The following is a 115,343-nucleotide window of genomic DNA, read 5'->3' as shown; positions in this document are numbered from 1 at the left end:
TTCGAAGCTGTGTAACTGTGTCGGATGTTGCGGTGATTTCTTTGTGTAGGGTGCTTTGAGCTTCAGTTAGATCGTTGTGAATTGGTAAAAAGATGTCAGCAATATTTCCGTCCTGAAGTATGTACTTTGCTTTCAGGTCTTTGTATAAGTTGTATGTGTCATCGTTTTCGTTGGCCTCCAGTTTGGCCAGAATCTCAGCCCTGTTTGAAGCTATGTTACCGGTATTTTCAAAGGCTATTTTGTTTGAGGCGAGAACCTCTTCAAGGCTTTTGTCTATTTTAACGATAGACGCTCTAATACTGGATACAGCATTGTTTATATAAGTGATGTACTCCTCCTTGCTGAGATTTCGAGCGCCTGCTCTGAGTCTATGCAAGTTTTCGGATTTAACTGCCTGCTCATTCCTTATGTCTTCCAACCCATGATCTAGGCGGGCGACCTCAGCATCCGCATTTGATAGCCGCTCGCTGATATTTGCGACCGCATTTGATTTCAGAGAGGTTAGATAGTTGTGCCCGCGTTCAAGAAAATCGTCAATCTGAAAAAGTCTTTTCTCAAGGTCAGCTCTGCTTTTTAAGAGCGAGTGAAGCGCGGCTTCGATGCTTCCGTTCGATTGGATTTTTTCCAAAAGAGCTGTGTGTGATTCATATTGCGCGTTACAGACCGGGCATGCATCAGATAGAGTTTTTGATAAGAGGGTTTTGGCCATGCTCATTAGAGAAAAAAGATCAGCGGATTGCCCGCTCAAGTCTTTGGCGTTCGCGTCTAGTGTTCTGATTTGCTCCTGGACGTCGTCCTTCTGCTCTAAGTGCTGATGATAATTTATTAAAAAAGCGGGGTCTGGCTTAAGCAGGGCTTGAGCATCGTCGGAAATTACCGATTTTCCCACGGTGAGGCTTGAATACTTCGAGAGTTCTTCCTGTAGTGATTTTTTTAGAGCGTGCGCAGTGGTAGTTCGCCTCTCTGACTCGGTGATCTTAGAATTGAGAGCAAGGATGAATTTTTCTTGTAAATCAATTTCTGCGAACTGAACTTCGATTTTGGAAAATTCGTCAAATAAAGACGCCAGTTGTGTGTCATTATTGATTCGCTCACTGCGTAACGACTCCACTGCCTGGGTGCTCGTATTATTAGAAATATTTCTGTCGATGAGTTCTCTGTCTATTGTAGAAATCTTCTCTTTATAGTCGGCAATGTTTTCAATGATCTGGGTGAGTTGTTGCTGATTGGACAGGATAAGCGAAATTAGCTGAGTTTCATCAACAAGGCTTCGAAGCCGTTGTTCTAAATTACTTTTGGTATCTAGCGCTTTAGAGAGAGAGCTAATGTCATCTCGGTTTGCATGGATTTTTGTGAGGTCAGATTTGAGTTTGGTACGGTGATCACGATATTGTGTAAGTTGAGGCAGACTTCCCACGCAGTATTCAACCGCCTGACTCTGCTGAGCTACAGACGTTAACTCCGTATTTAATTCTATTACGCGTTTCGAGAACAGTGATAGTAATGTAGTTTGCTCCAGTTCTGAGAACGAACTTCCAATTTGAGGAAAGCTGCCGCCACCGAGGTTTATTTCGGCTATAGCCTTGTTGACTTCGTCGACGCTAAATTCCAAAGTCGGCTCGAGTAAATTTTCTTCAAGGGATGATATTGTATCGCTGAGCAGTCTTAGCTCTCGGCTACAGGACCTAATTGATGTAAATAGACTGTTGCGATACTTTTCGTCATTCCCTCCAAAGGCTCCCATGAAGCGATCATAACGTTGCTCCGGACGTTCTTCTTTTAAGAAGGCATCAATTGCATCTTGTGATAAGAAAATGTCTGCTAAATGTTTAGTCGTTTTGTCTGTTCGCGCTGGGTCATATGTGTAGTCGCGCTGTCCCACGGCAGGACGCCTGACCGTACGATCAAAGTCTTTGTTTCCAGTTGTGCGTACCTTTACGTACGATGGAGCTTTCTCATCAATATACCGATTTTTGAGTATTCTTTGGGATGACTCGCTCGTATTTAAGTAGAGTGATGCCGAATCATTACTTGTGCGCTGGCTATCTCGGATATAGCGACCGATATTATTAGTTATTGCCCATTCCATGGCGTCGTAAAAAGAGCTTTTCCCAAACCCGTTTGGAGCATATAGGGAAATAAAATTCGAGACTTTGCCATCTGCGTTCGTAAAGTCGAATGTCCCATCTCCTTCCTCAGCGTATGCACGAAAACCTACAATATCCACAGATTTAAATTTCATTGTCGGTAATCCACTTTGCCAAATAGAGAACGTTTTCCGAAGAAAGGGTTGGGTTTGACTTCTTATCTGATATCAGCTGATTTAAAATATTTTGTAACTGGGTTACTTCCGCTTCATCTATTCGAGGAGAATATGAGAATACGGGGCTGAGCTTTAAATCAGAACCTAAAATCTCATTATTTAAATGCGTTTCAGGGTCGAAAGTACTTTGGGCTTCTGAAACTACAAGCTTCCGCATAGAGAATTTGTCATTCTCAATCTCATATTTTGTAGTTTTAGCAATGCTGGATGGGGTTACAAATGCAAGGTATATATTCCATGCATCAAATTTACTCTCCAGTTCGCTCTGATATTCGTAAGCGATGACGCTGGCTACTTTTTTCCATAAGAACAGCAGGTCGGCTTCGTCTTTGATCCAACAAACAAAACAGCTAATGTAATTTTCTGGTTCTGACCTATACAAAGAAAAAGCGGCACGGGGGAACTGTGCTGATAAAAACTCGATGCTTTGCGCAGATTTAGATATATGCATTATAGAGTTCTTTGACTAAGGCCATTAATTCTACATTTCCGTATTGCTCGTTCCCGGCGTAGTACTCAGAGAATTGTTCGTCGTCATTCACTACGCAAAGTCTATGTAAGCCTGTTAAGTTATAAACTTTAAAGTCAATTGCTGGATTTGTGATTCCCGAGTCGACCATGATTTCACTCTTTTGTCTGCGTCCGATATCAACAACAACCCTTTCTAAAGACGACGGGCGAGCTTCATGCTTTGGGGCGCTATCCCCACTGCTGACTACAATTTTCCCGCCGCGTTTAAGTCCTCGAAAATCGGATCGGAAGATATCCATCAGCTTCCACACCCAGTTTTCTTGATCTGTCGAAAACAAAAATCTTCGTCGGGTGGAGTTCTCGTCAATGTACGAAAAATCGACAGAGTCAAACTCAATATCATCTATTAAGCAGCTGATTATTAAGAACTCAAAATATGCTATCCAAAGCTCCTCATTGTAAAGATTCTGCTCTGGGCAATCGTTGACTAATAGCTTCTTCTTGAACTTTTCATAAAGCGTAAAAGGGTTTATTCCATTCGCTGAACTGAGCAGGTATCCGCGCTCTTGAAGTTGACTTATGAGGAATATAAGGTTGTTCGGGTCTTCGGCTTGTGCGAAGCAACGGAATGTCTTGTCTACTAGCCCAATAAAACTAGTCATAGATGGAGGGTGTATCTTTTCGAGCCTTGCTTCCGAGATGATCTTTTCGACCATAGCTATGGGAGTACAGATCACCCTTCCATGAAACTCACGGTCGACAACGCCTTCGACTCGCGACTCAATTCCCTGGAGAAAAATATCCCCCCCAATCTCGACGAATACGCCCCCGCCAGAGGCTCCAGCTACTTCACCCCAAAGTGGCTCTCCGTCAAGTGCTAAAGAAAATCTGTCTCCTTCAACTTCAGTGATTTGCCCTGGGTACCCCCTTAATTTATCCCGAGGTTCTAGGGTCCGACGGGTAGCAGGATATCCGTAATAAAGGACTCTTTTGTTTCTCTCCGGTTTTGATACTGCAATTTGCAGGTTGGAGTCTAGCTTAGTACTTGTGACCAATATTGCAATGTCATTATCAGTGCTGAGTACACATTCTGCTAAATCAATTGTATCTCCGTTCATTCCTATTACGGTGATTTCACTGATGCCATGGTATTCTCCCGAGTTCTCATCAGTTTCCAGCACGTGTTTGGCAGTGAGTATGTAGCTGTGGTCGCCAAACGCTGGTTGGATTAGTACGCCGCTTCCGTCGTTAACCATCACAACATGCGAGCGTATTTTTTCAATTTGCTCAGGCAAAGCTCAGCTCTCCAGGTAGTGCCATGACATGACCTCTCAACTGAGTCAGTTCTTCATTCGTGTAAATGCTTGATATTACTGATTTATAATTGAAGAATATCACTGAGTTTGAATTTTTACTGTGAATTCGTGCAAAAGTTGTCTTGTTTGGTAAGCTGTGTCGACTTGCATCAGTGCTAACTATGTAGTTCAAGCAGTCTATTGCGTTCAGTAGTTCAAAGCTGGTGTTACCTTTGCTACCGTGATGCGAAAGTTTTACTATTTCCGCTTTGATAGGGGTTTTGGAGTCGTATCCCAGCGTTGCTAAACCTTGGATGATACTGGTCGGATGAGCATCACCTAAAAAAAGAAAATTTTGCTCGCCCACTTTTAGAATGAAAGAGATAGAGCTACCGTTTGTTGTTGAGTTATCCTCCTTGAATGTGTCTTGCTCAAGAAGCTCTTTGTAGCTCTTTTTCCAATCGGTGTTTGACGCAGAGGTGAAGGGGCTTGGTTGTTCTTTTTCCCATTTTGCAAGCAGTTTCTTTAGCTCCCCCTCGTTAGGTGTTAGAAATATTAACTCGCAGCTTTCAAGAGAGTTTGTATCACCTTGCTTTATTACGCTTTTATGCCATACCCCAAGGTTTTTTAGTAATCGCTCTAGTGTGTTCCCTTGAGTAATTGAGGTGTTTTTGGATTGGGTGAAATTTCCTGATATTTCTTTGCTAGGGTCTATCGGGACTTTGAAGTGTTCGTGGATAAGTCGCCCAGAATTAAAAATTACTTTGCGTGCAAGCTTGCTCAGACCGTCGTTGACCTCAAAAGCCTTTATCAAGCCACCTATATGGTCATCGTCAACATGAGTGAGTATGACAAGATCAATTTTTTTATCCTGAGCTTCTAGCTCATTAAGTAGGGCTCTGAGTTCTCCCTGTGGAGAGGCTCCGAAGGTAGTCTGTGGACCCCCATCGATCAAAATTCTCTCCGTGACTGTTCCTAACTCAACGGTTATAAATATGCAATCGCCGTGAAACGCTTTCAACACGCGAACGCTAACTGGCATAGTCTTCCCTTCCCTGAGCCCCTTGCTAGAGTAACGGCATGCACAGCAATGCGAGCTGAGAATGGTTATCCCTAACCTAGGCAACGTTAAGCGCAGAGCGCTGGCGGATTGCCTTTCTCTGTTAACTCATTTTTTCAAAATTGGCAATACATTCCGAATTTTGTCTAGGTTTAGACGTCTCGATTTTTGACTCAGCGCCCTGGTAACCAGTGGGTTTGAAGCTAGGCCTCTCATTGCCAATCTACGCGTACTTCTAGCGATGCGAAAACAAGCTTCGGGATACTAAATCACTGACTAAAGCCTAGTGCTGGGCGTGGGGAGGTGATTGGGCTCGATGATCTGGCGGCCGTCTGATGGAGCTAAAGGATGAAATCTGCAAAAGTTTCCGATTGTAGAACATGCGGGTGCCAGTGCATTTACGTCGCCATTTTCGTGGTCGGAGGAGGCGGCCCCGATGGTCGCAGATAGCCTACGAGTGATCCGCAGCAGTTAGTATGTCTTGACTGTATATCGAGAAAGCACTGCGAGATCTCGGATGTAGCCGAGACTGTGGCTGCCCATATTTTCATCGAAGCGCATGTCTGAGGGGCGTTTTCTTTGAAGGATAATTTGGGTCTTCACTCGCCATGGGGCTAAAGCGGCTATCTGCTTCCGGCTGTAATCGGCAGATAGCGACCTTGTCGTAATTTATCAATGGTTATCTTAGTCAAATCTTTTTTCGCTACTAATCTATTATTCGTAATTTAATTCACCGAATAGGCTGTACATTAAATCCCCTTTCAGAACTTCAAATGGAAGTTCGACGTAGTCATTCCGGTGACGCGGTAGAGCTTTACCGTCATGAGGTGCATTTTTGGTATGTCCCTGCACTCGCTCCCCGTTTTCTTTGATGTAAGGCAGCACAACGATTCGGCCATGGTTCTTGGATAGTATCGTACCTTCAAGCCACATCGCCTCTCCAGTCTCGGACTTACCCGAAGCACCTACTTGCTTCACTACCCACTGCGGAACAGTGCCATTTTCGTACCAGAACACGAAACTACCCACGATCAAAACCCGCTGCCCTCGACGCAACGCATCTGCGAGCAACAGTTTCACGCTGGCAAGGTGTAGCAACTTGTTTGCGCGCGGAAGAAGCGCATCGCGAATTGCAGCTTTGGTTTGCCCCCAGTGGTCAGTACCACTCATCCCAAACCCTCGCGCGATTTTCTCGCGGTAAGCGTAGATGCCTACCCTGTGACTATTAGCTCCAATGTTGCGCCAAGTGAAGTTACCTTCGCATTCAAGAAGTGAACCGTATCGCGCCAAAAAAACTAGCTGCACATAGGGGTATTGCAGTAGGCGTTTATGCAGCTCTGTTCGTAGAACGTCGCTACCATTCAAGACCGTCAGGTCTTCCAGTCTAGGCCTAGGGTCCGCCGCATGACGCTTGATAGCCTCCATCAACATGAGCCTTTCCTCGCTCATCAGCCGCTCTTCAGCCGTCAGCGCCTTCTGCACTTTCAAACGTATCGAAGCGGCTTGTTCAGAATTTAACGCAAGATCGTTTACAGTATATTTAAGCAGAAGATTTGTAGATTTGGCTTCGTTCACGGCCGCGTCGTAATTTTGATAGGTAATCGGGCCATAGCCGCCATGGGCAACATCATCCCGACGAAGATACCAATCAACATTTCCGTCCGGCTTCAGTTGTAACTCAAACATATGCCAGACGGTGTCATCTTTGACCCACTGCTGTGGCCAGCAACCCAAAATGGGTAGGCGGTCGCGGTGTCGCCTCAATGATTTCATTACAGATCTCCCTGTTTAGCTGGACGCTTGATCTTACGCAGAAGCGTAACTACCAAGCCATCAGTTCTGCTCGCTCTACCTGTAGCCAAGGTTGTACGCTACCTTCGTCTCGTTCAGAGTCAGGGCACCATTGTAGAGACGATTCCCGTTTCTGGCCGATACGAGCCATTGGGGGCTCAGTCTAAACACTAATGGCGCAATGCCGATCGGCTATGATGATTCCGCATCTGAGGATTGCACTGTGCGTGCGCGGCTGCTTCTCCTAGTGTACGTTTTCGACCCCCCAAGCTCCGGTATGCCTATGATCACCGAAATGTACGCTGATGACTTTCCTTTGATCTATGCCCGGCTGGTCACACGACTTCCAAAAAAACCTTGGCTCAAGCGTACACAGAGCTTGAAACACGAGATCAAAGCCAAGCCCATTTCGACCCAACTCCTGATCGCCGAAAATTATATCGCCTATGGCCTGACCTGGTTCGATGCTGGTGTTGGGGCAATGGAGATCGAGTCATGGGAAGCTGTGAAGGCCGCCATGGCATTTGCGATTCAGGTTAATTCCCTTTGTGATGCTGAGGCCCAGTCTGGTCGCAGCAGCCTCGCAGGTCGAGTTGCTGGTGCATTCAATAACCCGACCGATCTTCGGGCGATGGTCCTTGAACTGCATGTGGCGATCGGCCTCCACCGCAGAGGACTCACAGTAGAATGGCCTGAGGCGACTCCTAAGAGCGTTGACACCTTCGATATTCTTGCTAGTGGAGGGGGCCAGGATGCCTTTGAGGTCGAATGTAAGTCGTTCTCTTCTGACAAGGGTCTGAGAATTCCACAGAAAGAGGCCATGGGCTTCCTGGCAGAACTCCTGACATCGCTATCCCCTACACTTTCTCATGGCGCAATGGTTGGCGTCTCGATCACAGTGCCAAAGCGACTACCCACAGCAACTACCGAGTTGAAGGATTTGCGCAATAAAGTTTGCGCTGCCATCCACAATAATGCTGTTGGCGGCGATGGATTGTTTTCCTTGGAAAAGCTTTCGATTGAGCCATTCGCGCCGGGCGAAATCAAGGATCAAGCTCATCTCGCTGAACTGTTCAGCAATCACGTCCAGAACCATGCGGGGGTGATGGAGTCGATGAGACTTATCGCCACCACGCCGAAACTTGCTTGTGTTCTGCTGACAGTCGCGAGTGAGGAAGACCACCGCACTTTGAAAGCGTGGGAGGATTCTGCAAAACACGCCATTCGAAAACAGATGAGTGGGAAGCGACCTGGCTGTTTGGTCATACGTCTTGAAGGGATGGACAGCAATAGGATGATAGCGGTATGCAAGGTACAGCCAAACCTGCTCTCAGTGTTCTCCGAAGAGTTGATGACTAACGATCGTCATAAGCATCTGGCGTGCATTGCATTCATCAGTGATTCCGATTGGGTCGAAACAGACGAAGCTCCTCAAGTCGGCCAGAGCTGCACCTACGTTTTCAACAACCCGAGCGGGAGCTATCCAAATCTTGGGCTTGGATCATATTTCATGGAGTGACTGGTTCAGGCGAGGTCCAGGGTCATCCTCACGGCTACTCTGTATCGAACACATGACCATTTTATGTAAAGTAAAGGTCTGTATGTAGGTGATGTGATAAGTGGCCTGTACAGCGTTATCCACTGGTGCCGTTGCCGTTGCTGTCGTAGAGGTTGTTGCCACCGGTTCTGGTATCGCATACCTATTGTGGACACATCTGAGCGACTGCTTTTGGCCGGTTTTAGACCTTCCCGACAGGCGGAAATCGTCCCGTAACGGCCGTTCATAGGAGGTTGATGCAGGCCAGACAGTCTCCGACACGGCGTGTAAGTAAACGCTTGAGGCTGACCGGACTACTTAATTCTAGCAGTTTAATGATGGCCACTTGCCAGGCCGCCGCTAAGCTGCCAATCTAAGTCTACAACCGATCAAACATCCAGAATCCCAATTCAGGACGCTTTATGTAATTAATAGAGAAAAGTTAAATATGGCCATTACAAGGCACATAGGGGCAAATCACCTGATCCAGATTGAACTAAGACGTCTGAGACGTCATCTAGAGGCGATAATATCGTTGCATTGGGTGATCTACATGATCGGAAAGAATAAGGAATATTCTGGTGCTATATGAGAAGCGGTAAAAAAAGTGTACTGACACCGATAAGCCCAATTATAATAGCGGATCAGCGATCTTACTGGGCCACGCATTTCTACAGCATCTTAAAATGCATGGATAACCATAAAAACATGATGCATTCACCTAGAGGGTTTAAAGAGTACCCTTTCTGGTCTTTGAGTTTGATGAGAGGGAATCTGCCTCCGAACTTTTTTGATCAAGTCGAAAACTACATTCGCAATTGGGGTGTACAGTATTTTTTCGCTAGCTTATTTAATCAGAAAATTGGCGGTCATATTATTTCCGAACTCGTGGAGAGGCTGGAGGACTTATACGGAGTCTGCTTTAATAAAGATCTAGATCAGTTCTCCCTCTACGTTTCCGGAAATGACTCGCAGCTTAGCTATAAATTATCGAATCGCTTTACGGAAATTTTTCCTTTTAAAGAAATGAAAGGGGCTTTATCCAATCTAATTGGATATTCGGATCTTTGCTTGGTGCTAGACAATATTTTGAACGGAGGTTCTGTTGCAATTTTTGGTGAGGTTGAAGGAAATTATGGCAATAAGTTAAGAACGGAAACTTTTTGGGGTAAAAAACAAGAATTTTGCGTTTTTGGTATTGGTGTAGTCGAGGGGAATCAAAAACTCATATACTTCGAGGAGTCTAATCATAATGGCATTCCTAGAGTTCATCTTATGTTTGAAAAATCCCATTTCTTCATTAGTGACTTTCTGGAAACGCTGAACTGTCTGAAATTTTTATTTTTGTATGGTCCAGAAATGAAGTATAGATGCCCTGATGATGAATTTGCTTTCTTTGTTCAAGAATTAAAGAGAATGTGGTCCAGTCCTATCGATATAGTATTTGATTTTCTAGAGAAATTTATAGACGGCGGAGACTTGGTTGGGTTTAATGAAGGACCAATTTCAATAATTACAGACTTGCAGTCTTGAATATTTAAAAGTTTAATTCCTGTCCCATATTTGTAAGCTGACGAACAAGGATGCCGGTTGTGAATTATTTTTTTGACAAGGACGCCGATTTTAGGGTTATAGACTTTGAAGATGGTGAGGCTTATGGGAGAGTTGATGATATTGAACTTTTGAATGAGCAAGATGGGCGGTTAATTATTTCATATAATGCGATCTTAAAACAACATTTACATAGTTGTGGTATTCAGAGAAATCAGAACTATCGACTGATGGAACCGCTCAGCAGTTTCAAAAAAAACCCCTATGAAGATTCTGTCATCTTTAGAGTCGAAATTGAAACCACCGTTCAAAATGAAGGCTTCAATGATTTAGAGGCGCTTGAACTTTTTTACGAAAGCAATTGGTTTAACATCTATATACTTGATCAGGGAACTGGTACAGGAAATGCAAAGATTTATACAAGTCTATTTAAGTCGCCTATCGACGCAACGTTAGTCACCACAAAAATCAATCGTGCTCATCAAGATAAACTTAATAACGAGTTTTCATTAGCAACTTCTGACATGATTTCCCCATTGCAGCTTGAGCAAGAGCTAGCGCGCCGCGTCTATAGCGCTGACTAATTGGCGATTTACGATGTGGGACAAGGTAATGCTAATGCGTTAATTTCAAGTGTAAACGAAAAATGCCCAGCCGTATATTTCGATTTGGGGTGCGGGATAGGCGCTCATGTGTCAACCGCTCCGCCAGCTCTGGCATTTTGCACTTGCAACAATCCCTTAGTAATTTTATCTCACTGGGATCAGGATCATTGGGCTGGGGCATTGCGCATTAAACCCCTGGCTTTACCCTTAACTTGGGTAGTTCCACGACAACAGTTGGATGCGGTACATAAAAGCTTTGCTCATGAAATAATTTCTCATGGGGGAAGAATATTGGTCTTGGACATGCCCGAAAATACCGTAGGGTCGTCTATACTGCCTAGCGGACAACTGATGAAATTTGCACTCGGAATTGGCACTTCGCGAAACAACTCAGGCATAATTTTGGCAGTTGAGAATAACGACTCAAAGTTCTCTGCAAGCTGGCTCCTAACGGGCGACTGCGCTTATAGCCATTTTCCCAAGTCTTTCCAATATTTTCCGCCAGTCGCTGTAATTGCCCCCCACCATGGCGGAGTCACTAAGCTACATAACGTCGCACCTTCACCAGCCATACATAATGGCTACAATCGGCTTATCTATTCTTACGGGCCTGATAATAAATTCAGAACAACTCAGCATCCCACTCCCAGCTCGGTCTATGTACACGATCTTGCTGGATGGGATATGGGGAATTGGATTACCGCTCCAGGTAACTCTTCACAAACCGGTAACGTCCGTGCTACTTCAAAACATAGTCCACTGCCTTTTGAAAGGGGCGGGATTCTGGTCGGATGGGAATCGATACCCGTCCTACCTATGGTATGTAGTCTAGGTGCCCCTATATCCAAGCATTGACCAAGTATTACCTATACCGCAGAGCGAAAATGTCCACTTTTGGCGTACAGCACCCGGTCATGAAGCTGATCGAGAGATTCCGACTTCATTGCTAGTCGCATCTCATATCGGTCTGGGGTCATACAGAGCCTCTATGCGGAATATGCTCATTGGCTTGTTCCAGCCCACCGTGCTCCATCGGGACCCATCAGCGCGCCTTCCCGTCACTGCTTATACTGGCCTATCAAATGATCGCTTTTTGATCTAGGCTCCTGGCGAGCAATGAACGCAAAGTCAAGGAGGGAGCATGCCAAGGAAAACGCTGATTTTTGGGAACGGCCTGGGAATGGCATTGGACGCCCAGCACTTTTCGTTAAGTCGAGCGCTTGGCGATGTATGGGATCACCCTCACCATCTTCCAGCCCATCAAAAAGCACTGGTAGCTCGCTGTATCGGCGATGATCGCAATGCTCCTGAGGGGGAAGATCAGCTCGACACCCTTCATGTTGTTGTCGCGGCATGCAATATGCTCAATAAAACTGGTGACGACGAAGTTCACTGGCTTTCAGACGAAGGACAAGAATTTCCCGCTGCTGTAGCCAAATACATTCATAGGGTCGCGTCAGATCTACACATCTATGACGATCCTTTACCTAATGCTTTCTTGGATCCACTCTTTGATTTTGTTCGTGACACTAGGTCAAATATCGCCACATTGAATTATGATCGGCTGCTCTACGGTGCGCTTATTGATGCTGGCTTCATGAACGGCTATAGAGGCTGTCTAGTTGATGGTATGACTGATGGGGGATTTGGCACCGATACCCTCGTACGCCGTTATGGCAACAACTTCGGTTACTATTTGCATCTTCATGGCTCTCCACTTTTCTACGATGATCGATTGGGCGCAGCTCGTAAGATGACACGGGCTATGCTCACTATGAATTCAGCTGAAATTTCTAACCACATCGTCCTGACGCACGTGACTCACAAACGATCAGTTATTGACGCTTCTGATGTGCTTTCTACCTACTGGGAATATCTCCACGACTGCTGCCACGAAGTCGAGGAAATAATAGTGTTCGGATATTCAGGGGGAGATACCCACCTGAATGAGGTGCTGGCGGCATATGCCAGAACAGCTGCAATAAGGGTTGTTGAATGGGAAGGCGCTGGCAGCCAAGCGGCGCGCGAGCGCTTCTGGCAACAGATCCTGCGTACAGAGCATTTTGATCTCATAAGGCAGGCGAATATTCTTGATTTCACTGATTGGTAATGGAGCGTTTGCATAGCCCAGCACCGCTAGCTCGGTAGCGATTTAGGAGTGCATGTGTTGACCTGAAGGTCAGCCGCGCCAGTTGAAACGGTATTCTGGATGACTAATACACGCATGGACGATGACGAAGAAATCAGGAAGGAATTGCCAGTCGCTTTCGGTAACCCTACACCTTATCAGCCCATCCCAAGAAAATCGCTTGTCGAATTAGTTGCTCCTTTTCTTCACGCAACCATCGGACAGCTTTATTTGGGGCCATCAGGCATTTCGGAGGATGGCATACCTTGGATCGTGTTGGTCACACGTGACATCAAGCGTCCTACCCTTTATCGACAGGCTGGTAGAATCGGTCTGCTTGGCTGGAGATGGAACACATCTCCCTCATGCATTTTCAGTCTTACGGCTATGGGCTTGAAGGAGCCCACCCCTCATGTTCGCTGGATGGCTCCGTCCGAAGACGCTGTAGTGTGTGCCTTTCGAACGAGCGGGCGATTCAGAGTGTGCATGGCGCATCCAACCGGTACTTACAGCGGTTGGTTTGACGCAGTTTTCTCCGTGGGTGAGCCAAAAGGGCCTCGCGTTCCCTCTACTCGGGCACTACAGCGTCAATGGACGTTTCCTATTCCGGGAATACCCTATTCGAGACAGGGCGTCCGATTCGATGCTATGGAGAGGACAAATCGTGACTGGGACAATGAGGTTCCGTTATGGGCTGACACAGTTAGTGATGTGTGGGCGACGCTCCAAGGTAACGGCCCCTGGACCAGTGATCTAGAGGAAAGTGACAAGAAAACTGCTGATTGGGCAAAACACTTCCATCATAAACGTGCGCGTGCCGCAGGGTTTATTCTCGCCATCCGGCAGCGCACTGAGGCGGGCGAAGAGCACTGTATTTTTGATGCCCATGGCGAGTGGTGCTACGGCGGGATCATCGACGACGCCATAGGTGAACTCCTCCAGCAACACTTCACATTGAAGTGTTGGCTCGAAAGAGTTTTAGGCACTGACACCGATGCAAAACTGGCGCACGAGGCTGCTGTTTCCCTGCTCAATACCCCGGCTGATATTTTCGCGTTTTCAGCAAGCTTCATGAAGCGTCTGCGTGAAACTGGCGACTTTCTTATCGCAGGAGCGTTACAGCACAGCTTAGAAGCCGCGTTACTAGATCCTAGGATCACCGAATTAGGAGCAAAAAGACCGTGGCTAAAAAACCTCGGTAATTCTGAATTAGGTTTGCGGACCATCCCACTGGATACGTCATGTCCGAGAGAGGACCTAGACACTCTCTGGCAGAGTGGATTGGAGTTCGTAGATCTGTTGGATGCTGGAGAATGGTTTGGTCCTACAGATTTGCCCGCACCGTTGAGTATTGTCAACCAAGCGCTGGAGTCGGTTCGAGTTGAGGGATCTGTTGAGGAAGCCTACGAACGAGCACTACAGCTCCTTCATGAAGCTCAGGAGGCGCGCCAATGGTCGATTCCTTGGGGCGCTAGGGTTGAGATTCAATTCGGCCCCTTTGTTGCCCTAAGAGTTTTCGAACAAGAAGGTGAGTTCTCCTGCCACTTTCTCGACGGCAATGATCGTTATTTCCAGGTTGCGATTGGTTTGGGTAACGGCACCCCACGTATAAGCGGCTTACAACTGATACGTCATTCCGGTGATGAAACTGAGTGGAATGACGACGCAGAAGTCAGTTTGCAGCTCATTGCTGCGGCTATCGTTCGTGATTTCTTGGTGGTTGAGGACCGCGAAAGCGTATTTAGTGCCAAAGCACATCGCTCGCGCTCGCGTGGACAGCAGAGGAAGGCACATACCGTCATCTATCTCCCAAGAGTTCGATACGGCCATTTGAGAAATGACAGGCTCCCGGTTGACAGCATGGCGGTACAAGCTAGATCAAAGCATAAGGTCAGCTCTCACATCCGGCGTGCCGATAATGCTTCGGCGACGCAACGATTTTTAGCTCAGCGTTACGGCCTATCGCTACCTCAAGGATTCACATTTGTTCGGCCACATGAGCGTGGTATTGGTGGCCTGACCGAGCGGCTGAAAGTTTACAGAAGTCGATCTGCGTCGCGGATGATCTTCGAGGAGATGAGTACTACCCCGGTTGGAAGCAGACCGGCCTGGTTCGATTTTGAGAAGGCCTGTGCCAGGTATCTACAAGAGCAAGGAAAAACGGTCATTCACCAGTCCGCAAACCGCGATGGTGATGGAGGTGTCGACCTATTCGCAATGGATCAGGATGGCCAGTCCTGGGTGGTCCAGTGTAAATGTTGGTCTCTCCATCGTCCTGTTGGACCAGACGTGATTAGAGAGCTAGTAGGGGCAATTTGGAGGGCAGATCGTGATGGGACCAGCCTAAGCCGGGGAATGATCATGACCACTAGCAGATTGACCCCAGGCGCAGCCTTAGAAGCTGCTGCGGCTAATTTTTTAGTTGTTGAAGGTTTGGGGGGAGATCGGTCGTAAGCTTCAAGGGCGATGCCTGATATATGCGCCACGATGGAACCGCGATGTTTAGCAGGAATGCGCGCAGATCAAGCATCCACGAGACACCACTGGGCTGAGGCAAGCACATTGTCGGAATAAGCCCCATGCCACGCTTTCAACGCTTTCAGATTTGATTCGTAACGTTTTCAGAGTTGGCTCTGAACCGATCCAGAACAGATTTCGCGTGTCCGAAAGCGTCTGCGCTTTACGAATTTAAAAAAGAGGAATCACCATGGCAATCTTGGATTTTATGTTTAGCGTCAAGCTCTTCGAATTGACTTCATCTATTTCAATTATGACAATGCTTGCCGAACAGGCCGAAAAGAATGTGCAGCTTGCAGTTGATGCAGCAGATGAATCTGACGCGGTGAAAGAAGGCCACTTTGAAGAAGAAGCGTATGATGAGAATGGCGAAAGCTATTCACGAACTCGCACGTACTATTCTTGCGGGTCGTGTGTTGGTTATGACGATGACGAAGTCAAGCTCGAATACAAATCATTGATAGCTGACCTAACTCGCCGGTCGGCTTATCTCACGATGTTCGGTTTGTTTGAGCATCGCATAAGTGGCTGCCTTGATTTGATGATAGGGCTCGCTAATTTCAGCGGCGAGTTGAAATGCAAGGGTCCGATTGAAAAAGCTCACGCGATACTAAAGAAAGGATTTGATGCCAAGGACATAAATGATATTGATCATTTGACAATGATTAGAAATATTATGACTCACAATGATGGGATAGCCACTGATTATCATAAGATTTTCTGCAAAAAAGAGAAGAAGACCGAATTTGAGAAAAGGTTAGTCAAAGCAATTGGGAGAACTGAGGGAGTGGAGGTAAACCCTTTCAACAACATCATCGTCGATGAGCGATTTCTTAGATATGCGGTGGCTGAATTCAATCGTTACGCTACAGGTTTGGAGCAAACAATCCAAAGCCTCCATCGTCAAAGCCCATCCCATCAGCTTCCATCACTGTAATAGTCGTGTGAAGGAATGGTGACGATCTGACACTCGAACTCGCTGAAATGAGCGACGCCGTTTCAGCTGATACGGGTATATCGGCGCATCTGCTCACGCCAAGATAAAAGGCTGGTGGATACACCAAGTTGATTCACCAGGGTCCGGTTCTCGCAGAGCGGCTGATTTCGCGCGCCGAACAGGACAGCCGGCATTCAGACTCCGCTGGTTTGAGGCCTAATCCAGCTGGGTGGAAAAAGGTTCAAATGATCGAGCGATCTGGGCTTAGATACAGTCACGGAGGTATGCCTTCTAGGAATCTCTGCGGCAGGTGCTACTCAAGGTATGCCAATCTGGTCAATCCTGGTGTTTCCCGTGCTTTTCATGGCTGGTAGCAGTCCTGGGCATAATGAGATCTCGCATTGCGCTTAAGGCGAAATTATCGTGGACGTCCCATGTAGTATCGAAACAATGGCGTCTGCGAAGTTTTTGGAGAATGATGCTCTGCATCTCGGTTGAGCCTGCGCTGCTTCCAATAGTCAGCGCGTGCCAAGGAAGCAATCACAAGCAAGGAGGCTCAGATGTGGGCTGATGTCGATACGAACAAGGATTTTCTCAACTATTCGGAAGTCGCAGACCTCGTGGTCAATGTCATCCGTGACCCGTCAATGCGGCCAGTAACCGTAGGCGTTTTCGGGTCATGGGGAACCGGAAAATCTACGCTTTTAAACCTGATTGAGGGCGAGTTGAGTCCACCCGATAGCGGGTCGGATTTTATAGTGGTTCGCTTCGATGCTTGGCTTTATCAAGGGTTTGACGATTCCCGTGCAGCACTGATGGAAGTCATTGCTTCAACTTTGATCGAAGCAGCCCGAGATTCAGAAACCGTTCTTCCCAAAGCCCAAAAGCTTTTTTCACGTGTGAACAAAATACGTGCGTTGGGGCTTCTGGTTGAGGGCAGTGCTTTGGCGATGGGAATGCCTGCGTTTGGGTTGGGCGCCAAGGGGATGGAAGCACTGGGTAAGATTTTCTCTGGTGATTTTGATGGCGAGTCAATCGGTACTCTGAAGGATGAAGGCGCGAAAGCCAAAGACCATCTCAAGGGGTTGCTGGCTGATGAGAAGCAGCAGACTCCTCCTAAGCAAATTGCGGCTTTCCGCTCTGAATTCTCCGAAGTGTTGACTGGGCTGAATAAGACGCTGGTCGTCTTCGTTGACAACCTGGACCGTTGCCTACCTAAACAGACTATTCATACCCTAGAAGCTTTGCGACTTTTCCTGTTCATGAACCATACGGCATTCGTGGTCGCCGCTGACGAAGAGATGGTCCGGCATTCTGTAAGCGAGCATTTTAAAGATCCAGGTGATCGGCACATAACCGATTACCTTGACAAGCTCATTCAAGTACCTGTGCGTGTGCCAATGCTAGGTGTGCAGGAGGTTAGGGCCTACCTTTTCATGCTTTTCGCCTCTGCTGGCAACAAGGTGGCTGCCAAACATGTAGAAGCCCTTCGTGCTGGTCTTGAAGAAAATTTACGCAAGGCTTGGAAAGATGAGCCGTTAACTACAGAGAAAGCGCTTGGCCTGCTGGGCGCTGATGTACCGATTGAGGTCAAGGAAGCTTTTCCTATCGCCGACCGAATGGCACCCATGCTTGCCAACTCAGGATCGGTTCTTGGCAATCCCAGAATTGTGAAACGGATGCTGAACGTTGTGCGCATGAGGGTCCGTGTCGCGAAGCTCCGTGAAATGCCAGTGAACGAGGCACTCATCGCAAAGGTCGCGCTATTTGAACGCTGTATGGATGAGAAAGCCGTTGCTCATCTTTATTCAGTGATCAATAGGGCCGCTGGTGGGAAACCTGAAATTCTTGCCAATCTAGAAGGCCTTGTCGAAGATGCTGACGGATTCGAAACTGAGTGTCCTGACGTATGGAAAACAAAGGACAATCTGCTGAAAGACTGGGTTCGTCTTGAACCTTTGCTGTCGACCGAAGACTTGAGGCCCATTGTTTACCTGAGCCGAGAGACAACTCCTTTGAGGATTCTTCGTGCCGGTTTGTCGTCAGAGGCTGCGGAAGCTTTCGCAGTACTAAAGCGAATTACCAACACATCCTCTCCTTCGGCGAAGGCAGCCCTTCAAGCGATCCCTTCAAATGAACAGGTGGCAGTCATGGTCCAGCTGATTGAGTCAATGCGTGCCCATTCAGATTGGTCCAGTAAAGCCGCAGGCTTCGATGGCGCCCAGCTTCTTGCAGACAAGTCACAGGAGGCAGGTACGCTTTTGTCCGACTTCATCCACACGATCATGCCTGACAAGCTCAAGCCTTGGATGAGCGCAAGGGTCAAAGACAAGCGCTGGTTCAGGTCGCAGGAGCGGAAGTGATGGGAACCTCCACGTCGAGCAAAGGACCTGGTGGCAATTCCCCTTATGTCCCTGGTTGGGTCGATACTGACGGGCAACCACCAATACCGGAAGCGCCACCACAAAGGTTCAAAGATTTCCGAACCAACCTAGGCAGGTTCGTCTCCAGCGGAGACGGCTCGTATCTGCGCGCCGCCATAGGTAGCTATGCTGGAGGAGCAACCGGTGGTAGTGCCGCTGGATCTGCACGTTTCGGCTCAATGGCCGGAGCAGGTGGCGCGCTGTTCGGTGCAATGGCCGCACTCCGGGAAGGACAGTCCTCACTTGGGCTTGATTTAGCGCTGCTGAATGGTCAGGACACCGACATAGCGATTGATATGATCGTTGATGCGCTTACTCCTGACGATGGTGACTCGGACCGAGTTCGAGTAGCGATGAATGATGCATTAGCAGAATGCCTCGATGGCTATAACGAGTTCGATTTCGAGAGCATATCGGACGAAATGTTGGTTCAGATGATGGTGGTGTACGTGACTAAGTGCGTATTTGGCCAAGTGGTTTTGGATTCAAACGATGCGTTCGCAAAGGCAGATACGCCGGTCAAAGTGGAGCAAGCAGAAAAGGATCTTTACGCTCTCGTCGAGTCAGTTACGGACAAACATATGCGGCCTCTTCTATCGGGAAATCTAAAGTCATTTTCCAATTCGCAGGTTCAAAACATTCAGCTAGCCGCCATACGGGAAGTTTGGACCGAATGGGAGATGTACCAAGAATGACTGATTTAATTTTCAATCATGACGCAGATTTGCTTCCTGCGCCCTCCGATGGAATCATCCCGGTATTGATGTATGGAACTCGTCCCCCGGCACATGGTACTTGCTCTATTGGTGGCCCCGCACGCGCAGCAGTCCGACGTTTGGGAGCCCCAGTCCATCGAGCTGGTTTCGATTTGCTCACTATCGCGATGGCGGTCACCGCAGCTGATACCTTTGTCGACAAGGCCGCAGCTGACGATGGCTGGGCTCGTAACCTACGTTTGAAGATCCCAATTGCAGATCCGACTCTTTGGCAGCCTGCTGTGCCGTTGCTAGAAAAAGCCCTCCATTTCCTGAGCGGAGATATTTGGAGAGTTACGCTGCTGCCAGATGGGCCTAGACAGCTCAAACCGCAGAACCGTGGTCATATCACGGTCATGGCAGGCCATGACTGTGTGAGCCTTTTTTCGGGGGGGATGGACAGTGGGATAGGGGCTTTGGACTTGTTGGCCAGAGGCCGTCGGCCATTGTTGATCAGCCACGCTTACAGAGGGGATGCGGAAAAACAAATATTCGTACGTGACCACCTTCCGGTGAAGGTTTCCAGGTTCGCTCCAGTCGCACATCCATTGTCGCTTCTTGGCAAACCAACTGATGTGCAAATGCGGACCCGAAGTTTCAACTTTTTGGCCTATGGCGCGTTGGTTGGGTCAACACTCGCTCAATTGCGAGTGACAGGTAAACCAGTTGAGTTATTCGTCCCCGAAAATGGGCTTATTGCCCTAAACCCGCCAATGACGCCGCGACGGATAGGCGCACTGAGCACTCGAACGACTCACCCTCATTTTCTCGGACTGTTTCAGCAAATTCTCGATGTAGTAGGGCTGCCTGTACTGGTCAACAATCCTTACTCGTTGAAAACCAAGGGCGAGATGATGGTTGAGTGTCTGGATCAAGCAAGTCTGCGCTTTCTCGTATCGGAGACTGTGTCGTGCGGAAAGTGGAAGAGGTCTCATCAGCAATGTGGGAAATGTGTTCCTTGCATAATAAGGCGGTCGTCATTTCACGCTGCTGGTATCCCTGATCACACCGATTATCATGCCAAAGGCAAGGACCTCACGGCAGTCATTCGGGACGCCAATGCGAGGGATGATTTGATGGCGATGATTTTAGCTGCCCGTCGACTGCCTGTGGAAAACGTAGCGAAGTGGATATCAAAAGCCGGACCACTGCCTCTTCAGCGTATTGCAAGGGACCAGCTTTCCGGAGTGGCCAGCAGAGGAATGGAGGAAGTGAAAGCGTATTTGGAAAATCAGGGATTGGTGTAATTTCATACAGGTTTTTCTATTATAGGCTCATCAAGATCAATCACTTTTCTAACAGGATGAGCGGGCGAGCTACAGGCACTCACGCATAAGGTGATTTATGGTGCCGGGTTACAGCTTCACCGCCCTACGAGGCTGCGTGCATTTTCCTGAGCAAAGGTTTTAATCAGTAAACTGAAGCGCAGGCGGAATTCACCGCTTGCGACCAAAATCGAACGGGATGACATTGGCTCGGTTACCGAGTAATCGTTCCAATTCATCAATGTGCAGAAGCAACATTAACTCTCGTGCAAGTGCATGCTCATAAAGTTCCTTGTAGCCAACAGACTTGGCTTTGGCTGCACGAAGGCGCTGGTTAGCTTCAGATACTTTTCTCGCGCCTGGTGCCTGCTTCTCAGCTTGTTGTTTTGCTGCACTATCGATTGCGGCGTTCAGATTGTCGAATACCGCACGGTTTCGTTTGATTGCGCTTTCGCTTCTGCTTGCTTCAAGAGCAACTGTTTTACGCGATATACGAGTGCCTGGTTTAACAATGAGAGTCTCGCATTTTATCATGCGCTCTAAGGCAGCGTAGTAATCGCGCAACGTGGGCGTATCTTCGTAGTGATACATATCGATCGCTCTTTGTATGAATATGAAATTTGCAAGTGCGCACCAGTAAAAATTGACTTGAGGCAGTGGCTAAAGAACTACTGGCCTCCCCGTTGACCGCTAGCGCACTGCGATGAGCCGGTCACGCATCACCTCAAAGTCTTTAAGGTTTTGCTCTTCTGCCCTGTATTCAACGGTTCCGGGTTTCAACTGCTCCAGATCGTATTTCAGTTCACTAATCGTGGCATTTATCGTAGAAGGAATCACGATGCAGTATTCGCAGCCAGAGCATGAGGTGATGTCGGAATGCGCTCGTTTGTCGCACGGATGGGAGCAAGCACACCCGCCAAAACAATTGGGCTCAAATGACTGGAGCCCCTGTTTTACTCGACGATTAAACTGATCTTGCTTATGGATCCATACGGCCTCGACATTTTGCTGTTGGGCTTTCTTTCCGTGAAAACCACCGAGCACTTCCTTAGTAAGAAGAACGTTGCGGAGATAGAGTGCGTTGTCTGCTTCTGCTTTGGCTTCCATCATTTCCTTAGCCAATTTAGGAAGTTCGAACCCGATAATGTAGTTTTCCGCAGCACAGCCTTTTTGATAATGAACGGACATTGTTTCAGTGAGGTGCTGAAGAAGTCGCTTCAAAGATTGAATGGTGATCAACCCCGACTGCCCCGCGTATACTGCAATAGAACGACGGAATTGGTGCGAATTTATAATCCATGGCTCACCCACGCGAAATTTCTTATCAGCGCGCCAGTTTCGGGTGGAGTCGATGCTTTCTAACTCCATTATGTCTTGCTCAGTAATGTAGACGGGAAGCATTAGGTCCCTATCAAAGGATCGTTGAACGCGATCTTCAGATGGAGCAACCCCGCAACAGGGCAAGAATGTGGGCGACACCATGAGCCACTGTTGCATATCTTTGTTGCTAATATAAGGGCAGATGAAACTGCGAATGGATTCTAGTGCCTCAAATGGCTCTTTAATCGCGCTCACCGTTATCCATTTTAACCGTTCAGGTTCACCTGTTATCTTAGTTGTTACTGTTTTTACGTAAAGCGCATTACCGTTCCATCCTGGCACTTTTTCTATGGAGTCAGGTCTCAGGTTAAGAGCTTCATGGTCACGCATAAGCGTAAACAAATGAATAAGGTTTTTTGCACTACACTGCACTCTTCTGAGGTGTTTTGGCAAGCTACGAACATCACGCCATTTGTATTTTTTTGCCAGCTCGCTCAGCCCATGTTCTGCTACTGCTTGTTCGAAATCAGGATGGTGTGTTCGGCTTGGCCCATATTTAGGACCGGATCGACCATATTGCTTGTTGTTAGAGCAGGCTACGATTAGTTTGTGGAGTCTGAGCTTGTGGTGCTTGTATTCTTTCAGGCACGTTTTGTACTGTGTGTACTTCCTGGCTAATATGCGGCTCGGAATAACTGGCGTCTGATCGGATTCGTTTGAACTGCGATTTGTGCGTGCAATCTCAGTAAGTTGAGAAAGGACGTGAGAATGGATAGTGATACCGTGCATGGCCAAATTGTTATTAGAGATGGTCCGGGCGATGCTTTTTAGGTGTTTTATTTCGGAAGCGGTGCATTTGGAAATATACGACTTCATGAGATCTAATGAGTTGAATAAATCTGTGACAGGTATGTTGCACTGTTCGGCATGGCGCACAATGAGATTAAGTGAGTTGTGCGTGGCGTGCATGCCAGGAAGGCGCACGGGCGCCCCTGTCTTGGTGTGCGGTGAAAACATTTTCGTGACGAACACCGCTTTTACAAAAAAGTTATTCCGATCGGCATGAGGCTCTGAAAGAGATACGTCGAAGTAAAAGTCAGGATTATCAGTCGAAGAATATGCATGAGCCGGAAAACTCCATTTCTTTTGCACAAAATAGCTAGCTATATGCCCCTCTGAGTCGCGAGATACGACCAAATCCGGCCCTATCCGATCAAACGACATTCCTCGGTAGGCATCAGTGTTGTATTGGTGTTTCTGAACGCGATGCTGAGGCGCGGATTTTAATTGAAATAGTTTTTTAGGTGTTGTGGCTTTCATTAAGCTATCCCAAGATTAATCAAGCGCGAATATTGGCGTTCCCAATAATCAGTCAGCTCAAAATTTTCAGTGATATCGAATGACACTTTGGCGATTAACGCTGCGGAATCCGGGCGCGTTGACTTAAGAGTTTCCAATAACAAGTCAATGTGGTCGATTGCTGGTTGATGGATAGCCAAGAACTGCTCCACGTTCTTGCAGTTTTTAATTCGTTGCTTAATAACGAAGCGCATACTTAGTAGTTTTCTGATGTCTTCTTCATTCGAGTGCAACCTGAAATGCAAGCAATAAATGCAGCCTTCGAGTTTTTTACAATCTGGCTCATATCCTTGGGGTACTTTGATTTCTTCCTTGGGGTCGCCCGGTTTATCACATGCACCCGCAGGTATGTCTTCATCAGCGTAATCATCAAGTAGTTGCATCAGACGATTGAGCATCGCAGCTATTTCACTCACAGCCATTGATTCATCGGGAGTGGTATAGTACTTTCTTGTTGCGCCTGGAGTGTTGCTGATCGTTTGAGCGGTTTGCTCAGTCGACTTGCCGGTATTCTGCCAATAAGCCGCTTTGTAAGCTCTAAGTTCTTGTACGCCCAAGCCAGTAAAGTTTTTGTCGTAGTAATGCTTCAGCCGCTGATTAAAGTTAAAAAGTTCGTTTGCCCGAAGCTTAATGATTTCTTCAGGGTCGGAAACAGTCATCCCCAAAAATAAAAACCTTGATTCGCTGCTGCCGAGTATATACTCGCGCAGCTTGACAAACTTATGAAAGTCTTTTGCGAAGATGGATTCGATTTCCACCTCAACGACTCGATTGTCAGCACGAAATTTAATGGTTTTGAAGCCTGCTCTTTTGCTTGAGGTGATTTCGTATTTAGAATCCCAAGGGATATTTCTGACCGGAGCATCATTAAGTCCGGTGTTGGCAAAAAACAATCCAAGAAACGCATCATGACCGAGCTTGGCCAAGCGCATTCTTCTTGCATGCCGAGGGTCCTTATTCGCTGCCTGAAGCAACTCGGCCTGCACTTGATGACCATGCTTGACTCCACTTATAGCGTTAATTGAATAAGTGTAGGCTTCCTCAACAGGTCTCAACCTGCCCTTTTCATAATCCCAATAAAGGTAATCTTTCGGCTTCACCGATTCGGTCAATATAGATTTGGTAGCAAATGGTAGTTCCCCAAGCAATAGCCAAGGTCTGTCAATACCTAATTCTAGCCGAGCAGGGAAATTCTTGAAGCTAAGGAGAAAGTCGGTGATACCATTGAATAGGTAATCACAAACGCTGGTATAGGCCCCCACTGCCTCAGCTGATGGTGGTTGTGTCGGATTTCCTGTAGGTTTTGGGTTGGAAATTAAGGGGACGTCGCGGCGAAAGTCATAATTATCCTCTGAGAAGAACAGTGAGGCGGCGTCATAAGCTCCAGCCTGGTCTCTATTGGCCGTGTAATCAATGATCTGGCCTGCTGCAATTTTGTCCATCAAGATTGCTGTGTATTCGCCATAAGCTTCATGATAGTTTTCCGCTGTGGCGAGGAAGTGCTTGTGTCCATTCTGATCTGACCAATTCGCAAATTTCGCAAAATTCGCGGTATTTACGTAACATGACATTTCACTTAAATTCATGTAGCACTCAGAGGCAATAGCGATGATCCACTCTTGAATTTTAGGACGACGATAATCTACGATAGAACTCGCTTCTACCGGACGTGACTGTTTTCTGATGGCATAAAATCGCGCTGTGTAGCAAAGAGAGCCCACATCGTAGCGTCGCTCATCGGTGAATCGTATCGCTAGATCTTCAATAGGAATCGATCGTATCGCCTGAGCGATGGAGCTTAGGTCGTAATCACGTATGTCTATTTCACGTGTCGTGCGCTCTAGGAGTACCATGTCGTAGCCTTTCGATATCTATGGTTAACCTAATATGATCCTCATACTCCGACTGAGCTGCCGCCCGTTGTTCTTTTGTAGGCTTAAAGCTTGCGTACCGTTTGGTGGTTTCAACCGAAGCATGGTTAAGCCGGTTTCTGAGCGTGTCTAAGGCAGCAAGCTCGCTTACGCTATTCTTCTTCAATCCTTCTAATAGGTTCATGCCGAATGTCGCTCTGAGATCGTGAAATCGGTACTTAAAAAAATTACCAGATTTTTTTAGTATTTTTTCAAGCGTTTCCTTTTGGAATTTTCTAATGGCTGATCCAGATTCAGTGCTGCCGAAGATAGCTTGGTCTTTCTTTCCAACGTAATACGGCCTTCCTGTTTCAGTAAGGAAAATATACTGATCTTCGGTGGTGCCAATGATGGACTTAGCAGCTCGAATTTTATATCGATCTGATTCAAGGTAATCCGCAATCAAAAAATGTACCCATTCCGGAAGGTTTATCCTTTCCTTTTTGTTATGCTTGGTGTCGACCATCGTGTCACCACCTGCATCGAACCCCGCAAGGATCAATCGATCTTCAGCGTCTTTTTTAATGCAGCTATGCCTCATGGTAAAAATAGTCTGCATACGAGGCCCCCCTGTCAATGCGACGATATGTGCGAGCAGCATTTCTTGGTGACCAGACGACGCAAGCGCGTCTATCAGCGCTTCCTGATTTGCATTGCCAATTGGGTAAAGCTTCCCTCCATCCACGACGTACTTGCCACTTGGCAAGTTGTAGTTTTCTTTTACTGTCTTGAAAGTTAAATCCGTACTTTCCACTTCTTTCTGTTGCGAAAAACCATATTTGTCTTCAAATTTGATTCGTATTTTTCTCGTTTTCCACATCTCTTGCTCAGGCTTGAATCCTCGTTCCACATGATGCTTGTAAAAATCTACCATTCTATTTATTTTTCTATTCTCAGTACCCGTGCAATTAGGGTTTTCCATGATTCTTTTTTTAAATATGCTCTTAACGAAGTACGTCGGCCTAGTAGCTTTGGGTCCGCCGAAGTCCCACATGTTCTTGCCTGCATGTGACAGCGCATTCGCGAAGCTACATAAGTCGCCTGCTATCCCGGAGATTGTTGGATGCTGCGCACCATTAAGAGCGCATTCGAGTAAGTAGAGGCTTCCTTCTTTCCAGATGCTACCGTCTGGAGCAAGAATTAGGTGAAATCGAATCAGATCAGATTGAGCAGGAAGCGGCATTACAGGGTAAGGAATGCTGTAAGCGAACTGCGCCCCATAGTCGCTACTCCATTCAGTAGCATTTTCACTTTCCGCAGCCGTGCATTTGCGCCAGAGAACCAGGTTTTTGAGAAGTACTTTTCTGTAGTCGCCATTTGCTGGGGGTTCTATTGTGGAAGACATAACGCCTCGAAGATCGTTTGAATAAAAGAAGTTTGGTGTCTGCGGAATTTGATTTAACTCACTAGTAGGGCAATCCTATTCTCAGGAGTACGGAGTTGGCAAGGATTTTCTTAGTTTGATTTAGTTGTCAGCTTAGTTGACGTTATTTATGTTTTTATTAATTTATATATCGGCTATTTATGAGGCTAAAATACGTGGGGGAATTTTTGCCTCCGCTCCTAACTCTCTGATTTTTAAAACCGTTAAATGTGTTCGACCATGGCTCTTCCCCATAGCCTCTGACTGGCTTGATGGGAAGGGAAGGGAAGGGGGGCTATAAACGAGTGTGAGCTGATAGCCGACTGACCGTATGCTCGCATCAATGTCGCCCGACATGGCGTTGGTGCCCCGCACAAATCGTGCGTTTCATGATTATTTAAAGGCGGGGCGCCTGGCAATGACACGCTAGAACGACATTCCGGGACTCATAGAATTCCGACATGCACGACTCTCTACTTACTGGACCAGTTCATACTGGCTCCTACGTTGATCTGGATAGGTGCGGCGACTTATAGGCCGGTGTCTCGGGTTGTCCGGGCATGGTGAATTATCTCTTCCATAAGGATCATCCACAGCCGATGGTGTCGGATCTGATTCAGCTTGATCCGGTGCAGTGAGTGCCAAACTTAAAAAATGAGACCTCTTTCCCAACTCGAATTTGGCAAAGGTGAGGGCTGAAAGTGCTGGGACTTGGCCAGAGTTGCGGGCGCGTGGCGACTGGCTCGCAGGGAATCCCATCAAAAGACGGGAGCCGAACCAGGATAGGACTTATCCCCGCGTTAGACGACTCCCTGCGGGCTTAGGCAGCCACATTTGATTCCCGTCGTATCGGAAGCGGATGTCAGGGGAACGCAACGCTTCATTCCTCGTCTCCCTGCATCTGTATTCCGCGCAGGGGCGGAGCAATACGACATTCTGTGATCACTGGAGCTTCTTACCTGCTAGCTAGTGCATTTGTAAACGGGGGAGGGAGTGACACTCGGGGGTGTTTTGACTCGCAATTGTCTTTCCTGGCTAGGAATTCGCACACCCACGTACAGTCCTGTTTGCCGATACCAATCCACTCCCTTTCCACCTAGCTGCGATCAGGACTTGATTTGCGTTTACGAGGTCGGGCGCTGTGTGTGCAGGCGGGTGAGAGTCCTTGAGTCGCGTACTAGTATGCGTTTGTTCTGGTCTTTGTGGTGCTGGGGGAACGATGGGGCATGTCACGGCATTGGTTTTCTGGGAGTGTGCCTTGGATGTCTGTCTAGAAACGAGAACTCACAAATCGTTGATTTAGTCTTTCACTCACGAGTAGTTCTGCACCTTGACCGTGTGCAGGGTGATATCCACCACATCGCCGTCGGCGCCGACCTGGGGCATTTCGATCCAGTCACCGACCCGCAGCATGTCGTTGCTGGTCAGTTGCACGCTGGCGACGAACGACAGCAAGGTGTCCTTGTACACCAACAGAATCACCGCCGACATCGCGCCCAGGCCCGACAGCAGCAATAGCGGCGAACGATCGATCAGGGTGGCGACGATGATGATCGCGCCAAACACGAACAGCACCATCTTTGCCAATTGCACATAACCCTTGATCGAGCGGGTGCGCGCATGTTCGGTGCGCGCGTAGATATCCAGCAGCGCGTTGAGCAGGGCACTCATCGCCAGCACCATGAACAGGATGGTGATCGCCAGGGCCACGTTGCCGATGAACAGGAGGGCGGTCTTGCTCAGGTCCGGCACCAGGTACAGGCCGAACTGGATCACCAGGGACGGCGTCATCTGCGCCAGGCGATGGAAGACTTTGTTATGCCGCAGATCGTTAAGCCAATGCAGCGCCGGTTGCCGGCCGAGCAGCTTGACCGCGTGCAGGATGAGGTAACGCGCCACACGCCCCACCACCAAAGCCACCACCAGCAACACCAGCAAGCCGAGGCTGGAATGCAGGACCGGGTGTTCATCGAGGGCGCCCCAAAGGTCTTGGACGTTGAGCCAGAGCTGTTTGATATCCATGGGTTAACCGATTCTTCTGTAAGACGACACGGGCCCGATTAGAGCATTTAAGTGCAACAAAGTTGATGCCAGGGACAAAACCGCTGACAAAAAAGCAGCTGATTAGCACCGTTCGCGTAAAGAAACTCGGTTTGGACGCCCGAAACCGGTAACCTATGCAGCTGATATTTTGTATTTCTTCGAGGTAGCACCCGTGTTTTCCCAATTCGCCCTGCACGAACGCCTGCTCAAAGCCGTGGCCGAGCTTAAATTTGTCGAGCCTACGCCTGTGCAGGCAGCGGCCATTCCGCTCGCGCTCCAGGGGCGTGACCTGCGGGTGACGGCGCAAACCGGTAGCGGCAAAACCGCCGCTTTCGTCCTGCCGGTTCTCAACCGCCTGATTGGCCCGGCCAAGGTGCGCGTCAGCATCAAGACCCTGATCCTGCTGCCGACCCGCGAGCTGGCCCAGCAGACCCTGAAGGAAGTGGAGCGCTTCTCGCAGTTCACCTTCATCAAGTCCGGCATTATTACCGGCGGCGAAGACTTCAAGGTCCAGGCCGCCATGCTGCGCAAGGTTCCGGACATTCTGATCGGCACCCCGGGCCGCATGATCGAGCAACTCAACGCCGGCAACCTCGACCTCAAGGAAGTCGAAGTGCTGGTGCTGGACGAAGCCGACCGCATGCTCGACATGGGTTTTGCCGACGACGTGCAGCGCCTGGTCGCTGAATGCGTGAACCGCCAGCAGACCATGCTGTTCTCCGCCACCACCGGCGGCTCGACCCTGCGCGACATGGTCGCCAAAGTGCTGAACAACCCCGAGCACCTGCAGGTCAACAATGTCAGCGACCTGAACGCAACCACGCGGCAGCAGATCGTCACCGCTGACCACAACGTGCATAAAGAACAGATCCTCAATTGGTTGCTGGCCAACGAGACCTATCAGAAGGCGATCGTGTTCACCAACACCCGCGCCGCGGCCGACCGCATCTACGGCCGGTTGGTGGCGCAGGAATACAAGGCGTTCGTGCTGCACGGCGAAAAGGACCAGAAGGACCGCAAGCTGGCCATCGACCGCCTCAAGGCCGGCGGCGTGAAGATCCTGGTCGCCACCGACGTTGCCGCGCGCGGCCTCGACGTGGACGGCCTGGACATGGTGATCAACTTCGACATGCCGCGCAGTGGCGACGAATACGTGCACCGTATCGGCCGTACCGGGCGCGCCGGCAATGATGGCTTGGCCATCTCGCTGATCTGTCACGGTGACTGGAACCTGATGTCGAGCATCGAGCGCTATCTGAAGCAATCGTTCGAGCGCCGTACCATCAAGGAAGTCAAAGGCACCTACACCGGGCCGAAGAAGGTCAAGGCGTCGGGCAAGGCCGTTGGGGTGAAGAAGAAAAAAGTCGACGCCAAGGGCGACAAGAAGAAAGCCGGCGCCAAGTCGCCGACCAAACGCAAGATCGCCAACCGGCCGAAGACCGACAACCTGTCGCTCGTCAGCAAGGACGGCATGGCCCCGCTCAAGCGCCGCAAGCCGGAAGCGTCGGCTGCCGAGTAAGATGGCTTGATATGAAAAAACCGGACGATGTCCGGTTTTTTTATGGCTTTTAGTTTTTGGCTTTGTCGGCGGCTTCTTTCAATTCCTTGAGCCGGGCGTCGATCAACTGGCATTTATCGGGAAATTCCGCGCTTTCGGTGTCCAGGTCCATTTTCTGCAACTCGTCATTCATCTCTTTGGCTTTGGTCGGGTTCTGCTCAGTGAGTCGGGTCACTTCCCGCGCGAGTTGCTCGCGCTTGGCGGTGGCTTCGTCCGGCGTGCAGGCCCAGGCGGGCACGCTGCTCAGCAGCGTGGCGGCGATGGTCAGGTTGATCAGGGGTTTCATGGGGGACCTCCTTGGCGATTGTGTGCGGTTGAGGGCGCGAACGTCGGGAAAGTTCAGCGAAATGACGCCCGTCGATCAGGCTGAACGGCGGCTGACCCGGCGTGTCACACCTGCAGACGGGCCACTTTTTCGTGGGCCTGCAGGAGGAATCAGGATGACGACTTACAACTGGGATCTGATCGAGCGTCTGCTGCATGAAGTACAAAACGGCGACGGTAGCTTTGCCCCGCGCAAATATGCCGAGCAGGAAGCGGCCGAGAAGGCCACGGCAGGCGAGTCTGTCGGCAATCTGGATGCGCTGAAAAAGGAGGCTGCGGATTACGAAGCACTGCTACTCAAGCGTGGATTTATCGAATCGCGTCCGGAGGAAGAGCGCGGCAATGGCGAGAATTTCATTTTGACCCCGCGAGGTTCAAGCCTGCTTTCCCTGATCGACAGTTCCATTCCAGGTGAACACCATCCACGCCATGTCCTGGACCAACAGGAAGATGCGCTGGACGAAGCGACCTTCGATAGCGTGGCCTCCAAGGCCGCTATTGCCGGCGGCGCCATCTGAAGCCCCGCATAAGGCTGTGGGAAGTGTAGGAGCGAGCTTGCTCGCGAAAAACGTCAACGATAACGCGTGCTTTCTGAATGAACGCGGTGCCTGTGAATTTTTCGCGAGCAAGCTCGCTCCTACAAAAAGCCTTAACTGACTGGCATTTAAATCGAGGCAGCCTTGAGGCACTTGAGGGCCTTGAAGTCGTTACGTACGCCATCGATTTTCTGGGTCAGCTTCATGCGCTGTTGCGCGGTACTCTGCGCCATCAAATCCACAATCAGGCTACGCGCCGCCGCTTCGGTCTGTGCATAGGCAGCCCGGTACTCGGGCGTCCAAAGGCTTTCCCGGTCCACCAGTAACTGCTGCATTTTTTGCGCAAACCCTGGACTGTTGCGCTGCTGCACCGCTTCGCTGAATTGCGCCTGCCAATGGGCACGGTTGCCGATCCACGCGCTGTTCTGATCCCCTAAAGCGGCAGACCAGTCCATCACCCGTTGCTGCTGGCTGGCGCTGAGTGGGCCGATCCAGGCGTCCAGACGCTTGCTCATACGCTCGGCGCGCTCCTTGATCTGTTGGGCCAGCGGCGGCTTGAGGTATTCGTCCTGGCGCTTGCGCAGGTCCTTGGCCAGGGCGTCGTTCATCTCTCTAACCTGCTGATCATCCAGACCTTGCAGCAGTTGCACCGCAGACGGGGTGATTTCACGCGCGATCTCGGCGATTGCCTGTTTGGCTTCGACGGTGCGGGCCTGCAAGGCGGCGTCGGAGACCTGATTGCTGTCGACCATCTGTTGCAGGCGGTCCAGCCAGTCCAGGTAACCCGGCAATTGCGTGGTGCAGTGCCAGGCCAGGTGTTCCTTGAGTGTGTCGTTGAACCAGCTCTTCTGCCCGGCGTTCATGTCCAGGTAGTCGTTGAGGGTCCAGGGGATGATCACGTCAAGATTGCGGTAGGCCAGGCCCACGCGGTTGCAGCCGGCGAGCGCCAGGCTCAGGGTGAGCAATAACACCAGAAGTTTGAGCCGACGCAACATGGGCGGGTCCTTGCACGGATGGGGTTAATGCATGTGAACCTGCGCAGGGTGCGACAGTTCAGCCCATCAATAAAACGACCGGACAGCCTTCAGGGTCAACAGGCCGTCACATTGCGAATTGTGTCCGGAGTAGGCCGAGCAGTCACCGCCGCTGAGGCTGGAGTCGCTGTAGATCAGGTCCAGGTCGACCCCTTTCCAGGCCCGGGAAAGTTGCACCGACCAATCGCTGAAACTGCTGATGGCGCCGTTCTCCACTGAAACCGGTGTGCCCAGTTGATGGGTGGTGTACTTCATGCTGACGCCGATGCCGAAGGGCTGGGTGCCGCCGAGGTCGGCAAACAGCGTGCTGTCCTGGCGGTCCGGGTCGTTACTGAAGGACACGCCGAAACGGTTGCCCAGCAGATTCAGGCCACCATAGAACGCCTGGCTGTCGAGGGGGCTGACCTTGGGGTAGCTGTAGTGGATCAAGCCCACTTCGTAGCCCAGGGTCTGGTCGAAGGGGTGTTTGAAGCCCATGTAGGAATCGACTTCAAGGGTGCTGGGCGAGGACAGCCCCATGTTCGGTGAAAACTGGCCGAAATACAGGCCGCTGTCATGACTCAGGTCCAGCCCGCCATGGAACGCATCGCTGCCGGGGGAGGTTGGTTTGACCAGGCCCTGGGCCATGGTGCGGCTGGGGACGGTACCCAATTTCAGGTCGAAGTCGCCCAATTCGCGCTGGAAGATTTGCGCGTCGGCGAGAGGGCAAGCGGCAAGTGCGCTGACCAGGACAATGCAGGATTTGAGCATGCTTCACTCCATGAAAAGCGAGGAGCAGTGACGAAGGAAATTGGGCAGATGCCCGTGCTAGACGTGTGCAAGGATACCGGCGAATGCCCGGGGGCGAGGCCCGTTCGTCGATTGGTGCGAGAATCAAGGTGCTGCGGGATGTGTTTCGGGCTCTAGTCCTAGCGCCTTGAAGGCAAGACGCTTAGGGACCAGGTGCGTTGCGCAGGTATTACTTCTTGCCCAGGCTGATCTGCTTGGACGGGCCGAAAGTCTGGCCGCTCACGCCCTTGGCAATTTGCTGGATTTCGCCACCGGACTTGAGAAACGCAGCAATCTGGTTGTTGATCGATTCGCTGGTTTCAACGGCGGGAGCTGGCTTTGCTTTGCTGTTGGATGCTTTTACGCGCATGGCGGCCACTAACCTGTAGAAAATTAACTTGGCCAGGCATCGTACAGGAAACACTTGACAATTGCTTGGCAAATATCTCCGAGGAATTAAATGTTGCGTCTGCAAAAGACCGAACCTGATCAACGAATTAATCCGCTAACTGACTGTTTTAACTAAAAAGTCTGAGAAGAACAGGCGCGTGTCGTCGGCGAAATTCGCGGGATTGATCAGACGAGCGGGGCGGTGCCATTGGAGCGCCATGTGAGCCTGCGGATTTTTCAGGCGCGCGCGCGTGCCTCGCCTAACTCGGGTAGAATATCGCCCACGCAATGAGGGTATCTGGAAATGGCTTTAGTCGGGCGCTACAACAGCTTGCAAGTGGTTAAACACACTAACTTTGGTTTGTACCTGGACGGTGCGCAAGACGGTGAAATCCTCTTGCCTAATCGGTATATCCCCAAGGATATTCCCAGTGAAGATGAAGACTGGCTTAACGTTTTCATTTATCTGGACAGTGATGACAAACTTATCGCCACCACTGAAAAACCCAAGGTTCAAGTGGGCGAATTTGCCAGTTTGAAAGTGGTGGAAGTCAACAGTATCGGCGTATTCCTCGATTGGGGGCTGCCCAAGGACCTGTTGCTGCCCTATTCGGAAGAAAAACGTCAGTTGAGCGCCGGTGAATACTGCGTGGTGCATGTCTACCTCGACAAGCACACCAGACGTATCACCGCCACCGCGCGCCTTGATCGCTACCTGGACAAAACGCCGGCCAATTACCAGGTGGGGCAGGAAGTCGACCTGTTGGTGGCCGAAGCCACGGACATGGGTTTCAAGGCGATCATCAATAACAAGCACTGGGGCCTGATCCACAAGAACGAAGTGTTCAAATTCCTGCGCCCAGGCAAGGAAGAGAAAGGCTTTATCAAAGAGATTCGCGCCGATGGCAACATCAGCCTGAGCCTGCAGCCGGTCGGCCAGGAAGCGGCCTCCAGCCTCAACTCGAAAATCCTCGCTAAATTGCGTGACAACAACGGCACCTTGCCGGTCAGTGATAAAAGCGATCCGGCCGTCATCAGCAACTTGTTCGGCGTGAGCAAAGGCAACTTCAAAAAGGCCATTGGCGCGCTCTACAAGCAGGGTCAGATTGTGATTCATGCCGATCGCATTGAACTAAGCTGAGTGCGGCTGGCTCTGCTGTAGGAGCATGCTTGCTCCTACAGTGGATTGGTTATATGCCCAAGAAAACCTTGTTTGCCTATCTCGGCACCCTGCTTGCCTTTCTGGTGCTGGACGGCGTCTGGCTAGGCGTCCTCATGGGGCCCACTTATAAAAGCCTGCTCGGCTCGCTGATGCTCGATCAGCCCCGCCTGTTGCCCGCCGTTGTGTTTTATCTGCTTTACGTTCTCGGTTGCGTGATATTCGTTGTCTTGCCCAGCGCAAGCTGGCAACGCGCTGCGCGTTTGGGCGCCTTGCTTGGGTTGGTGGCGTACGGCACTTACGACCTGAGCAATTGGGCCACGCTGCAAGGGTGGTCTGCCAGTCTGGCGGTAATGGACATGGCGTGGGGCACCGTGCTGACAGCGATCTGTTGCACCGTCGGTTATCTGTGTGCACAACGGGTGCGCCTATGATTGTGTACAGGATTGTCGTGCACCTTTGCTGCGCGTAACGTTCCTTTCCATTCCTTAATAAGCCCTTTGGAGCACCCTTTTGTAGGGATTGTGTGCCGTTGGCACGCATTCTGCTGACTGTCTCGTATACAACCTGTGCCGCCCACCGTATGCATCCGCTACGGCAGCGCAGGTCGATATGTCGAGGAGCCCAGCGATGACAGAACAATTGCCCAAAGGCTACAGCTCGCGGCTGTATAACCATGACCTGGGCCCCCTGCCGCAAAAGTGGACCTGGTACAACATCTTCGCCTTCTGGATGAGCGACGTGCACAGCGTCGGCGGCTATGTGTTCGCCGCCAGCCTGTTCGCGCTGGGGTTGGCGAGTTGGCAGGTGTTGATCGCCTTGCTCGCAGGCATTTGCATTGTGCAACTGATCGCCAATCTGGTCGCCAGGCCGAGTCAGCAAGCGGCGGTACCTTATCCAGTGATCTGTCGGCTGGCGTTTGGCGTATTTGGCGCGAATATTCCTGCGGTGATCCGTGGCCTGATCGCGGTTGCCTGGTACGGGATTCAGACGTATCTGGCCTCAGGTGCCTTGATCATCGTGGTGCTGCGCTTTTTCCCGTCGATGGCTGTGTATGCCGAGCCGCATTTTGCCGGTTTGTCTTACCTGGGCTGGTTCGGTTTTCTCACCCTGTGGGTCTTGCAAGCCGCCGTATTCTGGGCCGGCATGGAGTCCATCCGCCGTTTTATCGACTGGGCCGGCCCGGTGGTGTACGCGGTGATGTTTGCCCTGGCCGGTTGGATTGTCTGGAAAGCGGGCTGGGCGAATGTCAGCTTTACCCTGGCGGAAAAATCGCTGTCCGGCTGGCAGGCGTTCGGCCAGGTGATCGTGGCCACGGCGCTGGTGGTGTCCTACTTCTCCGGACCTACGCTGAATTTTGGCGATTTCAGCCGTTATTGCCGCAGCATGCAGGACGTGCGCCGTGGCAACTTCTGGGGGCTGCCGGTGAACTTCCTGGCGTTTTCCCTGGTAACCGTGGTGATCGTCTCGGGCACCCTGCCGGTATTCGGCGAAATGCTGCATGACCCGATCGCCACCGTCTCGCGTATCGACAACAGCATGGCCGTGTTGCTGGGCGCCTTCGCTTTCGTGACCGCCACTATCGGCATCAATATCGTCGCCAACTTTGTCTCGCCGGCCTTCGACTTCGCCAACATCGCGCCGAGCAAAATCAGCTGGCGTGCGGGTGGAATGATCGCCGCCGTGGCGTCGATCTTCATCACGCCATGGAACCTGTTCAATAACCCGCTGATGATCCACTACACCCTGGATATCCTCGCCGCCTTTATCGGGCCGCTGTTCGGCATCCTGCTGGTGGATTTTTACCTCGTCAAAAAGCAGCAGATCGATGTGGACGCGCTGTTCGATGACAGCCCGAGCGGGCGCTATTACTTCGACGGCGGAGTGAACTGGACGGCGGTCAAGGCCCTGGTGCCGGCGACGCTGGCAGGCGTCGCGATCACCTTCACCCCGGCCTTGCAAGGCATGGCGAATTTCGCCTGGTTTACCGGCTGCTTCCTGGGAGGGCTGTTTTTCCTGGCATTGGCACGCCGCGAGCAGGTGCGTTTGCCGAGCCCTGTGGTCGCTGGCTGAGCAATACACCGCCCGCCGCCAGCAGGCCGCAACCGGCAATCACCAGCGCCGGTTGCAAGCCGCCGCTCAAGTGGCTGCTCACCGAGGCCAGCAGCGGCCCGCTCAATTGGCCGATGGCAAAGCTCGCGGTCAACAACCCGGTGCTGCGCTGGTAGCCATGGGGCGCTATTTCACGCAAGCGCGCCATGACCAATTGCATGCAAGCCAGAAACGGTGCACCGCACAGCAACACTCCCAGCGCCAGGCCCCAGCCATTGCCCAACAGGCAGGTGAATACACCGGCCGCTTGCAGCCACAGCGTGGTCATCAGCCAGCGCCGGGTGGTGTTCGGGTCCTTGCGCCGCAGGCTGGCAATCACCACGCCCATCGCTGCGGCCAGGCCAAAGCACGGCCAGAACAAGTCGGCCTGCCAGGCGCCCTTGAACTGCGCACTGGCCATCTGCGACAGGAACGTCGCGGGAATGATGTAGCCCAGACCGTACAGGAAGTAGATCCAGCCCAAGTGCGCGATGCTGCCGTTACTGCCAGCGCTGGAGGCGGGTGCAGCCAGCGTGGTCGGCTTCGGCAGGAAGGGCAGGATGGCCAGCAGCATCACCAGTGCCACTGCGCCATACACCAGCCACAGCGTCGCGGAGTTTTGTCCCAGCAGGTTGGAGCCCAGCGCCAGCAATCCGGTGAGCAAAATGCCCAGGCCAGGCCCTGCGAACACCAGCGCTCCCAGGCGTGGCCTGCCGGCGGCGATCGCCAACGGCTGGCTCAGGCTGGTAATCATCACCAGGGCCCAGGCGCTGGCGACACCGGTGCCGAAACGCAGCAGCAGGTGGGGCCAGAAACCTTGGGCCCAGAAGGACGCCAGGGTCAACAGCACGCAGAGCCACAGCCCGCCGTACAAGCGCCCCTTAATATGACGATGGCTACGGGCGAATATCGAGTCCACGGCGCCTGCGAAGTAACCCAGATAATTGGCGGCCGCGATCAGCCCGGCTCCGGTCAGGTCGATCTGGCCTTCGCTGAGCAAATGCGGCATTTGCGGGGTAAGGGCAAAGCGGCCAATGCCCATGGCCATCATCAGGGCGACAAAGCTGGCGGTTAAGCGGATCAGCGGTGACATGTTCAAGTGTCCTGCGAAGAAGCGAAGACCGTCAGGCTAAAGCGGATTGACTTTCTGTAAAAATGAATAATAGTGAGCAACTTGTTCAGTTTTGGAGAAAGGCATGGAGTTCAGTCAACTGCGCATCTTCCAGGCGGTGGCGGAGGAGGGCTCCATTACCCGCGCCGCCGAGCGCCTGCACCGTGTGCCATCCAACCTGTCGACCCGGCTCAAGCAAATGGAGGAACAGCTCGGCGTCGAACTGTTTGTGCGTGAGCGCCAACGCTTGCAGCTTTCTCCCGCGGGCAAGGTGCTGCTGGACTACAGCACACGCTTACTGGCGCTGCACGACGAAGCCCACGGCGCCGTGCAGGGCGGGCAGCCAGCCGGTGATTTTATCCTCGGCAGCATGTACAGCACGGCGGCGATTCACCTGCCGAAACTATTGGCGCGTTATCACAAGGCCTACCCCATGGTGAACCTGCAGGTGCAATCCGCGCCGAGCGGGGAACTGCTGGAAGGCTTGATCACCGGTCGGCTGGATGCGGCGCTGGTGGACGGTCCGTTGACAATTGCCACGCTCGATGGCGTGCCGCTGTGCGAAGAACGCCTGGTGATCATTTGCGAGGCGGACCACTCGCCGGTGCGCGGCCCTCAGGACGTGGCCGGTCGCTCGGTGTTCACCTTCCGCCGCAGTTGCGCTTATCGCACCCGCCTGGAGACCTGGTTTTCCCACGAGCGCGTGGCCATGGGCCGCGCCATCGAGATCGAGTCCTACCAAGGCATGCTCGCCTGTGTCATCGCTGGCTCGGGTGTGGCATTGATGTCCGAATCAATGCTCGACAGCCTCCCCGGCAAGGACAGTGTGTCCGTTCATCCGCTCACTGGGCCTTTTGCCACTGCCACCACCTGGTTGATGTGGCGAAAGGGTATGCTCGGCGCTAACCTCAATGCATGGATCGAGCTGCAGCAGGCGAGTCAGGAAGAGAGTGCGCAGGACAGGCGCGAGATTGCTTGAACGATCCGACAGGATTCAGATCCATTCAGTAATAGTTCGTTGTGGTTTTGCGCAAGCAATACGTAGGACTTAGGGCTACCATAAGTGTAGGAAAAGGCGGCAGAACTGACGCCTACTCGCATTACCCTCAAAGGGGGGCAAATCATGAAAGAGAAAATCCAAACCTGGCTCCATGACCTCGGCGTTGCGCTGGGCTTGATCGAGCCTCCGCTGCAGCCGGTACCGATTCGTACCGACGACGAACAGCGCCGCCCTCGTCGGCGTTGAACTCAAGCCAACCCGGTATTCGTGTGGGAGCGGGCTTGTTCGCGATGCGGTGAATCAGTCGATAAATAATTGACTGGTTTGGCGTATGTGCGAGCGAGCCCGCTCCCACATTTTTTTGTGTCAGGCAAGACGAGAGGGCAGGGCGCCTCACATCTATCGCATCCAAGTGTCGGAATTGGACTACTCGTTCGTCAGAATTGGCTGGCTTATTCAGTTTCAAAGATGAGCGTACGTTGAATTCCGTTACGGAATTTCATGAGTTGTTGCAATTCTTTATGGAACGATCATAAAGACCTCGGAATAGAGAACGGCTGCTTCCGTAACTCCAAACTTTATAAATCCTCTCCTTGAGGCATTACTAAGTCAGAGTTATTGGAGGCAAAGCCATGACGCGCTCTCCCGTTCCGCCAGTCGCCGCATCCTTGATCGCTACAATCGAAAGCATTTTACATATCGCGCCGGTCTCCGGGTGCTGGAAGGCTGACGCTCCCGACAACATCGTGTTTGTCTCACCGACAATAACCAAGCAGGCGTTGCTCACCCAGATCGGGCTTTTGCGTCCAGCAACAATCGTTGTCGGGGACCAGGCCATGGATGCAGACGTCATAGACATGTGGCGTTCAGCCCACCCCTTCGGAAACCTGCATCTGATTCGCAGGGGTACAAGCCTGGATAAGGTTCGACTGGACCTATGCGCATCCAGCGGGATTCAAGTTGCCAACACGCCCGGTGTGAACGCGCCGCATGTCGCCGCTTATATTGCGCGCTGGCTGACCCTGGCCGATGGCTCGATACCCCGTGACATCTGCGTGCTGGGATATGGCAATGTCGGTCAGGAACTTGTCACGTTACTCCTTGATCGAGACCCGGATGTTCGAATTAAGGTGTTAAGTCGCTACCCTTCGGCACCTGGCAGGAAAGTCTTCCAAAACAGCCGCGTGTCATTTGTAGTCGACTGGTTTGAGGCGATGAAGGGGAGCCGTGCAGTCGCTCTATGTTTATCTCTGACTAATGACTGCGCCCATCGCATTGACCGCGCCCTTATTCAAAGTCTGCACAAACAGGCCCGCGTGGTTTGCGTCGCCAAACCGGACGTCTTCAGCGATGACGCTTTGCGGACCTTGGCGCAAGCCGAAGGTATCCAGCTCGTATTGGACTATGGGCCCGCCACACTGGACGCGTTTCGAGTGCGTGCGCAAAAGCTCGGTTATAGTGTCTGCACGTGGCGCAAACCGGCGACGCTGACGGCGCAGGCGGCAACTACCGAAGACTGCCAATGCGATCTCGACTATGCCGTCGCAATCCAACTGAGCTTGACGGCTTTGCACGGCCTTGTGACGCGCAAACTTGCGCAGTCATTGACTATCCCCGCTCAGCAGATAGAGCCCGGTGCGCCACGCGTGTCGATCATCGGCAGAGGAATCAACGGCCTGCTTCAAGCCGTGATGTTTCGCCTGGCCAATTATCAAGTCGACGTATACGGCGGCAACCGGCAGAGCGATGGCGCCAGCCACAAGCAGGTGAACATGCGTCACCTGTCAGCGACGGAGACGACGGCAAAGCCGCTGCATAACCCGTACCTGCTGCCCGGAAACCAGCATTTGGCCGTTGAGTGCAACCGAGCAGGCATTGAGTTGTTTGAAAAACTTCTGGCCGATAACCCGTCGCTGGCACCCTTTGCGCGCACGGGGATTGTACGAGCCTACATGGGGTATGCCACTGACGTAGAGGACGCGATACGCGAGCAACGCGATATTGAAAGCCGGCCTTGGCCGAGCGGCAAGCCAGGAGATGAAGTTGCAGAGATCAGTCAAACGCAATTCCAGGCAAGTTATGGCGTTCAAGGCGTCTGTCGCGCTATAGAAGTATCCGGCTACGAGGTGGCATTCGACGATCTGATTCTGGAGTTGGAGAGGCTTTTGCAGCGTGCGGGGGTTCAGTTTCGGTCCAGGCTTTTGACGTCGGAACACATTAGTGAGCTGAGCAAAGATCACTTCGTTGTCACTGCCATGGGCGTAGAGGAGCCCAACGTAATCGCGATCATCGGCTGGTTTTTCAAACTGCCCGTGATCGGAAATGAAGGGGCCGAAATGTGCGGACTCAAGCTGCAGTACGATCTACCCGTTGGTGTCATGAACTGCCGCCTGGACGGGGATTGCATTCTTGTCTCCGGCGGGCAGGTTCCGCCTGGATCAACGCTTGAACAAAAGGAGCGAGTACTCGCGGCGTGCCTTGCTGCTATTTCTCGACATTTTCCACAGTCTTACCGCATAGCGGTCGAAAAGAGTGACCTGCAAATAATCGAATGTGCGAGGCCGGGCACTTCAGATGGGCTTTCGATCGTGTATTGGTCCGCCTACCATCAAATCGTGGCCGGAGGCACATATGCCGGCGGCACTACCCAAGGATTGGTGTGGGCGTCTCTGGTTCAGGAGATCATCCTGGCCAGAACGTCTGACCATTGAAGGGCAAAAAAACGGGTGCGACATTTGAAGTCGCACCCGCTGAAGAAACCGCTTTAAAGCCCGGACGGGATCAAGCCATCCCTGCCACCACCGCCCCCGGTTTTCGCGACACCACACTCACCAGCACAAAACTCACCAACGCCACCGCGAGGCTGTAATAGATCGGGGTGTTTGCATCCAGCCCATCCTTGAACATGCATACCAGAGCGGTCAGGGACCCCAGGGTCATGGACGTGATCGCTGCGGCGGTGGTCGCGCGTCTCCAGAAGATCGCTCCGATCAGCGGGATCAACATGCCGCCCACCAGCAGGTTGTAGGCCAGGGTCAGGGCGCTGATCACATCGTTCACCACCAGTGCGATGCCCAGCACGGCCATGCCGGTCAGCAGGGTGAACAAGCGGTTGACGCCCAGGCTCGACTGCTTGCCGCCGCGCAGACGTGGCAACAAGTCCTCGGTCAGCACAGTGGACGCGGCAAGCAAGGCGGCGCTGGCCGTGGACATCATCGCCGCCAGGGCGGCGGCAATTACCAGGCCCCGGATGCCGTCCGGCAGCGAGGCTTTGACGATGGCTGCGAACGCGTTGTTGACGTTATCCAGGTCCGGGATCAGCACATGCGCCGCCATACCGATCAAGGCGCATGCCAGGCCATAGACAATGCAATAAAACCCGGCGAAGGTGCCTGCGTACCGGGCAACTTTTTCGTCGCGGGCGGTGAACACGCGCTGCCAGATATCCTGGCCGATCAGGATGCCGAAAAAGTAGATCATGAAGTAGGTCAGGATCGTGTCCCAGCCGATCGCGGTAAAGCTGAAACTTGATGCCGGCAGCTTGGCCACCAGTTCATCCCAGCCGCCGACGCGGTACAGGCAGATCGGCAACAGGATGAACATCAGCCCCACTGTCTTGATCACGAACTGCACAATATCGGTCAGGGTCAGTGACCACATGCCGCCGATGGTCGAATACACCACCACCACACCACCGCCCAGCAGCACCGAGATCCAGAATGGCAGGCCGAACAGCACCTGCAGCACAGTGCCGATGGCCAGGATCGATGTCACCCCGATCATCAGCGCGTAGGCCAGCATAATCACTGCGCTGGCCTGGCGCGCCATGGGGTTGTAGCGTTTCTCCAGGACTTGGGTGACGGTGAAGATTTTCAGTTTCAACAGCGGCTTGGCCAGGAACAGGTTCAGCGCAATGATCCCCGCGCCCAGTGCGGCGCACAGCCAGAAACCGGAAATACCGTGCACATAACCCAGGCGCACGGTGCCGACGGTGGAAGCGCCGCCCAATACGGTGGCGGCCATGGTGCCCATATACAGTGATGGCCCCAGATTGCGCCCGGCCACCAGGTAGTCTTCATGGGTCTTGGCGCGGCGCATGCCGTAGTAGCCGAGCACGAGCATGCCGGCGGCGTAGATGAGTACGACGAATAGATCCAAAGCCATGACGGTGATTCTCCGATTATATTTTTTATGGACGATCAGGCGGCAGTCGGCTCGGCAAACACGCGAGCCAAGGTCAGGTACATCTTGATCGGGGATCTGCGATCCCCTTGTTGTCAGTGTTTTATTCTGTTCAAACCGATTTCTTGCTCATCAGCGATGCGCAACGCCGGGCAATACACAAAGCATTTCATACAGCAGGTTGGCACCCAGCAACGAGGTGTTGCCGGTGGTGTCATAGGGCGGTGACACTTCCACCAGGTCACAACCAATCAGGTCCAGGCCCTGGCAGCCACGAATGATTTCGATCGCCTGGATGGTGGTCAGCCCGCCGATTTCCGGCGTGCCGGTGCCCGGCGCCCAGGCCGGGTCGATGCCATCGATGTCGAAGCTCAGGTATACCGGGCCACCGCCGACTTTTTCGCGCACTTCGGCCATCAACGGCGCAAGAGAGTGATGCCAGCACTCTTCGGCCTGGACCACACGGAAGCCCTGCTTGCGGCTCCAGTTGAAGTCTTCGGCGGTGTAGCCCTGGGCGCGCAGGCCGATTTGCACCACGCGGTCGCAATCGAGCAAACCCTCTTCTACGGCGCGGCGGAAGGTAGTGCCGTGGGCGATTTTCTCGCCGAACATATGGTCGTTGACGTCAGCGTGGGCGTCGATGTGCACCAGCCCGACCTTGCCGTGTTTCTTGTGAATCGCCCGCAGGATCGGCAGGGTGATGGTGTGGTCGCCGCCCAGGGTCATGGGGACGACGTCGTGCTCGAGGATGTCATCGTAGGCTGCCTCGATGATGCGCACGGCGTCGAGGAGGTTGAAGGTATTGATCGGCACATCGCCGATATCCGCAACTGACAGCGAATCGAACGGCGCAGCGCCGGTGGCCATGTTGTACGGGCGGATCATCACTGATTCTGCGCGAATTTCCCGAGGCCCGAAGCGGGTGCCGGCGCGCAGTGAGGTGCCGATGTCCAGGGGCACGCCGATAAACGCCGCGTCCAGGCCCTTGGCCGTTTGCAGGTGGGGCAGGCGCATCATGGTGGCGATGCCGGCGAAGCGCGGCATTTCGTTGCCGCCCAGTGGTTGGTGGTAAATCTTGTCCACGGGATTGCCTCATCGTTGTTGTGTTTGTTGGCGGTCGATTCTGCGAAAAGCAAAGACGGGGAAGAATCGGCAGCTGCAAATACTTAGTTCAGATTTTTCTAAACTAATGCAGGCGGGTAGACTGCAGGCATTGCTATCCGGAACTCACCATGGTCAATGCCTTGCCCGACCTCAAACTCCTGCGCATCTTCGTCAGCGTCGTGCGCCACCAGGGGTTCGCCAATGCCCAGCACGCGCTCAACCTGTCGACGTCAGCCATCAGCACTTATATGAGCCAGCTGGAATCGGCGTTGGGCCTGGTGCTGTGCCACCGTGGGCGCGGCGGCTTCAGCCTGACCAGCAAGGGCGAGCTGTTTTATCAGGAAACCTTGCGTTTACTGGGCGAACTGGAAGGCTTCGAACAATATGCCGCCGCCTTGAAGGGCGAATTGCGCGGCACGCTCAAGCTCGGCGTGCTCGACTCCACCGTCAGCGACAAAGCGCTGCCGTTCGCCGAGGTAATCGGCGCCTACAGCCTCGAACACCCGGCGGTGCATTTGCATCTGTCGGTGATGAGCCCTTATGAACTGCAACTGGGGGTGCAGGACAATCGCCTGGACCTTGCCATCGGCGCGTTCTCAAACCGCATGAGCGGGCTGATCTATATGCCGCTGTACCGCGAGCAGCACTGGCTGTATTGCAGCACTCGACACCCGTTGTTCAACGAGCGGCGCATCCCCGAGCAGGTCATCACCCAGCAACGTATGGTGGGGCGTGGTTACTGGAGCCAGGCCGAACTGGCGCGCCACGGCTTCAAGCACAGCGCCGCTACTGTGGAAAGCATGGAGGCGCAGTTGATCCTGGTGCTGTCCGGCGCCTACGTCGGCTACTTGCCCGAACACTACGCCCAGGCCTGGGCCGACAAGGGCGACCTGCGCGTGCTGCTGCCGGCCACCTTTGGCTATCAGGCGCCGTTTTCGATGATCATGCGCCGGGGGCGAAGCCGCGAGCCGCTGATCCAGACCTTCCGCGATTTACTTAAAGCCCAGCTCAACCAGGCCTGAAAAACATGTCCAGACCCCAGTGTTCCCGTTGTCTCAGGCCCATCAGCCACTGCTTGTGCCCGCTGATTCCCCGTCTCGACAGTCGCACCCGCGTGTTGCTGCTGCAGCATCCGAGCGAGGTCAACCACGCGCTCAATACCGCGCGACTGGCGGCGTTGGGGCTCACCCATGCGCAACTGGTGGTGGGGGAAGTGTTCGATGATCTGGAGACGTTATTGAATCCGCCCGGTTATCAGGCGCGTCTGTTATTCCCGGCCGATGATGCGCACCCTTTGCAAGCCTATGAGCCTGGTGATCAGCCGCTACTGCTGGTGGTGCCCGACGGCACCTGGCGCAAGGCGCGCAAACTGCTGCACCTCAACCCTTTGCTGGCAGCCTTGCCCCGTGTGACGTTGCCCGCCGGCGGCGTTTCCCGGTATCGGCTGCGCAAGGCGCCCGGGCCTGGCGCTTTGTCGACGATAGAGGCGATTGTGCAGGCATTGCAGGTGTTGGAAGCACCGGTATCGTTTGAGCCGCTGCTAAAACCCTTCGAGGCGCTGATCGAAGGGCAGATCTCGGCGATGGGTGAAGCGGTGTTTCAGCGAAATCACGCGCAATAAGAAGCCTCATTCCGACACGAGTTTTGAGTAGGCAATCGGTTTTTTTGCCCCTGTTTTCAGGATCGAACTGTTGTCATGTTGATCATCAGGTCGATAGAAATAAAACGCGTCGCCACCCTCCGGCGTTTTTTTATACAGCATCTGAATACCTACACCGCCCAGCAAGATGCTGGATTCCAGCAAGACTTTCCGCGCGTCATCAACGTTGTCACATTTGAAAAACGTTTCGGCTTGCTTGCTCAGCTCGAGGAGTACGTGGGAGAAGTCGCGATTGTCGCCGTATTGCCTGAAGTCTGAAGTGGAGGCGTGGATGGCCTTCCTCCCTGATGCGGCAAGTTCGACGATCGGTGCGCGCAAATCCCACAGGATCCCGTCGTAGCCTTGAAACCCATTGCCCTCCACCAGACTGCGCAGATTGTTCGTGGCGTTGGTTTGATACTTCGCGTTGGGATCTTTGAGGGAGAAGTCCTCCTTCATGTTTTCTTTGCCGAACAAGTCCGCTGTTTTGATGCCGGGAGCGATGTTTATTCCGCTCAAGCCACGCTGCTCGGCCTCAGCTTTCAACTCCTTGAGCGCCTCGTGTTTGAACGAACAGAAAATGATGCTTTCCGGGGCAAGTTTCTGCATGTTCCGCCCACCCTGTTCCACGAGATCAAGCATGGAAGACACGGCGGTTTCATCTTTCAGTTCGATATTGAGAATGACCGGTTTTTTGCCGTAAGCAATGAGTGTCTGGTTCGCATCGTTGACCAGTTCGATAACTGACGACAGCGTAGGTGTGACTTCACCCTTGCGCCCAATAGGGATTTTTTGCAGTTCATCGGCTGTCTTTTGCCCAACCAGATAGGACGCCTTGGTTTCGCCATCGGGCAGTTTGGCGCCGCTGCGATCAGCGCCGAACGCGTTACGCCAGATCTCATCGTCATGGGTGACCATCACGGTGCCGTCTTTGGCTTTGAAAATATCGATTTCAACCGCATCGGCGCCTTGGACAATCGCAGCTTTGATTGCTTGGAGGCTGTTCTCAGGATGAAATGTCTGCGGAAATGTCGAGCCAAACACGCTTGTTGGGCCCGTTCCGCGATGGGCGGTCAGCATCAGGTTGTGGCCGGTGCGTTCTTTGAGAAGTTCGCTGTGGCCTCGAGATTGAAGCATTTGCTGTACGTCATCGGCACTCAGACGGGTCAGGGCGCCGCTATCAGCTGCAGAGCCTGGCGACGGTCGCAGGCTGACGACATCAGACGTTGCGGGCGGGAGTCGAGACGTTGCGAGGAGAGTCATGGTTTCGCCCTGTCTTTGGATAGTTCAAATCCCTGTCGGCGTGATCAACCTGGCTGCCCGTGATGGCCAGCGTCCTTGTTGCCTCGGATAAGTGGTTGGCCGGGGCGCTCAGTTCCTTGGCCCGATTCGGGTGAAACACAAAGCGTTATAGCTTTACCTTATAAGCACCACACTTTGCGTGATATGGCCTGCCAGTCTTTCCCGGTATGATGTCCGCCCCCGCAGTCTGGATTGCGAATACGCCATGACCTTGCAGTACCCCACAATCGCCGATTGCGTCGGCAACACGCCCCTGGTCCGCTTGCAACGCATGGCGGGTGAAACCAGCAATACCCTGTTGCTCAAGCTCGAAGGCAACAACCCCGCCGGTTCCGTCAAGGACCGTCCAGCGCTGTCAATGATTACCCGCGCCGAACTGCGCGGGCAGATCAAGCCGGGGGATACGCTGATCGAAGCCACCTCGGGCAATACCGGGATCGCCTTGGCCATGGCCGCCGCGATCAAGGGTTACAAGATGGTGCTGATCATGCCCGACAACGGCAGCGCCGAGCGCAAGGCCGCGATGACTGCGTATGGCGCGCAACTGATTCTGGTCACCCAGGAAGAAGGCATGGAAGGCGCCCGTGACCTCGCCGAACGCATGGCCGCCGAAGGTCGTGGCGTGGTGCTGGACCAGTTTGCCAACGGTGATAACCCCGAAGCGCACTACACCAGCACCGGCCCGGAAATCTGGCGCCAGACCCAGGGCACCATTACCCATTTCGTCAGCTCCATGGGCACCACCGGCACCATCATGGGCAATTCGCGCTACCTCAAGGAGCAGAACCCGGCGATTCAGATCGTCGGTCTGCAACCGATGGAAGGCGCGGCCATACCCGGTATCCGCCGCTGGCCCGAAGAGTATCTGCCGAAAATCTACAACGCCACGCGCGTGGACCGCATCATCGACATGGCCCAGCGCGAAGCCGAGGACACCACCCGGCGCCTGGCCCGTGAAGAGGGCATCTTCTGCGGCGTGTCCTCCGGTGGCGCCGTGGCCGGTATGTTGCGCTTGTCCCAAGAGGTGGAAAACGCGGTGATCGTCGCGATCATCTGTGACCGAGGCGACCGCTACCTGTCGACCGGCATTTTCGACGAACCCAACTGATGGCCAGGCACGAGAAAGGCCTGCGCTTCCAGCCGACCGGCGGTAGCCGGGCCCCGCAGATTCCGGTGGGCAAGAAGCAACGCTTGACCATCGAGCGCCTGGCCAACGACGGGCGCGGCATCGTGTTCTTCGAAGGCCGTACCTGGTTCGTCAACGGTGCGCTGGCCGGCGAAGAGGTGGAGGCGCGGGTACTCGGCACCCACGGCAAGGTGGTCGAGGCGCGCACCGAGCGGGTGTTCAAGGCCAGCGAATTGCGTCGCCCGGCGCCCTGTGCGCATTTTGGCCGCTGTGGCGGCTGCAGCGTGCAGCACCTGCCCCATGCCGAACAACTTGCGCTGAAACAGCGCATGCTCGCCGAGCAATTGTCCCGTGTGGCCGGCGTCGAACCGCAAGCGTGGGCGGCGCCGCTGAGCGGTCCGGAATTCGGCTACCGGCGCAGAGCTCGCGTGGCCGTGCGCTGGGACGCCAAGGCCAGACACCTAGAGGTCGGTTTTCGTGCCGTGGCCAGCCAGGACATCGTCGCCATCGATGAGTGCCCGGTGCTGGTACAGGCCTTGCAACCGATCATGCAGCGGCTGCCGACCATGCTGCGTCGCTTGAGCAAACCTCAGGCGTTGGGGCATGTGGAATTGTTCAGTGGTACGTCCATCGCCGTGTTGCTGCGGCATATGGCACCGTTGTCCGAGGCGGACATGCAGGTGCTGAAAGAATTTTGCAGCTTCCATGATGCCCGGTTGTGGCTGCAGGGCGAGGGCCCGCCGGAGCCGGTCGAGCCGGGTAACGCGCTCGGTTTCCGCCTGGAGGCATGGGGTCTGGAGCTGGCGTACCGGCCGGGTGATTTTGTGCAGGTCAACGCTGGGGTCAACGAGGCGATGGTCGCCCAGGCCCTGGACTGGTTGGCGCCGCAACCCGATGAACGGGTGCTGGACCTGTTCTGCGGGCTGGGCAATTTTGCCCTGCCACTGGCCAGGCAGGTACGCGAAGTGGTTGCCGTGGAAGGCGTGCAGACCATGGTGGAGCGCGCGGCACAGAATGCCGTGAGCAACGATTTGCATAATGCGCGTTTTTTTCAGGCCGATTTGTCCCAGCCCCTGACTGATGCGGAATGGGCCAAACAAGGCTTTTCTGCGGTACTCTTGGACCCACCGCGCGACGGTGCCCAGGAAGTTGTGCGCAGACTTGCCACCCTGGGGGTCAGGCGCCTGGTGTATGTGTCCTGCAATCCGGCGACGCTGGCGCGGGACACGGCTGAGTTGGTCAAGCAAGGCTACCGGCTAAAGCGTGCCGGGATCCTCGACATGTTTCCGCAGACCGCGCATGTCGAGGCCATGGCGTTATTTGAAGCGGGCTAGGATGCCCGTTTAATCCGACTGGCCTGCAGTCTCCAGGGCCGTGAACTGCCAGGGAATCTGCAGCAAGGTCGGCGATGATTTTTGGCGCATCCAAGGTGCGTCGTAGGGAAGGTAAGCAAGATGGTACAGGTGAGAGCACACCAGCCGATCAACACCGACGGCAGTATCAATCTCGAGGCATGGCTGGATCATGCCGTCAGTGTCGACCCGGCACTGGACCGTGAAGCCTTGAAAGCAGCCTGCGAGTTCGCGCGTGAGTCTGAACAGCAGGACAATGCGGCCAAGAACCTGTGGGCGGAGGGCACTTCAAGCTTTCGTACCGGGTTGGAAATCGCCGAGATCCTGGCCGATCTCAAGCTGGACCAGGATTCGCTGATCGCCGCCGTGCTCTATCGCGGCGTACGTGAAGGGCATATCCCGTTGCCGACCGTCAGCCAGCGTTTCGGCGCGGTGGTGGCCAAGCTGATCGACGGCGTGCTGCGCATGGCCGCCATCAGCGCCAGCCTCAGCCCGCGCCAGTCGATGGTGCTGGGGACCCAGGGCCAGGTGGAAAACCTGCGCAAGATGCTGGTGGCGATGGTGGACGACGTGCGCGTCGCGCTGATCAAGCTGGCCGAACGTACCTGCGCGATTCGTGCGGTAAAAACCGCCGACGACGAGAAGCGCAACCGCGTCGCCCGCGAAGTCTTCGACATCTACGCGCCGCTGGCGCACCGCCTGGGCATCGGTCATATCAAATGGGAGTTGGAGGACCTGTCCTTCCGCTACCTCGAACCCGATCAATACAAACAGATCGCCACGCTGCTGCATGAGCGGCGGCTCGATCGCGAGCGCTTTATCAGCGATGTGATGGGTCAGTTGCGCTCCGAGTTGCAGGCCACCGGCGTCGATGCCGACATCAGCGGTCGCGCCAAGCACATCTATTCGATCTGGCGCAAAATGCAGCGCAAGGGCCTGGCATTCAGCCAGATCTACGACGTGCGGGCCGTGCGTGTACTGGTGCCGGAAATGCGCGATTGCTACACCGCGCTGGGGATCGTCCATACCCTCTGGCGGCATATTCCCAAAGAATTCGACGACTACATCGCCAACCCTAAGGAAAACGGCTATCGCTCGCTGCACACGGCGGTGATCGGCCCCGAAGGCAAGGTGCTGGAGGTGCAGATCCGCACCCACGCCATGCATGAAGAGGCGGAGTTGGGCGTCTGCGCGCATTGGCGCTACAAGGGCACCGACGTGAAGGCCGGGTCCAACCAGTACGAAGAAAAGATCTCCTGGTTGCGCCAGGTGCTGGAATGGCACGAAGAACTCGGCGACATCGGCGGCCTGGCCGAGCAATTGCGCGTGGATATCGAGCCGGACCGGGTCTACATCTTCACCCCTGACGGCCATGCCATCGACTTGCCCAAGGGCGCCACGCCGCTGGACTTCGCTTACCGCGTGCACACCGAAATCGGCCACAACTGCCGGGGCGCCAAGATCAACGGGCGCATCGTGCCGCTCAACTACAGCCTGCAAACCGGTGAGCAGGTCGAGATCATCACCAGCAAGCACGGTACGCCGAGCCGCGACTGGCTGAACCCGAACCTGGGCTACATCACCACCTCGCGGGCGCGGGCGAAGATCGTCCACTGGTTCAAGCTGCAGGCCCGCGACCAGAACGTCGCGGCCGGCAAGACCCTGCTCGAACGCGAACTGGCGCGCCTGGGCCTGCCCCAGGTGGACTTCGACAAGCTGGCCGAAAAGGCCAACATGAAGATCGCCGAAGACATGTTCGCCGCCCTCGGTGCCGGTGACCTGCGCCTGGCGCAACTGGTCAACCTGGCCCAGCAACTGGTGGAGCCGGAGCGCGGCAACGAACAGCTGGAACTGATCCCGCGCAAGGCCACCGGCTACAAGCCCGGCAAGCGTGGCGATATCCAGATCCAAGGCGTAGGCAACTTGATGACGCAAATGGCCGGCTGCTGCCAGCCGCTGCCGGGCGACGCCATCGTCGGCTACATCACCCAGGGCCGCGGCGTGAGCATTCACCGCCAGGACTGCGCCTCGGTGCTGCAACTGGGCGGGCGCGAGCCGGAGCGAATCATCCAGGTCAGTTGGGGGCCGGTGCCGGTGCTCACCTATCCGGTGGACATCATCATCCGCGCCTACGACCGTTCCGGTTTGCTGCGTGACGTCTCGCAAGTGCTGCTCAATGAGCGGATCAACGTACTCGCGGTCAACACCCGTTCGAATAAAGAGGACAACACCGCGCTGATGTCCCTGACCATCGAGATTCCGGGGCTGGACGCGCTGGGACGGTTGCTGGGGCGGATTTCCCAGTTGCCGAACATCATTGAGACACGGCGTAATCGCACCCCTGGGTGAACGCAGTTGAATAATGTGGGAGGGGGCTTGCCCCCGATGAGGGAGGGTCAGTTGGCACTTATATTGACTGACCCACCGCTATCGGGGGCAAGCCCCCTCCCACACTGGATTTTCAGTGGAAAGAGATCGATGTATTCACTAGATGACCTGCTGCACTTGATGAACCGCCTGCGCGATCCGCAATACGGGTGCCCTTGGGACATCAAGCAAACCTACGCCAGTATCGTGCCGCATACCCTTGAAGAGGCCTACGAGGTGGCCGATGCCATCGAGCGCGGCGACTTCGATCATCTGCAAGGCGAGCTGGGCGACCTGCTGTTCCAGGTGGTGTATTACAGCCAACTGGCGCGCGAAGAAGGGCGCTTCGAGTTTGCCGCAGTGATCGACAGCATCACGCGCAAGCTGATCCGGCGTCATCCCCATGTGTTTCCTACCGGCGATCTTTATGCACCGCTGGATATCCCGCAATTGAGCGAAGAGCAGGTCAAGCAGCGCTGGGAGCAGATCAAGGCCGAGGAGCGTGCGGAGAAATCCGCCGCACCCGAGCAACTGTCCCTGCTCGATGATGTACCCACCGCGTTGCCGTCTTTGTCCCGTGCGGCCAAGTTGCAGAAGCGCGCCAGCCAGGTCGGTTTCGACTGGCCGTCCGCGTTGCCGGTGGTGGATAACGTACGCGAAGAGCTCGATGAAGTGCTCGAAGCCATGGCCGATAACGATCCGTCAGCGATTGCCGATGAGGTCGGCGATCTGTTGTTCGCGGCGGTCAATCTGGCCCGTCACCTCAAGGTCGACCCTGAAACTGCGCTGCGTGGCGCCAATGCCAAGTTCGAGCGACGTTTCCGATTTATCGAACAGGCATTGCGCGACACGCACCAACCCATAGAAGATTGCACCCTCGAAACGTTGGACGCCCTGTGGGGCGAAGCCAAACGCCAGGAAAAGAATGTATCCAGCTGCGGTTGAGCAGTTGCCCAAGTGAGTAAGCACCATGAGCCTTTCCCTTCGCGACCAGTTGCTCAAAGCAGGTCTGGTCAACCAAAAGCAGGCCAAACAGGTCGGCAAAGAGAAGCAGAAACAGCAGCGTCTGGTCCACAAGGGCCAGGCCGAAGTCGATGACACCCAGGCACGCCTGGCGGCCGAGGCGCACGCCGAAAAGGTCAAACGCGACCAGGAGCTGAACCGCCAGCAGCAGGAAAAAGCCGAGGCCAAGGCCCGTACGGCCCAGGTCAAGCAATTGATCGAAACCTCGCGCCTGCCGAAGTTGACCACCGAGGACTACTACAACTTCGTGGATGACAAGAAGGTCAAGCGCCTGTCGGTCAACACGCTGATGCGCAATAAACTGAGCAATGGCTCCCTGGCCATCGTGCACCACGGCGGTGGCTACGAAGTGATCCCGCGCGAAGCCGCGCTGAAGATCCAGGAGCGCGCGCCGGAACGTATCGTGCAGCTCAACCTCCTGACCGAAAGCCAGGTGCCGGATGAAGATGATCCGTACGCCGCCTACCAGATCCCGGATGATCTGATGTGGTAAGGCCGTAGAAACAACAAACCCCGCCAACAGGCGGGGTTTGTGTTTTTACCGTGCAGCGTCTGCCGGATTACCAATCCACCGCGTAGCTCAGGCTGAAGGTGCGACCTTCGGCATTCGGGTACGGTGCGCGGGCATTGGCCTGGGCGAACATGTTCTGGTAGTTGCGGTTGGTGAGGTTGTACACCGCCCCCTCGAGGCGACCGACCGGCAGCCTGACCGAGCCCAGCAGGTCAACCAGGGTGTAGCCCTGGATATCGCGACCATTGTTGTCCTTGAAGGCCGCGTCATAATTGGCCAGGCGCATGCCCTGCAGGCGCAGGCTGTAGTCGTCACGCTGATAGCCGACAAAGGCGGTGGTCTTGGCCGGGGAAATACGCGTGGCGGGCAGGTCGATCCATTTGCCGTTCTGCTGGGTTTCGCCTTTGGAATATGCGTAGGTGCCGCCTACCGACCACTCGTCGGTGACGTTGTACGTCAGGCTGGTTTCGATACCGCGCACGCGCTCTTTCTGATTGATCAGGCGCAGCACGCGGTCATTGGCATCATAGAACTGGGTGACATCCGAGGTGTTTTCATACGCCGTGACATTGGCCAGCCACTTGTCCCAGTTGCCACGCCAGCCCAGCTCATAGCTGTCGACTTTCAGCGCCTGGGCGTTGAGGTCCTGGATGTTGTAGGTGCTGTTGACGTCACGCAGGAAACGCTGGATATCCGGCAGGGAAAAACCCTGGCTGAAGTTGGCGAACACGTCCTGGTTTTCACTCAGGTGGTACACCGCGCCGAGGTTGTAGAGCGTGTCGTCATACTTGAGGGTGCCGCCCGGCAGCGTTGCGCGGTTGCCGGTCTGAACGATTTCGCCGTAGGCGATGCTGTCGTCGACTTCACTCTGGATCCATTCGCGGCGCACGCCACCGCGCAAGGTCCAGTCGCCGATATCATAGGACAGCTGGCCGAAGATGGCCTTGGTGGTGGTCTGGATGTCCGGGCCCAACTCGAAGGTGGTCCCGGTCTTGGTGTAGGTCAGGCCGTTGACCCGGTATTGGTCGCCGCGTTGACGCGAGGTTTCGTGATCGTAGTCGGCGCCCCACACCAGGTTGCCGGTCGCGGGGCCGATGTCCGGCATCTGTGTGTCGATGGCGGCGCGCAGGCCATATACGTCCTGCACGCTGTTGTTGTCCGAGACGCCGGCCCGGCCCCGGGACAGGTCCGGGAAGAACAGCGCATCGGCGCGGCGCCAGTAGCTTTCCACCTGCAGGCCCTGGCCGTAGAAGTCCTTGTCGGCATAATTGAGGTTGACCGCCTGGTTGTGAGTGGACGGCTGGTCGTCCAGATCCAGGCCCTTCACCGCGACGGCCTCGCTGGTGATGCGCGGGTTCTTGGTGTAGCGGGTGTCCTGTTCGTCTTTGTAGTCCTGCAGCGACAGGCTGATCTTCTTGTCGTCATCGAGCGTATAGCCGAAGCGGCCTTGCAGATCGTAGGTGTCGGTGTCCATGTTGCTGCCCTGGGACGTGTCCTGGGGAATGCGCTTGCCGTTGCCGTCGAACTGGTCGTTGCGTTGCACCGTGTTGCCCGACACATACCAGTCCAGCGGGCCCTCGCGGCCTGTTGCACTCTGGAAGGCCTGGTAGGAAAAGCCTTTGCGGCTGAGATTGTCACCGGCCGTCATGCCGATCTTGCTGCTGAAGGCCAGGTCTTCACCGGTGTTGCGCTTGGTGATGATGTTGATGATGCCGCCCGATGCGCCGGCGCCGTAGACACTGCTGGCGCCGGAAATCACTTCAATGCGCGCGATGCTCTCCGGGGCCACGCTGTTGAGCTGGCGGAAGTTGTCGCGCGTGGCGTTCTGGGACACCCCGTCGATCAGGATCAGCGTATTGCGCCCGCGCAGCGTCTGGCCGAAGTTGCTCATGCCGCCGCTGGAAGGGGCGATGCCAGGCACCAGTTGCCCGAGGATATCGGCAACCCGGCGTCCTGCCGACGTCTGCTGGCGGATCTGTTGCTCATCGATAACCTGCACCGAGCCCGGGATCGCCGCGATGCTGGTTTCACTGCGTGTGGCCGAAACCACCGTGGCCTGTAGTTGCAGACTGGTCGCCGCTGGCGTTTCTTCCGTTTGATCGGCCCAGGCGGGGGCACTGATCGACCCGAGCAGGGGCAGCAGAATCGCCCATTGTGTTGTATTCATGACCTTGCCTTTGAGTTATTAGAAGTATTGACAGAAAAATCGGACATTTCAGGTGTTCGGGTGAACGAACGAATTGCGCGGATGCCCAGTGCAGCCAGGGCATACGTCAGCGCCACCAGCCAGAAGCTGTGCGCCAGGCCCACCATTGCCATGCCGATGCCCCCCAGCAGCGCGCCGCACAACGCGCCGGCCTTGGCGGCGCTGTTGCCCATGCCCAAGGCAAATCCCTGCTGGCTGGGGGCAACGGTATTGGCGATCAAGGTGTAGGCGACCGGCAGCAACGCGCCCTGCCATACGCCCCACAGCAGGCGACTGGCAAGGAACCCCAGCCATTCGCCGGCCATCGCCGTGAAGGCCAGCGTCAGGGCGCAGAACCAGGTGACCCATTCGATGATGTGCAGCGTGCGCGCGGGTGAGTGGCGGTCGAACAAGCGGCCCCACAGCGGCGCGGACAGCGCCAGGGTCAGCGCGCTGGCGGCATAGCTGGCGCCGATCAGCCATGCGGGCGCATGCAGAATATCGGCAACATACAAAGCGTAGAACGGTTGCGGCATCATCTTGGCAGCCTGGATCAATACGATGATTCCCAGCATCGCGCCGAGCCAACCTTTGGGAAGTGCAGCGGGCTTGGACGTGAGCGCAGGTCTCGAGCGTGGTGAATCGCTGGGTAGAAACACGCTGATTATTGCGCACAACAGGCAGACAGCGGTGGCGCTGTAGCACAGCAAAGCGAAACCGGATATATCCATCAGCCAGCCACCCAGCACCGGCCCGGCCAGGGAGCCCACGGCAGTGGCTGATTGCAGCCGGGCCAGAATATGCCCGCGACCGCCGTCGCCGCAGCAGGCCAGTGCATAGGCCTGGGCTGCCGCGATAAAACCGGCCAACGCACCTTGCGCCACACGAATGAGTACGAGCAGCCAGGGGTCGTAGGTAATGCCGGCCAGCGCCTGGCATACCGCCAGCGCGAGCAGCGCCCGGATGATCATCGGCTTGTGGCCGGTGCGATCACCCAGTCTTCCCCACATGGGCGTGAGGATCATCGCTGCCATCATCGGCCCGGCGTACACCAGCGAAGAAAGCAGACCGGTGTAGTGAGCGTTCGCAGTGCCAAGCAGTTTCTGGATCTGCAACGGCCAGAAAGGCCCGCTCATTTCCATGGCGCCCATCGACACCAGCTGAATCACCACCAGCAAGCGCAGCGCAGTGCTGTTAGCCGACATTGGCGGCAGTGCTCAACGGGTTGGGCAGACGCCCGACGATATCGGCGTGGCTTTCCATCAGCCGCATGCGCATAAACGACTTGGCCGGCCAGTCCTGTTCCAGCAGCGCGGCCCGTTCGGTCAGCCAGCGTTGGGGGTCGACTTGGCTGCGCACGTCATCAAAGCACTGGCTGACCTGCGCTGACAGTTCGTCCCACAACAGCGCCTGGTCAATATCGAAGTGGCGCGCGCAGAGCAATACCAATTCGCCCAGATGGCACATGAACACCGTGTGCAGCAACTTGTCGCGCACGAAACCCGCATCGTCGTACAAGGTCATCTTCGGATCGTGCAATTCGATATCCAGGCCTTGGACGTGCAAGGTCTTGCGGTCGATGCGGATATCGCCGAAATCGCGCAACAGCAGGCGGCTGACGTGCCCGTCTGCGCCCATGACCATAAAGGAATTCTGTTGATGGGCCTCGAAGGCCACGCCATAGCGCAGGTACATGCCCAGCAGGGCGGGCACTGCGATGGATGCGTAGTCCTTGAAGAATGCGCGGATGGCCTGTGCGTCGTCGGTGCCTTTGCTCAGGCGGACCCACTGGCGGAGCAGCGGCTGCCCATGCTGGTCGGTGGCGAACAGACTGCCTACCGGGATGGCCATCTCGCCCGTTTCAAGCAGGCTTTGCGGGTTGTCGCGGTAGAGTACGGCCAGGTGGCGGGAGTGTTCGTCATTTACCGGTTGTGGCTTGAAATGCACGCCGAGCCGTTCGGGCACGATGCTGAGCAGGCGCTGGATGTCGGGCTCGCGCGCCAGAATGGTCTGCAGCAGATGGCTGATTCGCGGGCCCATGCGCGCCGAGCGGGGTGACACCGTGCGCTGCACGCTGGTCAGGCGCAGAGAAACCGGAAGCTTGACCATTGGCGCGTCGCTGCGGCCTTCAGGCAGGACGGTCCTGAACGACATGGTCGGGTGCGCCGTGAAGGCAACGATGTCGGTCAGCACCAGCAGCCGATCGGCGATTTCGTTGGCGAACAGGTGCGGCAGCTCCTGGCGAGCTTGCCAGGGGTGGGCAGGCAGCGGCAGATAATCGCCGGCCTCAAGGCCGAGGGCGGTCAGTTGTGCTGTCAATTGGCCGGCGGCGTGCGGGAACTGGTGTTGCCACCACTGCCAGTAATCCGCAGTCCCGGCCAGGCTTTCGACATGGGCGTACTGACGGTGCAGGGCGCACAGCAAGACCGGGAAACGCGCTTCGAACTCCGGCGAGAAATCGATTACTTGTTCAGTGCCCAGACCCAGCTTCGTCTTGTAGTTCGGGTGCCAGGGATGACCGAGCGTACCCCATTGTTCAAGCACTGACGTCGGGTTGCCAACGCCTGGGTCATTCTTCAGATAGCCGAGCAGGTTGCCCTGGTGCAGAGGGGCCATTGCGGCCTGCAACTGCAGCGTCCATTGCTCGTGAAACGCCAGGCACAGGGTATCGTTGATGAAGCTGTCGTCGATCTCTGTGTTGAGTCGGTCCAGCACCTCCGGGGCGGCGGGTGATGCGAGACGGGTGTTCAGCAAGCTCAGCAACTGCGACGGGAATTGGATCTTCTGCTCAGGCTGCCCAGCCTTCAGGACGCTGACCTTGCCGCGCAAATCCCAACTGGCCATGCGGCCGGGGCGCAGATGCTCGAAGCGCACGCGGGTCTGGTCCGGCAGCAGCAGCCAGCAGTGGCCGTGCTCGTCGTGGCTGAGGGTGTCTGGGTCAAGCAGACCTTCACGAAACAATGCCTGGATCAGACGCTGGAAACTGCGCTCGCAGGCGGGCGCCAGGGTTGCGACCAGCGTATCGAGCGTAATATGCCTGGCCTGGAATTGACGGGTGGCGAGTGCTTCACCCCAGCGACCAAGCAGGGATTGTTCCGGTGTGGTGACGTGTCCGTGCATCAAGTCAAACTCCGTTTCCGTGGGGTCGAGTAAAAGCGCAGCGATACTATCGAGAATCATTACCAAATGTCTATTTGTTGTTACGCTTTTTGCGGAAACGATTATTCAGCGGGCGAACGGCGTGTTTAAAAACGAAAACCCCGCTCAAAAGGCGGGGTTTTCGTTTGCAGGCGGCCTGGCTGCGTGGGCCGGGCGTCTACGCGATTTCGGAATTTCAGGAGCCTTGTGCCTGGCGTTTCATCTCAAGCGATTCAAGTTCATTTTTATAATTATGGGCATCGCTCTCGTTGTGGAACATGCCGACCAGCAAATCTTGTTGATGTACATCCCAGATGTGAATCCCGTGGCCCAGCGCTTCATGGGACATATGTTCATCGTCGCGTTCAGTTACTTTTACAGTCATCTGCTTGCTCCAATCTCTGGTTGATCTGCGGCAAGTCGTCGCAGGTCTTTGTTATATGAGTTGTTAGCTTGCTAAGTAAACTGGTTTTGCGTGCAACAATTCATTGCAGGAAACGCAACAGTGCTGGAGGCCTCGTAAACCGTGGCATTTGGTTGCAGGGAGGCGGTTTAGATGACAAAGGTTTCATGTTCTGGGGGTAGGCTGCTTACGCCATCGGGGGCAAGCCCCCTCCCACATTTGAAATGCATTCCAAGTGTGGGAGGGGGCTTGCCCCCGATGAGGCCAGAAGCTTCACAGCAAATATCCAGGCGAAAAAAAGCCCCGCATTCAGCGAGGCTCTTTTCAACTCATCAGGGCTATCAGCTACCCTTGACGGCCTTACCGTCAACAGTGCCATCCTGCAGCATGATGTTGTATTCCTTACCGTCCGTCTCAACCTGACGCAAGGCAACCAGAATGCCGCCCTGGTCCTTGGCAAACCACATCTGCGTGATGCGCTTGCTCTGGGAGGGGTCACGCACGCGCTCAACCTTGATCGCGTCAATGGCGCCCACCTTGGTCTGGACCTTTTCCGCGCCAATGACGCGGAAGTCATAGGTATCGACGTCAGTGCCTTCGGCCACGCGATAGCTCATGCTTTTCTTGCCGGCCGCCACATCTCGCTGAAGCGCGAGTTGATAGGTGGACTTATCGAGCATGCCGCTTTCGAGGGTGACGTTGACCGGGTCCTTGTTTTCAAAACCGGTGATTTTCTTGGTCGCCTGGTCGAAATCCAAGTTGATCTTCTTCGCTTTGCCCAAGCCGCCGCGCTCGAAGCTGTAGCTCTTGGGTTGCAGGGTGTCCTTGTCGAACAGGATCACGCTGGTTTCGGTCAGGCTGGCAATCATCATTGAGGCCTTGAAGTTCAAGGTCCAGGTGCCGTCGCCGTTTTTGGTCAGGCTGCGTTCAGCCGAACCGCTCATGGGCAGCTGCTTCCAGTCGGCGGTGTAGCTGACGGAGAAGGGGTGAAGGTCTGCCGCTTGCACGGCAGGCAGAGCGAACAGCGCAAAAGCGAAAAGCAGGGCGCGACGCATAAAATCTCCTAGGTTCGAATCAAGTGGCCGCTGGCCGCAAGTAACTGACCGTCCAATAATGCACCCTGTTCACCCAGAATCAACCGACCCTCGGCAAACCAGCGAACAGCCAGCGGGTAAATCCTGTGTTCCTGGGTATGAACCCGTTGCGCAAGCGTCTGCGCCGAGTCGCCTGACTCTACCGGAACCACTGCCTGTACGACCAGAGGCCCGCCATCGAGTTCCTCGGTGACAAAGTGCACGCTGCAGCCATGCTCGCTGTCACCGGCGTCGAGGGCGCGCTGATGGGTGTGCATGCCTTTATATTTGGGCAGCAGGGACGGGTGGATATTGAGCAGGCGGCCTGCGTAATGACGCACGAAATCCGCGCTGAGAATACGCATGAAGCCGGCCAGGACGACGAGCTTGGGGTCGAAGGCGTCGATCAGTTCGATCAAGGCCTGGTCGAAAGCCTCGCGACCTTCGAACGCCTTGTGATCCAGCGACCGGGTCTCGATGCCCGCGTCCCGGGCGCGTTGCAGGCCGTAGGCGTCGCTGCGGTTGGAAATCACCGCAGCGATGCGCACCGGGCTGTTGCCGGTACGCGTGCTATCGATCAGGGCCTGCAGGTTACTGCCGGTGCCGGAAAGCAGCACCACGACATCACAGGTTGCGGGCATCCGCTCGTGCATCAATGGGCCTTAAGGTTCTTCAGTTCAACCTGGGCTGCGCCTTCGGCAGCCGTGGCGATCTGGCCGATGACCCAAGGCTGCTCGCCGGCTTCGCGCAATACGTTCAGCGCGCTTTCAACGTGCTCCTGCGCCACGCAGATGACCATGCCCACGCCGCAGTTGAGCACGCGGTGCATCTCGGTTTCGTTGACGTTGCCTTTCTCCTGCAGCCAGTCGAAGACTGCAGGGCGCTGCCAGCTGGCCACATCGACAATCGCCTGGGCGCCTTTTGGCAGTACGCGCGGGATGTTGTCCAGCAGGCCGCCGCCGGTGATGTGGGCCATGGCTTTGACAGCGCCGGTATCCTTGATCAGCTTGAGCAGTGGCTTGACGTAAATGCGTGTCGGGGCCATCAGCAGGTCGGTCAGTGGCTTGCCGTCAAGCTGGATGTTTTCGATGTCGGCGCCGGACACTTCGATGATCTTGCGGATCAGCGAGTAGCCGTTGGAGTGCGGGCCGGAGGATGGCAGGGCGAGCAGCGCGTCGCCGGCAGCCACTTTGGAGCCGTCGATGATTTCGGATTTTTCCACCACGCCGACGCAGAAACCCGCCAGGTCGTAGTCTTCGCCTTCGTACATGCCTGGCATTTCAGCGGTTTCGCCGCCCACCAGTGAGCAACCCGACAGTTCGCAGCCGGCGCCGATGCCGGTGACCACCTGGGTCGCGGTCTCGACATTGAGCTTGCCGGTGGCGTAGTAGTCGAGGAAGAACAACGGCTCGGCGCCGCATACCACCAGGTCGTTGACGCACATGGCGACCAGGTCGATGCCGATGCTGTCGTGCTTGTTCAGGTTCAGGGCCAGGCGCAGCTTGGTCCCCACGCCGTCGGTGCCGGATACCAGGACAGGCTGCTTGTAGCCGGCCGGGATTTCGCAGAGGGCGCCGAAACCGCCCAGGCCACCCATGACTTCGGGGCGCGCAGTGCGCTTGGCGACGCTCTTGATGCGTTCGACCAATGCTTCACCGGCGTCGATGTCTACACCGGCGTCCTTGTAGCTCAGGGAGGGTTGCTTGCTCATGATCCAGGCCTTTAAGGGGGATTTCTGGGTAACGACCGGGCGGGCGGGCACTTTTGGCAAAGGCTCGGCCGTCGACGGTCTGCGAAGGCGCGCGATTTTATCAGGCTTGAGGGGCAGCGGCCATCCTCGGGCCGACGGGCAGGGCATATGAGCTTAAAAAAACCGGAATCGGCGCGGTAATGGAGCGTATTAAGGTATAGCCTTGATCCCGCTATCGTTATGACAGTATGAAAACTTGTCGAGACCCGTGAATGTTTTACCGGTCGCTGTGTCACAGCCTTGCCAAACCGAGATCACGCGGTCTGTTCCAGCCGCTAAATTTGTCGTTCGGGAATCTTCCATGCGTCTGTGTAAATTCTTTTTTGTAGGCTGCTTGTCATTGGTCAGCCTGGCGAGTCATGCCGAAACCCTCAATGGCCTCTATCAAGTCCTCGAACCGGTCAGCAGCCAGTCGCCCCAGGAGCGTGACCAGGCCACCCAGCGCGCCGTGCAGACCCTGGTCATCCGCTTGACCGGTGATGCCAAGGCCGCCGAGGGCCCAGGCCTGGCGGCAATCCGCAAGGACCCGCAGCAAATCATCAGCCAGTACGGCTACGACGCCGGCCCGCCGGAAAGCCTGCAAGTGGATTTCGACCCGGTCAGCACCGATCGTGCCCTGCGCGACGCCGGGTTGGCCATCTGGGGCAGCAATCGACCGTCGATCCTCGGCTGGTGGCTGAACGACTCCACCGATGGCAGCAGTCTGGTCGGCGACGGCCAGGCGGTGGCGCAGGCGCTGCGTCGGGCGGCCCAGCACCGCGGCTTGCCGCTGCGCCTGCCGCTGGGAGACCTGGACGAACAGGTCGTCGCCACCGCGCAGAATCTGGAAAGCCCAGACGCCACGCCGCTGCGCGCCGCCTCCGAGCGCTATGGCGCCGATGCGTTGCTGGCGGTGCATGCGCGCCAGGAAGGCAGCCAGTGGCAGGCCAAATGGCGCCTGTGGCTGGGCGACAAGACCGAGCAGGGCAGCGTGCAGGGGGCTGACACCGCCGCGGTTGCCGATGCGGTATTGCTCGCGGTCAGTCAGACGCTGGCACCGCGCTTTGCGGTCAAGCCGGGGGTCAGCTCCGAGCAACTGCTTGAGGTGCAGGGCATGAACCTGGAGCGCTACGCCGTCCTGGGTCGGTTGCTGGAGCCCTTTGGTGGCCAGCCGCAACGGGTGGATGGCGACCGAATTGTGTATCGCGTCAATGGCAGCGCCGAGCAGTTGCGCACCCAGTTGAGTCTGGCCAGGCTGCAGGAAGTGCCGGCCGGTGAAATCCCCGTCCAGCAACCGCCGGCCGATGGCGCACAGCCGGCCGCCGCGCCCGAGCCTCAGGCGCAGTTACGTTTTCACTGGTAAGTAGATAAGCGGTAAGTGGTCTTCCTTCTATAGAAGAGGGAAGCCAATAACAGAGGAAGTGGTTTATGGCGGATACGCGTCGTTGGGTGTGGCTTGGCGGGATTGTCCTGCTGTGCGTTTTTGTGTTCCTGCTGCATTCGATCCTGACGCCGTTTCTGGTGGCGTTGCTGCTCGCCTATCTGTTCGATCCCGTGGTGGATCGCCTGGAGAAAGCCGGCCTGTCGCGAACCTGGGGTGTGATCGCGGTTTTTGCCTTGTTCACCCTGATCATCACCGCCCTGGTGCTGGTGCTGGTGCCGATGCTGGCCAAGCAGCTGTATCGACTTTACGAACTGGCGCCGCAGATGCTCGACTGGTTGCAGCACACGGCGATGCCCTGGGCCCAGGCCAAGCTGGGGCTGTCGGACGGGTTCTGGAAGTTCGACAAGGTCAAGGCGGCAATCAGTGAGCATATGGACAAGACCACCGATATCGTCAGTATGGTGCTCAGCCAGGCAACCGCTTCCAGCCTTGCGCTGATCGGCTGGCTGACCAATCTGGTGCTGATTCCGGTGGTGGCGTTCTATCTGCTGCGGGACTGGGACATCATGATGGCCAAGATCCGCAGCCTGCTGCCGCGCGACCGCGAGGAGCGCATCGTGTCCCTGGCCGGCGAATGCCATGAAGTATTGGGCGCGTTCGTACGTGGGCAACTGCTGGTGATGTTGGCGCTGGGCATCATCTACGCCGCCGGCTTGATGGCGATCGGCCTTGAGCTGGGCCTGTTGATCGGCCTGATTGCCGGCCTTGCTGCGATCGTGCCTTATATGGGCTTTGTGATTGGTATCGGCGCGGCGCTGGTGGCGGGGCTGTTCCAGTTTGGTGGTGATCTGTACCCGATGTTGGGAATTGTCGCGGTATTCATGGTCGGTCAGGCACTGGAAGGCATGGTGCTGACGCCGCTGCTGGTGGGCGATCGGATTGGCTTGCATCCCGTGGCGGTGATCTTTGCGATCCTGGCGGGCGGTGAGCTGTTCGGCTTTACCGGCATCCTGCTGGCGCTGCCGGTGGCGGCGGTGATCATGGTGCTGGTGCGGCATGTTCACGATCTGTACAAGGATTCGGACGTGTACACGGGCGTTGAAGACCCCGATCTGTAATCGCAGCATCACAAACCCGGCTCATCACCGGGTTTGTTGTTATGGGGTGAGTGCGTCAAACAATTCGCGTAAAACCAGCAGGTTAACGCAAACCTTTGATTTTGCTTGTGGTCTGCTGCATTGTGCGCTCGGCGCCACACGTATAAACTTTGCAAACTTTACACAGAGGCCACTAACGGTTCGATGGGAGCCGTTCAGTCAGCATGAAACCGATTCAGCTGCCCTTAGGTGTGCGTCTGCGTGACGACGCTACCTTTATCAATTACTACCCAGGCGCCAATGCCGCTGCACTCGGCTATGTCGAGCGCCTCTGCGAAGCCGACGCCGGGTGGACTGAAAGCCTGATCTATCTGTGGGGCAAGCATGGCGTAGGGCGTACCCACTTGCTGCAAGCCGCGTGCCTGCGCTTCGAGCAAATGGGCGAGCCGGCGGTCTACCTGCCGTTGGCCGAGCTGATGGACCACGGGGTCGGGATTTTCGACAGCCTCGAACAATACGAACTGGTGTGTCTTGACGATTTGCAGGCCATCGCGGGCAAGGCGGATTGGGAAGAGGCGCTGTTCCACCTGTTCAACCGCCTGCGCGACAGCGGCCGGCGCCTGTTGATCGCCGCATCCACCTCGCCACGTGAACTGCCGGTGAAGCTGGCCGACCTCAAGTCGCGCCTGACGCTGGCGTTGATCTTCCAGATGCGCCCCCTGTCCGACGAGGACAAATTGCGCGCCCTGCAACTGCGCGCCTCGCGTCGCGGCCTGCACCTGACCGACGAGGTCGGGCATTTCATTCTCACCCGTGGCACGCGCAGCATGAGCGCCTTGTTCGATCTGCTTGAACAGCTCGACCAGGCCTCATTGCAGGCCCAGCGCAAGCTCACCATCCCATTCCTGAAGGAAACCCTCGGCTGGTAGCCAGCCCTTGCGTTTCCAGGCTTTCGGCAAATTCCAGGCGCCAGAAAATATGCGTTTGAGCCGGTTTGGCCACGCAAGAGGCAGGTATCAGGGATCAAGGGCTTAGATGGCATGGTCCAAACAAGAAGTCACAAAGAACTCGATTGAATTTGCAAATCGATGTGATAGCGGGCATAGTCTCGCCTTCTTTACACATCAGCCACGGTCGTGCCCATGCTAAATCGCTTCGCACCCCTCGTGCCTCTCGCACTCGTTACCCTGTTGTTTGGTTGCGCCTCCCACCCTCAGCAGGTGGCAGAACAGCAAAAACCCCAGGTTCAAAATCAGGCTAAATTCGTTGCTGCACAGTCTGCTTCTGTTTATGAAGAAGAGCTGGCAACCGAAAAAGAACTCGCCGATTTCTCCGGCAGCAAGCCTTACCAACTCCCCGTTCTGGCCGACAGCATTCTCGAGCGCGGCATGTCCCTGATCGGTACCCGCTACCGTTTCGGCGGCACTTCCGAAGCCGGTTTCGACTGCAGCGGTTTTATCGGCTATCTGTTTCGTGAAGAAGCCGGCATGAATCTGCCGCGCTCCACCCGCGAAATGATCAACGTGAAAGCACCGTTGGTCGCGCGCAACAACCTCAAGCCCGGTGATCTGCTTTTCTTCAGTACAGCCGGTCGCGGTCGGGTCAGCCACGCCGGTATCTACCTGGGCGATAACCAGTTTATCCACTCCAGCAGCCGCCGCAGCGGTGGGGTGCGGGTCGATAACCTGGGCGACAGCTACTGGAGCAAGACCTTCATCGAAGCCAAGCGCGCACTCGCCATGGCTCCCGCTACGGTTACCGCCAGTAAGTAAAGTTAAAGTGATACTTGAAGTTTGACGCGTAAGCGCTAGAATCCCTGGACATTGCTGTAATCCGTTCGCGCGAGCCCTGCTTGCGCGTTCTGGTTTTCAGCGTTCGGCAGCGAAAGCCGCATCCAGTCCAGGATTGTTCTGCACATGTCGACCTCGGCCCGCCTTATTCTGCTTGTTTGCGCCGCGCTCCTCAGCGCCTGCGCGAACCGTCCACCGCCGCCCGCTCCCGTAGCGGTCAAGCCCAAGCCGGTGTTCAACTATTCCACCCAGAACTTTTCGCCTGCCGCGGAAGACGTGCTCTTCCGCGCGCTGGGTCTGGTGGGTACGCCTTATCGTTGGGGCGGCAACACGCCGGACTCGGGGTTTGATTGCAGCGGGCTGATTGGCTTTGTCTACCGTGACGCGGCGGGTATTTCTTTGCCGCGTACTACTCGCGAGCTGATCGTGATGCGTGCTCAGGACGTCAGCGAGCAGAACCTGCAAACCGGTGACCTGTTGTTCTTTGCCACCGGTGGTGGTTCGCGGGTCAGTCACGCCGGGATCTATGTGGGCGAGGGCCGTTTTGTGCACGCACCGCAGACCGGCGGTACAGTGAAGCTGGATACGCTGTCCAAGGCGTATTGGCAGAATGCTTACCTGAGCGCCAAGCGCGTGCTGCCGGCCAACCTGGCACGCAATCCCTGAGTCAGACATAGATTCAAATGTAGGAGGGGGCTTGCCCCCGATAGCGGTGTGTCAGCCACTGGAGATAGTGACTGATACACCGCCATCGGGGGCAAGCCCCCTCCCACATTGTTTTGTGGTGTGCCTGAGAGGGTTTACTTGGCAGCGGAAACCCGCCACACCTTATTGCCCACATCATCCGCCACCAGCAAAGCGCCTTGCTGATCGATCACCACCCCCACTGGCCGACCCATGGCGTTCTCATCTTTATCAAGGAACCCGGTCAGCACATCCACCGGCTTGCCCTTAGGCTGCCCACCCTCGAACGGCACGAAGATCACCTTGTAGCCACTGTGCGGCTTGCGATTCCACGAGCCATGCTGGCCGATGAACGCACCGTTGCTGAACTGCGCCGGTAGTTTGCTGCCTTGCGCGAAAGTCAGCCCCAATGACGCGGTATGCGGGCCGACCGCATAGTCCGGCGCAATGGCTTTGGCCACCAGCTGCGGGTTCTGCGGCGTGACGCGCACGTCCACATGTTGCCCGTAATAGCTGAAAGGCCAGCCGTAGAACGCGCCATCCTTGACCGAGGTGATGTAGTCCGGCACCAGGTCACTGCCGATTTCATCGCGTTCGTTCACTGCCGTCCACAGCTTGCCGCTCTGGGGTTCCCAGGCCATGCCGTTGGGGTTACGCAGGCCGGAGGCGAAAATACGGTGCTGGCCCGTGGCGCGGTCCACTTCCCAGATCGCCGCCCGGCCTTCTTCGGCTTCCAGACCGTTCTCGCCGACGTTGCTGTTGGAGCCGACGCTGACATACAGCTTGCTGCCATCCTGGCTGGCCACCACGTTTTTGGTCCAGTGATGGTTGAGGCTGCCACCCGGTAAGTCGACAACCTTGGTGCCGGCCGCCTTGATCGCGGTTTCGCCAGGCTGGTAGGGGAAACGCAGCAACTTGTCCGAGTCCGCCACGTACAGGTCGTTACCGACCAGGGCCATGCCGAACGGCGAGTTGAGGTTTTCCAGGAACACCGTGCGCGTTTCGGCGACACCGTCGTGGTCGGCATCGCGCAGCAGGGTGATGCGGTTCGGGCTCGGCACACCCGCGCCGGCGCGGCCCATGACTTTTTCCATGACCCAGCCGCGAATGCCTTTGGTGTCATCCGGCTTGGGCGGTGCGTTGGTCTCGGCCACTAGTATGTCGCCATTGGGCAACACATAGAGCCAGCGCGGATGCTCCAGGCCCTCGGCAAATGCGGCCACCTGCGTGCCGGCTGCGGCAGTTGGCTTGGCACCTTCTGGCCAACCGACAGCCGGCGCGATGTTTACGGTGGGGATCAGCGTCTTGTTCGGTTCCGGCAACCGGGGCGAGGGTCCGGTGCCATCTGCCACCTGCAGAGTGGAGCTTTCTCCGCAGGCGGCGAGGGTGCCGGCGAACATGATCAGTAAGGCGAGTCTGGTTTTATGCATGGTGTTCTCCTGAATACCTGTAAGGGTAGAGAAGCACATCACCTTGATGGTTCAAGTACAGGGCCAGCTTTAATTGACGCTCCACCCCCAACCCACTAACCTTCGCGGCTTGTTCCAGGTGCTCTGTGGCGTTTGCGTCGACAGAGTGAAACAGGGAAGCCGGTGAGTGAGCGCACTTGTACACAGTGCTGCCGCAATTCCGGCGCTGCCCCCGCAACGGTAAATGAGTCAAGACGGCGCTGTTGGCCACTGTATCGCAGGCGATATGGGAAGGCGCGCCGTTGGCCGGCACTGTCTTTTACACAGGCAGAGCGCCACTCATGAGCCCGGAGACCGGCCTGAAACATTCAACAGCATCACGGTGGGCGATGCTTGGCTGTCTGTTTTATTTTTTCCTGCCCGCCGTTTTTGTCCAGCCCCAACGGAGAGCTGCCATGACCGATACCCCCGACCGCGAAGAACGCCACCTGGCGCGCATGCTGCGCAAAAAAGCCGTGATCGATGAACGCATCGCCAATTCGCCCAATGAGTGCGGTTTGCTGCTGGTGCTGACCGGCAACGGCAAGGGCAAGAGCAGTTCCGCCTTCGGCATGCTGGCCCGGGCCATGGGCCATGGCATGCAATGCGGCGTGGTGCAGTTCATCAAGGGGCGCCACAGTACCGGCGAAGAGCTGTTCTTCCGCCGTTTCCCCGAGCAAGTGCACTTCCATGTGATGGGCGAAGGCTTCACCTGGGAAACCCAGGATCGCCAGCGCGATATCGCGGCCGCCGAAGCGGCCTGGGCCGTCTCCCGGGCGATGCTCAATGACCCCTCCATCGGCCTGGTAGTGCTGGACGAATTGAACATTGCGCTCAAGCACGGCTACCTCGATCTGGACCAGGTGCTCAGCGACCTGCAAGCCCGTCCGCCGATGCAGCACGTGGTGGTCACCGGCCGTGGCGCCAAGCCTGAACTGATCGAAATGGGCGATACCGTCACCGAAATGGGCATGCTCAAGCACGCGTTCCAGGCCGGTATCAAGGCTCAGAAAGGCGTCGAACTTTGAATCAGCCCCGTCATTGCCCGGCCGTATTGATCGCCGCACCGGCGTCCGGTCAAGGCAAAACCACCGTCACCGCCGCGTTGGCGCGTTTGCACCGCAACCTGGGGCGCAAGGTCCGCGTATTCAAATGCGGGCCGGACTTTCTTGACCCGATGATTCACGAACGCGCCAGTGGCGCGCCGGTGTATCAATTGGACATGTGGATGGTCGGCGAGCAGGAAAGCCGTCGCCTGTTGTGGGAAGCGGCGGGGGAGGCCGACCTGATCCTGATCGAAGGCGTGATGGGCCTGTTCGACGGCACCCCGTCCAGCGCCGACCTGGCGCGGCATTTCGGTGTACCGGTGCTGGGCGTGATCGACGGCACGGCCATGGCGCAGACCTTTGGCGCGCTCGCGCTGGGCCTGGCGCGCTACCAGCCGGACCTGCCGTTCGCCGGGGTGCTCGCCAACCGCGTCGGCACGCTGCGCCATGCGCAGTTGCTGGAGGGCAGCCTGACCGAAGGGTTGCGCTGGTACGGCGCGCTGTCGCGCGAAACCGGTATTGAATTGCCCAGCCGACACCTGGGCCTGGTGCAAGCCAGCGAACTGAATGACCTTGACGCGCGTCTGGACGCCGCCGCCCAGGCGCTGGGCAGCAGTTGCGAAGTGGCCGTGCCGCCGCCGGTGACGTTTGCCGCGCCCGAAGTCATCGAGGCCGAGCCGCTGCTCGCCGGGGTACGCATTGCGGTAGCCCGTGACGAAGCCTTCGCCTTTACCTACGGCGCCAGCCTCGACCTGCTGCGGGCAATGGGGGCCGAGTTGAGCTTCTTTTCCCCGATCCATGACTGCGTATTACCTGCGGTCGACAGCCTCTATCTGCCAGGCGGCTACCCGGAGCTGCATCACCAGGCGCTGTCGGAAAACATCTCGATGCTTGAGGCGATCCGCGCCCATCATGCCGCCGGCAAGCCATTGCTCGCCGAGTGTGGCGGCATGCTGTATTTGCTCGACTCGCTGACCGATGTCGACGGCAATCGTGCCGAACTGCTCGGCCTGCTGCAGGGCGATGCCGTGATGCAAAAGAAATTGGCGGCCCTGGCGCTGCAAAGCGTGGAGCTGCCCGAGGGCACGTTGCGCGGGCATACCTATCACCACTCCTTGACCAGCACTGAGTGGGAACCGATCGCTCGCGGGCTGAGCCCCAATGGCGGGCGCGGGGCCGAGGCGGTGTATCGGCAGGGGCGGATGACGGCCTCTTATGTGCATTTTTACTTTCCGTCCAATCCGACCGCGGTGGCCGCGCTTTTTGCGCCAGCCCCTGACACCGCTATCGGGGGCAAGCCCCCTCCCACATTGGATGGGGTTTCAACTCGGTCAATTGTGGGAGGGGGCTTGCCCCCGATGAGGCCATGACTGACCACGCCTTCCCCGAGCCCGACCGCCAAGCCGTCTACCGCGCCATCGCCGAACGCCGCGACATGCGCCATTTCAGCGGCGGCACCGTCGCGCCTGAATTACTGCAGCGCCTGCTCCAGGCCGCCCACCAGGCACCGAGCGTCGGCTTGATGCAGCCGTGGCGCTTTATCCGCATCAGCGATCGTCAATTGCGGGGGCGGATTCAACACCTGGTGGAAGAGGAGCGCATCCGCACCGCCGAGGCCCTGGGCGAGCGTTCCGACGACTTCATGAAGCTCAAGGTCGAAGGCATCCACGACTGCGCCGAAGTACTGGTGGCGGCGCTGATGGAGGATCGCGAGCGGCACATCTTCGGCCGTCGCACCTTGCCGGAAATGGACATGGCGTCGTTGTCCTGCGCAATCCAGAACCTGTGGCTGGCCGCCCGCGTCGAGGGCCTGGGCATGGGCTGGGTCTCGTTGTTCGAGCCTCAGGCCCTGGCCGACCTGCTGGGTTTGCCGGCAGGCGCCAAACCCCTGGCGGTGCTGTGCCTGGGACCGGTCGCCGCGTTCTATCCGGCACCGATGTTGCAACTCGAAGGCTGGGCCGAGCCTCGGCCATTGAGTGACATGCTGTATGAAAACCTGTGGGGAGTGAGTCAATGAGTGTGGCCTTGCTGTGTGTCGCCGCGGTGGCGCTGGATGCGCTGCTGGGCGAGCCCAGGCGCTGGCATCCGCTGGTGGCGTTCGGCAATTTTGCCGGGCGTATCGAGCAGCGTTTCAACACGGGCGGGCGCGGCTGGCGCAGCCATGGCGTGACCGCGTGGTTCATCGCGGTGGTGCCGCTGACTCTGCTGGCCACCGCATTATCCTGGGCGCCTTATATCGGTTGGGTACTGGAAATCCTGGCGCTGTATTGTGCCCTGGGCATGCGCAGCCTGGGGGAGCATGTGATCCCGGTCGCCCAGGCCTTGCGCAGCGATGATCTGGAAGAAGCGCGCAAACGCGTGAGCTATCTGGTCAGCCGCCAGACCAGCGAGTTGGATCGCACCGAAGTGGCTCGCGCCGCCACCGAATCGGTGCTCGAAAACGGCAGCGACGCCGTGTTCGCCGCGCTGTTCTGGTTTGTGGTGGCCGGCGTGCCGGGCGTGGTGCTCTATCGCCTGAGCAACACCCTCGACGCCATGTGGGGCTATCGCAATGAACGCTTCGAACGCTTTGGCTGGGCGGCGGCGAAGATCGACGATGGGCTCAACTACATTCCTGCACGTCTGGTGGCATTAACCTACGCACTGCTGGGCAAGACGCGCCTGGCGCTTACATGCTGGCGCACCCAGGGTCCGACCTGGGACAGCCCCAACGCCGGCCCGGTGATGGCCGCTGGCGCCGGCGCGTTGGGCGTGGAACTGGGCGGCGCAGCGATCTATCACGGCGAGGTGCACCAGCGCCCGCCGTTGGGCGAAGGCCCGCCGGCCGACGCTGACGCCATCGACCGCGGCTGGCAACTGGTGCAGCGCGGCGTATGGTTGTGGCTGCTGATCCTGTGCGCGGGGGCGCAATTTTATGCTTGAACACGGTGGTCGGCTGCGTAAGGCCGCAATTGAATACGGGATCGCCGAAGCTGATTGGCTCGATTTGTCCAGTGGCCTGGCGCCCTGGCCATGGCCGATTCCCGAGATTCCTTTGCGCGCCTGGGCGCGTTTACCTGAAGTCGATGACGGCCTGGAGAAAGCGGCCAGCGACTACTACGGCGCCGCTCAGGTATTGCCGGTGCCGGGCTCCCAGGCCGCGATCCAGTTACTGCCGCGCCTGCGCCGTTCGGGCAAGGTCGGGGTGCTGTCGCCGTGCTATGCCGAGCACGCCGAGGCCTGGCGGCGTGCCGGTTATGTCGTACGCGAAGTGCAGGAGCAGGAAGTCGACTTCTTTCTCGACGGCCTGGACGTGCTGGTGGTGGTCAACCCCAACAATCCCACTGGCTTGAGCCTGTCCCCGGAGCGCTTGCTCGACTGGCATGCGCGGCTGGCCCAGCGTGGCGGCTGGCTCGTGGTGGACGAGGCCTTCATGGACGTTACCCCGCATTTGAGCCTGGCCAGTCACACCCATCAGGTCGGCTTGATCGTGATGCGCTCGTTCGGCAAGTTCTTCGGCCTGGCCGGCGTGCGCCTGGGCTTCGTGCTGGCCGAACGCAAGTTGCTCAGGTTGTTGGCCGAGCAGGTCGGGCCCTGGGCGGTCAGCGGGCCGACACGGGTGATTGGCCAGCACTGCCTGCGCGACAACGCCGGGCACACCCGCCAGCGCACACGCTGCATCGAGGCCGGCCAGCGTCTGTTCGACCTGCTGCAGCGCCGGGGCTTTGAACCCCACGGAGGCTGCGCCTTGTTCCAGTGGCTGATCACACCGCACGCCGAGCGCTTGCACGCATTCATGGCCCAGCGCGGCATCCTGCTGCGCCTGTTCGTGCACAACAGCAGCGTGCGTTTCGGCCTGCCCGACAGCGAGGCCGATTGGCAGCGTCTCGAGACGGCCCTGGCCGCCTACAAGGAAGCGACATGACCACGCTGATGGTGCAGGGCACCACCTCCGACGCCGGCAAAAGCACGCTGGTGACCGCGCTGTGTCGCTGGCTGGTGCGCCAGGGGGTCCCGGTAGCACCGTTCAAACCACAGAACATGGCGCTCAACAGCGCGGTGACTGCCGAAGGCGGCGAGATTGGTCGCGCCCAGGCGGTACAGGCGCAGGCCGCCAACCTGGCGCCCCACACCGATATGAACCCGGTGTTGCTCAAGCCCAACAGCGACACCGGTTCCCAAGTGATCATCCATGGCCGCGCCGTGACCAGCATGAACGCGGTCGCCTACCACGACTACAAGGCCATCGCGATGCAGGCGGTGCTGGCCTCCCACACACGGTTGAGCCAGGCCTATGCGGTGGTCATGGTCGAAGGCGCGGGCTCGCCGGCCGAAATCAACCTGCGCGCCAATGACATCGCCAATATGGGCTTCGCCGAGGCCGTGGACTGCCCGGTGCTGTTGATCGCCGACATCAATCGCGGCGGGGTGTTCGCCCATCTGGTCGGCACGCTGGAATTGTTGTCCCCCAGCGAACAGGCACGGGTCCGGGGTTTTATCATCAACCGTTTTCGCGGTGATATCGCGCTGTTGCAACCGGGACTCGATTGGCTGGAGGCGCGCACCGGCAAGCCCGTGGTGGGCGTGCTGCCCTATGTGATGGACCTGCACCTGGAGGCCGAAGACGGCATCGATCAGCGCCAGATCGACAAGGCCGCCCAGGTGCTCAAGGTGGTGGTGCCGGTGCTGCCGCGCATCAGCAACCACACGGATTTCGATCCGCTGCGCCTGCATCCTCAGGTGGATCTGCAATTTGTCGGGCCGGGCCAGCCGATCCCTGCCGCAGACTTGATTATCCTGCCGGGGTCGAAAAGCGTGCGCAGTGATCTGGCGTATTTGCGTGCCAGTGGTTGGGATACGGCCGTGGCGCGGCATTTGCGTTATGGCGGCAAGGTACTGGGGATTTGTGGCGGGTTGCAGATGCTCGGAGAGCAGGTGCATGACCCGCTTGGCCTGGAAGGAACCGCCGGCTCCAGTGACGGGTTGGGGTTGCTGGCGTTCAGTACCACGCTTGCCCAGGAGAAGCAGTTGCGCAATGTGCGCGGGCGGTTGTTGCTGGAGGACGCCGAGGTCAGCGGGTATGAGATTCATGCCGGCGTGACGAGCGGCGCGGCGCTGTCGAATGCCGCCGTGCGGCTCGATGATGGGCGCAGTGACGGTGCGCAGAGTGCCGATGGGCAGATTCTCGGGACGTACCTGCATGGGCTGTTCGAGACCCCGGCCGCGTGCAGTGCGTTGTTGCGCTGGGCGGGGTTGCAGGACGTGCAGGAGGTGGATTATCACGCGCTGCGTGAGCGGGATATCGAGCGGTTGGCGGATTTGGTGGAGAACCATTTGGATACCGGTTTGTTGCGCAGACTGTGTGGGCTTTGACGGTGTGTGTGCGGACAGAATGTGGGAGGGGGCTTGCCCCCGATGGCGGCCTCATGGCCGACTGGGATGTTGGATTGGACCGAGTACATATCCGTTTCTGCGGTCACGGCTGCTATGGGTTCCGCCCTTACGGCGGCTCACTTTTGAAAAGCGCAAAAGTAAGCAAAACGCTCTTGCCCCACCACTCGGCACCTCGCTTAGGCTCGGTGTGCCCGAACGCAGGCTTGAATCCGTGCGCCGCCGCAATGGGCCATCCATGGCCCAGTGCGGCTAACCCGGCGTCCTGCCGGGTTACCCACGGATTCAAGCCTGCGTTCGGCCAGCGTGGTTTAACGGGGCGCCCAAGATCAAAAGCGACTCGCTGCGCATCGTGGTTACGGGTGGGCGTTACAGCGTCGTCTAGACAGCCGCGGACAAAATGTGGGAGGGGGCTTGCCCCCGATAGCGGTGGGTCAGTTATCAATGTATTCACTGTTACTCCCTCATCGGGGGCAAGTCGAATCGTCGCACCGCCCCTCCCACATTGTTCGGTGGCGCGGGCCTTGGAAGGTATGTGTTCATGCATCAATTGATTCTTGGCGGCGCTCGCTCGGGTAAGAGTCGTCTGGCTGAAAAGCTCGCCGGCGACAGTGGTCTGTCCGTGATTTATATCGCCACCAGCCAGCCGCTGGACGGTGAGATGAACCAGCGCGTTGCCTTGCACCGTGAACGTCGTCCCGATCACTGGGGCTTGATTGAAGAACCCGTCGAACTGGCGCGGGTGTTGCGCGAAAGCGCTGCTGCCGAACGCTGCCTGCTGGTGGATTGCTTGACCTTGTGGCTGACCAATCTGCTGATGTTGGAAGACACCGAGCGCCTGGCACTCGAGCGCGATCAACTGTTGCAAACCCTGGTGTCGCTGCCGGGTGAAATCATTTTTGTCAGCAACGAGACCGGACTGGGTGTCGTGCCGCTGGGCGAATTGACTCGCCGTTATGTGGATGAAGCCGGTTGGCTGCATCAAGCCTTGGCTGAGCGGTGTCAGCGTGTGGTGCTGACGGTGGCCGGCCTGCCCCTGACTTTGAAAGGTACTGCGTTATGACCGATTCCTGGTGGCTCCACCCCTGCAAGGCCATCGACACCTCTGCGCAGGAACAGGCGCGGGTGCGCCAGCAGCAGTTGACCAAGCCCGCCGGTTCCCTCGGCCAGTTGGAAGCGCTGGCGGTGCAATTGGCCGGTTTGCAGGGTCGGGTCAAGCCGTCGGTGGATCAGCTGTGGATCGCGATTTTTGCCGGCGACCATGGCGTGGTCGCCGAAGGTGTGTCGGCGTTTCCCCAGGAAGTGACCGGGCAGATGCTGCACAACTTTGTCACTGGTGGCGCGGCCATCAGCGTCCTGGCCCGGCAACTGGGTGCACAGTTGGAAGTGGTCGACCTTGGCACGGTGACGCCCTCCCTGGCGTTGCCCGGGGTGCGTCACCTGAATATCGGCGCGGGCACGGCCAACTTCGTCAACGGCCCGGCAATGACCCCCGCTCAGGGATGCCAGGCCCTTCAAGCTGGACGAGACAGCGCACACCGCGCCCGGGCAGACGGCGTACAGCTGTTTATCGGGGGCGAGATGGGCATCGGCAATACCACCGCCGCAAGTGCGTTGGCCTGTGCGCTGCTCGATTGCGCAGTGATTGATCTGACCGGGCCGGGCACGGGTTTGAATGCCCAGGGTGTCAGTCACAAAGTGGCGGTCATCGAGCGCGGCCTGACACTGCACGCGGCCCAGCGCGACGACGCGCTGCAGACGCTGTTCAACCTGGGTGGCTTTGAAATCGCCGCGCTGGTCGGTGCTTACCTGGCCTGCGCCCAGGCAGGCATCGTGGTGCTGGTGGACGGGTTTATCTGCAGCGTCGCCGCGCTGGTCGCCACGCGCCTGAACCCGGCATGCCGTGACTGGCTGGTGTTCGGCCATCGGGGTGCCGAACCGGGCCATCGCCACGTGCTGCACAGCCTTGACGCGCAGCCTCTGCTCGACCTGGGCCTGCGCCTGGGCGAAGGCAGCGGTGCGGCGTTGGCGGTGCCGCTGCTGCGCCTGGCCTGTGCGTTGCACGGGCAGATGGCGACCTTCGCTGAAGCGGCCGTGGCGGATCGCCCCGCATGACCTTGCACCTGGATGTGCTGCGCCACGGTGAAACCGAGTTGGGCGGGGGCCTGCGCGGCAGCCTGGATGACGCCCTGACGGCCAAGGGTTGGGAACAGATGCGTGCCGCAGTCGTGGGGCAGGGGCCTTGGGACCGGCTGATCAGTTCGCCATTGCAGCGCTGCGCGCGCTTTGCCCAGGAACTGGGCGAGCATCTGAACCTTCCGGTCAGCCTGGAAAAAGATCTGCAGGAGCTGCACTTCGGCGCCTGGGAAGGGCAGAGCGCGGCGGCGTTGATGCAGACCGATGCCGAGGGCCTGGGCTTGTTCTGGACCGATCCCTACAGTTTTACGCCGCCGCAAGGTGAGCCTGTGAGCGCATTTTCCGAGCGGGTGCTGAGTGCTGTCTCACGTCTGCGCCAGGCCCATGCCGGTGAGCGCGTGCTGTTGATCAGTCACGGTGGGGTGATGCGGCTGCTGCTGGCGCGCGCGCGCGGCTTGCCCCGTGAACAATTGCTGAATGTCGAAGTCGGCCATGGCAGGCTGTTCGGCCTGCAGGTGGCTGTCGACGGCACGTTGAAGGAAAGAGGCTGAGCATGCTGCCATTCTGGATCGCCCTGCAGTTCCTGAGCAGCCTGCCGATTCGCCTGCCAGGCATGCCGCAGCCGCAGGAACTGGGGCGTTCGTTGCTGTTTTATCCGCTGGTGGGCGTGCTGTTCGGCCTGCTGCTGTGGGGCCTGAGCGCATTGTTGATGGGCGCGCCACTGTTACTGCACGCCGCGCTGCTATTGAGCGCCTGGGTGCTGCTCAGTGGCGGCCTGCACTTGGACGGCCTGGCGGACAGTGCCGACGCCTGGCTGGGTGGCTTCGGCGACCGAGAACGCACCCTCACCATCATGAAGGACCCACGCAGCGGGCCCATCGCCGTGGTCACCCTGGGCCTGGTGTTGCTGCTCAAGTTCACCGCGCTGGTGGCGCTGATCGAGCAGCACAATGGCGCTGCGCTGATTCTCGCGCCGTTGATTGGCCGGGCGTCGATGCTGGCGCTGTTTCTGACCACGCGTTATGTGCGCGCAGGTGGATTGGGTCAGGCGCTGTCTGATCATTTGCCCAGGGTTGTCGGCCAGCAGGTGCTGATTCTCAGTGGACTGGCCTGCATCCTGATCGGCGGGTTCAACGGTGGGCTGGCGGTGCTGCTCGCCGCAGTGTGTTTTATCGGCTTGCGCAAGGTGATGGTCAAGCGCCTCGGCGGTACCACCGGCGATACCGCCGGCGCCCTGTTGGAGCTGCTTGAAACGGCAGTGCTGATCGGGCTGGCGTTGTAACACTTCCTTGCATTTACTCAACTCCGGGTATATACACGCTCCATGCTTGCCTCCCAATGTTTATGCACCAACCTGCGACGCGCCGCCCGTGGCGTCAGCAGGCACTACGATGGCGCCCTCGACGGCTTCGGGATCAACGTTGCCCAGTATTCTTTGCTGTGCAATCTGCAACGTCTCGATCAGCCGAGTATTTCCAGCCTGGCGGACGCCATGGGGCTGGACCGCAGCACCCTGGGGCGCAATTTACGCGTGCTGGAAGGTGAGGGCCTGGTGCGGTTGGTCGAGGGCGATGACCTGCGCAACCGCCTGGTGGTGTTGACCGAGGCGGGCCAGCAGCGCCTGGCGGCGGCTCTGCCGGCATGGGAAGCGGCGCAACAGAAATTGATCGATCGGCTTGGCGCGCAAAAGCGCGAAACCCTGTTGGCCTTGCTGGATGAACTGGCCTGAACGGCGGTTTGTTCGACTATAAGCGGGTATATACCCGCGAGCGGAGAATAAGAAATGACCTCGATGTGGCGCACCAGCGGCTGGGTTCTTTTGGGGAGTGCGCTGATCCTGGCGTTGTCCCTGGGCGTGCGGCACGGCTTCGGCCTGTTCCTGGCGCCGATGAGCGGCGAATTCGGTTGGGGGCGTGAGACGTTCGCTTTTGCCATTGCCCTGCAGAACCTGATCTGGGGCTTGGCACAGCCGTTCACCGGGGCCTTGGCCGACCGCTTCGGCGCGGCCAAAGCGGTATTCATCGGCGGCGTGTTGTACGCCGTGGGCCTGGTGATGATGGGGATGGCGGACTCGGCATGGTCATTGTCCCTGAGCGCCGGATTGCTGATCGGCATCGGCCTGTCCGGCACTTCGTTCTCAGTGATTCTCGGCGTGGTCGGCCGCGCCGTCCCAGCGGAAAAACGCAGCATGGCCATGGGCATCGCCAGCGCCGCCGGCTCCTTTGGCCAGTTCGCCATGGTGCCCGGTACCCTCGGCCTGATTGGTTGGCTGGGCTGGTCGGCAGCGCTGCTGGCGCTGGGCCTGATGGTGGCCTTGATCCTGCCGTTGGTGTCCATGCTCAAGGATAAACCGTTGCCGGTGACGGTCGGCCAACAGACCCTGCGCGAAGCGTTGAAAGAGGCGTGCTCTCACTCCGGATTCTGGTTGCTGGCTTTCGGCTTTTTCGTCTGCGGATTCCAAGTGGTGTTTATCGGTGTGCACCTGCCGGCATACCTGGTGGACCAGCATCTGCCGGCCACGGTGGGCACCACGGTGCTGGCCTTGATCGGCCTGTTCAATGTGTTCGGCACCTACACCGCCGGCTGGCTGGGTGGGCGCATGTCCAAGCCGCGCTTGCTCACCGGCCTGTACCTGTTGCGTGCGGTGGTGATCGTGCTGTTCCTGTGGGCGCCGGTCACCGAGGTCACGGCTTACCTGTTCGGCATGGCGATGGGGTTCCTGTGGCTGTCCACCGTACCGCTGACCAACGGCACCGTCGCCACCTTGTTCGGTGTGCGAAACCTGTCGATGTTGGGCGGGATTGTGTTTTTGTTCCACCAACTCGGTTCGTTCCTCGGTGGCTGGTTGGGCGGCGTGGTCTATGATCGAACCGGTAGCTATGACTTGATCTGGCAGGTGGCAATTTTGCTCAGCCTGCTTGCAGCGGCCCTGAACTGGCCGGTGCGCGAACGGCCGGTGGCGCGTGTGCAGGCGCAAATGGAGGCGGCATGAGTGCAGCACTGCGGTGCTTGATCCTGGCGGCGACGCTGGTGTTGCTGCTGCTGGCCTGGTGGGGCTGGCAGCAAGGCGGCCTGGCGTTGATGCAGTTGGGCATGGCGATCTGTTAAGTTCTGTGACTGAACCGAATCAAGGAACTTTGATATGTTGATGCGCTGGCTCGCTCTACCCGTCCTGATGGCTGCTGGCAGTGTGGCCCTGGCCGCCGAATGCCCGCCGTTGCTGGAGGGCCAATTGCCCAAGCTGCGGGCCAAAGAATCCATTGATCTGTGCCAGCGTTTTGCAGGCAAGCCTCTGGTGATCGTCAATACAGCAAGCTTCTGCGGCTTCGCCCCGCAATTCAAGGGGCTCGAAGCCTTGTATCAGCGCTATAAGGGAGAGGGCCTGGAGGTGATTGGCGTGCCTTCGGACGACTTCAAGCAGGAGGCCAAGACCGGCGAGGAGACCGCCAAGGTCTGCTACGTCAATTACGGCGTGACCTTCACCATGACCGAACCGCAGAAGGTCAAGGGGCCGGACGCGGTGCACCTGTTCAAGAGCCTGGCGCAGCAGACCGACACGCCGCCGAAGTGGAATTTCTACAAGTACGTGGTGGATCGCCAGGGCAACGTGATTGCCCATTTTTCCAGCCTGACCAAGCCTGACAGTCCCGAGCTGATCAAGGCGGTGGAGGAGGCGATAGCTTCCAAGCCCTGATAGCAAGTCATGATCGTCCATTAAAAAGCCCCGCCTCCTTTGCAGGAGAGCGGGGCTTTTTTGGGCCGCGATGAATCAGAAGCGGTAGGTCATGCCCAGGCCGAAACCGTTGGCACTGTTTTCATACTTGGCGTTGTAGCTGGCCAGTTGGTTGGAGCGTGCAACCTTGACGTCCTCTTCCTTCAGGTAGGAGTAAGCCACGTCGATGGTCATGTTCGGCATGACCTCGTAGCCCAGGCCCAGACTGAAGATGGTGCGGTCGCCGGTAGGAATGCGCGGCGAGCGATCCGTGTTGTTGGTCGGCGACTGGTCGAACGTCAGGCCGGTACGCAATACCACCTGCTTGGTCAACTGATACGAAGTACCCACGGCGTAAGCCCAGGTGTCGTGCCAGTTCTGGTCTTCCTTGATGGTGCTGACCAGACCGGGGGCCAACGCGCCACCCGCTGCGGCCGTCACGCCTTCGTTCTTGACGGTGATGTCTTTCAGGCGGCTCCAGCGGGTCCAGGTTGCACCGGCGTAGAGTTTCCAGGCATCGGTCAGGTCCTGGGTCACCGACAGGTCGTAGGACTCAGGGGTATCGATCTTCAGCGAAGCGTCGTAGCGATTGCTGCGCAGGAACGGCGAGGTCGCAGTCGGCGCGGTGACTTCGGTGTGGCCGTCCAGCTTGTAGCTGACCTTGGAGTGATAGGTCAGGCCAACGCGGGTGGTATCGGTGGCTTGTACCAGTACGCCGATGTTGAAGCCCAGCGCGGTGTCGTCACCCTTGATCTTGATGTTGGTGTCCGGCGCGCGAGGATTCAGCGTCAGGTCCGATTCCAGGGTACCGGCAATGCGGTTGATGGTCGGGCCAAAACCCACGGAAACGCGATCGTTGAAGGCGTAGCTGACCGTCGGTTGCAAGGTCATGACTTTCACTTCGCTTTTGCTGCCGAAGCCACGGCCCTGGAAGCCGCTTTCGTAGTCAGTTATCAGGCCGAACGGCGCATAGACGCCGAAACCCACAGACCACTGATCGTTGAGTTTATTGGTGTAGAAACCGAAAGGGACGGCGGTGAACGGCACCATATCGCCTTTGTTGCTGCCGGCGGAGCGACCGCTGGTATCGCTCAGGTCGGTGGAGGCATCGATGGCTGCGACACCGCCGGTGATCTGCTGGCCGTTCAGGCGAGCCATACCGGCAGGGTTGCCATAGACCGTGCTTGCATCATCGGCAGAAGAAGAGCGACCCGCGAAACCGGTACCCATCCCGCTGACGCTCTGTTCGTTCAGGGCGAAGCCGCTGGCGAACAGTTGGGAGGATGCCATGGCAACGGCGAGGCTAAGTGTGGTCTTGAGCATTACTTTTTTCATTATTAGAACTCCGTGTGATCACCGCTGCGGAAAGTATCAATAAATTTCACATCGCGCTATAGGCTGTAACGCAGGAGATAGAGCGGTTTTGTAGGACAATCCGACCAGGTTTGTGCTTTTTTGACGAATCTTGCAAATTGCCCGGTCAGCAGGTCACGTGTTTCATGGGCGAGACGCAGGTTTGCCAGGCCTGAGAGAAATCTCGCCAGTGGCTTTGAGGGTGAAATATTTATAATGAATGACGGGCCCGAGAAGGCGGCTTGGCAGCGGTGGATCGGAACTCAGGCCCGTCGCAAGCGGATCATGCCGCTTGAGTTGAAGTGTAGTGTCATATTTATCCTGTAAAGGACTGTTTTTAAAACATCTTATTTACGCAGCTATAACGTTTATATCTATTCGTGATTAGAAAAAAGTAATTCGGGTAAATTCCAGGCAATAAAAAACCCTGTGTTTCAGACAGGGTTTTTTGTGTTTCAGCGACTCGGGTCGATCAGGCAGTCAGTGCCTGACGGGTACGCTCGATCACGGCCTGCAGCGGTTCTGCGCTGGAGTATTGATCGGGGTACAGGCGTTCGCTGTGACGAGCGATGCCGTGTTCGTTGACCAGGGTGAAGCTGAAGCAGCCTTTGCGAGCGGCCATGATCAGGCAGTTCATTGGGGCAAAAGCGTTGGTGAGGGTGCGGATGGCATCCTGAGTGTGGATTTGAGCGTTCATATTATGGGTGTTCCTACAAATGACACAGATAAGAACCGTGCCGTATTAAAACGTTCCAGTGACGTTGATCACCATTGATCAAACGAAGAACCCGACTGGAACAAAGCAGCCAGTTTGAAGCGCTATTGAATGAGGCGCGCTTGGGCTGGCAGGTAGGTACTTAGGAGGGCAGGCAACACAACAGGGGCAAAGGTTCTGGGCCCGGGGTGAAGATCCTGATCAATTTGCAGGTTGGTTCGGTCAGAGTATGGAGACTTCGCGACACCCTTTGCTTGTTCAAAGGCTGTGTCGTCGCAAGTGATACCTGGAAACCATCGAGGTGGTCGATCCCATGTGGTTCAAGGGATATGTTCGACCAGAATTGACTTTCAGCTTGGTACTAACGCCGCGGATAGTAACGGATCGAAACAAGGAAAGGAAGTGGGTCGGATAAAAAAACCGATCAGCTTCCCAGCAGTCCGCGATAGACCAGTACGGTAATCGACGCGGCCAAGGTACAACCAAGCCCGTAGGCGGCGAGGGTCAGCCTCAGGGACTTGCCGGTCTCGATGACCCGCATGACATCACGCATGTCATCGATCCCGCCTTCTCCGAGCTCGATGCACAGACTTACCGCAGTCAGGGCGGCGGATACCAGGATAGCGATGGCAAACAGCGCGCCGTCCGGGGACGGTAACAGTGCATTGATGCCCAGGGACGTCGCGCAAATGGCCAGCAGCAACGCGGCGAATAACAGAATTCCTTTCATCGTCCCTGCACGGTTGCGTTGTCGGTGGGGGAGTGTGGCGAGCCGCGAGCGCTTTGAAAAGTCCCCAGGCTTGCTGGGAGTAACATTTTCCGAGGGCGTCGGATCAAAAAAGCTGGCGATATAACCATTGACTGGGTAGTTGTGCACATTAGTCGCAGCGCGTGTAACTTCATTGGCAACTGCCCTGAAGCCTGCCCATTTGCCTGCAATCAAAATTTAAGTCAATGAAAAATCTCGCTTTTTTTTATTGGTGAAAAAAACGTCAGTTTGACTGCGGGCCCCGTTCCATGGGCCTTTGCGCGCGTTAAAGCCGGGTTGTCCACTGAGTTATCCACAGCTTCTGTGGATTGTCCCAAGCGCTTGCTCTAGAACGGGCGTGCAGGGATTTTTGAGCTTTACCTGTACGAAAAAAAGAGTAGAGTGGCGCGCCTTCCGTTCTGTCCCACAGTGCTTTATGAAGTTTCGCTCAGTATCACCTTCTGTTACCGACACTCCCCAAACTGTTACCGCGCCCAAGCGCTTCTCTTTGAAAGTCGCCTTATGGCTGCTCGACAGCCCGCGCCTGGGGCAGAGTACCAACATCAAGCACCTGGCCGGTCGTCTGCTCAAGCAGCCTGCCCGCGAAGGCGTGGTGGCCGCGCAGAGCCGCCTCGGCCAATTGATGTGCCGAGAATGCGAAAATGCCCGCGACCGGCGTATCGGCCAGGACTTGCTGCGTTCGGCGGCCCGTGCCGGCGACCGCCGCGCCCGGCGCGAATTGGGCCAGGTCGAAGACTGAGCTGTCCTCCCGTGCCTTGCTTGGTTAACCTTGCTGTTTTTGGGTGAAGGCAGAAATGACTATGGTGTTCGACTGGACCAGCGTCGCCCTTGGGTTTGCCGGCGCTGCGCTGCCTTTATTGGCGTGGTGCTGGCAGATCCAACGGCGGCTGACCGCGCGCACCACCGGCTGGGAGCTGCTGGAAGAGCGCCTGGCGATTGCGCAATTAGCCCAGGAAGGGCTCGCCGCCCAGTTGGATGCCAGCCGCGACGAGATCAGCGATCTGAGCCAGGCCAACGCCGCCAAGCAGGCCGACCTGGCAGCGGTACGCCGCGAAGTCGAGCTGTTGCAGATCGACCGCGATAACGCCCGCGACGCCGCCCACGCCTGGAATCTTGACCGCAGCGCCAAGGAAACCGAACTGCGTCGCCTTGACGCCCTGGCCGCAGCCCTGCGCGCCGAGCTGCGGGAACAGCAGGACAGCCATCAACAACGTCTTGCCGATCTGCAGGGTTCCCGGGATGAGCTGCGTGCGCAGTTCGCCGAACTCGCCGGGAAGATTTTCGACGAGCGCGAACAGCGCTTTGCCGAAACCAGCCAGGAGCGGCTTGGGCAGCTACTGGACCCGCTCAAGGAACGCATCCAGTCCTTCGAGAAGCGCGTTGAAGAAAGCTACCAGAACGAAGCCCGCGAGCGCTTTTCCCTGGCCAAGGAGCTTGAACGCCTGCAGCAATTGAACCTGCGCCTGTCGGACGAAGCCACCAACCTGACCCGCGCCCTCAAGGGCCAGAAAACCCAGGGTAACTGGGGCGAGCTGATTCTGGAGCGAGTGCTGGAACATGCGGGTCTGGAAAAAGGTCGCGAGTACCAGACCCAGGTCAGCCTCAAAGGCCCTGACGGCGAACGCTTCCAGCCGGACGTGCTGATCATGTTGCCGGGCGACAAGCAGGTGGTGGTGGACTCCAAGGTCAGCCTGACCGCGTACCAGCAGTACGTCGCGGCGGATGACGAGGTGATTGGCCAGGTGGCGTTGAAGCAGCATGTGCTGTCCTTGCGCAATCATGTCAAGGGCTTGGCCAGCAAGGATTACAAGCGTCTGGAAGGCTTGCACAGCCTGGATTTCGTGCTGTTGTTCGTGCCGATCGAAGCGGCATTTTCCGCCGCGCTGCAAGCCGAGCCGAACCTGTTCCAGGAAGCCTTTGATCGTCATATCGTGATTGTCAGCCCGACCACCTTGCTGGCCACCCTGCGGGTGATCGACAGCCTGTGGAAGCAGGAGCGCCAGAGCCAGAACGCGCGGGAAATCGCCGAGCGCGCCGGTTGGCTGTATGACAAGTTCGTGCTGTTTATCCAGGATCTGGACGAAGTGGGTAATCGCCTGCAACAGTTGGATAAGGCTTACAGCGCAGCGCGCAACAAACTGACGGACGGACGCGGGAATCTGGTCAGCCGTACCGAGCAACTGAGATTGCTCGGCGCCCGAGCGAGCAAGAGCCTGCCGGCGGATCTGCTCGAGCGCGCGATGACGGATGCTGACGGTGTAGCGCATCTTCCTGAGTAAAACACAGGCCAAATGTGGGAGGGGGCTTGCCCCCGATTGCGGAGTTTCAGTCGCCAGATCTATTGGCTGATGCACCGCCATCGGGGGCAAGCCCCCTCCCACATTTTGTGCAGAGTACACATGAATTAAAGGGGCAAATGCCGACTCAACAGCGCCCGCAATGCCGCCGGTTTCACAGGCTTGGCCAGGTAATCCAGCCCCGCCGCATGCACCTTGGCCACCATCTCCGCACGGCCATCGGCACTGATGACCACGCCGGGAATCGGCTCGGCCAATTGGGCGCGCAGCCAGCCCATCAATTCAGTACCGGTCTCGCCGTGGTCCAGGTGGTAATCCACCAACGCGAGTTGCGGGCGCATGCCCTCAGCCAACAGGGCCGCGCATTGCGCCTGGTCAGTGGCGGTCCACACCTCGCAACCCCAGCGTGTCAGCAAGCTGCGCATGCCGATCAGGATGCTTTCTTCGTTATCCACGCACAGTATGTGCGCGCCGCTGAGTGGCAGGCCATTTTCCTGCGCGGCCCTGACCGGTGCAGCGGTCTGGTTACGCGCCAGCGGTACACGCACACTGAACACGCTGCCCTTGCCCGGCCACGAGCGTACGCTCAGGCGATGGCCCAGCACGCGGCACAGGCCGTCGGCAATTGCCAGACCCAGGCCCAGGCCCTTTTCGGCGCGGGTCTGGTGACTGTCCAGGCGCTTGAATTCTTCGAAAATCACTTTCTGTTTGTCCAGCGGGATGCCGGGGCCGCGGTCCCAGACTTCCAGGCACAACTGGCCCTGGCGGCGACGTACGCCCAGCAGTACCGGCCCATCGGCATAGCGAAAGGCGTTGGTCAGGAAATTCTGCAGAATCCGCCGCAGTAACTTGATGTCGCTGTCCACCCGCAGGCGACTGCCGCGCAGACGAAAGCGCAAGCCTTGCTCCTGGGCCAGGGCCTTGAATTCGGCGCCCAGGGTGTCGAATAACTCGTTGAGGACAAACGGTTGACGTTGTGGATTGATCTTGCCGTTTTCCAGGCGCGAGATATCCAGCAAGTCGCTGATCAGATCCTCGGCCGAGCGCAGCGAACTGTCCAGGTGCTGCACCAGTTGCCGAGCCTCGCTGGAAAGGCCTTCGTGCTGGTGGGACAGGGCAGCCGAGAACAGGCGTGCGGCGTTCAGCGGTTGCATCAGGTCATGGCTGACGGCCGCCAGAAAGCGGGTCTTGGACTGGCTGGCGGATTCGGCCACGCCCTTGGCCTCGGTCAACGCGACGTTGAGCTGCGACAGTTCATGGGTACGCTCGGTCACCCGCTGTTCCAGGCCTTCGTTGGCCTCGGTCAGCGCCTGTTCGGCTTCGCGGAACGCAGTGATGTCGGTGAAACTCATGACAAAACCGCCGCCTGGCATCGGGTTGCCGATCAGCTCGATCACCCGCCCATTGGGAAACAGCCGCTCGGACGTGTGCGCACGGCCCTGGCGCATCCAGTGCAGGCGTCGCGCCACATGCACCTGCGCCTCACCGGGGCCGCACAGGCCGCGCTCGGCATTGTAGCGGATGATGTCGGCAATCGGCCGGCCGACACTGATCAGGCCGTCGGGATAATTGAACAGCTCCAGGTAGCGCCGGTTCCAGGCCACCAGCTTGAGCGACTGATCCACCACGCTGATGCCCTGGGTAATGTTTTCGATCGCACCCTGCAGCAGGGCGCGGTTGAATTGCAGCACCTCGGAGGCTTCGTCGGCGATCCTTACCACGTCCTCCAGTTGCATGTCCCGCCCTTCAATGGCGGCTTTGACCACGGCGCGTGTGGACGACGCACCGAGTACGCCCGCCAGCAAACGCTCGGTGTGGGCGATCCAGTCGTTGTCGGCATTCTGGTTGGGGTTGAAGCCTTTGCCCTGGCGATAGGCAAAACGGATAAAGCTCTGCTGAGCGCGTTCTTCACCGACAAAGCGCGCCGACAGGCTGAGCAGGTCGCTGATCTGTACCGACAGCATGGAACGGGCGCTGGCGCGCTGGCTGATTTCCTGACCGATAAAGCGGCCGGCCTGCCAATGCTCGGAGACCCGAGTGCGCGACAGCATCGATACCCACACAAACAGCGTGAAATTACCGGCCAGGGAGAACACGGTGCCCAAGGTCAGCGAGGTCACGGAAAGCCCGAACGGGTGCGAGTGCATCCAGGTCAGGCCGGGGAACAGGCTCAGCGACCAGCCCAGGCTTTTCGCGGTAACCGGCAGGACCAGGGTGTAGAACCACAAGAACGTACCCGCCGTCAAACCTGCAAACACCCCGCGCCGGTTGGCCTGTTTCCAGTACAGCGCACCAAGCATCGCCGGGGCCAGCTGGGTCACGGCGGCAAACGCGATCTGGCCGATGGTCGCCAGGCTCGCGGTGGAACCCAACAGTCGATAGCTCACATAGGCCAGCAGCAGGATGATCACGATGCTGACCCGGCGCACCGACAGCATCCAGTGGCGGAACACTTCGAAGGGCCGTTCGGCGCTGGAGCGGCGCAACAGCCAGGGCAGCAGCATGTCGTTGGAGACCATGGTCGACAAGGCAATGCTGGCGACGATCACCATGCCGGTGGCCGCCGAGGCGCCGCCGATAAAGGCCAGTACAGCGAGGGCCGGGTGGGCTTCGGCCATCGGCAGGCTGATCACGTAGGAATCGGGCAGCACGGAGCCGGGCAACAGCATCTTGCCGCCGAGGGCGATGGGGATCACGAACAGCGCGGCAAGGATCAGATAAGCCGGGAACACCCACTTGGCCAGGCGCAAGTCCTGCGGGTCGATATTCTCCACCACCGTCACGTGAAATTGCCGGGGCAGGCAGATGATTGCCATCATCGCAACGCCGGTCTGCACCACCATCGACGGCCAGTTGATGGTTTCCTTCCAGTATTCCTCCAGGCGCGGTGCAAGCATCGCCTGGCTGAACAGGTCGCCGAAACCGTCGTACAGCCCGTAGGTCACAAACGCGCCGACCGCCAGGAACGCGAACAGCTTGACCAGCGATTCAAAGGCAATCGCCAGCACCATGCCGCGGTGGTGTTCGGTGGCGTCGAGGTTGCGCGTACCGAACACGATGGTGAACAGCGCCAGCACCAGCGACACCACCAATGCGGTGTCCTGGGCCCGCGTGCCGGTGGTGTCGGGCCCGGCGCCGATCAACAGGTTCACGCCGAGCACGATGCCCTTGAGCTGCAGGGCGATATAAGGCAATACGCCGACCAGGCAGATCAACGCGACCACCACTGCCAGGGACTGGGATTTGCCGTAGCGTGCGGCGATAAAGTCGGCGATGGACGTGATGTTTTCCTGCTTGCTGATCAGAATCATCTTCTGCAGCACCCAGGGCGCCAGTACCAGCAACAGCACCGGCCCCAGGTAGATCGGCAAGAATGCCCACAGCTGTTCGGCCGCCTGGCCTACGGCGCCGAAGAAGGTCCAGCTGGTGCAATACACGGCCAGCGATAAGCTATACACCCACGCACGTACGCGCGGTGGCAGCGGCGCATGGCGGCGGTCACCGTAAAAGGCGATGGCAAACATAATGGCCATATAGGCCAGGGCAACGGCGGCGATCAGCCCGCTGGACAGCGTCATGGTAACTCCGAGCATAAGAACACCCGGGCAGTGCGGGCCCGGTCGGACAGTCTCGCATGATGCATGGGGTTAGTCAGTGTCGACCAAGGTCTGAGCGCGACCTGATGTCGCGGCTTATCGCGGGGGCAGGGTTTTCTGGCGCAGGATGTAAATCGTCACCAGCACCGCGCTGGTCAGCATGAACCCGCGTGCCCACGGCAACGGCACCAGGTAGCAGGACACGGCGATGCTCAGCCACATCAGCACGATGGCGTAGACCTTGCCCTTGAGCGGGATGCCGTTACCGTCCAGGTAATCACGAATCCACGGGCCCAGGCGCGGGTGTTCCACCAACCAGTGATAGAAACGCGGGGAGCTTCGAGCGAAGCAGGCGGCGGCCAGCAGGAGAAAGGGTGTGGTCGGCAGTACCGGCAGGAAGATGCCGATCACCCCCAGCGCTACGCTCAGCCAGCCGACGGCCAGCAGCGCGTAACGCAGGAGCGGCGAGCGCTTGCCCATGGGGTCCACGGGCAAATGACTCAGTGGTGACGTGGCTTGAGGATCGCCGGTTTTTCGTCAGGCGCGTTGCACAGCAGGTACAGCGCGGTGAGGGCTTCCGGGATCTGCACGATCATGTCGTCCATCAGGTTGGCGTCGGCGGCGATGTCGGAAAACTCGGCTTCTTCTTCAAAAAGCCCCGAACCGACCATGATCGGCAGCAGCATTTCGCTGACTTCTTCCTCGGCGGTTTCGAACCAGGCGGCTTCGCGCAGGAACACCCCTTCCATGAAACCGATGCACCAGCCGCGCAGGTCGGAGTCGTCCGGGTCGTCGCCCAGGTCCAGTTCGCAGGGCAGCTCGAACTCTTCATCGGAAGCCAGTTGGCGACTGATGTGGGCTTTGAGGGCCAGCAGGGTGGCTTCGATTTCTTGGCGCTGGGCGTCGTCGGCGTAATGAGGTTCTTCGGCGAACAGCGCGTCGATCCACTCACGGTCCGGCACGACTTCGGAGCAGATCGACAACGCGGTCAGGTAGCCGTGGGCGGCCACGTAGTCCAGCGCCTCGTCATGCAGCTCATCGGCGTCGAGGAAGGCTTGCAGGCGGGTTAGTTGCTCAGCGAAGGACATTGAAGAGTTACCTTGGGAATAAACGATGCTGAATTCTAGGCGTTCTTGCGCGCCCAAGCCAGTCGCCATGCAGATTTGCCGGGTTTTAGAGACGGGCTGCAATTCGTCAGTGGTGCCCTTTGGCGGATGACGCTCGGGTATACTGCCGCGTTTTGTGATGCCCGTGCAGGCCAGGCGCCAGTCCGCGAAAACTTCGCTTACGGATTATTTTCCTTGAAAGCGTATTTTTTCGGCCAGCCTGTACAGAGGGTTTCGGGACTATTTTTGGAGTTATACATGCTCGAGCAGGCTCAACGCGTCCTCAAGGACATCTTCGGCTACGACAGTTTTCGTGGCCGCCAGGGTGCGATCATTGAGCGCGTGGCCAGCGGCGGCGATGCCCTGGTGCTGATGCCTACCGGTGGCGGCAAGTCGTTGTGCTTCCAGGTGCCGGCGCTGTTGCGCAATGGCCTGGCCGTAGTCGTGTCGCCGCTCATCGCATTGATGGACGACCAGGTCGCCACCCTGGAAGAACTGGGTGTCGCCGCCGCTGCCTTGAACTCCACCCTCAGCGCCGAGCAGCAGCGCGACCTGGCGGCGCGGATCAAGCGCGGTGAAGTGAAGATGCTTTACCTGGCGCCGGAGCGGCTGGTGCAGCCGCGCATGCTGGCGTTCCTGCAAAACCTTGAAATCGCCCTGTTCGCCATCGACGAAGCCCACTGTGTGTCGCAGTGGGGCCACGATTTCCGCCGCGAATACCTGCAGCTCGGCCAACTGGCGGAGCTGTTCCCCGACGTGCCGCGCATCGCCCTGACCGCCACCGCCGACAAGCGTACCCGCGAAGAGATCGTCGAGCGCCTGCATCTGCAGAACGCCGAACGTTTCCTGTCGAGCTTCGACCGCCCGAATATTTTCTACCGCATCGTGCCCAAGGAGCAGCCGCGCAAGCAGTTGCTCGCGTTCCTCTCCGAGCGGCGCAGCGATGCGGGTATCGTTTATTGCCTGTCACGCAAGAAGGTCGATGAAGTTGCCGCGTTCCTCTGTGAACAGGGTTATCCGGCGCTGCCTTATCACGCCGGCTTGCCCAATGAAACACGCTCGGCGCACCAGAAGCGCTTCCTCAACGAGGAAGGCCTGATCATGGTGGCGACCATCGCCTTCGGCATGGGCATCGACAAATCCAACGTGCGTTTCGTGGCGCACATGGACCTGCCCAAATCCCTTGAGGCCTATTATCAGGAAACCGGCCGCGCCGGCCGTGACGGCCTGCCGGCGGATGCCTGGATGGTCTATGGCCTGCAGGATGTGGTGATGCTCAAGCAGATGCTGCAGAACTCCGAAGGCGACGAGCGCCACAAGCGTCTGGAGCAGCACAAACTCGACGCGATGCTCTCGCTGTGCGAAGAGACCCGCTGCCGCCGCCAGACGCTGCTGGCGTATTTCGATGAAGACATGCCGCAACCCTGCGGCCATTGCGATAACTGCATCGACGGCGTGCAGACCTGGGACGCCACTGAACCGGCGCGCCAGGCGTTGTCGACGATCTACCGCACCGGCCAGCGCTATGGCGTCGGTCACCTGGTGGACGTGTTGCTGGGCAAGGACAACGAAAAGATCCGCAGCTTCGGCCACGAGAAACTCTCGGTCTACGGCGTCGGCAAGGCCCGCGCCGAAGGCGAATGGCGCTCGCTGTTCCGACAGATGGTGGCGCGCGGTCTGGTGGACATCGATATCGAAGGCTACGGCGGCCTGCGCCTGAGCGACAGCTGCCGGCCCTTGCTCAAGGGCGAAGTCAGCCTGGAGTTGCGCCGCGACCTCAAGCCGCAGACCACCGCCAAGAGCAGCACCAGCCAGGCCAGCCAACTGGTGCGTGGCGAGGAGCGCGAACAGTGGGAGGCGTTGCGTACCCTGCGGCGCAAACTGGCGCAGGAACACAGCGTGCCGCCTTACGTCATCTTTCCCGACTCCACCTTGCTGGAAATGCTTCGCGAGCAGCCCACCAGCATGGCAGAGATGGCCAGGGTCAGCGGCGTGGGGGCGCGCAAGCTGGAGCGTTATGGTCAGGCCTTCCTTGAGGTGCTCGGCGGCCAGGCCGAAGCACCGAAGGAAATCACCGATATCCGCCACGAACTGATCAGCCTGGCCCGCGCTGGCATGACTCCGATCCAGATCGCGGGCCAGCTGCAATGTTCGGAAAAGAATGTCTATACGCTGCTGGCCGAAGCCATCGGCAAGCAGCAATTGTCTCTGGAACAGGCCCTTGATTTGCCTGAGGATTTGCTCGGCGAAATCCAGGATGCATTCCTCGACGGGGAGGGCGAATTGCCACCTGTTGCGGAGATCGCGCCGCTGTTTGCCGGGCGGGTTCCAGAGGGCGTTCTGTACTGCGTACGTGCCGCTTTGCAGTCGGAATTCGAAATTTAGTGTGGCAATTACGACAATGTAACGAATCAGTACATACCGGGCCTTGCCTCCTGGCATGGCTCATGCTTAGCTGACTAATAATTAGCCACACTTTATTTTCAGTCTAAACCATGAGTTTTTTATGCCGTTAACCGATCAACACCGTTTTGGCATGCAGTTGGCGCAAATGTCCCGAGGTTGGCGCGCCGAGCTGGACCGCCGTCTGGCGGGGCTGGGCTTGTCCCAGGCGCGGTGGCTTGTGCTGCTGCATCTGGCCCGCTTTGCCGAAGCACCCACTCAGCGTGAGCTGGCACAAAGTGTCGGCGTGGAAGGGCCGACCCTCGCGCGTCTGCTCGACAGCCTGGAAGGCCAGGGCCTGGTGCAACGCCAGGCCGTCGTGGAAGACCGTCGCGCCAAACGAATCCTGCTGTGTGATACCGCCCGCCCGCTGATCGACCAGATCGAGACCATCGCCACGCAATTGCGCCATGAACTCTTCGTCGGGGTGGACGAAGCGGATCTGCGCGTATGCATGCGCGTTCATGGGCACATCCTGGCGAATCTGGAAAAGTCCTGATTCCAGGTTCCAGGTTCAGTGAAGATCAAAAATGTGGGAGGGGGCTTGCCCCCGATGGCGGTGGTTCAGTTAGAGCATTTTTGATTGACCCACCGCCATCGGGGGCAAGCCCCCTCCCACATTTACTCTGCGCTGTGTCAGAAAGTCTGCCCGAGGTTCAGGTACACCGCCTTCTGGTTGTCATCATTGAACCCATAACTGAAGTTCAACGGCCCCAGCGGCGTATCAAAGCCGAGGAAGATGCTCGCCGCGTTGATATAGCCGCTGTCGAACTCATTGTCATTGTTCCATGCCCGGCCGCGTTCCACCGAGGCGCCGAGGTACAGCGGAAAATCCAGCGGCAGGTACGAGCGCGGCGTCAGGCGGCGGTAGTACACCGCGCGCATCAGGCTGATGTTCTGGGCCGAGATCGCATCCTGGCGAAAGCCTGACAGCTGTCGCGCGCCGCCCAGCAGGAAGCTGGACACCACCACATCCGAATCATCCAGGGTGCGTCCGTAGCGGCCACCGAGGATCAGGGTGTCGGGGCCGTGGCTCATGGCTTTGTCCAGCTTGAACTCCCATTGGCGGTAGCGCTGGTCCGAGCCCAGCCCGGGCGCGAACTCGCGGAAGGCCAGGCCGATGTCTTCGCCGGTGTGCGGGAAGTAGACGTTATCGAAAGAGTCGAACGAGTATTTCAACTCATAGAAACCCTCGCTGAAGCTCACGCTCGGCAGGTCGCGATCGCCAATGCGCACGTCCGCCTTGCCCCAGGCTTCCCCTACGCCGAAGCGGATCTCGCCGCTGTTGCCGATCTGCCGCCCCACGTTCAGGCCGAAACCGTAGCGCTCCAGCCGGTATTCAGAGATGGGGTCGTTGTCCAGGGTCAGCTCGACGTTCTGCGCCTGGGCCCTGATATAGGGCGCGATGAAGTAGCGCGAACCGGTGTCCATCGGTTGGTAGAACTCGCTGTACAGCTCCTGGCGGTCACCGATCTGCACCCGCGTCAGCCATTCGGCGCCGAGGCGGTTGATCCCGTTCACCCGGTAGCTGGCGCCGAGGTTGAAGGCGCTGTCGCCGCGCATGTCATCCGACAGGTTCAGCCCCAGACGCAGGTAGTCGGTGCCGCTGCGCTTGCCGCGCGCGCTGATGACCAGGGTATTGTCCTTGCCCTTTTTCACCACGCGGTATTGCACCTGCTCGAAGTAGTCCAGGCCGTACAGCGTGCCCATGTCCGATTGCAGGCGACCCAGGTTGAGCGGTTCGCCCAACGTCTGACGGATGTAGTAGCGGATCACGTCGTCGCTGACCTTGGAGTCGTTTTCCACGTTGATTGCGGTAATGATCGGGGTGCGTTCGCCCGGCGTGCGGGCGGCGGTCAGTTGCGGGTCGACCGGCTCGGCGGGACGCAGGTGTGCCAGGCGCAGGTCGAGGGCGCGGGTGGCGCGGTAGCCGGCGTCGATCATGTCTTTGGCGCGTCCGAAATCAGTCACGCCGTACGCTGCCAGGGGCGGTTGGATCAACACGTCCCTGGGGTGCAAGGCCTTGAGTTGTTCCTCGGAATTGCGCCGGGTCATCAGGGTGATCGACTGGTTGAGCACATCGACCACGGTCGCCAATTGCTTGCGTGAGCGCAGCGGCGTGCCGATGTCCACCACGATGGCGATGTCGACGCCCATTTCCCGCGCCACGTCCAGGGGGATGTTGTCGGTCATGCCACCGTCGACCAGCAGGCGCCCGTCCAGCTCCACCGGAGCGAACACCGCAGGGATCGACATGCTGGCGCGTATCACCTGGGGCAGGTGGCCCTTGCTGAACACGACTTTTTCGCCGGTGGTAATGTCGGTGGCCACGGCCCGGAACGGAATCGGCAGCTTGTCGAAGTTACGCGTGTTGCTGCTGTGGGCGAACATGCTTTCCAGCAGCAGCGCCAGGTTCTGGCCCTGGATCACCCCCAGCGGCAGGCCGAGGCTGCCGTCGTCGCGGAAGCTGAGTTTCTGCTTGACCAGGAAATCGCGGTCATCCTGCTTGCGCCTGAACGGCACGTCTTCCCGGGGCGGTGCGTCGGACAAGGCCTGTTGCCAGTCGATACCGAGGGCGAGCTTTTCCAGCTCGTCGATCTTGTAGCCCGAGGCGTACAGCCCGCCGATCACCGCGCCCATGCTGGTGCCGGCAATCGCGTCGACCTGGATGCCTTGTTCTTCCAGCGCCTTGAGCACGCCGATATGCGCCAGGCCACGGGCGGCGCCGCCGGACAGCACCAGGCCGATTTTCGGGCGTGGGCTTTCAATGGCGTCGGCGAGAAGGGGGAGCAGGCACAGGCACAGGCAGGACAACAGGCGGCGCATCATGAATCTCGAGGCTGGGCGATAAAGGCCGGTATTATAGCCACTCGATCCGCCCAAGCCGTCACCCAGGAGCCTTTCACGTTATGTCCGCCAGCAAACCCGAGATCGTGATCACCTATTGCACCCAGTGTCAGTGGCTGCTGCGTGCCGCGTGGCTGGCCCAGGAGTTGTTGAGCACATTTGCCGAGGATCTGGGCCGGGTGGCGCTGGAGCCGTCAACCGGCGGCGCGTTTCGCATCACCTGCGACGCTGTACAGATCTGGGAGCGCAAGGCCGATGGCGGTTTTCCCGAGGCCAAGGTGCTCAAGCAGCGCGTGCGCGATCAGATCGACCCGCAGCGCGATCTGGGGCATAACGACCGCCCGCAGTGAGGTCAGGTCGCCTGCGGCTGCCTGGCCTGGCTCGCGCTGCCCATCAGGCCGGACAGCACAATGGCGACGATGATCAACGCGCCGCCCAGCAGCATGCGCAGGGTGGGCGTTTCGGCAAACAGCAGCCAGGCCACCGTGATGCCATAGACCGGTTCCATGGCAAACACCACCGAGGCGGTGCGTGCCTTGATCACGGCCAGGCTGGCGACGAACAGGCTGTGAGCCAGGCCAGTACAGAACACGCCGAGCAGGCCGATCCACAGCCAGTCCAGAGCGCGCACATCCGCCAGCCCCGGCGCGGCCACGGGCAACAGGCAGACCGCAACTACCACGTTCTGGCACAGCGCGGCCTGTACCGCTGGAATGCGTCCGGAACTGGCGCGGTTATTCAGTGACAGCAAGGCGAACAGCAGCCCTGATGCGATGCCCCAGAGCAAGCCGCCCGTGGCTTCGCTGGCCAGGTTGAAGTCCGGCGTCACCAACACCAGGCCGATGCTGACCAGTGCTACCAGCACCATTTCATTGGCGCGAATCCGCTCGCGAAAGATCAGCCCTTCAAGCACCACCGTAAAGGCCGGGAAGGCGGCGAACCCCAGGGTTGCCACGGCCACCCCCGCGACCTTGACGGCGATGAAGAACGTCACCCAGTGCGCGGCCAGCAGCACGCCGCTGACCAGCAGGCGGTGCCAGTCGCGCCTCTGCAGTGTTTTCCACGGCGCATTGCTGGCAAAGCGCGCGAAGACCGCCAGGGCAAGTACCGCAAACGCGGCACGCCCGAATACGATGATGGCCGGCGAGGCGGCCGCCAGTTTGCCGAATACACCAGTGAGACCGAACATCAATGCGCCGATATGCAGGGCGCCGAGGGCTGAGCGGGGAGTCATTGCGATGCCTGCCAACGAAAGTGACCACCAGTCTAGAGGTTGGGTGAAAGGGATGTCTGTCGTGCAGCTCGCGATGTTTAGCGCGAAACTCTTCCTATGACGTTCGCCGCATTGTGCCCGGCGAGGCGCCAAACTCGCGCAACATGGCGGCAGCGAAGGCACTTTGTGAGCGGTAGCCGACGCGTGCGGCGATCTCACCCACGGGCAGCGGCGTCTCGCGCAGCATCGTCAATGCCATTTGCAGGCGCTGGTGGCGCACGTAATCCATGGGGGTCTGCCCGCATTCAAGCATGAAGCGCGCGTGCAAGCGCGCAACCGACAGGCAGGCAATCCGTGCCAGGTCCGCGACATGCAGCGGGTGAGCGGCGTGGCGTTCGATATGCGCGTTGAACGCGGCATAAGGCAGACGACGCCCCGGCGGTGGCATCGCCTGCGGATGATTGAGGCTGGCGAGCAGCAGCAGCGCGCCTTGGCGGGCGATCAATGGATCATGTATCGGGCTGCCGGCCAGCCACTGAACCAACTGGTGTTGGCGCGAATCCAGCGCCAGCCGGGCCGGCCGGTCGAGCAGGCGGCGACTGGCATCGGCGTGGTCACCCAATGTTTGCAGCAGCCAATGCTCGGTTGGCACATCCAGCACCAGGCAGCGGCTACCGTCGCGGCTGCCGCAGGCGTGGTGAGCGGCAAAGGGCAGGATCATCACGCTGCTTTCCTGCACCTGATTAGCGCAGCCATCCACTTCGAAATCCAGGTGCCCGGACAGGCCAAACACTAATTGTGCGTGGTCATGGCTGTGGGCGATGGGGGCATCGGTGTACTGGCGAAGTGTAAGACTGAGGCTCATTGCGCTCTCCTGGGCGGCAAGCCCCCAGTCTACATCGCTTAGGGACGGCCAAGCGCTGTCATCAGACTGACGCGCCGCTGTCATGGACTATTAACCGCCAGGGCGCAAGCTCGCGAAAACAGCGTCGAGGGACCCCCATGACCCGTGCCGAATTCGCCAAGCCCAGCCCCAAGCAACGGGTGCGAACCCTGTGGATTTCCGACGTGCACCTGGGCACCCGGGATTGCCAGGCCGAGCATCTATCGCAGTTTCTCAAGGGCTACCACGCCGACAAGGTGTACCTGGTCGGCGACATTATCGATGGCTGGAAAATGCGCGGCGGCATGTATTGGCCCCAGGCCCACACCAACGTGATCCGTCGCCTGCTGACCATGGCCAAGCGTGGCACCGAGGTGATCTATGTCACCGGTAACCATGACGAATTTCTAAGGCGCTATTCCAAGCTGATCCTGGGCAATATCCAGTTGGTTGACGAGGCGGTGCACGTGACCGCTGACGGTCGTCACCTGCTGGTGATTCATGGCGATCAGTTCGACGTAATCACGCGTTATCACCGCTGGCTCGCCTTCCTGGGCGACTCGGCCTACGAATTCACCCTCACGCTTAACCGCTGGCTCAATCACTGGCGGGCGCGTTATGGCTATGGCTATTGGTCGCTGTCGGCGTACCTGAAGCACAAGGTGAAAACCGCCGTGAGCTTTATCAGCGATTTCGAAGAGGCCATCGCCCACGAGGTGACCAAGCGTGAGCTGCATGGGGTGGTGTGCGGGCATATCCATCATGCCGAGATCCGCAAGGTGGGGGAGGTGGATTACCTGAACTGCGGGGACTGGGTGGAATCGTGCACGGCGTTGATCGAGCACTGGGATGGGCATATCGAGTTGTATCGGTTGGCGGATGCGCAGGCCAAAGAGGCGCTGCTCAAAGCCGAAATGGTTGCAGGCTAGGGGTCAAGTAAATCCAAATGTGGGAGGGGGCTTGCCCCCGATGACAGTGGGTCAGCTGGAAATAAGCTGACTGGCCCACCGCTATCGGGGGCAAGCCCCCTCCCACATTTTTTATCCCGGTGTCTTCAGTTGGAGACGTCGGCGATCGCTTCAGCCAGCAAGGTCAGCCGTGTGGCATCAACCCCGGCCACATTGGCCCGGCCCGAACTGACCATGTACACACTGTGCTTTTCACGCAGTTGCCGGACCTGCTCGGCACTCAAGCCGGTATAGGAAAACATCCCGCGCTGGGTGCCGATATGCGCAAACCGCTCAGCCAGGCCGTGGGGCGCCAGCGCGTCCACCAGCCCGGCGCGCAATTGCGCAATGCGTGAACGCATGGCTTCGACTTCGTCGCTCCACTGCTGTTTGAGCTCGGCATCGCCAAGGATGGTCGCCACCACGGCAGCGCCATGATCCGGCGGCGTCGACCACAGATTGCGCGCCGTATTGGCCAGTTGGCTGCGCACATCCGTGAGCTTCTCGGCATCCGCCGCACACACGATCAATGCGCCGACGCGGTCGCGATACAAACCGAAATTCTTCGAGCAGGAACTGGTGATCAAGACTTCCGGCAGTTCGGCGGCGAACAGGCGCACCGCCCAGGCGTCCTGCTCCAGGCCATCGCCAAAGCCCTGGTAGGCAAAGTCGATCAGCGGCAGCAACTGGCGCTCGCGCACAATCTGCAGCACCTGGCGCCAATCATCCCGGGACAGGTCGAACCCGGTCGGGTTGTGGCAGCAGGCGTGCAGCAGCACCACATCGCCCTTGGGCACCGTGGACAGAGTGGCCAGCATCGCCGCCACATCCAGGCGGTTGTCGCTGCCCACGTACGGGTAATGACTGACCTTGAGCCCGGCCTTGGCGAAAATGGTTTCGTGGATCGGCCAGGTCGGGTTGCTCAGCCACACCCCACGGCCAGGCAGGCTGTGGGCGATAAAGTCGGCGCTCAGGCGCAGGGCACCGGTGCCCCCTGGTGTCTGGGTGGCGCCGGCACGGCGTTCGGCTATCAACGCCGAATCGGTGCCCAGCACCAGTTCGCTGATCAGTCTGCCGAACGCTGCGTCGCCGTGCCCGCCGATGTAGGTCTTGGTGGTCTGGGTGTCGACCAGGCGCTGCTCGGCACGTTTTACCGAGTCTGGAATCGGCGTCAGGCCCTGGTCGTCCTTGTAGACGCCCACGCCGAGGTCGAACTTGTCCGGGTTGGCATCCTGGGCATACAGGTCCATGAGCCCGAGGATCGGATCGCCAGGTACGCGGCCAATCGCATCGAAGTGCATTACTTGCGGCCCTCGGCGCTCTTGGCCACTTCATCGGTGCGCGCGGCCATGATGAAGTCGTTGCGGTGCAGGCCCTTGATGGAGTGGCTCCACCAGGTCACGGTGACTTTGCCCCATTCGGTCAGCAGGCCAGGGTGATGGCCTTCGGCTTCGGCGATTTCACCCACGGCGTTGGTGAAGGCCAGGGCGAACTTGAAATTCTTGAACAGAAAAACCTTTTCCAGCTGCATCACGCCGTCGCGCACTTCGATGTTCCAGTCCGGGATCTGTTTGATCAGCACCGGCAGTTCTTCATCGCTGACTTGCGGGGCGTCGGCGCGGCAGGCTTCGCAATGGGCTTGGTTCAAGGTGGTCATGAAGGTGTCCTGAATTCGAATGATTGAAGGTTATTGGCGTTACCCTAAAGCAACGCGGGGCCAGGGAACAGACTCACCTGGCCTGAAAAGTCACCGCTCAAGCAGCCTTGGGCTTTGGCGGAAATTTCGGGGCGTGCAAGCCCAATTCCATACCGCGCTCGACCATGCCCATGATGTCTTCCTGCGCCACGTCGAACAGGCGCTTGAGCTCGGGCAATACGAAGTACAGCGGTTGCAGGATGTCGATGCGATAGGGCGTGCGCATCGCTTCCAGCGGATCAAAGGCCTGGTGCTCGGGCTCGTCCGACAGGCAATACACGCTTTCTTTAGGCGATGACAGAATACCGCCGCCGTAGATACGCCGGCCTTCAGGGGTGTCCACCAGGCCGAACTCGATGGTCATCCAGTACAGGCGCGCCAGATACACCCGTTGTTCCTTGGTGGCCGCCAGGCCGAGCTTGCCGTAAGTGTGGGTGAACTCGGCAAACCAGGGATTGGTCAGCAGCGGGCAGTGGCCGAAGATCTCGTGGAAAATATCCGGCTCTTGCAGGTAGTCCAGTTCTTCGCGGGTACGAATAAAGGTCGCCACCGGAAACTGCTTGCTGGCGAGCAATTCGAAGAAAGTCTGGAAGGGAATCAGCGCCGGCACGCGGGCGACTTGCCAGCCGGTGGTGTCGGCCAGCACTTGGTTGATCTCGCCCAGTTGCGGGATGCGATCCAGGGGCAGGCCGAGCTTGTCGATGCCATCCAGGTATTCCTGGCAGGCACGGCCCTCGATCACCTTCAACTGGCGCGTGATCAGGGTGTTCCACACCGCATGTTCTTCCGGCGGGTAGTGGATAAAACCTTGCGCATCGGGCTCGCGGGCCACGTAGTGCGTCTGCTTCATACGGCTCTCCTGCTAGGCATTCGTTCTTGTTATGTCCTGCTGTGTATCTATTGATAACCCGCGCGCGGGGAGTTTTCATCGGGTTCAAAAGCCTATGAGTAAGAAAAGTTACCGCATTTCGTAAACTATTCGTTACGGATGCGTGACTCTTCACGGCATTGGGCTGGGAAAAGCCAGCACACTGTCACATAATCTTGACGACTATCTGTGTCCAGCGGCAAAAAGACACGGCGCCTACTCATCTTCGGACCTTTTCATGCGTATCAAAGTGCACTGCCAGAACCGCATCGGCATCCTGCGGGACATCCTCAACCTATTGGTGGAGTACGGCGTAAACGTCGCCAAGGGCGAGGTCGGCGGCGAGCATGGCAATGCCATCTACCTGTTCTGCCCGAACCTGGTGAAAATGCAGTTCCAGGCGCTGCGCCCGCAGTTCGAGGCGATAGCCGGGGTATTCGGCGTGAAGAGGGTAGGGCTGATGCCCAGCGAGCGTCGGCACATGGAGCTAAATGCGCTGCTGGGCGCCCTGGAGTTTCCGGTGCTGTCCATCGACATGGGCGGATCGATCGTCGCGGCCAATCGTGCGGCGGCGCAGTTGCTGGGTGTGCGCGTGGACGAAGTGCCGGGCATTCCGCTGTCGCGCTACGCCGAGGATTTCGACTTGCCGGAGCTGGTGCGCGCGAGCAAATCGCGGATCAACGGACTGCGGGTCAAGGTCAAGGGCGATGTGTTCCTGGCCGATATCGCGCCGCTGCAATCCTCCGAACACGACGACAGCGAAGCCATGGCCGGCGCGGTATTGACCCTGCACCGCGCCGACCGGGTGGGCGAGCGTATCTATAATGTACGCAAGCAGGAACTGCGCGGCTTCGACAGCATCTTTCAGAGTTCCAGGGTGATGGCCGCCGTGGTTCGCGAAGCCCGGCGTATGGCGCCGCTGGATGCGCCTCTATTAATAGAAGGCGAAACCGGTACCGGCAAAGAATTGCTGGCGCGGGCCTGCCACCTGGCCAGCCCGCGTGGCCAGTCGCCCTTGATGGCGCTCAACTGCGCGGGCTTGCCGGAGTCGATGGCCGAGACCGAACTGTTCGGCTACGGCCCAGGCGCATTCGAAGGCGCCCGGGCCGAAGGCAAACTGGGGCTGTTGGAACTGACGGCGGGCGGTACATTGTTTCTCGACGGCGTAGGGGAAATGAGCGCACGCCTGCAGGTGAAACTGCTGCGCTTTTTGCAGGACGGTTGCTTTCGTCGCGTGGGCAGCGATGAAGAGGTGTACCTCGACGTACGGGTAATCTGTGCGACCCAGGTGGATTTGTCCGAACTGTGCGCCCGCGGTGAATTCCGCCAGGACCTGTATCACCGCTTGAACGTGCTTTCGCTGCATATTCCGCCGTTGCGCGAATGCCTGGACGGGCTGGGGCCATTGGTCGAGCACTTTCTCGATCAGGCCAGCCGGCAGATTGGTTGCCCGCTGCCCAGGTTGGCGCCTGCCGCGATGGACAAGCTCAGCCACTACCACTGGCCGGGCAATGTGCGCCAGTTGGAAAACGTATTGTTCCAGGCTGTTTCGTTGTGCGAGGGCGGGACGGTCAAGGTTGAGCATATTCGCTTGCCCGATTATGGCGTGCGTCAGCCGCTTGGCGATTTTTCGCTGGAAGGTGGGCTGGAAGACATCGTCGGACGGTTTGAAAAGGCGGTGTTGGAAAGCCTGTATGCGGAGCATCCGAGCAGCCGGCAGTTAGGCAAACGCCTGGGCGTTTCCCACACCACCGTCGCCAACAAACTGCGCGATTACGAAATCCTCAAGACCGACAAATGACCCAATGTGGGAGGGGGCTTGCCCCGATGGCAGTCTGTCAGTCAGATTGCTATTGGCTGACCCACCGCTATCGGGGGCAAGCCCCCTCCCACATTTGATCTGCGCCGTTGCCGAAAGCGGCAGTAGTCCGCCGTTTTTTCGACTCTCCCTCCATTCATATTTCAAACAGCTGCCCGCAAACCCCCGTCCCGCCTGGACTTCATCCTATTTTCAAAAGTTGGTTCGCAAATTGCTTAAGCCTCCTCAGTGCAACGGTGGGCGGCAAGCGTCCGTCAGAAAGAGGATAGAGCGTGGACAAGTACCTTTATGTGGCAATGACCGGCGCCAGCCAGAATGCTCTGGCGCAGAAGGCCCATGCCAACAATCTGGCGAACATTTCCACCAACGGTTTTCAGCGCGACCTGGAGCAGGCGCGCTCGATGCCGGTGTTCGGTGACAGCTTTCCGGCGCGGGCTTTTGCCCTGACCGAGCGGCCCGCCACTGACTTCACCCCCGGCGCGATGATCGAAACCGGGCGCGACCTGGACGTGGCCGTCAGCGGCGACGGCTGGATGGCCGTGCAAACCCCGGATGGCGGCGAAGCCTACGTGCGCAGCGCCAGCATGAACGTGGATGCGCTGGGCGTACTCCGGGCCGGCAACGGTATGCCGATCATGGGCAACGGCGGCCCGATTGCCGTGCCGCCCCAGCAGAAAATCGAAGTGGGTTCGGACGGCACCATCAGCATCCGCGCCATGGGCGAAGGCCCACGGGTGATGGCGGAAGTGGACCGCATCAAGATGGTCCAGCCGGACCTCAAGAACATGACCAAAGGCCTGGACGGCACCATCCACACCAAGGATGGCCAGCCGGCCCAGGCCGACGCGAACGTCAAGCTGACCTCGGGCTTCCTGCAGGCGAGCAACGTCAATGCCGTCGAGGAAATGACTGCGGTACTGGCGCTTTCCAAGCAGTTCGAGCTGCACGTCAAGATGATGAACAGCGCCAAAGAAGACGACCAGGCCATGACCCGCGTCATGCAGATGAGCTAACAGCCTTAGCCGGCTTTTACATAAACAGTGCAGCACGGCGCCAACAAACAGGCGCACAGAGGAGAACAGCATGCTTCCGGCTCTATGGGTTGCCAAGACAGGCCTGTCCGCCCAGGACACCAACCTGACGACCATTTCCAACAACCTGGCGAACGTGTCGACCACCGGTTTCAAACGTGATCGCGCCGAGTTCCAGGACTTGCTCTATCAGATCAAGCGCCAGCCAGGCGCCCAGTCGACCCAGGACAGCGAACTGCCGTCGGGTCTGCAACTGGGTACCGGTGTGCAGATCGTCGGCACCCAGAAAAACTTCAGCGCCGGTAACCTGCAACAGACCGGTCAGCCGCTCGACATGGCGATCAACGGCCGTGGTTTCTTCCAGATCCTGCAACCGGATGGGACCACGTCCTACACCCGTGACGGTACCTTCCACCTGGACTCCAACGGCCAGATCGTGACCGCCAACGGTTTTGCCCTGGAGCCTGCCGTCGTGGTTCCGGCAGACGCCAAGACCTTCACCGTCGGCAACGACGGTACCGTGTCCATCACCGTGGCCGGCAACCCGGCGTCGCAAGTGATCGGCAACCTGCAAACCGCCGACTTCATCAACCCGGCCGGTCTGCAGGCCATGGGCAACAACCTGTTCCTGGAAACCGCCTCCAGCGGCGCGCCGCAAATCGGCACCCCTGGCTTGAACGGTTTCGGCACCACGCTGCAGAGCACCCTGGAAACGTCCAACGTCAGCACGGTAGAGGAGATGGTCAACATGATCACCACCCAGCGCGCCTACGAGATGAACTCCAAGGTGATCTCCACCGCCGACCAGATGCTTTCGTTCGTTACGCAGAATCTGTAATCAGTCTATGGGGCGCCTGCGAAAGCGCCTGCAACACCGTGAGGTTAGGGTCATGAATCGCTTTGTTTCTGTTCTGGCATTGAGTGGGATCGCCGTACTTGCGGGCTGTGTCGCCCCGTCGCCGAAACCCAATGACCCGTACTACGCGCCGGTGTTGCCGCGCACGCCGTTGCCGGCGGCGGCCAACAATGGCTCGATCTACCAGGCCGGTTTCGAGCAGAACCTGTACAGCGACCGCAAGGCGTTCCGGGTCGGTGACATCATCACCATCACCCTGAACGAGCGCACCCAGGCCAGCAAGAACGCCAACTCGCAGATCGGCAAGACCAGCAAGGCCAGCCTGGGCCTGACCTCGTTGTTCGGCGGCGTGCCCAACACCAATAACCCGTTGGGCAGTGGTGACCTGAGCCTCGACGCCGGTTACAGCGGCGACCGTGCCACCAACGGCAAAAGCGCGGCGGCCCAGGGCAACACGCTGACCGGTTCGATCACCGTGACCGTGGCCGACGTCTTGCCCAACGGCATCATCGCCGTACGCGGTGAAAAGTGGATGACCCTCAACACCGGCGACGAGCTGGTGCGCATTGCCGGCATGGTGCGTGCCGATGACATTGCCACCGACAACACCGTACCGTCGACGCGGATTGCCGATGCGCGCATTACCTACTCGGGTACGGGTTCGTTTGCCGATGCAAGCCAGCCGGGCTGGTTCGACCGTTTCTTCCTTAGCCCGCTGTTCCCTTTCTAGGTGGCCATCTTGAACTTCAAACCCCTGCTGGCGGCGGCATTCCTGCTTTGCGTGAGCGCCGTCGCCCAGGCCGAACGCCTGAAGGACATCGCCAGCATTTCCGGCGTGCGCTCCAACCAGTTGATCGGCTACGGGTTGGTGGTCGGTCTCAGTGGTACGGGTGACCAGACCACCCAGACCCCGTTCACCCTGCAGACCTTCAACAACATGCTGTCGCAGTTCGGCATCAAGGTGCCTGCGGGTTCGGGCAACGTGCAGCTGAAAAACGTCGCGGCGGTGTCGATCAGCGCCGACTTGCCAGCGTTTTCCAAGCCGGGCCAGGTGGTGGACATCACTGTTTCGTCCATTGGTAACTCCAAGAGCCTGCGTGGCGGTACCTTGCTGATGACGCCGCTTAAAGGTATCGACGGCAACGTCTACGCCATCGCCCAGGGCAACCTGGTGGTGGGCGGGTTCGACGCCGAAGGTCGCGACGGTTCGAAGATCACCGTCAACGTGCCGTCGGCCGGTCGCATTCCCGGTGGTGCCACCGTTGAACGCACCGTGCCGAGTGGTTTCAACCAGGGCAACAGCCTGACCCTGAACCTCAACCGTTCCGACTTCACCACCGCCAAGCGTGTTGTCGACAAGATCAACGACATGCTCGGCCCTGGCGTGGCCCAGGCCATTGATGGCGGATCGGTGCGCGTGACCGCGCCCCTGGATCCGAGCCAGCGTGTGGACTACCTGTCGATCCTGGAAAACCTCGAGGTGGACCCCGGCCAGGCGGTGGCCAAAGTCATCATCAACTCGCGCACCGGCACCATCGTGATCGGCCAGAACGTCAAGGTCTCGCCGGCGGCGGTGACCCACGGCAGCCTGACCGTGACCATTACCGAAGACCCGATCGTCAGCCAGCCCGGGCCACTGTCCAATGGCCAGACTGCCGTGGTCCCCCGTTCGCGGGTCAATGCCCAGCAGGAAGCCAAGCCGATGTTCAAGTTCGGCCCCGGTACCACCCTGGACGAGATTGTCCGCGCGGTGAACCAGGTGGGCGCCGCCCCCGGCGACTTGATGGCGATCCTCGAAGCCCTGAAACAGGCCGGCGCCCTGCAAGCCGACCTGATCGTGATCTGAGGCCATGGTCATGGATATGCGCAAGAGCGGTCTTACCAGCACGGCGGACTCGGGGTCCTACTCCGACCTGAACCGGCTTAACCAGCTCAAGGTCGGCGACGACAAGAACAGCGAAGGCAACATGCGCAAGGTTGCGCAGGAATTCGAGTCGTTGTTCTTGAGCGAGATGCTCAAATCCATGCGTTCGGCCACCGAGGCCCTGGGCAAGGACAACCCGATGAACACGCCGGCAGCCAAGCAGTACCAGGAAATGTACGACCAGCAACTGGCGGTGTCGATGTCCCGCGAAGGCGGCGGTATCGGCCTGGCCGATGTGCTGATGCGCCAGATGCAGAAGAACAAGCCGGTGGACGCCCAGGCGGCCACCTTGCAGGGCCCCGCTGCGGCGGAGGCGGTGAAGAAGGTCGACGTGCCGACCGAAATCGCCGCCGGTACCCAGGCCGAGGGGCCGTTGGGGCGTTCCAACGGGCAGCGTCCGTTGTGGGCCTACCGCGTCGCCGAGCCGCAGGCCGGTGCCGTCGCGTCCCACAGCAACGACATGGAGCTGATGAACCAGCGCCGTATCGCCTTGCCAAGCAAACTGACCGACCGCCTGCTCGCGGGTATCGTGCCGAGTACCCAGGTCGAAGCCAAGGTCGCGCCACTGCGCAACAGCGCTGCCGATGACAATGTAATCAACAGCAGTGCCCGCAGCGTTGCCGTGCCGAGCGGCAAGATGCAGGTGTACGGCCGCGCCATTGCCCAGCCACCGCTGGCACCGGCGAAAAAGGCCTTCAGCTCGCAGGACGAATTCGTCGCCACCATGCTGCCGATGGCCAAGGCCGCCGCCGCGCGGATCGGCATCGATCCGAAGTACCTGGTGGCCCAGGCCGCCCTGGAAACCGGTTGGGGCAAGTCGGTGATGCGCGCCGAAGACGGCAGCAGCAGCCACAACCTGTTCGGCATCAAGGCCGGCCAGAGCTGGCAGGGCGGTCAGGCCCGCGCGATCACCAGCGAGTTTCGCGACGGCGCGATGGTCAAGGAGACGGCGCAGTTCCGCTCCTACAGTTCCTATCAGGACAGCTTCCATGACCTCGTGACCCTGCTGCAAAGCAATGATCGCTATAAAGAAGTTGTGAAATCAGCCGACAACCCGGAACAGTTTGTACGCGAGTTGCAAAAAGCCGGTTATGCAACCGATCCGGCCTACGCCAGCAAGATTTCGCAGATCGCCAAAAACATGAACAGTTACCAGAACTACGCTGCCGCTGGCGCAACCACACATTTATAAGGTCTGAACCATGAGTTTGCTCAGTATCGGGATGTCAGGACTCAATGCCGCTCAAGGATCGCTGTCGGTCTTGAGTAATAACATTGCCAACGCCAACACCTCGGGTTATTCGCGTCAGCAGACCACGCAGAATGCCAATGCCAACAACCCCTACGGCGGTGTGTACATCGGCAGCGGCACGACCCTGGCGGATGTGCGTCGGGTGTATAACGAGTTCCTCGATGCGGCCTACCAGAACAGCACGGCGCTGAGCAACGATGCCAAGGCCTATGCCAGCCAGGCCAGCGCCATCGACAAGACCCTCTCGGACAAGACCACCGGTATGTCGTCGGTGCTCAGTGCGTTCTTCGCCGCTGTGCAGACCGCAGCGGCCAACCCCAGCGATGTATCCGCCCGGCAAGTGCTGCTGACCAACACCCAGACCCTGAGCAACCGTTTCAACGCGATCTCCGGCCAGTTGAACGAGCAGAAGCAGTCGATCAACGGTCAACTCGGCACCATGAGTGATCAAGTCAACCAGTTGACAACCTCGATTGCCTCGCTGAACAAGCAGATCACCCTGGCCCAGGGCTCCGCCAGCAGCGCCCCGGCCAATCTGCTGGATGCGCGCAACGAAGCGGTGCGTTCGCTCAATGAACTGGTCGGCGTGACCACCAGTGAAAAAAACGGCGTGTTCAGTGTCAGCACCGGCACCGGCCAATCCCTGGTGCTGGGCGATCAGTCCAATACGATTTCGGCGGTCTCGAGCAACAGCGACCCAAGCCAGTACACCATCGTGCTCAATGCCGGCGGCGGTACGGCGATCGACCTGGGCAACGTGCTCAGCGGCGGCAGCATCGGCGGCCTGCTGCGCTATCGCAGCGACGCGCTGATGCCGGCCATCAATGACCTGGGGCGAATCGCCCTGGCGACCGCCGATACCGTCAACAGCCAGTTGGGCCAGGGCCTGGACTTGAACGGCGACTTCGGCTCGTCCTTGTTCAAGGACATCAACAGCGCGGCCGCCATCGCCCAGCGCAGTCAGGGCGCAATGGGCAACAGCAGCGGCTCGGGCAACTTGAACGTGAGCATCAGCGACGCCAGCAAGCTGTCGACCTACGATTACAAAGTCACCTTTACCAGCGGCAACAACTACACCGTGATGCGTTCCGACGGCAAGGCCATGGGCGCGTTCGACACCAATACCACGCCGCCGCCGGTGATCGAAGGTTTTACCCTGGCCCTGGATGGCAAGGGCCCGATGGCGGCAGGGGACAGTTTCAAGGTCAGCCCCACCGCCAACGGCGCCAGCGCTATCGGCACCGAGCTGACGGACGCCAATAAAATTGCCTTCGCAGCGCCCTTGCTGGGTGAAAGCAGCAAGACCAACCAGGGCACCGGCACCTTCACCCCACCGTCCCTGACGCTGCCGATCGATATTCATGGCGGCGCCGACACTGCTCAATTGCGTACCGGTATTGAACACTCGATGCCGGTCAAGATGGTGTTCGGCAAGCCTGCGGCTGACGGCACCCAGGGTTACACCCTCAACGATGCCCAGGGTAATTCGATCGGGACCGGCACCATCGTTCCCGGCCAGGGCAACAAGATCACCGTCGACGTACCGATGCGCGATGCCAACGGTGCGCTGCTGGTGCCGGCCAAGAGCTTCAAGTTCGATACCACCATCGGCGGTGCGCCCGCCAATGGCGACAGCACCACGTTTTCCTTCAACGCCTCGGGCAAGTCGGATAACCGTAACGCTCAGGCGTTGCTCGACCTGCAGACCAAAGCCACGGTCGGCCTGGCTGATGCCGGTGGCGGCGTGAGCCTGGTGACGGCCAACAGCCGCCTGGTTTCCACGGTCGGCGCCAAGGCCGCCTCAGCCTCCACCGACACCACCGCCACCGGCGCATTGCTCAAGGCCAACCAGGATGCGCGCAACTCGGTGTCCCAGGTCAACCTGGATGAAGAGGCGGGCGACATGATCAAGTTCCAGCAGTACTACACCGCGTCGTCGCAGATCATCAAGGCTGCGCAAGAAACCTTCAGCACGCTGATCAATAGTCTTTAAGGGAGTCTGGGACGATGCGTATTTCCACTGCTCAATATTTCGAAACCAGCTCGGCCAAGTATTCGGATAACTATTCCGGTGTGGTCAAGGCCCAGGAACAAGCCAGTTCCGGCGTGCGCGTGCAAACCGCGGCGGATGATCCGGTGGCGGCGGCGCGGTTGTTGCTGCTGCAACAGCAGAAAGACATGCTGGGCCAGTTCAACGGCAACATCACCAGCCTGAAGAACTCGCTGACCAACGAAGAAAGTGTGTTGGGCTCGATCGACGATGCATTGCAGCGCGCCACGCAACTGGCCCTGCGTGCCGGCGGCTCGGTGAGCGACGCCGATCGACGTTCGATTGCCAGTGAAGTCGGCGCGATTGAAGATCAGGTCCTGGGCTTGCTCAACAGCAAGGACTCGTCCGGTAACTACCTGTTCTCCGGCTCCAAAACCCAGACCCCGCCGTACAGCCGCAACAACGATGGCACTTACAGCTATCAGGGTGACGAAACGCCGCTGAGCCTGCAGGTTTCCAATACCCTGAGAGTCAGCGCGGGCGATACCGGCAAGACCATCCTGGAAGGTGCGGCCAACTCCAGCCGTACCCAGGCCACGTGGCTGGCGCCCGTGCCGCAGACCGTGCCGCCGACGGTCAACGACAACAAAGTCGCGCTGTCGGCCGGGTTGGTGACGTCGAGCAGCGACTACGCCGGCAAGTTCGCTGACGGCCAGCCGTACAAGCTGACCTTTACCAGCAGCACGCAATACAAAGTCGCCGACAAGAACGGCAACGATGTGACCTCGGAGATTGCCGGCAACGGCACCTTCGACTCCACCAAGGAAGGCAGCTCCAGCGTGGCCCTGCGGGGTGTGAAGTTCGACATAACCCTGAATCTGGGGGATGTCGCGCCAGGCGCCGACTCCGATGCGCTGGTCAAGGACCGCTCCTTCAGCCTGGAGGCCAAGCCGGATACCTTCAGCGTCTCGCGTACGCCCGGCAATGTTTCCACCGCGCAACTGACCGGGGCCCGCGTATCCAGCCAGGCGGACTACACCAGCACGTTTCCGACCAACAGCGGCGCACTGATCAAGTTCACCAGCGCAACCGCCTATGAGGTGTATGCACAGCCCTACTCGAGCGACAGCAAGTCCATCGCCACGGGCGATACCGGCGGCGGTACCACGGTAACGGCCGCTGGCGTGACCTTTGATGTCAGTGCCGGGCCGCCGCAGCCGGGCGACCAGTTTTCCGTGGGGGCCAATACCCAGAAGACCCAGAATGCGCTGGATACCCTTGGGCAACTGCGCAAAGCGCTGGAACTGCCGGCTGATGGCAATCCTGCGGCGACCATCAAGCTCAAGGACGTGCTCGACGCGTCCATTGGCAACCTTGCCAACTCCAGTTCCCAGATCACCAACGTACGCGGTTCCATCGGTGCGCGGGGCAATGCCCTGGATATTCAGACCAGCGAAAACACCAGCGTAGGTATCGCCAATACCAGCACCATGAGCGACTTGGCCAACGTCGATATGGGTGAGGCAGCGATCAATCTGACGCTGCAGCAGACCATGTTGCAGGCCTCCCAGTTGGCGTTTGTGAAGATTTCCCAATTGAGCCTGTTCAGCCGCATGTAATGGGCGCGTTCGGCAAGCGGCCTCCTCTGGCGACAGGGGAGGCCGTTGTCGTTTCTGGCGGCAGAAATGTTGCGGGGGTTTGCATAAAGCGCACAAAATTGAGTGACTTGTGAGTCATAAAGCGCATCTTCACTGTATCGTGTGAAAAGGATGAGTCGTCACAGGGTCCTTGCGGGACGGCTTTCAGCGAATTTTTTCGGGGTTATACCCTTTTATTGTCAGCACTTCGGGCGCAGGCCCTGAGGTGTTCTCCAGCTATTTAGTATTGGGAAGCCACAATGATTGGCATAAAAAGCATCGCCAGTTACGTGCCGGCGGATGGTATCGATAACTACGCCCAGGGTGCCAAATTCGCCAAGGATGAAGAGTTCATCATTGGCAAGATCGGGTCGGCCTTCCTGCCGCGCAAGGAAGCGGCGCAGGAAACCTCCGATCTGTGTGTCGAAGCGGTCAACGCTTTGTTTGCCGGCAACCCGGACTTGAAGCGCGAGTCCATCGACGCAGTGATCGTCGTCACCCAGAACGGCGATGAAGAAGGGCTGCCCCACACCGCCGCCATCGTCCAGGACAAACTGGGCCTGCCGACCCATGTGGCCGCCTTCGATATTTCCCTGGGTTGTTCCGGCTATGTGTATGGCATCTACGCGATGAAGGGCTTCATGGAAGCCACTGGCCTGAAAAACGGCCTGCTGATTACCGCCGACCCGTACTCGAAAATCGTCGACCCGGAAGACCGCAACACCACCATGCTGTTCGGCGACGCCGCCACTGCCACCTGGATGGGTGAAGACGCGCTGTGGTTGCTGGGCAAATCCAAGTTCGGTACCGACGGTTCCGGCGCGCCGCACCTTAAGGTCAGCGACGGCGTGTTCTTCATGAACGGCCGCCAGGTGTTCAACTTTGCCTTGCTCAAGGTGCCGGCGCATTTGCACGAGCTGCTCGACGAGTCGGATCTCAAGGCCGATGACATCGATGCGTTCTGCATTCACCAAGGCAGTGCGGCCATCGTTGACGCCGTGGCGCGCCGTTTTGAAGATGCGCCAGTGGACAAGTTCATCAAGGACATGGTAGAGACCGGCAATACCGTGTCATCGAGCATTCCGTTGCTGCTGGAAAAGCACGTGATGGATGCCACCTGGAAGCGCGTGGCGATCAGCGGTTTTGGTGTGGGCCTGTCCTGGGGCTCGGCGATTCTGTATCGCCCATGAGCCGTTGAGGGTCGTATGAAAAAACGCCGATGATCGAAAGATCATCGGCGTTTTTTATTGTGGCGAGGGAGCTTGCTCCCGCTGGGCTGCGCAGCAGCCCCATGACCGTTGCGGCACCCTGAAAAACCACGCGTATACGGCGCCCTAACCCCTTGAATTGCAAGGGCTGGCACAGGGCTAGTAAAAAAAATCAAAAAAAACCTCAAGCAACCGGCTACCACGACGATAACTATTACGTAGGTTCTCAGGCCACACCCGGCGGTTGCCAGGGCCGGAAGCCGCAGTATCCATCCATCGAGGATTTCGTCATGGCTTTAACAGTAAACACCAACATTGCTTCGATCACTACTCAGGGCAACCTGAACAAAGCTGGCGGCGCCCTGGCCACTTCCATGCAGCGCCTGTCTTCCGGCCTGCGTATCAACAGCGCTAAAGACGACGCAGCTGGCCTGGGTATCGCCACTCGTATCACCAGCCAGATCAACGGCCTGGGTCAAGCAGTGAAGAACGCCAACGATGGTATCTCCATCGCGCAAACCGCTGAAGGCGCAATGCAGGCTTCGACCGACATTCTGCAAAAAATGCGTACCCTGGCTCTGTCCTCGGCTACCGGCTCCCTGAGCACCGACGACCGTAAGTCGAACAACGACGAATACCAGGCTCTGACTTCGGAACTGACCCGTATCGCTCAAACCACCACTTTCGGCGGCCAGAAGCTGCTGGACGGTTCGTACGGTACCAAGTCGATCCAGGTTGGCGCCAACGCTAACGAAACCATCAACCTGAGCCTGGACAACGTTGCCGCCAACAACATTGGTTCGCAGCAGATCAACAGCCTGGCAATCGCTCCAAGCACCACCGGTGTCGCCGGCGGCGCGATCGCTGTAACCGGCAACGGCCAGACCAACAGCGTGACGGTTGCAGCCGGTGCTTCGGCCAAGACCATCGCGGCCCAGCTCAACGGCGCTATCGGTGGCCTGGGCGCTACCGCCAGCACCGAAGCTCAGTTCGTAGTCGGCGCAGGTGCCGCTGCTGCTCCAGCTGCGTTCACCATGACCGTTGGCGGCCAAGCCACCACTTTCGTTGGCGTAACTGACACTGCCAGCCTGGCTGACCAGTTGAAGTCCAACTCCGCCAAACTGGGTATCAGCGTTAACTACGACGAATCCAAGGGTACCCTGTCGGTTAAATCCGATACCGGTGAAAACCTGTCCTTCAGCGCTTCGACCGCTGCCGGCACCATCACCGTTGCCACCAAAGACGGCGCAGGCGCTTACGGTGCTGGCGTGGCTCTGGCTGACGGCTTGATCGCTACCGGTGCTGTGAACATGAACTCCTCCAAGGGCTACTCCCTGGAAGGCGCTGGTGTGACCGGTATCTTCGGCGCCGCCACTTCGGCTGCTTCGGCCAAGACTTCGGTTTCGCAAACTGACGTGACCGACGCCACCAAGGCTCAGAACGCTGTTTCGGTGATCGACCAGGCTATCGCTACCATCTCCAGCTCCCGTTCGGGCCTGGGTGCGGTGCAGAACCGTCTGACCAGCACTGTAGACAACCTGTCCAACATCCAGAAAAACAGCACCGCTGCCCGTAGTACTGTTCAGGACGTCGACTTCGCTTCCGAAGCCGCTGAACTGACCAAGCAGCAAACCCTGCAGTCGGCTTCCACCTCGATCCTGTCGCAGGCCAACCAGCTGCCATCGGCTGTACTGAAGCTGCTTCAGTAATCACGGCGCTTGGTAACTGACGGAAGGGCGCGTTTACGTGCCCTTTCGTCTTTTCCAGTCAGAGGAGATTGGACGTGGACATGAATGTGAAGCTGAACCTGTCTTATCCGCCCCAGGCCGTTCAAGCCTCCATGGCGCCTGTGGTTGACGACAAAGACAAGAGCAAGGTTGAGCCGGCCGCGCCAGCCGCAGATAAGTCCCAAACGGGCGATCTGGAAAAAGCGGTCACTGATATTAAAGAATTCGTACAAGCGGCCCAGCGCAATCTGGATTTTTCCATTGACGATTCCACCCACAGGGTTGTGGTCAAGGTGATTGCCACCGATACCGGTGAAGTCATCCGCCAGATCCCCTCGGAAACCGCGTTGAAGCTGGCGCAAAGCTTGTCCAGCGCCAGTCATGTGTTGTTTGACGACAAGGCTTGAGCTGGCACGAAACTTGTTGCCGTCAGGTCTTGAAGCGTTGTTCGTCAAGATAACGGCAGCCACCGCAACAGGAGAATGATGATGGCGGGTACAACGATTACTGGCGTGGGGTCGGGCTTCGACACCCAGGCGATTGTGAAATCCCTGGTGGATGCCGAGCGTGCGCCGAAGCAGGCGCAGATCAACCTCCAGTCGCAGAAGGCGACCACCCAGCTTTCTTCGATCGGCAAGATCCAGGCTGCCCTGGACGCCTTTCGCGGTGCGCTGACCAGCATGAGCACCGACAACAGCTTTACCGGCTTGAGCGGTAGCTCTTCGGACGAAAAGGTCGCCAC

Annotated in this window: 97 protein-coding genes, 1 pseudogene and 1 riboswitch (2 of these 99 running past the window's edge); of the genes and pseudogenes, 60 read left to right on the top strand and 38 right to left on the bottom strand. The window is 57.7% G+C overall.

All coding sequences use genetic code 11. The annotated features are described in order from the left end of the window. The 5 genes from MRY17_RS18380 to MRY17_RS18360 all read right to left on the bottom strand — a co-directional run. Window positions 1-2,242, bottom strand: the 5' portion of a protein-coding gene (locus tag MRY17_RS18380) for an AAA family ATPase (RefSeq protein ID WP_243352653.1). It extends 890 nt beyond the left edge of the window; the window shows 2,242 of its 3,132 coding nt (coding positions 1-2,242); its start codon is at window positions 2,240-2,242; the stop codon falls past the left edge of the window. Then, a complete protein-coding gene (locus MRY17_RS18375; RefSeq protein ID WP_243352652.1) occupies window positions 2,232-2,774 on the bottom strand; it encodes an ABC-three component system middle component 1 in 543 nt (180 codons plus the stop codon). Before MRY17_RS18375 ends, MRY17_RS18380 begins: the two co-directional genes overlap by 11 nt. Continuing rightward, window positions 2,761-4,089, bottom strand: a complete 1,329-nt coding sequence (locus tag MRY17_RS18370) for an ABC-three component system protein (protein WP_243352651.1) — start codon at window positions 4,087-4,089, stop codon at window positions 2,761-2,763. Before MRY17_RS18370 ends, MRY17_RS18375 begins: the two co-directional genes overlap by 14 nt. Next, on the bottom strand, window positions 4,082-5,131 hold the full coding sequence (locus MRY17_RS18365) for a ComEC/Rec2 family competence protein (RefSeq protein WP_243352650.1): 1,050 nt from the start codon (window positions 5,129-5,131) through the stop codon (window positions 4,082-4,084). The genes MRY17_RS18370 and MRY17_RS18365 overlap by 8 nt, the downstream gene beginning before the upstream one ends. Window positions 5,132-5,863: 732 nt before the next feature. Further along, window positions 5,864-6,922, bottom strand: coding sequence for a hypothetical protein (locus tag MRY17_RS18360; RefSeq protein WP_243352649.1), 1,059 nt, complete (start codon window positions 6,920-6,922; stop codon window positions 5,864-5,866). Between the two features lie 301 nt (window positions 6,923-7,223). Between MRY17_RS18360 and MRY17_RS18355 the strand changes: the two genes are divergently transcribed. The 9 genes from MRY17_RS18355 to qatC all read left to right on the top strand — a co-directional run bounded on the left by MRY17_RS18355 (window position 7,224) and on the right by qatC (window position 20,640). Next, a complete protein-coding gene (locus MRY17_RS18355; protein ID WP_243352648.1) occupies window positions 7,224-8,459 on the top strand; it encodes a hypothetical protein in 1,236 nt (411 codons plus the stop codon). 708 nt (window positions 8,460-9,167) lie between these two features. Continuing rightward, window positions 9,168-10,010, top strand: a complete 843-nt coding sequence (locus tag MRY17_RS18350; RefSeq protein ID WP_243352647.1) for a hypothetical protein — start codon at window positions 9,168-9,170, stop codon at window positions 10,008-10,010. 59 nt (window positions 10,011-10,069) lie between these two features. After that, on the top strand, window positions 10,070-10,612 hold the full coding sequence (locus tag MRY17_RS18345; protein WP_243352646.1) for a hypothetical protein: 543 nt from the start codon (window positions 10,070-10,072) through the stop codon (window positions 10,610-10,612). 1,162 nt (window positions 10,613-11,774) lie between these two features. Then, entirely contained in the window at window positions 11,775-12,743 is a 969-nt protein-coding gene (locus MRY17_RS18340; RefSeq protein ID WP_243352645.1) for a hypothetical protein, read from the top strand. Window positions 12,744-12,857: 114 nt separating this feature from the next. Beyond that, window positions 12,858-15,215, top strand: coding sequence for a restriction endonuclease (locus MRY17_RS18335; RefSeq protein WP_243352644.1), 2,358 nt, complete (start codon window positions 12,858-12,860; stop codon window positions 15,213-15,215). A 253-nt stretch (window positions 15,216-15,468) separates the two neighbouring features. Then, window positions 15,469-16,215, top strand: coding sequence for a hypothetical protein (locus MRY17_RS18330; RefSeq protein ID WP_243352643.1), 747 nt, complete (start codon window positions 15,469-15,471; stop codon window positions 16,213-16,215). 560 nt (window positions 16,216-16,775) lie between these two features. Further along, the gene (locus MRY17_RS18320) at window positions 16,776-18,578 is read left to right on the top strand and encodes a KAP family P-loop NTPase fold protein (RefSeq protein WP_243352642.1); all 1,803 of its coding nucleotides are present in this window, start codon (window positions 16,776-16,778) and stop codon (window positions 18,576-18,578) included. Next, entirely contained in the window at window positions 18,578-19,333 is a 756-nt protein-coding gene (locus MRY17_RS18315; protein ID WP_243352641.1) for a hypothetical protein, read from the top strand. The genes MRY17_RS18320 and MRY17_RS18315 overlap by 1 nt, the downstream gene beginning before the upstream one ends. Continuing rightward, window positions 19,330-20,640 carry a Qat anti-phage system QueC-like protein QatC gene (gene qatC, locus MRY17_RS18310; RefSeq protein ID WP_243352640.1) on the top strand — a complete coding sequence of 437 codons (1,311 nt, stop codon included), beginning with the start codon at window positions 19,330-19,332 and terminating at the stop codon, window positions 20,638-20,640. Before MRY17_RS18315 ends, qatC begins: the two co-directional genes overlap by 4 nt. Window positions 20,641-20,829: 189 nt before the next feature. Here qatC and MRY17_RS18305 read toward each other — a convergent pair whose 3' ends face one another. The 5 genes and pseudogenes from MRY17_RS18305 to MRY17_RS18285 all read right to left on the bottom strand — a co-directional run. Further along, window positions 20,830-21,249, bottom strand: a complete 420-nt coding sequence (locus tag MRY17_RS18305) for a hypothetical protein (protein ID WP_243352639.1) — start codon at window positions 21,247-21,249, stop codon at window positions 20,830-20,832. A 99-nt stretch (window positions 21,250-21,348) separates the two neighbouring features. Next, entirely contained in the window at window positions 21,349-23,298 is a 1,950-nt protein-coding gene (locus tag MRY17_RS18300; RefSeq protein ID WP_243352638.1) for a hypothetical protein, read from the bottom strand. Then, complete coding sequence (locus MRY17_RS18295; RefSeq protein ID WP_243352637.1) at window positions 23,298-25,190, bottom strand: hypothetical protein; 1,893 nt, start codon at window positions 25,188-25,190, stop codon at window positions 23,298-23,300. The genes MRY17_RS18300 and MRY17_RS18295 overlap by 1 nt, the downstream gene beginning before the upstream one ends. Further along, a complete protein-coding gene (locus tag MRY17_RS18290) occupies window positions 25,162-26,592 on the bottom strand; it encodes a site-specific integrase (protein WP_243352636.1) in 1,431 nt (476 codons plus the stop codon). The genes MRY17_RS18295 and MRY17_RS18290 overlap by 29 nt, the downstream gene beginning before the upstream one ends. Window positions 26,593-27,927: 1,335 nt before the next feature. Continuing rightward, window positions 27,928-28,632, bottom strand: a pseudogene (locus MRY17_RS18285) (mechanosensitive ion channel domain-containing protein); the annotation flags it as partial. A 193-nt stretch (window positions 28,633-28,825) separates the two neighbouring features. On the opposite strand from MRY17_RS18285, the gene MRY17_RS18280 reads away from it, so the two are divergent. Beyond that, window positions 28,826-30,172 carry a DEAD/DEAH box helicase gene (locus MRY17_RS18280; protein WP_243352635.1) on the top strand — a complete coding sequence of 449 codons (1,347 nt, stop codon included), beginning with the start codon at window positions 28,826-28,828 and terminating at the stop codon, window positions 30,170-30,172. Between the two features lie 49 nt (window positions 30,173-30,221). On the opposite strand, the gene MRY17_RS18275 is transcribed toward MRY17_RS18280, so the two are convergent. Beyond that, complete coding sequence (locus MRY17_RS18275; protein WP_243352634.1) at window positions 30,222-30,497, bottom strand: hypothetical protein; 276 nt, start codon at window positions 30,495-30,497, stop codon at window positions 30,222-30,224. Window positions 30,498-30,651: 154 nt separating this feature from the next. Here MRY17_RS18275 and MRY17_RS18270 point away from each other — a divergent pair, with 154 nt between their 5' ends. Further along, window positions 30,652-31,053 (top strand): transcriptional regulator, encoded by a 402-nt coding sequence (locus MRY17_RS18270; protein WP_243352633.1) that lies wholly within the window; start codon window positions 30,652-30,654, stop codon window positions 31,051-31,053. A 146-nt stretch (window positions 31,054-31,199) separates the two neighbouring features. On the opposite strand, the gene MRY17_RS18265 is transcribed toward MRY17_RS18270, so the two are convergent. The 3 genes from MRY17_RS18265 to MRY17_RS18255 form a co-directional block, all read right to left on the bottom strand. Beyond that, complete coding sequence (locus MRY17_RS18265; RefSeq protein WP_191952165.1) at window positions 31,200-32,066, bottom strand: DUF6279 family lipoprotein; 867 nt, start codon at window positions 32,064-32,066, stop codon at window positions 31,200-31,202. 66 nt (window positions 32,067-32,132) lie between these two features. Further along, window positions 32,133-32,855, bottom strand: a complete 723-nt coding sequence (locus MRY17_RS18260; protein ID WP_191952164.1) for a TorF family putative porin — start codon at window positions 32,853-32,855, stop codon at window positions 32,133-32,135. Between the two features lie 208 nt (window positions 32,856-33,063). Next, window positions 33,064-33,243 carry a hypothetical protein gene (locus tag MRY17_RS18255; protein ID WP_017527541.1) on the bottom strand — a complete coding sequence of 60 codons (180 nt, stop codon included), beginning with the start codon at window positions 33,241-33,243 and terminating at the stop codon, window positions 33,064-33,066. 324 nt (window positions 33,244-33,567) lie between these two features. On the opposite strand from MRY17_RS18255, the gene MRY17_RS18250 reads away from it, so the two are divergent. The 3 genes from MRY17_RS18250 to MRY17_RS18240 all read left to right on the top strand — a co-directional run bounded on the left by MRY17_RS18250 (window position 33,568) and on the right by MRY17_RS18240 (window position 36,495). Beyond that, a complete protein-coding gene (locus tag MRY17_RS18250; RefSeq protein ID WP_065884480.1) occupies window positions 33,568-34,404 on the top strand; it encodes a CvfB family protein in 837 nt (278 codons plus the stop codon). A gap of 53 nt (window positions 34,405-34,457) precedes the next feature. Continuing rightward, window positions 34,458-34,856, top strand: coding sequence for a DUF2177 family protein (locus tag MRY17_RS18245; protein WP_191952163.1), 399 nt, complete (start codon window positions 34,458-34,460; stop codon window positions 34,854-34,856). 196 nt (window positions 34,857-35,052) lie between these two features. Next, a complete protein-coding gene (locus MRY17_RS18240) occupies window positions 35,053-36,495 on the top strand; it encodes an NCS1 family nucleobase:cation symporter-1 (protein WP_243352632.1) in 1,443 nt (480 codons plus the stop codon). Here MRY17_RS18240 and MRY17_RS18235 read toward each other — a convergent pair. Further along, window positions 36,407-37,606 carry a YbfB/YjiJ family MFS transporter gene (locus MRY17_RS18235; RefSeq protein WP_191952161.1) on the bottom strand — a complete coding sequence of 400 codons (1,200 nt, stop codon included), beginning with the start codon at window positions 37,604-37,606 and terminating at the stop codon, window positions 36,407-36,409. The two genes, MRY17_RS18240 and MRY17_RS18235, sit on opposite strands and share 89 nt — an antisense overlap. Before the next feature lie 103 nt (window positions 37,607-37,709). Here MRY17_RS18235 and ptrR point away from each other — a divergent pair, with 103 nt between their 5' ends. The 3 genes from ptrR to MRY17_RS18225 all read left to right on the top strand — a co-directional run bounded on the left by ptrR (window position 37,710) and on the right by MRY17_RS18225 (window position 41,335). Further along, window positions 37,710-38,603 (top strand): putrescine utilization regulator PtrR, encoded by an 894-nt coding sequence (gene ptrR / locus MRY17_RS18230; protein ID WP_191952160.1) that lies wholly within the window; start codon window positions 37,710-37,712, stop codon window positions 38,601-38,603. Between the two features lie 144 nt (window positions 38,604-38,747). Next, on the top strand, window positions 38,748-38,870 hold the full coding sequence (locus MRY17_RS26450) for a PA1414 family protein (protein ID WP_017737772.1): 123 nt from the start codon (window positions 38,748-38,750) through the stop codon (window positions 38,868-38,870). 386 nt (window positions 38,871-39,256) lie between these two features. Beyond that, a complete protein-coding gene (locus MRY17_RS18225; protein ID WP_243352631.1) occupies window positions 39,257-41,335 on the top strand; it encodes an FAD-dependent oxidoreductase in 2,079 nt (692 codons plus the stop codon). Window positions 41,336-41,405: 70 nt separating this feature from the next. On the opposite strand, the gene MRY17_RS18220 is transcribed toward MRY17_RS18225, so the two are convergent. Together MRY17_RS18220 and speB are read right to left on the bottom strand one after the other, a co-directional pair. Beyond that, window positions 41,406-42,788, bottom strand: coding sequence for a sodium:solute symporter (locus MRY17_RS18220; RefSeq protein WP_181285039.1), 1,383 nt, complete (start codon window positions 42,786-42,788; stop codon window positions 41,406-41,408). Window positions 42,789-42,938: 150 nt separating this feature from the next. Then, entirely contained in the window at window positions 42,939-43,889 is a 951-nt protein-coding gene (speB, locus tag MRY17_RS18215) for an agmatinase (protein WP_243352630.1), read from the bottom strand. Between the two features lie 149 nt (window positions 43,890-44,038). Here speB and MRY17_RS18210 point away from each other — a divergent pair, with 149 nt between their 5' ends. Both MRY17_RS18210 and MRY17_RS18205 read left to right on the top strand, forming a co-directional pair. Then, window positions 44,039-44,932, top strand: coding sequence for a LysR family transcriptional regulator (locus MRY17_RS18210; RefSeq protein WP_243352629.1), 894 nt, complete (start codon window positions 44,039-44,041; stop codon window positions 44,930-44,932). Window positions 44,933-44,937: 5 nt separating this feature from the next. Continuing rightward, window positions 44,938-45,531 carry a tRNA-uridine aminocarboxypropyltransferase gene (locus MRY17_RS18205; protein WP_243352628.1) on the top strand — a complete coding sequence of 198 codons (594 nt, stop codon included), beginning with the start codon at window positions 44,938-44,940 and terminating at the stop codon, window positions 45,529-45,531. A gap of 6 nt (window positions 45,532-45,537) precedes the next feature. Here the strand turns inward: MRY17_RS18205 and MRY17_RS18200 are convergent, their stop codons facing one another. Beyond that, the gene (locus MRY17_RS18200; RefSeq protein ID WP_181285043.1) at window positions 45,538-46,812 is read right to left on the bottom strand and encodes a glycerophosphodiester phosphodiesterase; all 1,275 of its coding nucleotides are present in this window, start codon (window positions 46,810-46,812) and stop codon (window positions 45,538-45,540) included. 244 nt (window positions 46,813-47,056) lie between these two features. Here MRY17_RS18200 and cysM point away from each other — a divergent pair, with 244 nt between their 5' ends. From cysM to MRY17_RS18175, 5 genes are all read left to right on the top strand, one after another. Further along, on the top strand, window positions 47,057-47,959 hold the full coding sequence (gene cysM / locus MRY17_RS18195; protein WP_191955576.1) for a cysteine synthase CysM: 903 nt from the start codon (window positions 47,057-47,059) through the stop codon (window positions 47,957-47,959). Then, the gene (gene rlmD, locus MRY17_RS18190) at window positions 47,959-49,311 is read left to right on the top strand and encodes a 23S rRNA (uracil(1939)-C(5))-methyltransferase RlmD (RefSeq protein ID WP_191955577.1); all 1,353 of its coding nucleotides are present in this window, start codon (window positions 47,959-47,961) and stop codon (window positions 49,309-49,311) included. Before cysM ends, rlmD begins: the two co-directional genes overlap by 1 nt. Window positions 49,312-49,431: 120 nt before the next feature. Then, window positions 49,432-51,678, top strand: coding sequence for a GTP diphosphokinase (relA, locus tag MRY17_RS18185; RefSeq protein ID WP_057721283.1), 2,247 nt, complete (start codon window positions 49,432-49,434; stop codon window positions 51,676-51,678). Window positions 51,679-51,807: 129 nt separating this feature from the next. Beyond that, window positions 51,808-52,641: a nucleoside triphosphate pyrophosphohydrolase gene (gene mazG / locus MRY17_RS18180; protein ID WP_181285046.1), complete on the top strand. Its 834-nt coding sequence runs from the start codon at window positions 51,808-51,810 to the stop codon at window positions 52,639-52,641. A 25-nt stretch (window positions 52,642-52,666) separates the two neighbouring features. Further along, entirely contained in the window at window positions 52,667-53,212 is a 546-nt protein-coding gene (locus tag MRY17_RS18175) for a DUF2058 domain-containing protein (RefSeq protein WP_057011833.1), read from the top strand. Between the two features lie 67 nt (window positions 53,213-53,279). Here the strand turns inward: MRY17_RS18175 and MRY17_RS18170 are convergent, their stop codons facing one another. The 7 genes from MRY17_RS18170 to purM form a co-directional block, all read right to left on the bottom strand. Beyond that, window positions 53,280-55,397 (bottom strand): TonB-dependent receptor, encoded by a 2,118-nt coding sequence (locus MRY17_RS18170; protein ID WP_243352627.1) that lies wholly within the window; start codon window positions 55,395-55,397, stop codon window positions 53,280-53,282. Beyond that, window positions 55,394-56,620 carry an MFS transporter gene (locus tag MRY17_RS18165; RefSeq protein ID WP_181285048.1) on the bottom strand — a complete coding sequence of 409 codons (1,227 nt, stop codon included), beginning with the start codon at window positions 56,618-56,620 and terminating at the stop codon, window positions 55,394-55,396. Before MRY17_RS18165 ends, MRY17_RS18170 begins: the two co-directional genes overlap by 4 nt. Further along, a complete protein-coding gene (locus MRY17_RS18160) occupies window positions 56,610-58,535 on the bottom strand; it encodes an IucA/IucC family protein (RefSeq protein ID WP_243352626.1) in 1,926 nt (641 codons plus the stop codon). The genes MRY17_RS18165 and MRY17_RS18160 overlap by 11 nt, the downstream gene beginning before the upstream one ends. Window positions 58,536-58,749: 214 nt before the next feature. After that, window positions 58,750-58,938 carry a hypothetical protein gene (locus MRY17_RS18155; protein ID WP_065893744.1) on the bottom strand — a complete coding sequence of 63 codons (189 nt, stop codon included), beginning with the start codon at window positions 58,936-58,938 and terminating at the stop codon, window positions 58,750-58,752. 359 nt (window positions 58,939-59,297) lie between these two features. Further along, window positions 59,298-60,011 (bottom strand): DUF3108 domain-containing protein, encoded by a 714-nt coding sequence (locus MRY17_RS18150; RefSeq protein WP_057721289.1) that lies wholly within the window; start codon window positions 60,009-60,011, stop codon window positions 59,298-59,300. Window positions 60,012-60,019: 8 nt separating this feature from the next. Further along, window positions 60,020-60,670 (bottom strand): phosphoribosylglycinamide formyltransferase, encoded by a 651-nt coding sequence (gene purN, locus MRY17_RS18145; RefSeq protein ID WP_124424520.1) that lies wholly within the window; start codon window positions 60,668-60,670, stop codon window positions 60,020-60,022. Between the two features lie 11 nt (window positions 60,671-60,681). Beyond that, complete coding sequence (purM, locus tag MRY17_RS18140) at window positions 60,682-61,740, bottom strand: phosphoribosylformylglycinamidine cyclo-ligase (protein ID WP_181285051.1); 1,059 nt, start codon at window positions 61,738-61,740, stop codon at window positions 60,682-60,684. Between the two features lie 340 nt (window positions 61,741-62,080). Here purM and MRY17_RS18135 point away from each other — a divergent pair, with 340 nt between their 5' ends. From MRY17_RS18135 to MRY17_RS18115, 5 genes are all read left to right on the top strand, one after another. Beyond that, entirely contained in the window at window positions 62,081-63,121 is a 1,041-nt protein-coding gene (locus MRY17_RS18135; RefSeq protein ID WP_181285052.1) for a DUF2066 domain-containing protein, read from the top strand. Window positions 63,122-63,186: 65 nt separating this feature from the next. Beyond that, entirely contained in the window at window positions 63,187-64,260 is a 1,074-nt protein-coding gene (locus tag MRY17_RS18130) for an AI-2E family transporter (RefSeq protein WP_065884497.1), read from the top strand. A 203-nt stretch (window positions 64,261-64,463) separates the two neighbouring features. Then, complete coding sequence (hda, locus tag MRY17_RS18125) at window positions 64,464-65,168, top strand: DnaA regulatory inactivator Hda (protein WP_191955580.1); 705 nt, start codon at window positions 64,464-64,466, stop codon at window positions 65,166-65,168. Between the two features lie 213 nt (window positions 65,169-65,381). Beyond that, window positions 65,382-66,011 carry a C40 family peptidase gene (locus tag MRY17_RS18120; RefSeq protein WP_057721295.1) on the top strand — a complete coding sequence of 210 codons (630 nt, stop codon included), beginning with the start codon at window positions 65,382-65,384 and terminating at the stop codon, window positions 66,009-66,011. Between the two features lie 144 nt (window positions 66,012-66,155). Then, window positions 66,156-66,695 carry a C40 family peptidase gene (locus MRY17_RS18115; RefSeq protein ID WP_065892596.1) on the top strand — a complete coding sequence of 180 codons (540 nt, stop codon included), beginning with the start codon at window positions 66,156-66,158 and terminating at the stop codon, window positions 66,693-66,695. 134 nt (window positions 66,696-66,829) lie between these two features. Here the strand turns inward: MRY17_RS18115 and MRY17_RS18110 are convergent, their stop codons facing one another. Continuing rightward, window positions 66,830-68,143: a PQQ-dependent sugar dehydrogenase gene (locus tag MRY17_RS18110; RefSeq protein WP_243352625.1), complete on the bottom strand. Its 1,314-nt coding sequence runs from the start codon at window positions 68,141-68,143 to the stop codon at window positions 66,830-66,832. Window positions 68,144-68,242: 99 nt separating this feature from the next. Continuing rightward, a riboswitch (cobalamin riboswitch) is annotated at window positions 68,243-68,499 on the top strand. 78 nt (window positions 68,500-68,577) lie between these two features. Between MRY17_RS18110 and cobO the strand changes: the two genes are divergently transcribed. From cobO to MRY17_RS18045, 13 genes are all read left to right on the top strand, one after another. Further along, window positions 68,578-69,189: a cob(I)yrinic acid a,c-diamide adenosyltransferase gene (gene cobO / locus MRY17_RS18105; protein WP_181285055.1), complete on the top strand. Its 612-nt coding sequence runs from the start codon at window positions 68,578-68,580 to the stop codon at window positions 69,187-69,189. After that, a complete protein-coding gene (locus MRY17_RS18100; RefSeq protein ID WP_243352624.1) occupies window positions 69,186-70,577 on the top strand; it encodes a cobyrinate a,c-diamide synthase in 1,392 nt (463 codons plus the stop codon). Before cobO ends, MRY17_RS18100 begins: the two co-directional genes overlap by 4 nt. Then, window positions 70,574-71,224: a 5,6-dimethylbenzimidazole synthase gene (gene bluB / locus MRY17_RS18095; protein ID WP_191952149.1), complete on the top strand. Its 651-nt coding sequence runs from the start codon at window positions 70,574-70,576 to the stop codon at window positions 71,222-71,224. Before MRY17_RS18100 ends, bluB begins: the two co-directional genes overlap by 4 nt. Beyond that, window positions 71,221-72,129, top strand: coding sequence for an adenosylcobinamide-phosphate synthase CbiB (gene cbiB, locus MRY17_RS18090; RefSeq protein ID WP_181285058.1), 909 nt, complete (start codon window positions 71,221-71,223; stop codon window positions 72,127-72,129). The genes bluB and cbiB overlap by 4 nt, the downstream gene beginning before the upstream one ends. Next, the gene (gene cobD, locus MRY17_RS18085) at window positions 72,122-73,111 is read left to right on the top strand and encodes a threonine-phosphate decarboxylase CobD (protein ID WP_181285059.1); all 990 of its coding nucleotides are present in this window, start codon (window positions 72,122-72,124) and stop codon (window positions 73,109-73,111) included. Before cbiB ends, cobD begins: the two co-directional genes overlap by 8 nt. Continuing rightward, entirely contained in the window at window positions 73,108-74,559 is a 1,452-nt protein-coding gene (locus tag MRY17_RS18080) for a cobyric acid synthase (protein ID WP_181285060.1), read from the top strand. The genes cobD and MRY17_RS18080 overlap by 4 nt, the downstream gene beginning before the upstream one ends. Window positions 74,560-75,118: 559 nt before the next feature. Continuing rightward, a complete protein-coding gene (gene cobU, locus MRY17_RS18075) occupies window positions 75,119-75,640 on the top strand; it encodes a bifunctional adenosylcobinamide kinase/adenosylcobinamide-phosphate guanylyltransferase (RefSeq protein WP_243352623.1) in 522 nt (173 codons plus the stop codon). Further along, on the top strand, window positions 75,637-76,692 hold the full coding sequence (gene cobT, locus MRY17_RS18070) for a nicotinate-nucleotide--dimethylbenzimidazole phosphoribosyltransferase (protein WP_243352622.1): 1,056 nt from the start codon (window positions 75,637-75,639) through the stop codon (window positions 76,690-76,692). The genes cobU and cobT overlap by 4 nt, the downstream gene beginning before the upstream one ends. Next, on the top strand, window positions 76,689-77,264 hold the full coding sequence (cobC, locus tag MRY17_RS18065) for an alpha-ribazole phosphatase family protein (RefSeq protein WP_243352621.1): 576 nt from the start codon (window positions 76,689-76,691) through the stop codon (window positions 77,262-77,264). The genes cobT and cobC overlap by 4 nt, the downstream gene beginning before the upstream one ends. Window positions 77,265-77,266: 2 nt before the next feature. Continuing rightward, window positions 77,267-77,995: an adenosylcobinamide-GDP ribazoletransferase gene (locus tag MRY17_RS18060; RefSeq protein ID WP_243352620.1), complete on the top strand. Its 729-nt coding sequence runs from the start codon at window positions 77,267-77,269 to the stop codon at window positions 77,993-77,995. A 42-nt stretch (window positions 77,996-78,037) separates the two neighbouring features. Further along, on the top strand, window positions 78,038-78,442 hold the full coding sequence (locus MRY17_RS18055) for a MarR family winged helix-turn-helix transcriptional regulator (RefSeq protein ID WP_181282769.1): 405 nt from the start codon (window positions 78,038-78,040) through the stop codon (window positions 78,440-78,442). 54 nt (window positions 78,443-78,496) lie between these two features. Beyond that, the gene (locus MRY17_RS18050) at window positions 78,497-79,705 is read left to right on the top strand and encodes an MFS transporter (protein WP_425540417.1); all 1,209 of its coding nucleotides are present in this window, start codon (window positions 78,497-78,499) and stop codon (window positions 79,703-79,705) included. Window positions 79,706-79,855: 150 nt separating this feature from the next. Further along, the gene (locus MRY17_RS18045) at window positions 79,856-80,407 is read left to right on the top strand and encodes a glutathione peroxidase (RefSeq protein WP_243352619.1); all 552 of its coding nucleotides are present in this window, start codon (window positions 79,856-79,858) and stop codon (window positions 80,405-80,407) included. Window positions 80,408-80,482: 75 nt separating this feature from the next. On the opposite strand, the gene MRY17_RS18040 is transcribed toward MRY17_RS18045, so the two are convergent. The 3 genes from MRY17_RS18040 to MRY17_RS18030 form a co-directional block, all read right to left on the bottom strand. Then, a complete protein-coding gene (locus tag MRY17_RS18040; protein ID WP_104504202.1) occupies window positions 80,483-81,760 on the bottom strand; it encodes an OmpP1/FadL family transporter in 1,278 nt (425 codons plus the stop codon). Between the two features lie 490 nt (window positions 81,761-82,250). Beyond that, window positions 82,251-82,475, bottom strand: coding sequence for a hypothetical protein (locus tag MRY17_RS18035; RefSeq protein WP_005790139.1), 225 nt, complete (start codon window positions 82,473-82,475; stop codon window positions 82,251-82,253). A gap of 442 nt (window positions 82,476-82,917) precedes the next feature. Continuing rightward, window positions 82,918-83,223: a hypothetical protein gene (locus MRY17_RS18030; RefSeq protein ID WP_181282771.1), complete on the bottom strand. Its 306-nt coding sequence runs from the start codon at window positions 83,221-83,223 to the stop codon at window positions 82,918-82,920. A gap of 454 nt (window positions 83,224-83,677) precedes the next feature. Between MRY17_RS18030 and MRY17_RS18025 the strand changes: the two genes are divergently transcribed. Continuing rightward, a complete protein-coding gene (locus tag MRY17_RS18025; protein ID WP_181282772.1) occupies window positions 83,678-84,001 on the top strand; it encodes a sel1 repeat family protein in 324 nt (107 codons plus the stop codon). A gap of 175 nt (window positions 84,002-84,176) precedes the next feature. Then, complete coding sequence (gene rmuC, locus MRY17_RS18020) at window positions 84,177-85,541, top strand: DNA recombination protein RmuC (protein ID WP_181282806.1); 1,365 nt, start codon at window positions 84,177-84,179, stop codon at window positions 85,539-85,541. Between the two features lie 125 nt (window positions 85,542-85,666). Here rmuC and MRY17_RS18015 read toward each other — a convergent pair whose 3' ends face one another. The 3 genes from MRY17_RS18015 to MRY17_RS18005 form a co-directional block, all read right to left on the bottom strand. Further along, window positions 85,667-89,137 carry a hybrid sensor histidine kinase/response regulator gene (locus MRY17_RS18015; protein ID WP_243352618.1) on the bottom strand — a complete coding sequence of 1,157 codons (3,471 nt, stop codon included), beginning with the start codon at window positions 89,135-89,137 and terminating at the stop codon, window positions 85,667-85,669. A gap of 114 nt (window positions 89,138-89,251) precedes the next feature. Beyond that, complete coding sequence (locus tag MRY17_RS18010; RefSeq protein WP_181282774.1) at window positions 89,252-89,635, bottom strand: YbaN family protein; 384 nt, start codon at window positions 89,633-89,635, stop codon at window positions 89,252-89,254. A 20-nt stretch (window positions 89,636-89,655) separates the two neighbouring features. After that, the gene (locus MRY17_RS18005) at window positions 89,656-90,243 is read right to left on the bottom strand and encodes a YecA family protein (RefSeq protein ID WP_191952140.1); all 588 of its coding nucleotides are present in this window, start codon (window positions 90,241-90,243) and stop codon (window positions 89,656-89,658) included. Between the two features lie 276 nt (window positions 90,244-90,519). Here MRY17_RS18005 and recQ point away from each other — a divergent pair, with 276 nt between their 5' ends. Together recQ and MRY17_RS17995 are read left to right on the top strand one after the other, a co-directional pair. Next, on the top strand, window positions 90,520-92,646 hold the full coding sequence (gene recQ / locus MRY17_RS18000) for a DNA helicase RecQ (protein ID WP_243352617.1): 2,127 nt from the start codon (window positions 90,520-90,522) through the stop codon (window positions 92,644-92,646). A 121-nt stretch (window positions 92,647-92,767) separates the two neighbouring features. Then, window positions 92,768-93,202, top strand: coding sequence for a MarR family transcriptional regulator (locus tag MRY17_RS17995; RefSeq protein WP_124424499.1), 435 nt, complete (start codon window positions 92,768-92,770; stop codon window positions 93,200-93,202). A gap of 137 nt (window positions 93,203-93,339) precedes the next feature. On the opposite strand, the gene MRY17_RS17990 is transcribed toward MRY17_RS17995, so the two are convergent. Further along, window positions 93,340-95,529: a patatin-like phospholipase family protein gene (locus MRY17_RS17990; protein ID WP_243352616.1), complete on the bottom strand. Its 2,190-nt coding sequence runs from the start codon at window positions 95,527-95,529 to the stop codon at window positions 93,340-93,342. 83 nt (window positions 95,530-95,612) lie between these two features. Between MRY17_RS17990 and MRY17_RS17985 the strand changes: the two genes are divergently transcribed. Then, window positions 95,613-95,900, top strand: coding sequence for a SelT/SelW/SelH family protein (locus MRY17_RS17985; RefSeq protein ID WP_181282778.1), 288 nt, complete (start codon window positions 95,613-95,615; stop codon window positions 95,898-95,900). A 2-nt stretch (window positions 95,901-95,902) separates the two neighbouring features. Here the strand turns inward: MRY17_RS17985 and MRY17_RS17980 are convergent, their stop codons facing one another. Continuing rightward, a complete protein-coding gene (locus MRY17_RS17980) occupies window positions 95,903-96,784 on the bottom strand; it encodes a DMT family transporter (RefSeq protein WP_243352615.1) in 882 nt (293 codons plus the stop codon). A gap of 94 nt (window positions 96,785-96,878) precedes the next feature. Further along, on the bottom strand, window positions 96,879-97,628 hold the full coding sequence (locus MRY17_RS17975; protein WP_243352614.1) for a helix-turn-helix transcriptional regulator: 750 nt from the start codon (window positions 97,626-97,628) through the stop codon (window positions 96,879-96,881). Window positions 97,629-97,765: 137 nt separating this feature from the next. Between MRY17_RS17975 and MRY17_RS17970 the strand changes: the two genes are divergently transcribed. Then, on the top strand, window positions 97,766-98,575 hold the full coding sequence (locus tag MRY17_RS17970) for a UDP-2,3-diacylglucosamine diphosphatase (protein ID WP_124359287.1): 810 nt from the start codon (window positions 97,766-97,768) through the stop codon (window positions 98,573-98,575). A gap of 125 nt (window positions 98,576-98,700) precedes the next feature. On the opposite strand, the gene MRY17_RS17965 is transcribed toward MRY17_RS17970, so the two are convergent. The 3 genes from MRY17_RS17965 to phhA form a co-directional block, all read right to left on the bottom strand. Then, window positions 98,701-99,894, bottom strand: coding sequence for an amino acid aminotransferase (locus MRY17_RS17965; protein WP_243352613.1), 1,194 nt, complete (start codon window positions 99,892-99,894; stop codon window positions 98,701-98,703). Then, entirely contained in the window at window positions 99,894-100,250 is a 357-nt protein-coding gene (locus MRY17_RS17960; protein ID WP_104504177.1) for a 4a-hydroxytetrahydrobiopterin dehydratase, read from the bottom strand. The genes MRY17_RS17965 and MRY17_RS17960 overlap by 1 nt, the downstream gene beginning before the upstream one ends. Before the next feature lie 97 nt (window positions 100,251-100,347). Next, window positions 100,348-101,139 carry a phenylalanine 4-monooxygenase gene (gene phhA / locus MRY17_RS17955; RefSeq protein ID WP_124433545.1) on the bottom strand — a complete coding sequence of 264 codons (792 nt, stop codon included), beginning with the start codon at window positions 101,137-101,139 and terminating at the stop codon, window positions 100,348-100,350. Between the two features lie 256 nt (window positions 101,140-101,395). On the opposite strand from phhA, the gene MRY17_RS17950 reads away from it, so the two are divergent. From MRY17_RS17950 to fliD, 12 genes are all read left to right on the top strand, one after another. Continuing rightward, entirely contained in the window at window positions 101,396-102,958 is a 1,563-nt protein-coding gene (locus MRY17_RS17950) for a sigma-54-dependent transcriptional regulator (RefSeq protein ID WP_243352612.1), read from the top strand. A 290-nt stretch (window positions 102,959-103,248) separates the two neighbouring features. Beyond that, window positions 103,249-103,989 carry a flagellar basal body rod protein FlgF gene (locus tag MRY17_RS17945; RefSeq protein WP_065949692.1) on the top strand — a complete coding sequence of 247 codons (741 nt, stop codon included), beginning with the start codon at window positions 103,249-103,251 and terminating at the stop codon, window positions 103,987-103,989. A 70-nt stretch (window positions 103,990-104,059) separates the two neighbouring features. Beyond that, window positions 104,060-104,845 carry a flagellar basal-body rod protein FlgG gene (gene flgG / locus MRY17_RS17940; RefSeq protein WP_057721328.1) on the top strand — a complete coding sequence of 262 codons (786 nt, stop codon included), beginning with the start codon at window positions 104,060-104,062 and terminating at the stop codon, window positions 104,843-104,845. 52 nt (window positions 104,846-104,897) lie between these two features. Continuing rightward, on the top strand, window positions 104,898-105,593 hold the full coding sequence (gene flgH / locus MRY17_RS17935) for a flagellar basal body L-ring protein FlgH (RefSeq protein WP_057721329.1): 696 nt from the start codon (window positions 104,898-104,900) through the stop codon (window positions 105,591-105,593). Between the two features lie 6 nt (window positions 105,594-105,599). Continuing rightward, window positions 105,600-106,709 (top strand): flagellar basal body P-ring protein FlgI, encoded by a 1,110-nt coding sequence (locus tag MRY17_RS17930; protein ID WP_375154649.1) that lies wholly within the window; start codon window positions 105,600-105,602, stop codon window positions 106,707-106,709. 4 nt (window positions 106,710-106,713) lie between these two features. Continuing rightward, window positions 106,714-107,979 carry a flagellar assembly peptidoglycan hydrolase FlgJ gene (gene flgJ / locus MRY17_RS17925; protein ID WP_124433543.1) on the top strand — a complete coding sequence of 422 codons (1,266 nt, stop codon included), beginning with the start codon at window positions 106,714-106,716 and terminating at the stop codon, window positions 107,977-107,979. A gap of 10 nt (window positions 107,980-107,989) precedes the next feature. Continuing rightward, window positions 107,990-110,032, top strand: a complete 2,043-nt coding sequence (gene flgK, locus MRY17_RS17920; protein WP_181282783.1) for a flagellar hook-associated protein FlgK — start codon at window positions 107,990-107,992, stop codon at window positions 110,030-110,032. A gap of 14 nt (window positions 110,033-110,046) precedes the next feature. Then, window positions 110,047-111,648: a flagellar hook-associated protein 3 gene (locus MRY17_RS17915; protein ID WP_181282784.1), complete on the top strand. Its 1,602-nt coding sequence runs from the start codon at window positions 110,047-110,049 to the stop codon at window positions 111,646-111,648. A gap of 278 nt (window positions 111,649-111,926) precedes the next feature. Then, window positions 111,927-112,856 (top strand): ketoacyl-ACP synthase III, encoded by a 930-nt coding sequence (locus tag MRY17_RS17910; RefSeq protein ID WP_243352611.1) that lies wholly within the window; start codon window positions 111,927-111,929, stop codon window positions 112,854-112,856. Window positions 112,857-113,164: 308 nt separating this feature from the next. Then, window positions 113,165-114,583 carry a flagellin gene (locus MRY17_RS17905; protein ID WP_181282785.1) on the top strand — a complete coding sequence of 473 codons (1,419 nt, stop codon included), beginning with the start codon at window positions 113,165-113,167 and terminating at the stop codon, window positions 114,581-114,583. Between the two features lie 74 nt (window positions 114,584-114,657). Continuing rightward, window positions 114,658-115,008, top strand: coding sequence for a flagellar protein FlaG (locus tag MRY17_RS17900; protein WP_181282786.1), 351 nt, complete (start codon window positions 114,658-114,660; stop codon window positions 115,006-115,008). A gap of 81 nt (window positions 115,009-115,089) precedes the next feature. Further along, window positions 115,090-115,343, top strand: the 5' end (the start) of a protein-coding gene (fliD, locus tag MRY17_RS17895) for a flagellar filament capping protein FliD (RefSeq protein WP_181282787.1). It continues 1,156 nt past the right edge of the window; the window shows 254 of its 1,410 coding nt (coding positions 1-254); the start codon lies at window positions 115,090-115,092; the stop codon falls past the right edge of the window.

Source organism: Pseudomonas orientalis (genome assembly GCF_022807995.1).
Taxonomy (GTDB): Bacteria; Pseudomonadota; Gammaproteobacteria; order Pseudomonadales; family Pseudomonadaceae; genus Aquipseudomonas; species Aquipseudomonas orientalis_B.
This window is presented reverse-complemented; position numbering and strand designations above follow the sequence as displayed.

Excerpts from the sequence above, each read along its gene's own strand:
- MRY17_RS18375 (WP_243352652.1), bottom strand. The coding sequence starts at position 2,774 with ATGCATATATCTAAATCTGCGCAAAGCATCGAGTTTTTATCAGCACAG.
- MRY17_RS18365 (WP_243352650.1), bottom strand. The coding sequence starts at position 5,131 with ATGCCAGTTAGCGTTCGCGTGTTGAAAGCGTTTCACGGCGATTGCATA.
- MRY17_RS18360 (WP_243352649.1), bottom strand. The coding sequence starts at position 6,922 with ATGAAATCATTGAGGCGACACCGCGACCGCCTACCCATTTTGGGTTGC.
- MRY17_RS18355 (WP_243352648.1), top strand. The coding sequence starts at position 7,224 with ATGATCACCGAAATGTACGCTGATGACTTTCCTTTGATCTATGCCCGG.
- MRY17_RS18350 (WP_243352647.1), top strand. The coding sequence starts at position 9,168 with ATGGATAACCATAAAAACATGATGCATTCACCTAGAGGGTTTAAAGAG.
- MRY17_RS18340 (WP_243352645.1), top strand. The coding sequence starts at position 11,775 with ATGCCAAGGAAAACGCTGATTTTTGGGAACGGCCTGGGAATGGCATTG.
- MRY17_RS18335 (WP_243352644.1), top strand. The coding sequence starts at position 12,858 with ATGGACGATGACGAAGAAATCAGGAAGGAATTGCCAGTCGCTTTCGGT.
- MRY17_RS18330 (WP_243352643.1), top strand. The coding sequence starts at position 15,469 with ATGGCAATCTTGGATTTTATGTTTAGCGTCAAGCTCTTCGAATTGACT.
- MRY17_RS18320 (WP_243352642.1), top strand. The coding sequence starts at position 16,776 with ATGTGGGCTGATGTCGATACGAACAAGGATTTTCTCAACTATTCGGAA.
- MRY17_RS18315 (WP_243352641.1), top strand. The coding sequence starts at position 18,578 with ATGGGAACCTCCACGTCGAGCAAAGGACCTGGTGGCAATTCCCCTTAT.
- qatC (WP_243352640.1), top strand. The coding sequence starts at position 19,330 with ATGACTGATTTAATTTTCAATCATGACGCAGATTTGCTTCCTGCGCCC.
- MRY17_RS18305 (WP_243352639.1), bottom strand. The coding sequence starts at position 21,249 with ATGTATCACTACGAAGATACGCCCACGTTGCGCGATTACTACGCTGCC.
- MRY17_RS18300 (WP_243352638.1), bottom strand. The coding sequence starts at position 23,298 with ATGAAAGCCACAACACCTAAAAAACTATTTCAATTAAAATCCGCGCCT.
- MRY17_RS18295 (WP_243352637.1), bottom strand. The coding sequence starts at position 25,190 with ATGGTACTCCTAGAGCGCACGACACGTGAAATAGACATACGTGATTAC.
- MRY17_RS18290 (WP_243352636.1), bottom strand. The coding sequence starts at position 26,592 with ATGTCTTCCACAATAGAACCCCCAGCAAATGGCGACTACAGAAAAGTA.
- MRY17_RS18275 (WP_243352634.1), bottom strand. The coding sequence starts at position 30,497 with ATGAAACCCCTGATCAACCTGACCATCGCCGCCACGCTGCTGAGCAGC.
- MRY17_RS18270 (WP_243352633.1), top strand. The coding sequence starts at position 30,652 with ATGACGACTTACAACTGGGATCTGATCGAGCGTCTGCTGCATGAAGTA.
- MRY17_RS18265 (WP_191952165.1), bottom strand. The coding sequence starts at position 32,066 with ATGTTGCGTCGGCTCAAACTTCTGGTGTTATTGCTCACCCTGAGCCTG.
- MRY17_RS18260 (WP_191952164.1), bottom strand. The coding sequence starts at position 32,855 with ATGCTCAAATCCTGCATTGTCCTGGTCAGCGCACTTGCCGCTTGCCCT.
- MRY17_RS18255 (WP_017527541.1), bottom strand. The coding sequence starts at position 33,243 with ATGCGCGTAAAAGCATCCAACAGCAAAGCAAAGCCAGCTCCCGCCGTT.
- MRY17_RS18250 (WP_065884480.1), top strand. The coding sequence starts at position 33,568 with ATGGCTTTAGTCGGGCGCTACAACAGCTTGCAAGTGGTTAAACACACT.
- MRY17_RS18245 (WP_191952163.1), top strand. The coding sequence starts at position 34,458 with ATGCCCAAGAAAACCTTGTTTGCCTATCTCGGCACCCTGCTTGCCTTT.
- MRY17_RS18240 (WP_243352632.1), top strand. The coding sequence starts at position 35,053 with ATGACAGAACAATTGCCCAAAGGCTACAGCTCGCGGCTGTATAACCAT.
- MRY17_RS18235 (WP_191952161.1), bottom strand. The coding sequence starts at position 37,606 with ATGTCACCGCTGATCCGCTTAACCGCCAGCTTTGTCGCCCTGATGATG.
- ptrR (WP_191952160.1), top strand. The coding sequence starts at position 37,710 with ATGGAGTTCAGTCAACTGCGCATCTTCCAGGCGGTGGCGGAGGAGGGC.
- MRY17_RS26450 (WP_017737772.1), top strand. The coding sequence starts at position 38,748 with ATGAAAGAGAAAATCCAAACCTGGCTCCATGACCTCGGCGTTGCGCTG.
- MRY17_RS18225 (WP_243352631.1), top strand. The coding sequence starts at position 39,257 with ATGACGCGCTCTCCCGTTCCGCCAGTCGCCGCATCCTTGATCGCTACA.
- MRY17_RS18220 (WP_181285039.1), bottom strand. The coding sequence starts at position 42,788 with ATGGCTTTGGATCTATTCGTCGTACTCATCTACGCCGCCGGCATGCTC.
- MRY17_RS18210 (WP_243352629.1), top strand. The coding sequence starts at position 44,039 with ATGGTCAATGCCTTGCCCGACCTCAAACTCCTGCGCATCTTCGTCAGC.
- MRY17_RS18205 (WP_243352628.1), top strand. The coding sequence starts at position 44,938 with ATGTCCAGACCCCAGTGTTCCCGTTGTCTCAGGCCCATCAGCCACTGC.
- MRY17_RS18200 (WP_181285043.1), bottom strand. The coding sequence starts at position 46,812 with ATGACTCTCCTCGCAACGTCTCGACTCCCGCCCGCAACGTCTGATGTC.
- cysM (WP_191955576.1), top strand. The coding sequence starts at position 47,057 with ATGACCTTGCAGTACCCCACAATCGCCGATTGCGTCGGCAACACGCCC.
- rlmD (WP_191955577.1), top strand. The coding sequence starts at position 47,959 with ATGGCCAGGCACGAGAAAGGCCTGCGCTTCCAGCCGACCGGCGGTAGC.
- relA (WP_057721283.1), top strand. The coding sequence starts at position 49,432 with ATGGTACAGGTGAGAGCACACCAGCCGATCAACACCGACGGCAGTATC.
- mazG (WP_181285046.1), top strand. The coding sequence starts at position 51,808 with ATGTATTCACTAGATGACCTGCTGCACTTGATGAACCGCCTGCGCGAT.
- MRY17_RS18175 (WP_057011833.1), top strand. The coding sequence starts at position 52,667 with ATGAGCCTTTCCCTTCGCGACCAGTTGCTCAAAGCAGGTCTGGTCAAC.
- MRY17_RS18170 (WP_243352627.1), bottom strand. The coding sequence starts at position 55,397 with ATGAATACAACACAATGGGCGATTCTGCTGCCCCTGCTCGGGTCGATC.
- MRY17_RS18165 (WP_181285048.1), bottom strand. The coding sequence starts at position 56,620 with ATGTCGGCTAACAGCACTGCGCTGCGCTTGCTGGTGGTGATTCAGCTG.
- MRY17_RS18160 (WP_243352626.1), bottom strand. The coding sequence starts at position 58,535 with ATGCACGGACACGTCACCACACCGGAACAATCCCTGCTTGGTCGCTGG.
- MRY17_RS18155 (WP_065893744.1), bottom strand. The coding sequence starts at position 58,938 with ATGACTGTAAAAGTAACTGAACGCGACGATGAACATATGTCCCATGAA.
- MRY17_RS18150 (WP_057721289.1), bottom strand. The coding sequence starts at position 60,011 with ATGCGTCGCGCCCTGCTTTTCGCTTTTGCGCTGTTCGCTCTGCCTGCC.
- purN (WP_124424520.1), bottom strand. The coding sequence starts at position 60,670 with ATGCCCGCAACCTGTGATGTCGTGGTGCTGCTTTCCGGCACCGGCAGT.
- purM (WP_181285051.1), bottom strand. The coding sequence starts at position 61,740 with ATGAGCAAGCAACCCTCCCTGAGCTACAAGGACGCCGGTGTAGACATC.
- MRY17_RS18135 (WP_181285052.1), top strand. The coding sequence starts at position 62,081 with ATGCGTCTGTGTAAATTCTTTTTTGTAGGCTGCTTGTCATTGGTCAGC.
- MRY17_RS18130 (WP_065884497.1), top strand. The coding sequence starts at position 63,187 with ATGGCGGATACGCGTCGTTGGGTGTGGCTTGGCGGGATTGTCCTGCTG.
- hda (WP_191955580.1), top strand. The coding sequence starts at position 64,464 with ATGAAACCGATTCAGCTGCCCTTAGGTGTGCGTCTGCGTGACGACGCT.
- MRY17_RS18120 (WP_057721295.1), top strand. The coding sequence starts at position 65,382 with ATGCTAAATCGCTTCGCACCCCTCGTGCCTCTCGCACTCGTTACCCTG.
- MRY17_RS18115 (WP_065892596.1), top strand. The coding sequence starts at position 66,156 with ATGTCGACCTCGGCCCGCCTTATTCTGCTTGTTTGCGCCGCGCTCCTC.
- MRY17_RS18110 (WP_243352625.1), bottom strand. The coding sequence starts at position 68,143 with ATGCATAAAACCAGACTCGCCTTACTGATCATGTTCGCCGGCACCCTC.
- cobO (WP_181285055.1), top strand. The coding sequence starts at position 68,578 with ATGACCGATACCCCCGACCGCGAAGAACGCCACCTGGCGCGCATGCTG.
- bluB (WP_191952149.1), top strand. The coding sequence starts at position 70,574 with ATGACTGACCACGCCTTCCCCGAGCCCGACCGCCAAGCCGTCTACCGC.
- cbiB (WP_181285058.1), top strand. The coding sequence starts at position 71,221 with ATGAGTGTGGCCTTGCTGTGTGTCGCCGCGGTGGCGCTGGATGCGCTG.
- cobD (WP_181285059.1), top strand. The coding sequence starts at position 72,122 with ATGCTTGAACACGGTGGTCGGCTGCGTAAGGCCGCAATTGAATACGGG.
- MRY17_RS18080 (WP_181285060.1), top strand. The coding sequence starts at position 73,108 with ATGACCACGCTGATGGTGCAGGGCACCACCTCCGACGCCGGCAAAAGC.
- cobU (WP_243352623.1), top strand. The coding sequence starts at position 75,119 with ATGCATCAATTGATTCTTGGCGGCGCTCGCTCGGGTAAGAGTCGTCTG.
- cobT (WP_243352622.1), top strand. The coding sequence starts at position 75,637 with ATGACCGATTCCTGGTGGCTCCACCCCTGCAAGGCCATCGACACCTCT.
- cobC (WP_243352621.1), top strand. The coding sequence starts at position 76,689 with ATGACCTTGCACCTGGATGTGCTGCGCCACGGTGAAACCGAGTTGGGC.
- MRY17_RS18060 (WP_243352620.1), top strand. The coding sequence starts at position 77,267 with ATGCTGCCATTCTGGATCGCCCTGCAGTTCCTGAGCAGCCTGCCGATT.
- MRY17_RS18055 (WP_181282769.1), top strand. The coding sequence starts at position 78,038 with ATGCTTGCCTCCCAATGTTTATGCACCAACCTGCGACGCGCCGCCCGT.
- MRY17_RS18050 (WP_425540417.1), top strand. The coding sequence starts at position 78,497 with ATGACCTCGATGTGGCGCACCAGCGGCTGGGTTCTTTTGGGGAGTGCG.
- MRY17_RS18045 (WP_243352619.1), top strand. The coding sequence starts at position 79,856 with ATGTTGATGCGCTGGCTCGCTCTACCCGTCCTGATGGCTGCTGGCAGT.
- MRY17_RS18040 (WP_104504202.1), bottom strand. The coding sequence starts at position 81,760 with ATGAAAAAAGTAATGCTCAAGACCACACTTAGCCTCGCCGTTGCCATG.
- MRY17_RS18035 (WP_005790139.1), bottom strand. The coding sequence starts at position 82,475 with ATGAACGCTCAAATCCACACTCAGGATGCCATCCGCACCCTCACCAAC.
- MRY17_RS18030 (WP_181282771.1), bottom strand. The coding sequence starts at position 83,223 with ATGAAAGGAATTCTGTTATTCGCCGCGTTGCTGCTGGCCATTTGCGCG.
- MRY17_RS18025 (WP_181282772.1), top strand. The coding sequence starts at position 83,678 with ATGAAGTTTCGCTCAGTATCACCTTCTGTTACCGACACTCCCCAAACT.
- MRY17_RS18015 (WP_243352618.1), bottom strand. The coding sequence starts at position 89,137 with ATGACGCTGTCCAGCGGGCTGATCGCCGCCGTTGCCCTGGCCTATATG.
- MRY17_RS18010 (WP_181282774.1), bottom strand. The coding sequence starts at position 89,635 with ATGGGCAAGCGCTCGCCGCTCCTGCGTTACGCGCTGCTGGCCGTCGGC.
- MRY17_RS18005 (WP_191952140.1), bottom strand. The coding sequence starts at position 90,243 with ATGTCCTTCGCTGAGCAACTAACCCGCCTGCAAGCCTTCCTCGACGCC.
- recQ (WP_243352617.1), top strand. The coding sequence starts at position 90,520 with ATGCTCGAGCAGGCTCAACGCGTCCTCAAGGACATCTTCGGCTACGAC.
- MRY17_RS17995 (WP_124424499.1), top strand. The coding sequence starts at position 92,768 with ATGCCGTTAACCGATCAACACCGTTTTGGCATGCAGTTGGCGCAAATG.
- MRY17_RS17990 (WP_243352616.1), bottom strand. The coding sequence starts at position 95,529 with ATGCGCCGCCTGTTGTCCTGCCTGTGCCTGTGCCTGCTCCCCCTTCTC.
- MRY17_RS17985 (WP_181282778.1), top strand. The coding sequence starts at position 95,613 with ATGTCCGCCAGCAAACCCGAGATCGTGATCACCTATTGCACCCAGTGT.
- MRY17_RS17980 (WP_243352615.1), bottom strand. The coding sequence starts at position 96,784 with ATGACTCCCCGCTCAGCCCTCGGCGCCCTGCATATCGGCGCATTGATG.
- MRY17_RS17975 (WP_243352614.1), bottom strand. The coding sequence starts at position 97,628 with ATGAGCCTCAGTCTTACACTTCGCCAGTACACCGATGCCCCCATCGCC.
- MRY17_RS17970 (WP_124359287.1), top strand. The coding sequence starts at position 97,766 with ATGACCCGTGCCGAATTCGCCAAGCCCAGCCCCAAGCAACGGGTGCGA.
- MRY17_RS17965 (WP_243352613.1), bottom strand. The coding sequence starts at position 99,894 with ATGCACTTCGATGCGATTGGCCGCGTACCTGGCGATCCGATCCTCGGG.
- MRY17_RS17960 (WP_104504177.1), bottom strand. The coding sequence starts at position 100,250 with ATGACCACCTTGAACCAAGCCCATTGCGAAGCCTGCCGCGCCGACGCC.
- phhA (WP_124433545.1), bottom strand. The coding sequence starts at position 101,139 with ATGAAGCAGACGCACTACGTGGCCCGCGAGCCCGATGCGCAAGGTTTT.
- MRY17_RS17950 (WP_243352612.1), top strand. The coding sequence starts at position 101,396 with ATGCGTATCAAAGTGCACTGCCAGAACCGCATCGGCATCCTGCGGGAC.
- flgG (WP_057721328.1), top strand. The coding sequence starts at position 104,060 with ATGCTTCCGGCTCTATGGGTTGCCAAGACAGGCCTGTCCGCCCAGGAC.
- flgH (WP_057721329.1), top strand. The coding sequence starts at position 104,898 with ATGAATCGCTTTGTTTCTGTTCTGGCATTGAGTGGGATCGCCGTACTT.
- flgJ (WP_124433543.1), top strand. The coding sequence starts at position 106,714 with ATGGTCATGGATATGCGCAAGAGCGGTCTTACCAGCACGGCGGACTCG.
- flgK (WP_181282783.1), top strand. The coding sequence starts at position 107,990 with ATGAGTTTGCTCAGTATCGGGATGTCAGGACTCAATGCCGCTCAAGGA.
- MRY17_RS17915 (WP_181282784.1), top strand. The coding sequence starts at position 110,047 with ATGCGTATTTCCACTGCTCAATATTTCGAAACCAGCTCGGCCAAGTAT.
- MRY17_RS17910 (WP_243352611.1), top strand. The coding sequence starts at position 111,927 with ATGATTGGCATAAAAAGCATCGCCAGTTACGTGCCGGCGGATGGTATC.
- MRY17_RS17905 (WP_181282785.1), top strand. The coding sequence starts at position 113,165 with ATGGCTTTAACAGTAAACACCAACATTGCTTCGATCACTACTCAGGGC.